General features: G+C 69.5%; 115 protein-coding genes, 1 tRNA gene and 2 pseudogenes (1 of these 118 cut by a window edge). 45 read left to right on the top strand and 73 right to left on the bottom strand.

Annotated features, from left to right (window positions below):
• The first annotated feature begins 91 nt into the window (after positions 1-91).
• Positions 92-823 (top strand): PadR family transcriptional regulator, encoded by a 732-nt coding sequence (locus ACFVS8_RS01635; protein WP_387056923.1) that lies wholly within the window; start codon positions 92-94, stop codon positions 821-823.
• Here the strand turns inward: ACFVS8_RS01635 and ACFVS8_RS01630 are convergent.
• Positions 802-2,703: a bifunctional 3'-5' exonuclease/DNA polymerase gene (locus ACFVS8_RS01630; RefSeq protein WP_387056921.1), complete on the bottom strand. Its 1,902-nt coding sequence runs from the start codon at positions 2,701-2,703 to the stop codon at positions 802-804. The genes ACFVS8_RS01635 and ACFVS8_RS01630 overlap by 22 nt on opposite strands.
• Before the next feature lie 153 nt (positions 2,704-2,856).
• On the opposite strand from ACFVS8_RS01630, the gene ACFVS8_RS01625 reads away from it, so the two are divergent.
• The 3 genes from ACFVS8_RS01625 (at position 2,857) to ACFVS8_RS01615 (ending at position 5,821) form a co-directional block, all read left to right on the top strand.
• Entirely contained in the window at positions 2,857-3,618 is a 762-nt protein-coding gene (locus tag ACFVS8_RS01625) for a hypothetical protein (protein WP_387056919.1), read from the top strand.
• 189 nt (positions 3,619-3,807) lie between these two features.
• Positions 3,808-4,278 carry an NfeD family protein gene (locus ACFVS8_RS01620; protein ID WP_387056917.1) on the top strand — a complete coding sequence of 157 codons (471 nt, stop codon included), beginning with the start codon at positions 3,808-3,810 and terminating at the stop codon, positions 4,276-4,278.
• Positions 4,279-4,366: 88 nt separating this feature from the next.
• A complete protein-coding gene (locus ACFVS8_RS01615) occupies positions 4,367-5,821 on the top strand; it encodes a flotillin family protein (RefSeq protein ID WP_387058142.1) in 1,455 nt (484 codons plus the stop codon).
• 104 nt (positions 5,822-5,925) lie between these two features.
• On the opposite strand, the gene ACFVS8_RS01610 is transcribed toward ACFVS8_RS01615, so the two are convergent.
• Positions 5,926-6,960 carry a ScyD/ScyE family protein gene (locus tag ACFVS8_RS01610; RefSeq protein WP_387056915.1) on the bottom strand — a complete coding sequence of 345 codons (1,035 nt, stop codon included), beginning with the start codon at positions 6,958-6,960 and terminating at the stop codon, positions 5,926-5,928.
• A 391-nt stretch (positions 6,961-7,351) separates the two neighbouring features.
• Here ACFVS8_RS01610 and ACFVS8_RS01605 point away from each other — a divergent pair, with 391 nt between their 5' ends.
• On the top strand, positions 7,352-8,521 hold the full coding sequence (locus ACFVS8_RS01605) for an enoyl-CoA hydratase/isomerase family protein (protein ID WP_387056913.1): 1,170 nt from the start codon (positions 7,352-7,354) through the stop codon (positions 8,519-8,521).
• Positions 8,522-8,591: 70 nt separating this feature from the next.
• Here the strand turns inward: ACFVS8_RS01605 and ACFVS8_RS01600 are convergent, their stop codons facing one another.
• From ACFVS8_RS01600 to ACFVS8_RS01555, 10 genes are all read right to left on the bottom strand, one after another.
• Positions 8,592-8,771 (bottom strand): hypothetical protein, encoded by a 180-nt coding sequence (locus ACFVS8_RS01600; RefSeq protein WP_387056911.1) that lies wholly within the window; start codon positions 8,769-8,771, stop codon positions 8,592-8,594.
• A 59-nt stretch (positions 8,772-8,830) separates the two neighbouring features.
• Positions 8,831-9,853 carry an FAD-dependent oxidoreductase gene (locus tag ACFVS8_RS01595; protein WP_387056909.1) on the bottom strand — a complete coding sequence of 341 codons (1,023 nt, stop codon included), beginning with the start codon at positions 9,851-9,853 and terminating at the stop codon, positions 8,831-8,833.
• Between the two features lie 74 nt (positions 9,854-9,927).
• Positions 9,928-11,151 (bottom strand): acetyl-CoA C-acetyltransferase, encoded by a 1,224-nt coding sequence (locus tag ACFVS8_RS01590; protein WP_387056907.1) that lies wholly within the window; start codon positions 11,149-11,151, stop codon positions 9,928-9,930.
• Positions 11,148-11,804 carry a CoA transferase subunit B gene (locus ACFVS8_RS01585; protein WP_387056905.1) on the bottom strand — a complete coding sequence of 219 codons (657 nt, stop codon included), beginning with the start codon at positions 11,802-11,804 and terminating at the stop codon, positions 11,148-11,150. Before ACFVS8_RS01585 ends, ACFVS8_RS01590 begins: the two co-directional genes overlap by 4 nt.
• Positions 11,804-12,634, bottom strand: coding sequence for a CoA transferase subunit A (locus ACFVS8_RS01580; RefSeq protein ID WP_387056903.1), 831 nt, complete (start codon positions 12,632-12,634; stop codon positions 11,804-11,806). The genes ACFVS8_RS01585 and ACFVS8_RS01580 overlap by 1 nt, the downstream gene beginning before the upstream one ends.
• 20 nt (positions 12,635-12,654) lie before the next feature.
• A complete protein-coding gene (locus ACFVS8_RS01575; protein ID WP_387056901.1) occupies positions 12,655-13,857 on the bottom strand; it encodes an alpha/beta fold hydrolase in 1,203 nt (400 codons plus the stop codon).
• Positions 13,854-15,041 (bottom strand): lyase family protein, encoded by a 1,188-nt coding sequence (locus tag ACFVS8_RS01570; protein WP_387056899.1) that lies wholly within the window; start codon positions 15,039-15,041, stop codon positions 13,854-13,856. Before ACFVS8_RS01570 ends, ACFVS8_RS01575 begins: the two co-directional genes overlap by 4 nt.
• An 11-nt stretch (positions 15,042-15,052) precedes the next feature.
• A complete protein-coding gene (gene pcaG / locus ACFVS8_RS01565) occupies positions 15,053-15,634 on the bottom strand; it encodes a protocatechuate 3,4-dioxygenase subunit alpha (protein ID WP_387056897.1) in 582 nt (193 codons plus the stop codon).
• Complete coding sequence (pcaH, locus tag ACFVS8_RS01560; protein WP_387058139.1) at positions 15,627-16,367, bottom strand: protocatechuate 3,4-dioxygenase subunit beta; 741 nt, start codon at positions 16,365-16,367, stop codon at positions 15,627-15,629. Before pcaH ends, pcaG begins: the two co-directional genes overlap by 8 nt.
• A 366-nt stretch (positions 16,368-16,733) precedes the next feature.
• Positions 16,734-17,489 carry an IclR family transcriptional regulator gene (locus ACFVS8_RS01555; RefSeq protein ID WP_387056895.1) on the bottom strand — a complete coding sequence of 252 codons (756 nt, stop codon included), beginning with the start codon at positions 17,487-17,489 and terminating at the stop codon, positions 16,734-16,736.
• Positions 17,490-17,678: 189 nt separating this feature from the next.
• Between ACFVS8_RS01555 and ACFVS8_RS01550 the strand changes: the two genes are divergently transcribed.
• Together ACFVS8_RS01550 and ACFVS8_RS01545 are read left to right on the top strand one after the other, a co-directional pair.
• On the top strand, positions 17,679-19,409 hold the full coding sequence (locus ACFVS8_RS01550) for a SulP family inorganic anion transporter (protein WP_387056893.1): 1,731 nt from the start codon (positions 17,679-17,681) through the stop codon (positions 19,407-19,409).
• Positions 19,410-19,500: 91 nt separating this feature from the next.
• Entirely contained in the window at positions 19,501-19,770 is a 270-nt protein-coding gene (locus ACFVS8_RS01545; RefSeq protein WP_387056891.1) for a hypothetical protein, read from the top strand.
• Between the two features lie 99 nt (positions 19,771-19,869).
• On the opposite strand, the gene ACFVS8_RS01540 is transcribed toward ACFVS8_RS01545, so the two are convergent.
• From ACFVS8_RS01540 to ACFVS8_RS01505, 8 genes are all read right to left on the bottom strand, one after another.
• Positions 19,870-21,360 (bottom strand): rhamnulokinase family protein, encoded by a 1,491-nt coding sequence (locus ACFVS8_RS01540; protein WP_387056889.1) that lies wholly within the window; start codon positions 21,358-21,360, stop codon positions 19,870-19,872.
• Entirely contained in the window at positions 21,357-23,393 is a 2,037-nt protein-coding gene (locus ACFVS8_RS01535) for a bifunctional aldolase/short-chain dehydrogenase (RefSeq protein WP_387056887.1), read from the bottom strand. The genes ACFVS8_RS01540 and ACFVS8_RS01535 overlap by 4 nt, the downstream gene beginning before the upstream one ends.
• 2 nt (positions 23,394-23,395) lie before the next feature.
• Positions 23,396-24,562, bottom strand: coding sequence for an L-rhamnose isomerase (gene rhaI / locus ACFVS8_RS01530; protein WP_387056885.1), 1,167 nt, complete (start codon positions 24,560-24,562; stop codon positions 23,396-23,398).
• A 53-nt stretch (positions 24,563-24,615) separates the two neighbouring features.
• Positions 24,616-25,005, bottom strand: coding sequence for an L-rhamnose mutarotase (locus tag ACFVS8_RS01525; protein ID WP_387056883.1), 390 nt, complete (start codon positions 25,003-25,005; stop codon positions 24,616-24,618).
• Positions 25,006-25,144: 139 nt separating this feature from the next.
• The gene (rhaS, locus tag ACFVS8_RS01520) at positions 25,145-26,182 is read right to left on the bottom strand and encodes a rhamnose ABC transporter substrate-binding protein (RefSeq protein WP_387056881.1); all 1,038 of its coding nucleotides are present in this window, start codon (positions 26,180-26,182) and stop codon (positions 25,145-25,147) included.
• A 62-nt stretch (positions 26,183-26,244) separates the two neighbouring features.
• The gene (locus ACFVS8_RS01515; RefSeq protein ID WP_387056879.1) at positions 26,245-27,303 is read right to left on the bottom strand and encodes an ABC transporter permease; all 1,059 of its coding nucleotides are present in this window, start codon (positions 27,301-27,303) and stop codon (positions 26,245-26,247) included.
• Entirely contained in the window at positions 27,300-28,322 is a 1,023-nt protein-coding gene (locus tag ACFVS8_RS01510) for an ABC transporter permease (RefSeq protein WP_387056877.1), read from the bottom strand. Before ACFVS8_RS01510 ends, ACFVS8_RS01515 begins: the two co-directional genes overlap by 4 nt.
• Positions 28,319-29,806: a sugar ABC transporter ATP-binding protein gene (locus tag ACFVS8_RS01505; protein ID WP_387058137.1), complete on the bottom strand. Its 1,488-nt coding sequence runs from the start codon at positions 29,804-29,806 to the stop codon at positions 28,319-28,321. The genes ACFVS8_RS01510 and ACFVS8_RS01505 overlap by 4 nt, the downstream gene beginning before the upstream one ends.
• 187 nt (positions 29,807-29,993) lie before the next feature.
• Here ACFVS8_RS01505 and ACFVS8_RS01500 point away from each other — a divergent pair, with 187 nt between their 5' ends.
• Together ACFVS8_RS01500 and ACFVS8_RS01495 are read left to right on the top strand one after the other, a co-directional pair.
• A complete protein-coding gene (locus ACFVS8_RS01500) occupies positions 29,994-31,037 on the top strand; it encodes a LacI family DNA-binding transcriptional regulator (protein ID WP_387056875.1) in 1,044 nt (347 codons plus the stop codon).
• Positions 31,038-31,103: 66 nt separating this feature from the next.
• Positions 31,104-32,120, top strand: a complete 1,017-nt coding sequence (locus ACFVS8_RS01495) for a LacI family DNA-binding transcriptional regulator (RefSeq protein WP_387056873.1) — start codon at positions 31,104-31,106, stop codon at positions 32,118-32,120.
• 104 nt (positions 32,121-32,224) lie between these two features.
• On the opposite strand, the gene ACFVS8_RS01490 is transcribed toward ACFVS8_RS01495, so the two are convergent.
• Positions 32,225-34,972, bottom strand: coding sequence for a glycoside hydrolase family 3 N-terminal domain-containing protein (locus ACFVS8_RS01490; protein WP_387056871.1), 2,748 nt, complete (start codon positions 34,970-34,972; stop codon positions 32,225-32,227).
• Between the two features lie 7 nt (positions 34,973-34,979).
• Entirely contained in the window at positions 34,980-37,412 is a 2,433-nt protein-coding gene (locus ACFVS8_RS01485) for a glycoside hydrolase family 3 C-terminal domain-containing protein (protein ID WP_387056869.1), read from the bottom strand.
• A gap of 88 nt (positions 37,413-37,500) precedes the next feature.
• Between ACFVS8_RS01485 and ACFVS8_RS01480 the strand changes: the two genes are divergently transcribed.
• Both ACFVS8_RS01480 and ACFVS8_RS01475 read left to right on the top strand, forming a co-directional pair.
• Positions 37,501-38,124 carry a TetR/AcrR family transcriptional regulator gene (locus ACFVS8_RS01480; protein ID WP_387056867.1) on the top strand — a complete coding sequence of 208 codons (624 nt, stop codon included), beginning with the start codon at positions 37,501-37,503 and terminating at the stop codon, positions 38,122-38,124.
• On the top strand, positions 38,121-38,984 hold the full coding sequence (locus ACFVS8_RS01475) for an aldo/keto reductase (RefSeq protein ID WP_387056865.1): 864 nt from the start codon (positions 38,121-38,123) through the stop codon (positions 38,982-38,984). The genes ACFVS8_RS01480 and ACFVS8_RS01475 overlap by 4 nt, the downstream gene beginning before the upstream one ends.
• A 3-nt stretch (positions 38,985-38,987) precedes the next feature.
• On the opposite strand, the gene ACFVS8_RS01470 is transcribed toward ACFVS8_RS01475, so the two are convergent.
• The 4 genes from ACFVS8_RS01470 to ACFVS8_RS01455 all read right to left on the bottom strand — a co-directional run bounded on the left by ACFVS8_RS01470 (position 38,988) and on the right by ACFVS8_RS01455 (position 43,079).
• Positions 38,988-39,833, bottom strand: coding sequence for an ABC transporter ATP-binding protein (locus tag ACFVS8_RS01470; protein WP_387056863.1), 846 nt, complete (start codon positions 39,831-39,833; stop codon positions 38,988-38,990).
• A complete protein-coding gene (locus ACFVS8_RS01465; RefSeq protein ID WP_387058134.1) occupies positions 39,830-40,831 on the bottom strand; it encodes a FecCD family ABC transporter permease in 1,002 nt (333 codons plus the stop codon). The genes ACFVS8_RS01470 and ACFVS8_RS01465 overlap by 4 nt, the downstream gene beginning before the upstream one ends.
• Before the next feature lie 122 nt (positions 40,832-40,953).
• Entirely contained in the window at positions 40,954-42,015 is a 1,062-nt protein-coding gene (locus tag ACFVS8_RS01460; RefSeq protein WP_387056861.1) for a FecCD family ABC transporter permease, read from the bottom strand.
• Positions 42,012-43,079 carry an ABC transporter substrate-binding protein gene (locus tag ACFVS8_RS01455; protein WP_387056859.1) on the bottom strand — a complete coding sequence of 356 codons (1,068 nt, stop codon included), beginning with the start codon at positions 43,077-43,079 and terminating at the stop codon, positions 42,012-42,014. The genes ACFVS8_RS01460 and ACFVS8_RS01455 overlap by 4 nt, the downstream gene beginning before the upstream one ends.
• 150 nt (positions 43,080-43,229) lie before the next feature.
• Between ACFVS8_RS01455 and ACFVS8_RS01450 the strand changes: the two genes are divergently transcribed.
• Positions 43,230-43,991, top strand: coding sequence for a helix-turn-helix domain-containing protein (locus ACFVS8_RS01450; RefSeq protein WP_387056857.1), 762 nt, complete (start codon positions 43,230-43,232; stop codon positions 43,989-43,991).
• 99 nt (positions 43,992-44,090) lie between these two features.
• On the opposite strand, the gene ACFVS8_RS01445 is transcribed toward ACFVS8_RS01450, so the two are convergent.
• Genes ACFVS8_RS01445 through ACFVS8_RS01435 form a run of 3 tightly spaced genes read right to left on the bottom strand, consistent with a single transcriptional unit; the run spans position 44,091 to position 46,730 of the window.
• Complete coding sequence (locus ACFVS8_RS01445) at positions 44,091-44,663, bottom strand: flavin reductase family protein (protein WP_387056855.1); 573 nt, start codon at positions 44,661-44,663, stop codon at positions 44,091-44,093.
• Position 44,664: 1 nt separating this feature from the next.
• On the bottom strand, positions 44,665-45,717 hold the full coding sequence (locus ACFVS8_RS01440) for a methionine synthase (RefSeq protein ID WP_387056853.1): 1,053 nt from the start codon (positions 45,715-45,717) through the stop codon (positions 44,665-44,667).
• Positions 45,718-45,737: 20 nt separating this feature from the next.
• Entirely contained in the window at positions 45,738-46,730 is a 993-nt protein-coding gene (locus ACFVS8_RS01435) for a putative oxygenase MesX (RefSeq protein WP_387056851.1), read from the bottom strand.
• Between the two features lie 126 nt (positions 46,731-46,856).
• On the opposite strand from ACFVS8_RS01435, the gene ACFVS8_RS01430 reads away from it, so the two are divergent.
• From ACFVS8_RS01430 to ACFVS8_RS01410, 5 genes are all read left to right on the top strand, one after another.
• Positions 46,857-47,798 carry a LysR family transcriptional regulator gene (locus ACFVS8_RS01430; RefSeq protein ID WP_387056849.1) on the top strand — a complete coding sequence of 314 codons (942 nt, stop codon included), beginning with the start codon at positions 46,857-46,859 and terminating at the stop codon, positions 47,796-47,798.
• 65 nt (positions 47,799-47,863) lie between these two features.
• Entirely contained in the window at positions 47,864-48,988 is a 1,125-nt protein-coding gene (locus tag ACFVS8_RS01425) for a YbdK family carboxylate-amine ligase (protein ID WP_387056847.1), read from the top strand.
• A 71-nt stretch (positions 48,989-49,059) separates the two neighbouring features.
• Positions 49,060-49,545 carry a pyridoxamine 5'-phosphate oxidase family protein gene (locus ACFVS8_RS01420; protein WP_387056845.1) on the top strand — a complete coding sequence of 162 codons (486 nt, stop codon included), beginning with the start codon at positions 49,060-49,062 and terminating at the stop codon, positions 49,543-49,545.
• Between the two features lie 99 nt (positions 49,546-49,644).
• The gene (locus ACFVS8_RS01415) at positions 49,645-49,926 is read left to right on the top strand and encodes a hypothetical protein (protein WP_387056844.1); all 282 of its coding nucleotides are present in this window, start codon (positions 49,645-49,647) and stop codon (positions 49,924-49,926) included.
• 119 nt (positions 49,927-50,045) lie between these two features.
• Positions 50,046-51,161, top strand: a complete 1,116-nt coding sequence (locus tag ACFVS8_RS01410) for a class I SAM-dependent methyltransferase (protein ID WP_387056842.1) — start codon at positions 50,046-50,048, stop codon at positions 51,159-51,161.
• 7 nt (positions 51,162-51,168) lie between these two features.
• Here ACFVS8_RS01410 and ACFVS8_RS01405 read toward each other — a convergent pair whose 3' ends face one another.
• The gene (locus ACFVS8_RS01405) at positions 51,169-51,909 is read right to left on the bottom strand and encodes an MFS transporter (protein WP_387056840.1); all 741 of its coding nucleotides are present in this window, start codon (positions 51,907-51,909) and stop codon (positions 51,169-51,171) included.
• A gap of 20 nt (positions 51,910-51,929) precedes the next feature.
• A complete protein-coding gene (locus ACFVS8_RS01400; RefSeq protein WP_387056838.1) occupies positions 51,930-52,418 on the bottom strand; it encodes an MFS transporter in 489 nt (162 codons plus the stop codon).
• A gap of 103 nt (positions 52,419-52,521) precedes the next feature.
• Here ACFVS8_RS01400 and ACFVS8_RS01395 point away from each other — a divergent pair, with 103 nt between their 5' ends.
• The 4 genes from ACFVS8_RS01395 (at position 52,522) to ACFVS8_RS01380 (ending at position 55,297) form a co-directional block, all read left to right on the top strand.
• Entirely contained in the window at positions 52,522-53,103 is a 582-nt protein-coding gene (locus ACFVS8_RS01395; protein ID WP_387056836.1) for a sugar O-acetyltransferase, read from the top strand.
• A 1-nt stretch (position 53,104) separates the two neighbouring features.
• A complete protein-coding gene (locus ACFVS8_RS01390) occupies positions 53,105-53,695 on the top strand; it encodes a TetR/AcrR family transcriptional regulator (protein ID WP_387056834.1) in 591 nt (196 codons plus the stop codon).
• Positions 53,696-53,784: 89 nt separating this feature from the next.
• Positions 53,785-54,390, top strand: coding sequence for a helix-turn-helix domain-containing protein (locus tag ACFVS8_RS01385; RefSeq protein ID WP_387056832.1), 606 nt, complete (start codon positions 53,785-53,787; stop codon positions 54,388-54,390).
• A complete protein-coding gene (locus ACFVS8_RS01380; protein WP_387056830.1) occupies positions 54,383-55,297 on the top strand; it encodes a DMT family transporter in 915 nt (304 codons plus the stop codon). The genes ACFVS8_RS01385 and ACFVS8_RS01380 overlap by 8 nt, the downstream gene beginning before the upstream one ends.
• 105 nt (positions 55,298-55,402) lie before the next feature.
• Here the strand turns inward: ACFVS8_RS01380 and sigJ are convergent, their stop codons facing one another.
• Positions 55,403-56,326, bottom strand: a complete 924-nt coding sequence (gene sigJ / locus ACFVS8_RS01375) for an RNA polymerase sigma factor SigJ (RefSeq protein ID WP_387056828.1) — start codon at positions 56,324-56,326, stop codon at positions 55,403-55,405.
• Positions 56,327-56,412: 86 nt separating this feature from the next.
• Here sigJ and ACFVS8_RS01370 point away from each other — a divergent pair, with 86 nt between their 5' ends.
• Positions 56,413-57,351 (top strand): NAD-dependent epimerase/dehydratase family protein, encoded by a 939-nt coding sequence (locus ACFVS8_RS01370; protein WP_387056826.1) that lies wholly within the window; start codon positions 56,413-56,415, stop codon positions 57,349-57,351.
• 59 nt (positions 57,352-57,410) lie between these two features.
• On the opposite strand, the gene ACFVS8_RS01365 is transcribed toward ACFVS8_RS01370, so the two are convergent.
• Together ACFVS8_RS01365 and ACFVS8_RS01360 are read right to left on the bottom strand one after the other, a co-directional pair.
• Entirely contained in the window at positions 57,411-58,004 is a 594-nt protein-coding gene (locus ACFVS8_RS01365) for a fasciclin domain-containing protein (RefSeq protein WP_387056824.1), read from the bottom strand.
• Positions 58,004-58,201 carry a hypothetical protein gene (locus ACFVS8_RS01360; RefSeq protein ID WP_387056822.1) on the bottom strand — a complete coding sequence of 66 codons (198 nt, stop codon included), beginning with the start codon at positions 58,199-58,201 and terminating at the stop codon, positions 58,004-58,006. Before ACFVS8_RS01360 ends, ACFVS8_RS01365 begins: the two co-directional genes overlap by 1 nt.
• Here ACFVS8_RS01360 and ACFVS8_RS01355 point away from each other — a divergent pair.
• Genes ACFVS8_RS01355 through ACFVS8_RS01335 form a run of 5 tightly spaced genes read left to right on the top strand, consistent with a single transcriptional unit; the run spans position 58,200 to position 62,818 of the window.
• Positions 58,200-59,033, top strand: coding sequence for a DUF4397 domain-containing protein (locus ACFVS8_RS01355; protein ID WP_387056820.1), 834 nt, complete (start codon positions 58,200-58,202; stop codon positions 59,031-59,033). The genes ACFVS8_RS01360 and ACFVS8_RS01355 overlap by 2 nt on opposite strands.
• A gap of 5 nt (positions 59,034-59,038) precedes the next feature.
• Positions 59,039-59,737, top strand: coding sequence for a class F sortase (locus ACFVS8_RS01350; RefSeq protein ID WP_387056818.1), 699 nt, complete (start codon positions 59,039-59,041; stop codon positions 59,735-59,737).
• Positions 59,738-59,749: 12 nt separating this feature from the next.
• Positions 59,750-60,433: an RNA polymerase sigma factor gene (locus ACFVS8_RS01345; protein ID WP_387056816.1), complete on the top strand. Its 684-nt coding sequence runs from the start codon at positions 59,750-59,752 to the stop codon at positions 60,431-60,433.
• On the top strand, positions 60,417-61,202 hold the full coding sequence (locus ACFVS8_RS01340; RefSeq protein ID WP_387056814.1) for an anti-sigma factor: 786 nt from the start codon (positions 60,417-60,419) through the stop codon (positions 61,200-61,202). Before ACFVS8_RS01345 ends, ACFVS8_RS01340 begins: the two co-directional genes overlap by 17 nt.
• Positions 61,199-62,818 carry an MFS transporter gene (locus ACFVS8_RS01335; RefSeq protein ID WP_387056813.1) on the top strand — a complete coding sequence of 540 codons (1,620 nt, stop codon included), beginning with the start codon at positions 61,199-61,201 and terminating at the stop codon, positions 62,816-62,818. The genes ACFVS8_RS01340 and ACFVS8_RS01335 overlap by 4 nt, the downstream gene beginning before the upstream one ends.
• A 112-nt stretch (positions 62,819-62,930) precedes the next feature.
• Here ACFVS8_RS01335 and ACFVS8_RS01330 read toward each other — a convergent pair whose 3' ends face one another.
• On the bottom strand, positions 62,931-63,206 hold the full coding sequence (locus tag ACFVS8_RS01330) for a hypothetical protein (protein WP_387056811.1): 276 nt from the start codon (positions 63,204-63,206) through the stop codon (positions 62,931-62,933).
• Positions 63,207-63,617: 411 nt separating this feature from the next.
• On the opposite strand from ACFVS8_RS01330, the gene ACFVS8_RS01325 reads away from it, so the two are divergent.
• Together ACFVS8_RS01325 and ACFVS8_RS01320 are read left to right on the top strand one after the other, a co-directional pair.
• Positions 63,618-64,181: a Dps family protein gene (locus ACFVS8_RS01325; RefSeq protein WP_387056809.1), complete on the top strand. Its 564-nt coding sequence runs from the start codon at positions 63,618-63,620 to the stop codon at positions 64,179-64,181.
• 151 nt (positions 64,182-64,332) lie between these two features.
• Positions 64,333-65,718, top strand: a complete 1,386-nt coding sequence (locus ACFVS8_RS01320) for a diguanylate cyclase (protein WP_387056807.1) — start codon at positions 64,333-64,335, stop codon at positions 65,716-65,718.
• A gap of 508 nt (positions 65,719-66,226) precedes the next feature.
• Here the strand turns inward: ACFVS8_RS01320 and ACFVS8_RS01315 are convergent.
• From ACFVS8_RS01315 to ACFVS8_RS01305, 3 genes are read right to left on the bottom strand one after another with little or no spacing between them, the layout of a single operon-like run.
• Positions 66,227-66,598 (bottom strand): hypothetical protein, encoded by a 372-nt coding sequence (locus ACFVS8_RS01315; protein WP_387056805.1) that lies wholly within the window; start codon positions 66,596-66,598, stop codon positions 66,227-66,229.
• Positions 66,599-66,641: 43 nt separating this feature from the next.
• Entirely contained in the window at positions 66,642-66,824 is a 183-nt protein-coding gene (locus tag ACFVS8_RS01310) for a hypothetical protein (RefSeq protein WP_387056803.1), read from the bottom strand.
• A gap of 29 nt (positions 66,825-66,853) precedes the next feature.
• Entirely contained in the window at positions 66,854-68,464 is a 1,611-nt protein-coding gene (locus ACFVS8_RS01305; protein ID WP_387056801.1) for an FAD-dependent oxidoreductase, read from the bottom strand.
• Positions 68,465-68,895: 431 nt separating this feature from the next.
• Here ACFVS8_RS01305 and abc-f point away from each other — a divergent pair, with 431 nt between their 5' ends.
• A complete protein-coding gene (gene abc-f / locus ACFVS8_RS01300; RefSeq protein WP_387056799.1) occupies positions 68,896-70,554 on the top strand; it encodes a ribosomal protection-like ABC-F family protein in 1,659 nt (552 codons plus the stop codon).
• A gap of 44 nt (positions 70,555-70,598) precedes the next feature.
• Here abc-f and ACFVS8_RS01295 read toward each other — a convergent pair whose 3' ends face one another.
• Positions 70,599-71,069: a GNAT family N-acetyltransferase gene (locus ACFVS8_RS01295; RefSeq protein WP_387056797.1), complete on the bottom strand. Its 471-nt coding sequence runs from the start codon at positions 71,067-71,069 to the stop codon at positions 70,599-70,601.
• 62 nt (positions 71,070-71,131) lie between these two features.
• A complete protein-coding gene (locus ACFVS8_RS01290; RefSeq protein ID WP_387056795.1) occupies positions 71,132-71,830 on the bottom strand; it encodes an alpha/beta hydrolase in 699 nt (232 codons plus the stop codon).
• A 50-nt stretch (positions 71,831-71,880) separates the two neighbouring features.
• Between ACFVS8_RS01290 and ACFVS8_RS01285 the strand changes: the two genes are divergently transcribed.
• Entirely contained in the window at positions 71,881-72,282 is a 402-nt protein-coding gene (locus ACFVS8_RS01285; protein ID WP_387056793.1) for a helix-turn-helix transcriptional regulator, read from the top strand.
• Between the two features lie 468 nt (positions 72,283-72,750).
• Here ACFVS8_RS01285 and ACFVS8_RS01280 read toward each other — a convergent pair whose 3' ends face one another.
• Positions 72,751-74,100, bottom strand: a complete 1,350-nt coding sequence (locus ACFVS8_RS01280; RefSeq protein WP_387056791.1) for a DUF1254 domain-containing protein — start codon at positions 74,098-74,100, stop codon at positions 72,751-72,753.
• Positions 74,101-74,430: 330 nt separating this feature from the next.
• Here ACFVS8_RS01280 and ACFVS8_RS01275 point away from each other — a divergent pair, with 330 nt between their 5' ends.
• The 5 genes from ACFVS8_RS01275 to ACFVS8_RS01255 all read left to right on the top strand — a co-directional run bounded on the left by ACFVS8_RS01275 (position 74,431) and on the right by ACFVS8_RS01255 (position 78,644).
• The gene (locus ACFVS8_RS01275; RefSeq protein ID WP_387056789.1) at positions 74,431-75,222 is read left to right on the top strand and encodes a CPBP family intramembrane glutamic endopeptidase; all 792 of its coding nucleotides are present in this window, start codon (positions 74,431-74,433) and stop codon (positions 75,220-75,222) included.
• Positions 75,223-75,353: 131 nt separating this feature from the next.
• Positions 75,354-75,773 (top strand): hypothetical protein, encoded by a 420-nt coding sequence (locus tag ACFVS8_RS01270; protein WP_387056787.1) that lies wholly within the window; start codon positions 75,354-75,356, stop codon positions 75,771-75,773.
• 171 nt (positions 75,774-75,944) lie between these two features.
• Entirely contained in the window at positions 75,945-76,883 is a 939-nt protein-coding gene (locus ACFVS8_RS01265; protein ID WP_387056785.1) for a CPBP family intramembrane glutamic endopeptidase, read from the top strand.
• A gap of 12 nt (positions 76,884-76,895) precedes the next feature.
• Positions 76,896-77,834: a CPBP family intramembrane glutamic endopeptidase gene (locus ACFVS8_RS01260; RefSeq protein WP_387056783.1), complete on the top strand. Its 939-nt coding sequence runs from the start codon at positions 76,896-76,898 to the stop codon at positions 77,832-77,834.
• 3 nt (positions 77,835-77,837) lie between these two features.
• Positions 77,838-78,644 (top strand): CPBP family intramembrane glutamic endopeptidase, encoded by an 807-nt coding sequence (locus ACFVS8_RS01255; RefSeq protein WP_387056781.1) that lies wholly within the window; start codon positions 77,838-77,840, stop codon positions 78,642-78,644.
• A 186-nt stretch (positions 78,645-78,830) separates the two neighbouring features.
• Here ACFVS8_RS01255 and ACFVS8_RS01250 read toward each other — a convergent pair.
• The 22 genes and pseudogenes from ACFVS8_RS01250 to ACFVS8_RS01145 form a co-directional block, all read right to left on the bottom strand.
• Positions 78,831-78,894 (bottom strand) — tRNA-Leu (locus tag ACFVS8_RS01250).
• Between the two features lie 240 nt (positions 78,895-79,134).
• The gene (locus tag ACFVS8_RS01245) at positions 79,135-79,401 is read right to left on the bottom strand and encodes a Rho termination factor N-terminal domain-containing protein (RefSeq protein ID WP_387058132.1); all 267 of its coding nucleotides are present in this window, start codon (positions 79,399-79,401) and stop codon (positions 79,135-79,137) included.
• A 70-nt stretch (positions 79,402-79,471) separates the two neighbouring features.
• The gene (locus ACFVS8_RS01240; protein ID WP_387056779.1) at positions 79,472-80,092 is read right to left on the bottom strand and encodes a flavodoxin family protein; all 621 of its coding nucleotides are present in this window, start codon (positions 80,090-80,092) and stop codon (positions 79,472-79,474) included.
• Between the two features lie 4 nt (positions 80,093-80,096).
• Entirely contained in the window at positions 80,097-80,672 is a 576-nt protein-coding gene (locus tag ACFVS8_RS01235; protein WP_387056778.1) for a DUF6328 family protein, read from the bottom strand.
• Positions 80,669-81,157, bottom strand: a complete 489-nt coding sequence (locus tag ACFVS8_RS01230; protein ID WP_387056777.1) for a pyridoxamine 5'-phosphate oxidase family protein — start codon at positions 81,155-81,157, stop codon at positions 80,669-80,671. The genes ACFVS8_RS01235 and ACFVS8_RS01230 overlap by 4 nt, the downstream gene beginning before the upstream one ends.
• Positions 81,158-81,256: 99 nt before the next feature.
• On the bottom strand, positions 81,257-81,415 hold the full coding sequence (locus ACFVS8_RS01225; protein ID WP_387056776.1) for a hypothetical protein: 159 nt from the start codon (positions 81,413-81,415) through the stop codon (positions 81,257-81,259).
• Between the two features lie 97 nt (positions 81,416-81,512).
• Positions 81,513-81,845, bottom strand: coding sequence for a PRC-barrel domain containing protein (locus tag ACFVS8_RS01220; protein WP_387056775.1), 333 nt, complete (start codon positions 81,843-81,845; stop codon positions 81,513-81,515).
• Positions 81,832-82,236, bottom strand: coding sequence for a hypothetical protein (locus ACFVS8_RS01215; protein WP_387056774.1), 405 nt, complete (start codon positions 82,234-82,236; stop codon positions 81,832-81,834). The genes ACFVS8_RS01220 and ACFVS8_RS01215 overlap by 14 nt, the downstream gene beginning before the upstream one ends.
• Positions 82,233-83,480: an NRAMP family divalent metal transporter gene (locus ACFVS8_RS01210; RefSeq protein ID WP_387056773.1), complete on the bottom strand. Its 1,248-nt coding sequence runs from the start codon at positions 83,478-83,480 to the stop codon at positions 82,233-82,235. Before ACFVS8_RS01210 ends, ACFVS8_RS01215 begins: the two co-directional genes overlap by 4 nt.
• On the bottom strand, positions 83,480-83,899 hold the full coding sequence (locus ACFVS8_RS01205) for a hypothetical protein (protein ID WP_387056772.1): 420 nt from the start codon (positions 83,897-83,899) through the stop codon (positions 83,480-83,482). Before ACFVS8_RS01205 ends, ACFVS8_RS01210 begins: the two co-directional genes overlap by 1 nt.
• Positions 83,900-83,976: 77 nt before the next feature.
• The gene (locus tag ACFVS8_RS01200) at positions 83,977-85,152 is read right to left on the bottom strand and encodes an alcohol dehydrogenase catalytic domain-containing protein (protein WP_387056771.1); all 1,176 of its coding nucleotides are present in this window, start codon (positions 85,150-85,152) and stop codon (positions 83,977-83,979) included.
• The gene (locus ACFVS8_RS01195) at positions 85,149-85,721 is read right to left on the bottom strand and encodes a DUF3618 domain-containing protein (RefSeq protein WP_387056770.1); all 573 of its coding nucleotides are present in this window, start codon (positions 85,719-85,721) and stop codon (positions 85,149-85,151) included. The genes ACFVS8_RS01200 and ACFVS8_RS01195 overlap by 4 nt, the downstream gene beginning before the upstream one ends.
• Positions 85,718-86,149 (bottom strand): phage holin family protein, encoded by a 432-nt coding sequence (locus tag ACFVS8_RS01190; RefSeq protein ID WP_387056769.1) that lies wholly within the window; start codon positions 86,147-86,149, stop codon positions 85,718-85,720. Before ACFVS8_RS01190 ends, ACFVS8_RS01195 begins: the two co-directional genes overlap by 4 nt.
• Complete coding sequence (locus ACFVS8_RS01185) at positions 86,146-86,874, bottom strand: hypothetical protein (protein WP_387056768.1); 729 nt, start codon at positions 86,872-86,874, stop codon at positions 86,146-86,148. Before ACFVS8_RS01185 ends, ACFVS8_RS01190 begins: the two co-directional genes overlap by 4 nt.
• Positions 86,875-87,164: 290 nt before the next feature.
• Positions 87,165-88,109, bottom strand: a pseudogene (locus ACFVS8_RS01180) (manganese catalase family protein); the annotation flags it as partial.
• Between the two features lie 549 nt (positions 88,110-88,658).
• Positions 88,659-88,997 (bottom strand): ATP-dependent DNA ligase, encoded by a 339-nt coding sequence (locus tag ACFVS8_RS01175; RefSeq protein ID WP_387056767.1) that lies wholly within the window; start codon positions 88,995-88,997, stop codon positions 88,659-88,661.
• Positions 88,998-89,199: 202 nt separating this feature from the next.
• Positions 89,200-89,535, bottom strand: a complete 336-nt coding sequence (locus ACFVS8_RS01170; protein WP_387056766.1) for a hypothetical protein — start codon at positions 89,533-89,535, stop codon at positions 89,200-89,202.
• 88 nt (positions 89,536-89,623) lie between these two features.
• The gene (locus ACFVS8_RS01165) at positions 89,624-89,899 is read right to left on the bottom strand and encodes a hypothetical protein (RefSeq protein WP_387056765.1); all 276 of its coding nucleotides are present in this window, start codon (positions 89,897-89,899) and stop codon (positions 89,624-89,626) included.
• 300 nt (positions 89,900-90,199) lie between these two features.
• Positions 90,200-91,651 (bottom strand): phytoene desaturase family protein, encoded by a 1,452-nt coding sequence (locus ACFVS8_RS01160; RefSeq protein ID WP_387056764.1) that lies wholly within the window; start codon positions 91,649-91,651, stop codon positions 90,200-90,202.
• Positions 91,648-92,106: an SRPBCC family protein gene (locus ACFVS8_RS01155; protein ID WP_387058129.1), complete on the bottom strand. Its 459-nt coding sequence runs from the start codon at positions 92,104-92,106 to the stop codon at positions 91,648-91,650. The genes ACFVS8_RS01160 and ACFVS8_RS01155 overlap by 4 nt, the downstream gene beginning before the upstream one ends.
• 615 nt (positions 92,107-92,721) lie before the next feature.
• Complete coding sequence (locus tag ACFVS8_RS01150) at positions 92,722-92,946, bottom strand: hypothetical protein (protein WP_387056763.1); 225 nt, start codon at positions 92,944-92,946, stop codon at positions 92,722-92,724.
• Positions 92,943-93,263, bottom strand: a complete 321-nt coding sequence (locus ACFVS8_RS01145; protein ID WP_387056762.1) for an ATP-dependent DNA ligase — start codon at positions 93,261-93,263, stop codon at positions 92,943-92,945. Before ACFVS8_RS01145 ends, ACFVS8_RS01150 begins: the two co-directional genes overlap by 4 nt.
• Positions 93,264-93,361: 98 nt before the next feature.
• On the opposite strand from ACFVS8_RS01145, the gene ACFVS8_RS01140 reads away from it, so the two are divergent.
• On the top strand, positions 93,362-93,709 hold the full coding sequence (locus ACFVS8_RS01140) for a hypothetical protein (RefSeq protein ID WP_387056761.1): 348 nt from the start codon (positions 93,362-93,364) through the stop codon (positions 93,707-93,709).
• A gap of 203 nt (positions 93,710-93,912) precedes the next feature.
• The gene (locus ACFVS8_RS01135) at positions 93,913-95,046 is read left to right on the top strand and encodes a cytochrome P450 (protein WP_387056760.1); all 1,134 of its coding nucleotides are present in this window, start codon (positions 93,913-93,915) and stop codon (positions 95,044-95,046) included.
• Positions 95,047-95,344: 298 nt separating this feature from the next.
• Here ACFVS8_RS01135 and ACFVS8_RS01130 read toward each other — a convergent pair whose 3' ends face one another.
• Entirely contained in the window at positions 95,345-96,256 is a 912-nt protein-coding gene (locus ACFVS8_RS01130; RefSeq protein ID WP_387056759.1) for an alpha/beta fold hydrolase, read from the bottom strand.
• Positions 96,257-96,466: 210 nt separating this feature from the next.
• Here ACFVS8_RS01130 and ACFVS8_RS01125 point away from each other — a divergent pair, with 210 nt between their 5' ends.
• Both ACFVS8_RS01125 and ACFVS8_RS01120 read left to right on the top strand, forming a co-directional pair.
• Positions 96,467-97,345, top strand: a complete 879-nt coding sequence (locus ACFVS8_RS01125) for an SDR family oxidoreductase (RefSeq protein WP_387056758.1) — start codon at positions 96,467-96,469, stop codon at positions 97,343-97,345.
• 160 nt (positions 97,346-97,505) lie between these two features.
• A complete protein-coding gene (locus ACFVS8_RS01120) occupies positions 97,506-97,808 on the top strand; it encodes a hypothetical protein (protein WP_387056757.1) in 303 nt (100 codons plus the stop codon).
• Between the two features lie 29 nt (positions 97,809-97,837).
• Here ACFVS8_RS01120 and ACFVS8_RS01115 read toward each other — a convergent pair whose 3' ends face one another.
• The 4 genes and pseudogenes from ACFVS8_RS01115 to ACFVS8_RS01100 form a co-directional block, all read right to left on the bottom strand.
• Positions 97,838-98,764 (bottom strand): helix-turn-helix transcriptional regulator, encoded by a 927-nt coding sequence (locus ACFVS8_RS01115; protein ID WP_387056756.1) that lies wholly within the window; start codon positions 98,762-98,764, stop codon positions 97,838-97,840.
• Between the two features lie 77 nt (positions 98,765-98,841).
• Entirely contained in the window at positions 98,842-99,102 is a 261-nt protein-coding gene (locus ACFVS8_RS01110) for a hypothetical protein (protein WP_387056755.1), read from the bottom strand.
• Between the two features lie 47 nt (positions 99,103-99,149).
• Positions 99,150-99,392 (bottom strand): hypothetical protein, encoded by a 243-nt coding sequence (locus ACFVS8_RS01105; RefSeq protein WP_387056754.1) that lies wholly within the window; start codon positions 99,390-99,392, stop codon positions 99,150-99,152.
• A gap of 160 nt (positions 99,393-99,552) precedes the next feature.
• Positions 99,553-99,852 (bottom strand): annotated as a pseudogene (locus ACFVS8_RS01100) (Rieske 2Fe-2S domain-containing protein); the annotation flags it as partial.
• A 163-nt stretch (positions 99,853-100,015) separates the two neighbouring features.
• Between ACFVS8_RS01100 and ACFVS8_RS01095 the strand changes: the two are divergent.
• The 4 genes from ACFVS8_RS01095 to ACFVS8_RS01080 all read left to right on the top strand — a co-directional run bounded on the left by ACFVS8_RS01095 (position 100,016) and on the right by ACFVS8_RS01080 (position 103,065).
• Positions 100,016-100,990 carry a TIGR03557 family F420-dependent LLM class oxidoreductase gene (locus ACFVS8_RS01095; RefSeq protein ID WP_387056753.1) on the top strand — a complete coding sequence of 325 codons (975 nt, stop codon included), beginning with the start codon at positions 100,016-100,018 and terminating at the stop codon, positions 100,988-100,990.
• A gap of 112 nt (positions 100,991-101,102) precedes the next feature.
• Positions 101,103-101,747 carry an NAD(P)-dependent oxidoreductase gene (locus ACFVS8_RS01090; RefSeq protein WP_387056752.1) on the top strand — a complete coding sequence of 215 codons (645 nt, stop codon included), beginning with the start codon at positions 101,103-101,105 and terminating at the stop codon, positions 101,745-101,747.
• Positions 101,747-102,190, top strand: a complete 444-nt coding sequence (locus ACFVS8_RS01085; protein ID WP_387056751.1) for a MarR family winged helix-turn-helix transcriptional regulator — start codon at positions 101,747-101,749, stop codon at positions 102,188-102,190. Before ACFVS8_RS01090 ends, ACFVS8_RS01085 begins: the two co-directional genes overlap by 1 nt.
• On the top strand, positions 102,187-103,065 hold the full coding sequence (locus tag ACFVS8_RS01080) for an SDR family oxidoreductase (protein WP_387056750.1): 879 nt from the start codon (positions 102,187-102,189) through the stop codon (positions 103,063-103,065). Before ACFVS8_RS01085 ends, ACFVS8_RS01080 begins: the two co-directional genes overlap by 4 nt.
• Before the next feature lie 81 nt (positions 103,066-103,146).
• On the opposite strand, the gene ACFVS8_RS01075 is transcribed toward ACFVS8_RS01080, so the two are convergent.
• The 5 genes from ACFVS8_RS01075 to ACFVS8_RS01055 are packed head-to-tail and all read right to left on the bottom strand — an operon-like array spanning position 103,147 to position 108,064.
• Positions 103,147-104,019: a MurR/RpiR family transcriptional regulator gene (locus tag ACFVS8_RS01075; RefSeq protein ID WP_387056749.1), complete on the bottom strand. Its 873-nt coding sequence runs from the start codon at positions 104,017-104,019 to the stop codon at positions 103,147-103,149.
• A 20-nt stretch (positions 104,020-104,039) separates the two neighbouring features.
• The gene (locus ACFVS8_RS01070) at positions 104,040-105,233 is read right to left on the bottom strand and encodes a M20/M25/M40 family metallo-hydrolase (RefSeq protein WP_387056748.1); all 1,194 of its coding nucleotides are present in this window, start codon (positions 105,231-105,233) and stop codon (positions 104,040-104,042) included.
• Positions 105,234-105,273: 40 nt separating this feature from the next.
• On the bottom strand, positions 105,274-106,080 hold the full coding sequence (locus tag ACFVS8_RS01065) for an amino acid ABC transporter ATP-binding protein (RefSeq protein ID WP_387056747.1): 807 nt from the start codon (positions 106,078-106,080) through the stop codon (positions 105,274-105,276).
• Positions 106,077-107,072 carry an amino acid ABC transporter permease gene (locus ACFVS8_RS01060; protein WP_387056746.1) on the bottom strand — a complete coding sequence of 332 codons (996 nt, stop codon included), beginning with the start codon at positions 107,070-107,072 and terminating at the stop codon, positions 106,077-106,079. Before ACFVS8_RS01060 ends, ACFVS8_RS01065 begins: the two co-directional genes overlap by 4 nt.
• A 32-nt stretch (positions 107,073-107,104) precedes the next feature.
• Positions 107,105-108,064: an ABC transporter substrate-binding protein gene (locus ACFVS8_RS01055; protein WP_387056745.1), complete on the bottom strand. Its 960-nt coding sequence runs from the start codon at positions 108,062-108,064 to the stop codon at positions 107,105-107,107.
• Positions 108,065-108,315: 251 nt separating this feature from the next.
• On the opposite strand from ACFVS8_RS01055, the gene ACFVS8_RS01050 reads away from it, so the two are divergent.
• Positions 108,316-109,433 carry the 5' portion of a cyanophycinase gene (locus ACFVS8_RS01050; protein WP_387056744.1) on the top strand. 202 nt of this gene lie beyond the right edge of the window, so 1,118 of the gene's 1,320 nt are visible here — the first part of the coding sequence; it begins with the start codon at positions 108,316-108,318; its stop codon lies beyond the right edge, outside the window.

Below are 109,433 nucleotides of genomic sequence, written 5' to 3'. Positions count from 1 at the left end.
CGTGGCGCTCGCCGTGAGCACGCACCGCAACTGTATGCTCGGTGAAACGTTCCGAGTCCCCGTCTTGCGATCGAACGCCGAAGGAGGCGCCATGGCCGTGCGCGACGCGCTGCTCGCCCTGCTCACCCTCGGCCCGGCCTACGGGTTCGCCCTGCACGGCGGTCTCGCCGAGCGCACCGGCGGTCGCCGGACCGTGAACGTGGGGCAGACGTACGCCACCCTCGACCGGCTCACCAGGCAGGGTCTCGTCGAGCCGGCCGGGACGACCGACGACGGACTCCCCCTGCATCGGCTCACCGACGCCGGGCGACTGGCCGTCGACGCCTGGCTCGACGGCGACGACGCCGCGGGCGCCGACCCGTGGGACGAGACGGTCGACCGGGTGCTCATCGCCGCATCGCTGCCGGAGTTCGACGCCGCATCCGTCATCGCGGCTGAGACGCGACGCTGGCGCGAACGGCGCGAGATCGCCGCCGGGCAGTCGGCGGGCGCGCCGACCGGCGAGGCACCGGCCTCCGCGCGGGCTCCGGGTCGGGCTCCGACCTCGACTCCGGCGCCGGGCGCCGGGCGCGCCACCGGGGTGGGCGACGGCGAGCACCCCGGAGCGACGGCCATGGCGGGACTGGCGCGGCTCGCGGCATCCGCCGACCTCGTGCGCGCCGAGGCCGCACTGACGTGGCTCGACACGGCGGAGCCGCTCGCGCGCGACGGCGCGCTCGTGTTCGAGCCGAGCACGACGCGACCCCGCCGGGGTCGTCGCCCCGGGCGGACTCCCGCGACGCTGCTCGTGGAGACGCCTGCTCAGGCGTCGGCCGACGCGTAGCTCTCGACCACCGCGAGGTCGAGCGGGAACTCCACCGGGAACCCGCCGAACAGCAGGTTGCCCGCCGCGACGGCCGACTCGCGCACCGCTGCGGCGACCGCCTCGGCGTGCTCGACGGGCGTGTGAACGATGATCTCGTCGTGCAGGAAGTAGACGAGATGCGGCGCGCGGTCGAAGACCGGGCCGGATGCCGCGGCACGCCGCATGCCCTCGGGCTCGGTGCGGCCGATCGCGTCGAGCCGCGTGCGCAGGTCGGCCATCCAGCACAGCGCCCACTCGGCCGCGCTGCCCTGCACGACGAAGTTGCGGGTGAACCGCCCCCAGTCGCGCGCGCTCGAACGAGCTCGCCGCTCGTCGGCGGCGGTCGCGTCGGGCTGGCTCGCGCTGGCCTGCGTCGCCCGCCACTCGGAGGGCGGCACCGGCGAGGATCGGCCGAGGAGGGTGGTCACCTGCAGCCCCCGTTCGCCGTCGCGAGCGGCCGCATCGACCAGTCGCATGGCGTGCGGGAAGGCCCGCGCGAGCCGCGGCACGAGGCGTCCGCTGTCGCCGGTGGTCGCGCCGTACATGGCCCCCAGGATCGCGACCTTCGCCTCGTCGCGCGTCGCGACGACGCCGGCGTCGACGAGTCCGCGGTAGAGGTCGCGACCGTGGCCCGCGCGCCGCATGGCCTCGTCGCGCGACATGCCCGTGAGCACGCGCGGTTCGAGCTGAGCGGCGTCGGCGACCACGAGGGTCCATCCGGGGTCGGCGACGACCGCGCTGCGCACGAGCTTGGGCAGCTGCAGCGCCCCGCCGCCCGAGGTCGCCCAGCGCCCCGTCGCCGTGCCGCCCGGCACGTACTCGGGCCGGAACCGGTCGTCGCGCACCCACTCGTCGAGCCACGCCCACCCGTTGGCGCTCAGCAGCCGTGCGAGCTTCTTGTAGGCGATCAACGGCTCGATGGCGGGGTGGTCGTGCTCGCGCAGCTCCCAGCGGGAGGTCGATGCGGTCGGCACCCCCGCGGCCCTGAGCGCGCGGAGGAGGTCGACCTGGGAGTCGAGGTTCAGCCCCGGGGCGCTGAGCTCCGTACGGACCTCGGCGGCGATCTCCTCCATGCGGGCGGGCTTGCGACCCGGCGCCGGGCGCCCGCCGAGGGTCTCCTCGAGCACGGACTCGTGCACACGCCGGCTCCAGGGCAGGCCCGCCGCGCGCATCTCGGCGCCGATGAGGGCACCGGCGGACTCCGCGGCGACGAGCAGGCGCATGGCACCGGGCGCGGTGCTCGCCTCGATGAGCGCGACCTGACGACGGTACTCGTCGGCGACGGATGCAGCAGAGGCGCGCCCGCCACCGGCATCCGCCCGGCCCGCGCCCGACCGGCCCGCCCCTGACCGGCCCGCCCCTGACCGGTCGGCCCCGCCCTGCGACGTGCCTGCGGCCGCACCGCCCTCGGCGTTCGCGGGCCCCGCCGGATCGGGCTGGACCGGTGCGTCGACGCCCTCGAAGCCGTCGAAGCCCTCGAGGTCGAACAGCGTCTCGTGCTTCGGGCCCCCGCCGACGGCCGGCGCGCCGGCCTCGACCGTGGTGGGCCCGGGCGGCAGCCAGGTAGGAGGGCGATGCCGGCCCTCTGCACGGGCGTCGGCCGTCGCCGTGGAGTGGTCGAGGATCGCGCCGCACAGCCGCAGGTCGTGGCAGCGCGCGAGCCGCACGCCGTTCGCGAGCAGCGCCGGGTACCAGCGACGGGTGTCCGACCAGACCCACCTCGGCGCATGCTCGCGTTCGAGCCGTGCGAACTCGGCCGCGGATGCCGCGTGGTCGACCTCGGCGAGCAGCTCGCCGGGACGCTCGGGGTCGGCGAACCCGACACGACCGTCGTCGCCGATGCCCACGGCGATCTGCATGCCGTCCATTGTCGCGCCCGGCACCGACACCCGGGTGCCCGGCCCGCCCGGGCGCAGCCGGTGCCGGTTCCGATGCCGATGCCGGCGCCAGTGCCGTGCCGGTGTCGGTGGGTGCGTGCAGCATCGGTGCATGCCCGAACCCGAGGAGTCGCCGTGGTCGCCGTGAGATTCCACTGCGGACACGGCGCCGACCCCGGCGACCCCGGGGTGCTCGCGCTCCGCCGCGCCTGCCCCCTCTGCATGCTCGTCGCCGAGACGCAGCGCTCGCGCGCCGAGCTGCTGCGCAAGGTGGCCCCGCCGATGCGCGGGAGGCTCGCCGTCGAGACCCGGATCGGTGCCGAGTACCTCTGGCAGTGCCCGCGCGGGCACGACCGCTACCCCGCGACCGTGAGCGACGTGCTCACGGGCACGGGCTGCGCGAAGTGCCGTGCGAACGCCGCGGCGCCCGCCGCGTTGCGCGAGGCCGGTCTGGCCTTCATGAAGCCGGGCCTCAAGACCCGCACCTCCATGACCGAGCAGCGGCTCCGCACGATGCTCGGCGAACGCATCCGGTTGCACCACCGGGTGAACGCCGTGCACATCGCCCGCACGTTCTTCGGGCGCAGCGAGGTCTGGCCCGACGTGCTCGTGCCGCAGCTGCGCATCGCGGTCGAGTACGACGACCCGGGCCGCTCCCGGCGCGCGCACCTCGGCATGAAGGAGGCGTCCGACCTCGAGAAAGACGAGGCGCTCGCCGAGGTGGGGTGGGAGGTGATCCGCATCCGCGCGGGCGGACTCGACTCGCTCGGGTCGAACAGCATCGTCTGCCGCACGTTGACCGAGCCCGTCGTCGACGCCGTCGTCGAGCGCATGCGGGCACTCCGCGGAGATGCGGCCGTCGACGCGATCTCGATCGCGGGGTCGGCCGCGTCCTAGGCGCGGCCAGTGGGCTGCAGGCCCCGCGGGCTTGCAGTGGGCTGCAGGCCCTGCGGGCTGGCAGTGGGCTGCGTGCCCTTGGGGCTGCGGGCCTGTGGAGAACGCCCGCTGCCTGAGCCCGAGAACCGATAGCGTTACGAGACCCGTGCACACTCCCGCGCGGTCTCGCGCGCGCAGAAGGGCCAGCGGATGCTCCTCCCGTTCCTGATCGTCGGCGGAGTGGGCCTCGTGCTGCTCCTCATCTCGTTGGTGCTCGGCGACATCCTCGATCACCTCGACGTCGGCGACGGCGCGATCTCCGGCACGGCGCTCTCGGTCGGCCTGGTGGTCTTCGGGGCGTCCGGCGCGCTCATCGCGACGACCGGCCTCGACCTGGTCTGGGCGTACGTGCTCGCGATCGTGCTCGGCATCGCGGGCTACGTGCTCTCGGCGGTCGTCGTGCGCAACCTCACGAACTCGTCCGACGGCGTGCCCGCCTCGGCCGTGGGGCTGTCGGGCATCACCCGCTCCGACGTCTCCCCCGCCGGCGGCGAGGTGAGCCTCGACGGTCCGGGCGAGATCGAGCGCCGCCTCGCCTACGCCGACGAGGCGATCCCCGAGGGGTCGCGCATCGTCGTCGTCGAGCACGTCGGCACCCGCGTCAAGGTCGCCGTCGGCTGAGGTCGACGTCGACCCCGCCGATCGCCTCGACCGCCCCACCGGCCCGACCCCACCTGTTCCCGCCCTGCTCCCGAAAGGCACCACCTTGCTGCTGGACCCGACCACGATCCAGGTGATCGCGATCATCGCGATCGTCATCGCCCTGCTCTCGCTGCTCGTCTTCATCGCGCGCCGCATCCGCCGCGTGCCGCCCAACGAGGCGCTCGTCATCGTCGGGCGCGGCGCCGGCCGTCGCGACGCCCAGGCCGGCGTCGGCCAGCGCGTCGTCATCGGCGGCCGCACCTTCGTCTGGCCGATCCTGCAGCAGGGCTTCTCGATATCGCTCGAGCAGCGCCAGATCGGCATCACCGTCGAGGGCGTCGACAAGAACCGCATCAAGATCGCGATCAAGGCGTCGATCAACTTCAAGGTCAGCGGCACCGAGGAGGGCGTGCGCCGCGCGGCCCAGCGCTTCCTCTCGCAGCAGGAACTGCTCACCGAGATCATCAAGGAGTCGCTCGAGGGTTCGCTGCGCTCGATCGTCGGCGACATGACCATCGAGCAGATCATCTCCGATCGCAAGAGCCTCTCCGACCGCGTCGTCGCCGAGACCAAGACCGACCTCGTCGAGCAGGGCCTCCAGGTCGACCTGCTGAACATCTCCGACATCTCGACGCCCGGCAGCGACTACCTCGCCAACCTCGGCCGCGCCGAGGCGGCCAGGGCACGTCAGGTCGCCGAGGTGAGCGAGGCCGAGGCTGCGCGTGCGAGCGAGTTCGCGCGCATCGAGGCCGCCGAGCAGATCGCCGAGCGGCAGAAGGCCCTGAGCCTCAAGCAGGCCGGCATCAAGGCCGAGACCGACCGCGCCAACGCCGAGGCGGAGGCCGCGGGCCAGCTCGCGACCGCCGAGCAGGACAAGCTCGTCGCCGTGCAGGAGCGCGACGCGCTGCAGGAGCAGGCGCTCGTCACGCAGGAGCGCCTCGACATCGAGATCCGCAAGCCCGCGGAGGCCGAGGCATACGCCGAGGTGCAGCGCGCGACCGCCAAGCGCGACGCCGCGAACGCCAGCACCGAGGCCGAGGCGTTCAGGCGCACCAAGATCGCCGAGGCGAACAAGGTCGCGGCCGTGCAAGACGCCGAAGCCGCCGCGACCGCGGTGCGGTTCGCGGGCGAGGCCGAGCGCGACCGCCAGGTCGCCCTCGCCGCCGGTGTGCGCGCCGAGGGCGAGGCCCGCGCCGCTGCGATCGAGGCCGAGGGTCTGGCCGAGGCATCCGCCACCGATGCGAAGGCACTCGCCCTCCAGAAGTACGGCGAGGCCGCCCTCGCGCAGGAGATCATCTCGCGACTGCCCGAGATCGTGCGCGCCGCCGCGGAGCCGATCTCGAACATCGACAAGCTCACGGTCGTCTCGACCGATGGCGCCAGCGCCGTCACGAAGACGGTCGGCCAGGTGCTCGGCGAGGGCACCGAGGTGGTCAAGTCGCTCACGGGGCTCGACGTCGGCTCGATCCTCGCCGGCCTCGCCGGCGGGCAGCTCGTGAAGTCGGGCGACGCCGTCAAGTAGCGTCCAGCCGCCCTTCTGGCGGCCCCGCCGACCGGAGCGCCGGATGCCTCTCTCGAGACATCCGGCGCTCTCGTCGTGACGCCCGCGAGTTGCGGGCCGGTGCATCACCAGCGGCCGTGCCCGCGGCATCCGCCCTTCGCGCCGCGGTCGTTCGCGAAGACGTGGTCGATCCGCCAGACCTCGCCGGCCAGTCCGATCACGAACGCCGCATCGCGCGCGAAGTAGACCGACGTCGGACGATCGAGGCCGTCGACCACGACCGACAAGCCGCCGCCACGCGTCACCTCGACGAGCGAGCCCGTGTCGGGAGATGCCGGCGAACCTGGCTCACCGCCCGTCCACGCGCCCTGGGAGAGCCCGTAGAGTCCGCATCGGCCGGCCTCCACATCGACGAGGAGCGGCGCACCGGCCGCGACCTCGTGCGCCATCGAACGCCAGGGGTTCATCACGACGATCCGTCCCTCTTCGGGCAGATGCGGCGTCGGACCCGCCTCTGCGACGTACAGACGCGCTCCGGCGAGGTCCAACCCCGTCGGCACGGTGTTCTCGAACTGCGCGAGCTGCGTGATTCGGCCCGAGAGCCCCGCGAGGAGCACCCGGTTGTGGTGCCCGTCGGTGACCACGAATCCGCCGCGCACCGGCTCGAACGCGAACTGCACCCCGCTCGGCACGAAGAACTCCGTCGTCGGCGGATGCGCGATCGACCATGCGCCGAGATCCGCCACGACGGTCGAGCTGTCGGCGTCGTCGATGCGGTAGATGCCGCTCACCGCTGCGCCGCCCGCACCGGGATCGACCAGCGTCACGAGCGCATACGCGGTGCGCCCGACGAACGCGACGTCGGTGACCCCACCGATCGGGTTGACCGCGGGCGGGAGGCCGGTCGCGAACGTCGAGGCCGCTCCGGTCCGCGTGTCGATGCGGGTGATCTCCCCCGTCGTCCCCTCGCCCACGTAGAGCGCGCCATCCGGCCCGATCGTGCCGCCGCTCGCACCCTCGAGGCCCGACGCGAGCAGCGTGACCTCGGGTGCGGCATCGCCGCCGCCGTGCGCACTCGCGACCGATGGCGCGAACAGCAGCGGCAGCAGCGCCGCCGCGAGCATCGCACCGGTCCAGGTCGACCGTCTCGTCTTCATCATGTCTCCCGTCGATCGGGCGCGCACGACCGCCCGTTGCCCGACCGGGCACGCGCATCCCACGATCACCGGCGGGACCCGGTTCGGGGTCCGCTCGCCCGGCGATCCATCCGGTCACAGGCTGCCGGGTCGGGCGTACGGCGTCATGACGCGAATTGACCATCTTCGGCGGAGGCGCGCGCCCCGCAGCCGAACGCGCGCCGACCAGTCGTGGGGCGGGCGGAACGCGGCATCCGCACCGGTCCGGACCGCGCGACCGGGCCGGACCGGACGTCGTGCGTGCGCGTCTCGGGCGCGCCCGACGCCGAGATCGTTCAACAATTCACCGGCCGGAATCGCCTGCAACGCCCGATCGCGTCATCACGACCCGCTCGCACCCGATACCGTTGTGCAGGTGCACTCGCCTGTCAACATCGCCATCGTCGGCCGAATCGGCCACCTGAGCCTCAACCGCCCGGACTCGATCAATGCGATCGACCTCGAGATGATGCAAGCGCTGACCGACGCCCTCGACGCATGGGCCGAAGAACCCGACGTCGACGCCGTGCTGCTCGACGGCGTGGGCGACTACGGGTTCTGCGCGGGCGGCGACTTCCGCGAGATCCTCGAGCGGGCGGCCGAGGGCATGACCATCGGCACGGTCTTCTTCCGCGACGAGTACCGCGTGATCGCCAAGCTCGCCGAGTACCCCAAGCCCGTCGTGTCGATCATGCACGGCATGACGATGGGCGGCGGCATCTCGCTCGCCGGGCACGCCTCGACCCGGGTCGTCACCGATCGGGTGAAGCTCGGCCAGCCCGAGACGGGCTACGGGTTCGCCCCCGACGGCGGCGCGACGTGGCGACTCGCCCGCACCCCCGGCGAGATCGGCACGCATATCGCGCTCAACTCCATCGACCTGACCGCGCCCGACGCGATCGCGCTCGGCTTCGCCGACGTGATGGTGCCCGCCGAACGCGTCGCCGAACTCGTCGCCGCGCTGGTCGACCCCGACGACGCCGCCGCCCCCGACGAGAAGGTGCGCCGCTTCTCGGTCGAGCCGGGCCCGTCGCCCGTTCTCGCGCGCCGCGACTGGATCGACGCGTGCTACTCGGCCGACACGGTCGAGGCGATCCTCGAGCGCCTGTGGGCGTTCTCGAACGGCGACGAGGTCGAGGGACTTCGAGCCGCCGATTCCGACGACCCCGATGCAGCTGCCGACGCCGCTGCCGCGGCCGACACGCTGCTGCGGCTCTCGCCGACGGCGCTCGTCGCGACGCTCCGGTCCGTGCGCGCCGCGCGCGACGGCGAAGACCTGCGAGACGCGCTCGAGCGCGAACTGCGCCTCGCGCGGTGGTTCACGACCCACCCCGACCTCTTCACGGGCGTGCAGGCGCTCGTCGCCCAGAACACCGAGACGCTCCACCAGGACTCCATGCCCGAATGGCGCCCCGCCGACCTCGGCGCGGTCGACATCACCGACATCGTCGCCGCCATGGAGACTCCGCTGCGGCACAGCGTGTTCCCGCGCGGGCTCGGGATCCCCGAGGCGGAGCCCGAGAGCGCCGCAACCGAGGACGCCTGAGATCGGCGCCGTCGGCGACCCGCGCTGAGACCGGCGCGTCAGCGACGGACCCCGTCAGCGACGCACCGCGTCAGCGATCGACGGCGTTCCGCCGCACGAGCGAGCGCAGCACGAAGAAGACGACGACCGCGACCACGGCGACGATCAGGGCCTTCACCAGGAACCACACCACGCTGAACACGACGTCGACCAGCACCCAGGCGATGACGACGGCGGCGATGACGCCGAGGACGGTCCAGAAGGTGCGCATGTTCCGAGGCTAGTCGACCCGCGACGACGGTCGTGCCCGATCGAAGCGGCCCGCTCGCGTTACTCGGGAACTCCGGCCGCCTCGAGCAACCGCACGATCGATTCCGCGGACCCCCACGAGAGCGAGACGCCGGCACCGCCGTGCCCGTAGCAGGCGAACGTCGGCACTCCCCGACGCTCGAGGCGCTCGACGCGCGGCACTCGCCGCGAGGGTCGCAGGCCGACGCCCTCCGACACGACGGATGCCCCGAGGAGCGCCGGCTCGATCGCCCGCGCCCGCCGCAGGATCGCCTCGGCCGTCGCGGGGTCGAGTTCGGTGCTCCAGTCGTCGATGCTCGTGCCGCCGCAGACCACGTCGTCGAACCGCGGGATCACGTACGTCATGCCGTCGGGGGCGTCTTCGTCGATGATCCAGTCGGTGAGCCCCGGGTTCGCGAGGCGCACGACCTGGCCGCGCCTGGGGCGCATCGGTTCGTCGTCGACGACGAGCTCGGTCGAGCGGATGCCGGCGGCCACCACGATCGCATCGAAGCCGGGGTCGACGGCGCTCGCGCCGAGGCCGCCGCCCGCGCCGGCCTCGCCGAAGCCCGAAGCGCCGCCGGCGCCGTCGAGTTCGTCGAGGTCGGTCACCCGATGCGTGCGCAGCTCGACGCCCATCGCGGTCACCCGGCGACGGAGCCAGGGCAGGTATCGCGACATGTCGACGACGGGCAGCACCGCTCGGAACGCACCGAGGGCCCCGGCCGGCAGGTCGGCTGCCGCGACATCCGCTCGCTCGGGCAGGTCGTTCGCCCACGACAGGTCGACGCCGTCGCGACGCACGACGTAGGTGCCGCGACGACGCGCCACGCCGGTGGCCGGGTCGCTCGCGAGCGCCTCGAGCCGCACCCGCGTGCGGTCGGACATGGCGACGACGGCGGGGTCGAGCGAGACGCCGTACGGGAACCACACGGCGCCGGCGAGGGGCGAGCAGTCGCGCGGGTCGGGCGCATCGGCGAAGACGACCACGTCGACGCCCGCGGCCCTGAGCTCGTGCGCGACGCTCAGCCCGATGACGCCCGCGCCCACGACCGCTGCTCTCATGGCTCCACTCTGCCACCCGACGCCCCGAGCCGACGCTCGGAGCCGACGCCGGGGACCGTACAATCGCCGGGTGGTCACACCCGCTCGAACACCGCCGCGAGCGCCTGGCCGCCGCCGATGCACATCGTCTCGAGGGCGAGCGAGCCGTCGAGCGCGGGCAGCTCGTGCGCGAGGGTGGCGAGCATGCGGATGCCGGTGGCGCCGATGGGGTGCCCGATCGAGATGCCGCTGCCGCGCGGGTTCAGCCTCGGGTCCTCGGCGTCGACGCCCCACTCGGCGAGGCACGCGAGCACCTGCACGGCGAACGCCTCGTTGAGCTCGATCACGTCGAGATCGGCGAAGCGGATGCCGGCGCGCGCGAGCGCGCGGTTCGCTGCTGGCACGGGCGCGACGCCGAAACGCAGGGGGTCGTTTCCGGCGACGGCCCACGAGACGAGCCGCAGCATCGGGGTGAGCCCGAGTTCGGAGGCGCGCGCACGGGTCGTGACGATGCACGCAGCCGCGGCGTCGTTCTGCCCGCTCGCGTTGCCGGCCGTGACGGTCGCATCGGGGTCGCCGCGGCCGAGCATGGGCCGCAGGGCTGCGAGCGCCTCGAGCGTGGTGTCGGCACGGGGGTGCTCGTCGCGGTCGACGATGGTCGGCGCGCCACGACCGCCGCGCGTCGGCACGGCGACGGACACCAGTTCGTCGTCGAACGCGCCGGACTCCTGCGCCGCGACCGCCCGCCGATGCGAGGCGAGTGCGAGCGCGTCCTGCGCCTCGCGGGTGATGCCGTACTCAGCGCGCAGCAGTTCGGCCGATCCGACGTTGCCCTCGGGGGTCGGGAATCGACGGCCGCCGACGGTCTCGCGTCCGCGCGAGAGCGCGTCGCGCAGCAGGAGCCCGGCGCCGCTCACCCCGCGGCGCCCCTCGACCGTGTAGAGCGGGGCGTTCGACATCGACTCGACGCCGAGCGCGACCACGGCGTCGGCGACCCCGGTCTGCACCTCCATGGCGGCGTTCAGCACGGCCTGCAGGCCCGAGCCGCAGCGGCGGTCCAGCTGGTAGCCGGTGGTGGTGACCGGGAATCCGGCGTCGAGCGCCGCGACGCGGCCCGCGGCCGGGGCCTCCATGGTCGGGTACCCCTGCGCAGCGATGACCGAGTCGACGGCAGCCGGATCGACTCCGGTGCGCTCGAGCAGCGCGGTGAGCACGGTCTCGGCGAGCGAGGTCGCCGAGACGTCTGCGAGTGCTCCGCCCATGCGTCCGACGGGGGTGCGCAGCGGGGAGCAGACGACGACCTCGCGCAGCTCGCTCATGCGCCTGCCACCGCAGGCGCGAGCGCGACGGCGAACGGCGCGCCCGTGGCATCCATCACCCGGTTGAGGTCGACCCCGGGCGCGAGCTCGACCAGCACGAGCCCGTCTTCGGTGATGTCGAACACCGCGAGGTCGGTGATGATGCGATCGACGCAGGCCCGACCCGTGAGCGGCAGCGTGCACTGCTCGACGAGCTTGGGCGAGCCGTCCTTCGCGACGTGCTCCATCACCACGATGACGCGTTCGGCGCCGTTCACGAGGTCCATGGCGCCGCCCATGCCCTTGACCATCCGGCCCGGCACGGCCCAGTTCGCGATGTCGCCGCCGGCCGAGACCTGCATGGCGCCGAGCACGGCGGTCGTGATGCGCCCGCCGCGGATCATGCCGAAGCTCGCGGCCGAGTCGAAGTACGCGGCACCGGGCAGCACCGTCACCGTCTCCTTGCCTGCGTTGATGAGCTTCGGGTCCTCCTCGCCCTCCCACGGGTACGGGCCGACGCCGAGCACCCCGTTCTCGGAGTGCAGCACGACCTCGACGCCGTCGGGCAGGTGGTTCGGGATGAGGGTCGGCAGGCCGATGCCGAGGTTCACGTAGGTGCCGTCCTTGAGTTCACGGGCCGCGCGGGCGGCCATCTCGTCGCGCGTGAGTGCCATCAGCGGGCCTCCTCATGGGTGTCGGTGGTCGAGACCCGATCGGTGATGGCGGATGCCGCGGGCCGCTGCCGCACGGTGACCTTCTCGATCGGCAGGTCGGCCGACTGCTCGCGCGAGAGCACGACGACGCGGTCGACGTGGATGCCGGGCAGGTGGATGTCGTCGGGCCCGAGCTCTCCGGGCTCCACGAGCTCGTCGACCTCGGCGATCGTGATGCGCCCCGCCATGCCCGCGAGCGGGTTGAAGTTGCGGGTCGCCTTCTCGAAGCGCAGGTTGCCGTGCCGGTCGCCCACCGCGGCGCGCACGAGCCCGTAGTCGGTGCGGATGGCGCGTTCGAGCACGTACTCGCGAGTGCGACCGAATTCGTCGAACGGGCGCAGCTCCTTCGGGTCGCTCGCGAGCGCGACGCTGCCGTCGGCGGCGTAGCGCAACGGCATGCCGCCGTCGGAGACCGCGGTGCCGGCGCCGGTCGCCGTGTAGAAGGCCGGGATCCCGACCCCGCCCGCGCGCAGTCGCTCGGCGAGCGTGCCCTGGGGCGTCAGCTCGACCTCGATCTCGCCCGCGAGGTACTGGCGGCCGAACTCCCGGTTCTCGCCGATGTAGCTCGCGATCACTCGGCGGATCCGCCCCTCGGCGAGCAGTTCGCCGAGGCCCCATCCGTCGACGCCGCAGTTGTTCGAGACGACCTCGAGGTCGCCGACGCCCAGGTCGAGCAGTGCGCGGATGAGCGTGATCGGCACGCCCGAGAGGCCGAATCCGCCGACCGCGAGCGATGCTCCCGGTGGGATGTCGGCGACGGCGGCGGCAGCCGAGGCGAAGGTCTTGTCCATGGTGCTCCGGTGTTCGTTCGTCAGCGGGTCGCGTCGTGGTCGGACGCGGGGTGGTCGAAGACGTCTCGCATGATCGCGAGGGCCTCGTTCGATGCGGGCAGCCCCGCGTAGAGCGCCGTGTGCAGCAGCACCTCGGCGATCTCGTCGCGCGTGAGCCCGTTGCGCAGCGCCGCACGGACGTGCATCGCGATCTCGGTGCCGTGGCCGCCGGTGGTCAGGCTCGCGAGCGTCGCGATCGACCGGTCCCGGAGGCCGAGGCCCGGCCTCGCCCAGATGTCGCCCCAGGCGGTGCGGGTCGCGAAGTCCTGGAACGCGGCCGTCTCGGGCGTGGTCGAGGCGATCGCACGGTCGACGTGGGCGTCGCCGAGCACCGTGCGTCGCACCCGCATGCCGCGTCCTCGGGCGACGGATGCCGCGGCGACCCGCTCGGCGGCGCCGACGTGCTCGGCGAGCAGTTCGGCGACCGCTGCGGGCTCCTCGAGCACGGCCAGGTGCGCGGCCCCGTCGAGCGCGATGTGCCGTGCGCCGGGGATGTCGTCGGCGAGGTCCTGCATCGAGGCGGGCGTGGTGACGGCGTCGTGCTCGCCGCTGATCGCGAGGGTCGGCGCCGTGATCGCGTCGAGGTCGGTCGTGCGGTCGAACGCGCCCAGCGCATCGGTGCACCGCGCGTACGACTCGTCGTCGACGTCGACCAGCGTGCCGAGGGCGCGGGCGCCCGGCCCGCCCGCGTCGCGGTCGAGGAACCCGGGGGCGAACCAGCGCGTGGCGCTGCCGGTCACGAGCGACGCGGTGCCGCTCGCCCGCACCGACGCTCCGCGCTCCGCCCAGCCCGCACGAGTGCCGATCCGTGCACCGGTGCAGCTCACGGCGAGGCTCCGCACGCGCTCTGGGTGGCGCAGGGCGAGTTCGAGCGAGATCGCGCCGCCGAGCGAGACCCCCGCGAGGTGGAACGCGCCTCCCCCGGCTTCGTCGACGACGGCGAGCACCGCCTCGGCGAGCTCCGCCATGTCGAACGCCTCTGGCGCAGCCGGGCTCGCCCCGTGCCCCGGCAGGTCGATCCGCAGGATGCGCAGGTCGGACGTGCGCGGGTCGTGGCGGAGCCTGGTCACGACGCCGTCCCAGAGTGCCGTGGTGGTGCCGAGCGACGGCAGCAGCACGAGCAGAGCGTTGCTGCCGGGACTCGTGCCCGGCGCGAATGCGCCGCGCAGACGTGGAACGCTCATGCGTGGTCCTCCAGAGGGTGGTCGGCGCTCGCCGCGAATCGGTCGAGTGCCCGGTCGACGATGCGGTCGGATGCCGCGTACAGCACGTCGCGGTCGGGGCGCTCGCCGGCCGCCCCGGACTGGGCGAGCAGGTCGGCGGCCCGAGCGTCGTCGAATGCGAGGCCCTCGAGGAGCCGACGTGCGGCTCCGGCCGCGGACCGGGTCAGCCGGAGCACCCGCCGCAGCGCGCTCCACTCGGCGTGCCAGCGCCCCGCCGACCGCTCGTCGCCGGCGACCGCCGCACTCGCGATCGTCTGGAGGAGCCCGGGCGCCTCGACCGCGGCCGCGGTGATCGCGACGGCGTCGACCGGGTTCTGCTTGTGGGGCATCGACGAGGACGCACCGCCGCCCGCAAGCACGACCTCGCCGAACTCCTCCCGGGAGAGCAGCGTCGCGTCGCCGGCGATCCGCCCGAGTGCGGCGACCGCCGCCGCGCCGGTGCCGGCGACGGCGAGCACGGCCGAGCGCTCGGTGTGCCACGAGCGCCGGGGATCGACGAGGCCGAGCCGTGCAGCAAGACCCGCGCGCACCTCGTCGGCGGCGCCGGCACGACCGGCGACGGCGTCCGCGGCCGCGCCGGTGCCGACCGCTCCGCCGAACTGCACCGGGAACGCGGTGGTGTCGATCGCGTCGATCGCCGACGCGAGGCCGTCGAGCCAGCCGGCGGCGAGCACGCCGAACGTGCCGGCCTCCGCCCGCCGGCCGACGGTGCGCGCGAGGCGCGGACTGCGCCGTTCCCGCGCGGCGAGGGCGACCAGCGCGCGCCCGGCAGCCACGAGGTCGGCCCGAGCGTCTCGGATCGTGTCGCGGGCGACGACCATGAGCGCCGTGTCGACCACGTCCTGGCTGGTCGCACCGAGGTGCAGGCGGGCGTCGGACAGCCCCGCGGCCGAGAGTTGGGCCCGGAGCTCGGGAACGAGCGCGACCACGGGAACGCCGTCGCGGGCGACGCCCGCACGGAGCACCTCGCGGTCGACGGATCCCGCGTCGAGCACGTCGGCCTGCGCATCGAGGAACTCGTCGAGCACGTCGCCCCAGGCCCGCAGCAGCGCGCGCTCGACGTCGACCATCGCGGTCAGCACCTCGTCGTCACCGGTGCCCGCGGCATCCGTCGCGCCCGGATCGATCAGTCCCCAGTCGGTCATCGGAACCCCCGTCACGCGTCTGCCGCGTAGTCGAGGAACACGGTCTCGCCCTCGCCCTGCAGCCGGATGTCGAACCGGTACGAGCGCGGCCCGTCGGGCTCGGCCACGAGCGTCGCACGGCGTTCGTCGGTCACCGAACGCAGCAGCGGGTCGGTCAGGTTCGCCTCGGGCTCGTCGCCGAAGTAGGCGCGCGTGACGAGGTGGTGCAGCACGCCCCTGGCGAAGATCGTCACGAGCAGGTACGGGGCCGAACCCGCCCGCATCGATCCGGGCTTGACCGTCGTGAACGAGAAGCGGCCGTCGCGGTCGACGGCGGCCCGTCCGAAGCCCGTGAACCCGCCCTGCCGCCTCGCGAGCGAGCCGCGTTCGACTGGCGCCCGGCCCGCGGCATCCGCACCCCAGATCTCCACGATCGCATCGGGGACCGCTGCACCGGCGCCGTCGAGGATCGTGCCGTGCACGCGGATCGCGTCGGGCAGCCATGGGGCTCGCACCTCGGGGCCGCCCTCGTAGGGCAGCGCGTAGCCGAAGAACGGGCCGACCGTCTGCGACGGCGTCGGTCCGGGCAGCGCGGGCACGATCGGGTCAGGCATGGTCGGCTCCCTCGGGTTCCATCCAGGTCGATCTCGGGCCGGTGAGCACGACGTCCCATCGGTAGCCGAGCGCCCACTCCGGCTCGCTCACGTCGTGGTCGTATCGCGCCACGAGCCGATCGCGCGCGGCCGGATCGACGATCGACTGGTAGATCGGATCGAGCGCGAACAGCGGGTCTCCGGGGAAGTACATCTGCGTGATCAGGCGCTGCGTGAACGCCGAGCCGAAGAACGAGAAGTGGATGTGCGCCGGCCGCCAGGCGTTGCGGTGGTTCTTCCACGGGTACGCCCCGGGCTTGATCGTCGTCAGCCGGTAGGAGCCGTCGTCGCCGGTGATGAGGCGCCCGACGCCCGTGAAGTTCGGGTCGAGCGGCGCCGGATGCTGATCGCGCTTGTGCACGTACCGCCCGGAGGCGTTGGCCTGCCAGATCTCGACGAGCTGGTTGCGCACCGGCCGCCCCTCGCCGTCGAGCACGCGGCCGGTGACGACGATGCGCTCGCCGAGAGGTTCGCCGACGTGCGCGATCGTGAGGTCGGCCTCCTCGGCCGCGACGTCGGTGTGACCGAACGCGGGCGAGACGAGCTCGATCTCCTCGGGGTCCGCGCGCACGAGCTCGTGCGTCGGATGCCGCAGCGCCGTCGATCGGTACGGGGCGAAGTCGCGCCGGGGGTGGGTGGGGGTGCGACCGGCTTCGACGGCTGCAGCCTGGGCCGCGGCGATCTCCGCGGAGATCTGCGCCTGATCCGCGAGCCCGTCGACGGGCGATCGGTGCGCGCCGGCGCCTGGAGTTGCTGCGCCGGGAGTTGCTGCGCCGGGAGTCGGTGCACCCGGCGCTGCGGCGCGCGCGGCGAGGTCGGGCGCGGTGCCGGGCGCGGCGGCATGGGCTCGACCCGAGCGGGCGGGTGCGGCGATTCGGTCGGTCACTGGGTCCCCTACGTCGGTGTCTGGAGGTGCCCTCCATGCTGCGCTCGCCGCGCGCGCCGTCGCATCCCGGATTCCATTGGATGGAATGGTCGGATGCCGCGCCTCACCGGTTCGGCGATCGGCCGCCTCGCCCGGCCGACCGGCGATGACGGCCGGGGTCGCTCGTCGCGCGCGTCAGGGACGCCAGCCGAGCGCCGCAGAGATGCCGCGCCCCGCGATACGCACGCCGAGCGCGAACTGCGGCTCCGTGCGCCGCTCGACGTGCGCGATGATCGACACCGCCGCGACCACGGTGCCGGTCGCGTCCCGCACGGGCGCCGCGACCGAGAACGCGCCCTTCGTGAGCGCCTCGACCGAGGTCGCGAGCCCGACCCGGCGCACCTCCGCCATGCGCGCGCGGAGCTCGTCCTCGTCGGTGATCGTGCCCGGCTGGTACGGTCGGAGACCTCCGGCAACGACGTCCTCGAACACGCCGGGCGGGGCGAACGCGAGCAGCGCCTGCCCGACCCCGGTCGCGTGCAACGGCAGCCGCGAGCCGACATCGGTGATCGACGGCACGGCGTCGGGCCCCGACATCCGCTCCAGGTAGACGACGCCGAGGCCCTCGCGGACCGCGAGGTGCACATGCTCGCCGGTCGCGTCGAAGAGGTCCTGGAGGTACAGCTTCGCGGCGGCGCGCAACCGGCGCGACGAGGGCTGGCGCACCGAGAGCCGCCACAGCTTGATGCCCACCCGGAAGCGGCCGTCGTCGCCGCGGACGAGCCCGCCCCATGCGACCCATTCGCCGACGAGGCGATGCGCCGTCGACATCGGCAGCCGGGCCCGATCGGCGATCTCGCCGAGCGTGAGCTCGTCGCCGCGCTCGAAGGCGTCGGCGATCGCGAAGAGCTTCTCGGCGACGCTGCGGTCGTCGCCGTCACGACGTGGCATGGGCCAAGCCTACGAGCGGAGCCCGGATGGGCGCGGTCACCTCCGAGCGGAGTCCGGACGGCTGACGTCGACGGGCGGTCGCCGGGTGCGAGGAAACCCGCCCGTCGCGCCCCGGTGTGCGGTACCGTGTGCTCGCGCCGGGCATCGGCCGGGCGTCGCCGGCACGACATCGCGATCGTCGGAGGCACCGTGAGCACAGACAAGCGCAACCCGATCGGAAGACTGCTCCCGATCGTCGACTGGCTGCCGCGCTACGAACGCCGCTGGCTGCGCGCCGACATCGTGGCCGGCATCGCCGTGGTGGCGATGATCGTGCCGAAGAACCTCGGCTATGCCGAGATCGCGGGCGTGCCGGTGCAGAACGGGCTGTACGCCGCTGCCGCGGGAGCGATCATCTACGCGCTGTTCTGCACCTCCCGCCAGATCTCGACCGGCCCGAGCTCGTCGCTCGCCGCCGTCGCCGGCGGCGCGGTGATCCTGACGGGGGTCACCGGCGACGACGCGGCGCAGCTCGTCGCCGCGATCACGCTGGTCACCGGCGTGCTGTTCCTCCTCATGGCCGTGCTCCGCATGGGGTGGATCGCCCAGTTCCTGTCGAAGGCGGTCGTCACCGGGTTCCTCGCCGGTGCTGCGATCGACGTCGTCATCGGCGAACTGCCGAAGCTGACCGGCACCTCCACCGACGGCGACAGCTCCTGGCGCGAGTTCGCATCGTGGCTCGGCGGGCTCGGTGGCACGCACCTGCCGACGCTGGCGGTGGGCGTGGCCGCGCTCGCCGTCATCCTGGCGCTCCGGTTCTGGGCGCCGAAGGTACCGGGCGCCCTCGTGCTGGTGGTGGGCGGCCTGCTCGCCTCCGCGCTGCTCGATCTCGGCGCGCGCGACGTGGCGCTCGTCGGACCGGTGCCGAGCGGACTCCCGGTGCCGCAGTTTCCGAGCCTCGAGGTGGCGCTGCAGCACGTGCCCGAGATCCTGGTGGCCTCGCTCGCACTGCTCCTCATCGGCTTCTCGCAGACCGCGGGCGACGCCCGTGCGTTCGCGACCAGGCACCGGTACCGCATCGATGCGAACCAGGAGGCGGTCGCCCAGGGCATGGCGAACGTCGGATCGGGACTGGTGCAGGGCATGCCGGTGTCGACCAGCCTCTCGGCGAGCTCGCTCAACGAGTCGGCCGGCGCTCGCACGCCCGTGGCGTCGCTGACGACTGGCGTGCTCGTGATCCTGACGCTGCTGCTGCTCGCGCCCCTCTTCGCCGACCTTCCCAAAGCCGTGCTCGGCGCGATCATCATCGACGCAGTGGTCTTCGGCATGATCGACCTGCCCGAGTTCAGGCGTCTGCGCCGCGTCTCGCGGTTCGACTTCTGGATCGCCGTCGCGGCCGTCGTCGGCGTGCTCTCGGCCGGCGTGCTGTTCGGCATCGTGATCGGCATCGTGCTCTCGATCGGCTGGCTCGTGTACGTGTCGACGCGGCCCGCGATGCCCGCGCTCGGTCGCGAGCCCGGCACCCAGGTCTTCCGCGACCTCGATCTGAACCCCGCCGACGAGACCTTCCCCGGCATCGCCGTCGTCCGCCTCGACGGCGGGCTCTTCTTCGCCACGGCCGAGGCGTTCGACGAGCGCATCCGCGAGCTGATCTCGGGCGATCCGCCCGTGACCGCACTGGTGCTCGACCTCGAGGGCGTCGGCTTCATCGATTCGCAGGGCGCAGCGAAGCTCACGGAGATCCGCGACCTGACGGAGGCCGAGGGCATCGCGCTCAGGCTGGCGAGGGTGAAGCCGAGCGTCGGCACCGTGCTCGGGGCCCAGGGCCTGCTCGAGCGGATCGGCGCCGACCACGTGCACGGCAACGTGCACCGGGCCGTCGAGGCGCAGCTCGCCGAGGGACGGGATGACGCGGGCGAAACCCACGGCGTCGGCGGCTGAGCGGTCGCCGAGGCACGCCGGCGTCGGCGGCTGAGCGGTCGCCGATGCACCGGGTCGCCGAACGCCCGGCGAGTCTGACAGGATCGATGCCATGTCTGACGCCGCCGCATCCCGTTCGAACCCGACCGCCTGGGCCGCCTTCTGGGTCGGTCTGGCCGGACTCCTCCTCATGCCGATCCCGCTGTTCATCGGCCTCATCGTGGGCGGCGGCCTCTCGGTCATCGCCGCGGTGCTCGCCGTGATCGGGCTGCTGAAGGGGCTCGCGCGGGGCGGCAAGGGCATCGCCCCCGTCGTGTTCGCCGCCATCTTCATCGCCCTCACGTGGGGCGGCATCTCGGTCGGCGGCGGCGTCGTCTGGTGACGCACGTACGGTGACCCGCGCCGGCACCCGCTGCATCCCGCCGACGACGTCACCGTGACGCCCGCTCCGGCACAGGAACTCCCTGCTGCCGGACCGCCGTCAGTCCGTGCTCGACGTGGGCTCGTACCGCACCGGCGGGAACGCCGCCGCGGCGATCGCGCGCAACTCCTCGAGGCTCGATCCGGTCGCGCCCTGCGCGCGGGCCTGCACGAGCAGGTTGCCGATCGCGGTCGCCTCGACGGGGCCCGCGAGCACGGGGATGCCGGCCCGGTCGGCCGTGCGTCGGCAGAGGAGCGTGTTCAGCGAACCGCCGCCCACGATGTGGATGACGTCGACCGCGCGGCCGGTGAGCTCGGCCGCGGTGCGCACGGTGCGGGCGAACGCCTCGGCGAGCGATTCGATGATCGAACGCGTGAACTCCGCCCACGATGCGGGCACCGGCTCGTCGTGCTCGACGCACCATGCCGCGATGCGGCCCGGCATGTCACCGGGCGGCGCGAAGCGCGCGTCATCCGGATCGAACACCGCCACGGGGGTCGTGATCGAGCCGGCCTCGGCGATGAGGGTCGGCAGGTCGATCTTCGAGCCCGACTCGAGTTCCCACTGGCGCACCGACTCCGAGAGCAGCCAGAGGCCCATGACGTTGTGCAGGAACCGCACGCGGCCGTCGACGCCGCCCTCGTTGGTGAAGTTGGCGGCGCGGGCCGCGTCGGTCGTGACCGGGTGCTCGAGTTCGAGGCCCACGAGCCCCCAGGTGCCGCACGAGATGTACGCGGCGCGGGAGGCATCCGTCATCGGAACGCCGACCACCGCCGACGCGGTGTCGTGCGAGCCGACCGCGACGACGTCGATCGGACGGGCCGCGCCGATCTCGCGCTGCACGTACGGCAGCGTCGTGCCGATGCGCGCGCCCGGGTCGACGAGGCCTGGCAGGATGCCGCGGGGCAGGCCGAGCGTCGCGATGAGCTCGTCGTCCCACTCCCCCGTCGTCACGTTCACGAGGCCCGTGGTCGAGGCATTCGTGCGCTCGGCGACGGCCGTGCCCGTGAGGTAGTAGCCGAACAGGTCGGGCACGAGCAGCAGGGTGTCGGCGAGGTCGAGCAGCGCCCCGCCCGTGCGTTCGGCGGCGAGCTGGTACAGCGTGTTGAACGGCAGGAACTGCAGGCCGTTGCGCCGGTACAGGTCTTCGAAGGGCACCCGCGCGTGCGTCGCCTCGACGCCGGCCGCGGTGCGCTCGTCGCGGTAGTGGAACGGGGTGCCGAGCATGCGTCCGCCCGCGAAGAGCCCGTAGTCGACCGCCCACGAGTCGACGCCGATGCTCGCGATCGACGGATGCTCGCGCACCGCGGCCGCGAGCCCCGTGAGGGCCCCGCGGTAGAGGCCCAGCAGGTCCCAGTGCAGGCCGTTCGGCGTCGGCACGGCGCGGTTCTCGAACCGGCCGACCGTCTGCATGGCGAGTTCGCCGTCGCCGACGCGGCCGACGATGACCCGGCCGCTCGTCGCGCCGAGGTCGACGGCGGCGACGCTCGCCGCGCCGCGCGCCGCGCCGCTTGCCGCGCCGGCGACCGCGCCCGAACGGGACCTGCTCATCGCAGGAACGCCGCCGCGACGCCCGAGTCGACCGGGATGTGCAGGCCGGTCGTGCGCGAGAGTTCGGGGCCGGTGAGCACGTACACCGCGTCGGCGACGTTCTCGGGCACGACCTCGCGCTTGAGGATGGTGCGGTTCGCGTAGAACTGGCCGAGGTCCTCCTCGTTCACGCCGTAGGTCGCGGCGCGGTTCGCCCCCCAGCCCGCGGCGAAGATGCCCGAACCGCGTACCACGCCGTCGGGGTTGATGCCGTTGACGCGCACGCCGTGCTCGCCGAGCTCGACCGCGAGCAGGCGCACCTGGTGGGCCTGGTCGGCCTTCGTCGCCGAGTACGCGATGTTGTTCGGGCCGGCGAAGACCGAGTTCTTCGACGAGATGTAGATCACGTCGCCGCCCATCTGCTGCTCGATGAGCGCCTTCGCGGCGGCCTTCGCGACGAGGAACGAGCCCTTCGCCATGACGTCGTGCTGGAGGTCCCAGTCCTGCTCGGTGGTCTCGAGCAGCGGCTTCGACAGCGACAGGCCGGCGTTGTTCACGACGAGGTCGATGCCGCCGAAGGCGAGCACCGTGGCGTCGATCGCGGCCTGCACGCCGGCCGCATCGGCCACGTTCGCTGCGACGCCGATCGCGACATCCGTCCCGCCCAGTTCGGCCGCGGCGGCCTGCGCCTTGGCGAGGTCGAGGTCGGCGACGACGACGCACGCGCCCTCGGCCGCGAGGCGGGTCGCGATGGCCTTGCCGATGCCCGACGCGGCGCCCGTGACGAACGCGATGCGGCCCTGGTGGGTCTTGGGCTTCGGCATGCGCTGGAGCTTGGCCTCCTCGAGCGCCCAGTACTCGATGCGGAACTTCTCGGCATCGCTGATGGGTGCGTACGTCGAGAGCGCCTCGGCGCCGCGCATCACGTTGATCGCGTTCACGTAGAACTCGCCCGCGACGCGGGCGGTCTGCTTGTTCGCGCCGTACGAGAACATGCCGACGCCCGGCACGAGCACGATGAGCGGGTCGGCGCCGCGGATGGCGGGGCTCTGGGATGTCGCGTGCGCGTCGTAGTACGCCTGGTAATCGGCGCGGTACGCCTCGTGCAGTTCGTGCAGGCGCGCGATCGAGTCCTCGATCGAGGCGTCTGCGGGCAGGTCGAGCAGCATCGGCTTGACCTTGGTGCGCAGGAAGTGGTCGGGGCAGCTCGTGCCGAGCGCCGCGAGCTCGGGCGCTCGCTCGGAGGCGAGGAAGTCGAGCACGACGTCGGTGTCGGTGAAGTGGCCCACCATGGGCTTGTCGTGGCTCGCGATGCCGCGGATCGTCGGTGCGAGCGCGGCGGCCTTCGCGAGGCGCTCGGCGGGCTCGAGCGCCTCGAACCCGGCGCGCACGCCGCCGAAGGGCTCGGCCGTGCCGTTCGCCTCGATGTAGGCGGCGGCGGTGTCGATGATCCAGAGCGAGTTCGCCTCGGTCTCGTCCGACGTGTCGCCCCACGCGGTGATGCCGTGGCCGCCGAGGATGCAGCCGATCGCGGCCGGGTTCGCAGCCTTGATCTCGGCGATGTCGAGTCCGAGCTGGAACCCCGGACGACGCCACGGCACCCACACGACCTTCTCGCCGAAGATCTTCGCGGTCAACTCCTCGCCGTCGGCGGCGGTCGCGATCGCGATGCCCGAGTCGGGGTGCAGGTGGTCGACGTGCGCGGCATCCACCAGCCCGTGCATGGCCGTGTCGATCGAGGGCGCCGCACCGCCCTTGCCGTGCAGGCAGAAGTCGAACGCGGCGACCATCTCGTCTTCGCGGTCGACGCCCGGGTACACGTTCACGAGCGAGCGCATGCGGTCGAGGCGCAGCACCGCGAGGCCCGGCTCGGTGAGCGTGCCGAGGTCGCCGCCCGAGCCCTTGACCCAGAGCAGCTCGACGGGCTCGCCCGTGACCGGGTCGGTGTCGGTGCCCTTGGCCGACGTGTTGCCGCCGGCGTAGTTCGTGTTCTTCGGGTCGGCGCCGAGGCGGTTGCTGCGCGCGATGAGGTCGGCGGCTGCGGGGTTCGTCATGATCACGCACCCCATCCGGCCTGGGTGCCGCCGACGCGCTCCTCGGCGATCTTCGCGAGGTACCCGGATGCCGCGAACGCGCGCATCGGGTCGGCGGGGAGCCCGCGCGACTCGCGCCACTCGGCGAGGGCCGGTCGCACGTCGGTGTAGAACGCGTCCATGAAGATGCGGTTCGCCTCGAGCACGTCGCCGCTGCGCTGCGCCGCGCCGAGTGCATCGCCGTCGACGAGCAGCGCGCGGGCGGTCATCTCCTGCACGTTCAGCACGGAGCGGATCTGGCCGGGGATCTTGTCCTCCACGTTGTGGCACTGGTCGAGCATGAACGCGACATCCGGGTTGTTGAGGCCGCCGCCGCGGAGCACCTCGTAGATGATGCGGAAGAGCTGGTACGGGTCGGCGGCGCCCACGATGAGGTCGTCGTCGGCGTAGAAGCGCGAGTTGAAGTCGAACGAGCCGAGCTTTCCGAGGCGCAGCAACTGCATGACGATGAACTCGATGTTGGTGCCCGGCGCGTGGTGACCCGTGTCGAGGCAGACCATGGCCTTCTCGCCGAGCGCCGCCACCTGGGCGTACGAGGTGCCCCAGTCCGGAACGTCGGTGTGGTAGAACGCCGGTTCGAAGAACTTGTACTCGAGCACGAGGCGCTGCTCGTCGCCGAGTCGTGCGTAGATCTCCTGGAGCGACTCGTGCAGGCGGTCCTGACGGCCGCGCAGGTCGGCCTGGCCCGGGTAGTTCGAGCCCTCGGCGAGCCAGATCTTGAGGTCGCGCGAACCGGTCGCGTGCATGATGTCGATGCACTCGAGGTGGTGGTCGATCGCCTTGCGTCGCACTGCGGCGTCCTCGTGCGTGAGGGCGCCGAACTTGTAGTCCTCGTCTTGGAACGTGTTCGAGTTGATCGTGCCGAGCGCGACGCCGTGGTCTTCGGCGTACGTTCGCAGCTCGTCGTAGCTGTCGACCTTGTCCCACGGGATGTGCAGCGCGACCGTCGGAGCGAGCGCGGTGTACTGCTGCACCTGCGCGGCATCCGCGATCTTCTCGAACGGGTCGCGGGGCGTGCCGGGCGTCGTGAAGACGCGGAACCGCGTGCCCGAGTTGCCGAACGCCCAGCTCGGCAGCTCGATGGCCTGCGCGGCGAGCTGCGCCTGGATGGAATCGGTGAGAATGCTCACGGCGTGCTGCTTTCTGTGAGGTGCGCGACGGATGCCGCGTGGTCGATGGTGGTTCAGTCGGTGGCGGATGCCGCGGGGTCGGCGTCGAGCGCCGCGAGCTGGTCTTCGAGGTGGAACACCTCGGTCAGGCGCGGAGCGGCCTGGTCGGGGCGCGTGCCGTCGAGCGACACGAAGAACTCCGCCATGTCGGCCTCCCACGCGGCGGTGCGCGGGTCGGACTCGAGGGTCCGTTGGGAGGCCTCGTCGTCGTCGGTCTCGTAGTAGCCGACGAGCAGGCCGTCGTCGCGGAGGAAGAGCGAGTAGTTGCGCCGCCCCGAGGCCTCGATCGCTCGGAGCATGTCGGGCCAGACGGCGGCGTGCCTGGCGCGGTACTCGTCGAGCCGGGTCGGGTCGACCTGCAGGTGGAAGCAGACGCGCCGGGGCACGGCGACAGGTGCGCTCATCGATGAGCCCCTTTCCGGTCACGCGGATGATGAAACGTTTCAAGCATAGCAGGCGTCGACACGTGCGCGAGCATCGACGAGACGGCGCGGGGCCCGGGCGACCTCAGGTCGCGATCGGGCCCCGCGCTGCGACATCGACTCAGAAGTCGAAGTCGCCGATGTTCTCGGCGTCGAACACGTAGGGGTCGCCGAGGAGCACGACGCCGTCGGCGCCGACCTCGTACGAGCCGAGCTTGCCCGCGTCGAACGAGTCGCCCTCTTCACCGGTGATCTCGCCCTCGATGAGCGCCTTCGACGCGAACGAGGCCAGGTAGCCGAGGTCGGCCGGGTTCCACAGCGCGAACGAGGTGACCGTGCCGTCCTCGACGTACTCGCGCATCTGGTTCGGCGTGCCGAGGCCGGTCAGTGCGACCTTGCCCTTGTACTCCGAGGTCGAGAGGTAGCGAGCGGCAGCCGCGATGCCGACCGTCGTGGGCGAGATGATGCCCTTCAGGTTCGGGTGCGTCTGCAGCAGCGCCGCGGTCTTGTCGAACGAGGTCTGGTCGTCGTCGTCGCCGTACACGGTGTCGACGAGCGTCACGTTCGGGTGGTTCGCCGCGAGCTCCTCCTTCATGAGGTCGATCCATGCGTTCTGGTTGGTCGCGTTGGCCGATGCCGACAGGATCGCGATCTCGCCCTCGTCGCCGATCTGCTCGGTGATGAGGTCGACCTGGATCTTCGCGATGCCCTCCGACGTGGCCTGGTTGATGAACAGGTCGCGGCAGTCGGGGTTCGTGTCGGAGTCGAACGTGACGACCTTGATGCCGGCGTCGCGAGCCTCGTTCAGCGCGTCGCAGATCGCCTCGGGGTCGTTGGCCGAGATGTCGATCGCGCCGACGCCCTGCTGCGTGAGGGTGTTGATGTAGCTCACCTGCGCGTCGGGCGTGGCCTCCGCGGGACCGACCTCGGCGAACGTGCCGCCGAACTCGTCGATCGCCTCCTGCGCCCCCGCCGACGAGGTGTCGAAGTACGGGTTGCCCAGGTTCTTCGGCAGGAAGGTGATCGAGAGGTTCGCGGCGTCGCCGGAACCGCCATCGCCGCCGTCGGTTCCGCTGTCGACGGCGCAGCCGGCGAGCAGGAGCACCGACGCCGCGGTGAGCGCGGTCACCGCTGCCAGTCGGGTCTTCTTCTGAAACATCGTTGTTTTCCCTTCATCGGTTGAGGTCGACGTGTGATCGCCTCGACGGTCGCGCGGCCCGGTCACCCTGCTGTGGAGGCCTCGACGCGCGGTGTTCCCCCTGGTGCCCTCCGGCGCGTTCGCAGCCAGGCCAGGAAGCTGGTGGTCACCACCGACAGCACGAGCAGTGCGCCGGTGATGATGTTGATGACGTCGCTCGTGACGTTCGCGAGCCGCAGGGCGCTCGACAGCACGCCGATGAGCAGCACGCCGGCGATGACGCCGTGGATCGCGCCGCGGCCGCCGAAGACCGACACGCCGCCGAGCACGACGGCCGCGATGACCTGCAGCTCGAGGCCGGTCGCGTTGTCGCCGCGGGCGCTGCCGAAGCGCAGCGTGTAGAAGATGCCCGCGAGCGCCGACACGAGGCCGCTCAGCACGAACAGGATCAGCTTGGTGCGCTCGACGTGCACGCCCGAGAAGTGGGCGGCCGCCTTCGTCAGGCCGATCGCGTAGATGCCGCGGCCGAACGGGGTGAAGTGCAGGAGCACGATGAACACGACGAGCAGCACGAGGAAGACGAACAGCACCACCGGGATGTTGCTGCCGCCCACCCTGGCCTTCGCGATGTCGGTCCAGAACTCCGGGAACTCGGTGATCGCGGTCGTGCCGAGCAGGCCGACCGCGAGGCCGCGGAACAGCGCGAGCGTGCCGATGGTGACGGCGAGCGAGGGCAGGCCGACGACCGTGACGAGGAATCCGTTCACCGCGCCGCAGGCCGCGCCGGCGACGAGCGCGACGACCGCGGCGAGTTCGAACGGGAGACCGGCCTGCGTGAGCACGCCCGTGAGCACGCTCGACAGGCCGACGATGCTCGCGACCGACAGGTCGATCTCGCCGGTGATCATGACGAGCGTCATCGGCAGTGCGATGAGCAGGATCGGCATGACGTCGAGCAGCAGGTAGGTCAGCGTGATCGGCTGGCCGAAGCCGCGCACGGTCAGCGCGGCGACGACGGCGACGATGATCAGCAGGCCGATGATGGCGGACTCGCGGGTCAGCACGACGCGCTGCCACAGCGGGCGGTCGTAGTCGCGGTAGGTGCGCGCGATGGCGTTGGCCGTGGTGGTCGTGGCGGTCATCGGTCGTCCTCCCGCGCCTCGAGGAGCTTGCGTTTCTGCCGCACCGCGAGCACGCGGTCGAGCACGATGGCTCCGATGATGAGCGCGCCGACGACGGCGCGCTGCCAGAAGTCGGGGATGCCGAGGATCGGCAGCGCCCGGTTGATGGTGAGCAGCAGCCACGCGCCGATCGCGGCGCCCCACACCGAGCCGACGCCACCGGTGATGGCGACGCCGCCGATGACGGCCGCACCCACGGCGTCGAGCTCCCAACCGGCACCCGCCTGCGAGTTGATGGTGCCGTACCGGGCCGCGTAGAGCACGCCCGCGAGTCCGGCCAACGCGCCCGAGAACACGAACGCGATGAGCAGGCGACGGGTGACGCGCAGGCCGTAGAGCTCGGCGGCAGCCGGGTCGGAGCCGATCGCGTAGAACTCGCGCCCGCCCCGGCTGTTCTTCATGAACCAGGCGGTGACGACGAGCACGACGACGGCGATGATCGTGAGGATCGGGATCCAGAGGATCTGGCCGGTGCCGAGCGCGAGGAAGTCCTTCGGCAGGTCGGACGCGTTGATGCGGTCGCTGCCCGTCCAGAGCACGTTGATGCCGCGGTAGGCGTACAGGGTGCCGAGCGTGATGACCATCGCGGGCACCTTCGCGTAGGCCACGAGCGCGCCGTTGATGAGGCCGAGCAGGCCGCCGAACACGATCGCGATCGCGAAGACCGCGACGATCGGGATGCCCTGCAGGTCGACGAACAGCCGACCGGTGAGGTACGCGGACAGGCCCAGGATCGAGCCGACCGACAGGTCGACGTTGCGGGTGATGATGACGATCGCCTGGCCGATCGCGACGAGCACGAGGATCGACGGCGTGAGCAGCAGGTCGCGCCATCCGTCGGAGCTGAAGAGGAAGTTCGGGTTGGCGACGGTCGCGGCGATCACGACGAGCACGAGCGCGAGCAGGATGCCGAATTCGCGCGCCGCGCCGATGGCGTTCAGCCGCTTCGTGACGGAGGACTTCTCGATGACGGCGGTCACTGGTGGGCTCCCTGGGCGTGGGTGGCGGCGAACATGACGTTCTCGCTCGTGGCGTCGGCGCGGTCGATCTCGGCCGTGATGCGGCCCTCGCGCATGACGAGCACGCGGTCGGCCATGCCGAGCACCTCGGGCAGTTCGGACGAGATCATGAGGATGCCCATGCCGCGGCCGGCGAGCTCCGAGAGCAGCCGGTGCACCTCGGCCTTGGTGCCGACGTCGATGCCTCGGGTCGGCTCGTCGATGATGAGCACCTTGGGCTCGGTCGCGAGCCACTTGCCGAGCACGACCTTCTGCTGGTTGCCGCCCGAGAGCGTGCCCGCGATGGTCGACATGGCGTTGGTCTTCACCTCGAGCCGGCTCGCCCACACCTTCGCGGCGCGGTTCTCCATGCCCGAGGTGATCAGGCCGGCGCGCGCGATCGTCTCGCGGATCGCGAGCGTGACGTTGTGCGCGACGGATGACTCGAGCACGAGGCCCTGCTTGCGCCGGTCTTCGGGCACCAGAGCCAGCCCGGCGCGCATCGCGGCATCCGGTCGTCCCTTCGGAACCGCCCGCCCTTCGAGGAGCACCGAGCCGGCGTCGTACCCGTCGACGCCGAAGACGGCACGGGCGACCTCGCTGCGACCCGCACCGACGAGTCCGGCGAGCCCGACGATCTCGCCCGCCCGTACCGCGAACGAGATGTCGTGGAAGAGCGGGCTCGTGAGCCCGTCGACCTCGAGCAGGGGCTCGCCGATCTCGGCGGGGAGCTTGGGGAAGAGTTCGGTGACGTCGCGGCCGACCATCCGGCGCACGAGCTCGTCGACCGTGGTCTCCGCCAGCGGCGTCGTCGCGACGTAGGCGCCGTCGCGCATGACCGTGACGGTGTCGCAGAGCGCGAAGATCTCGTCGAACCGGTGCGAGATGAAGAGCAGCGCGCGCCCCTCGTCGCGGAGGCTGCGCGCGACGGCGAAGAGCCGATCGACCTCGACGCCAGAGAGCGCCGCGGTCGGCTCGTCCATGATGAGCACGCGGGCGTCGAGCGAGACGGCCTTCGCGATCTCGATGACCTGCTGGTCGGCGATCGACAGGCCCTCAGCCGGGCGGTCGGGGTCGATCTTCACGCCGAGTCGCTGGAAGAGCGCCTCGGCCTCGGTGCGCATCGCCTTGCGGTCGATGCGGCCGAATCGACCGGTGGGCTGGCGGCCCATGAAGATGTTCTCGGTGACCGTGAGGTCGGGGAACAGCGTCGGCTCCTGGTAGATGACCGCGATGCCCGCGGCCTTCGACTGGGCGGTCGAGGTGAAGTCGACCTCCTCGCCGCGCAGGCGGAGGTCGCCGGCGTCACGACGGTACAGTCCGGCGATGATCTTCACGAGCGTGGACTTGCCCGCGCCGTTCTCGCCGACCAGCGCGTGGATCGAGCCGGATTCGAGCCGGAGGCTTCCGGAACGGAGCGCGACGACCGGCCCGAAGGACTTCACGACCTTCGAGAGCTCGAGCATCGGCGGCGCACCGGCCTGCGGCGATTGCGTCTGCGGCGGGTCCGACTGCACGAAGGGCCTCCTCGTCGAGGTGAAATCTGATAAACAAGCTTGAATCGATTCATGTACGATTCACTCGATACTGTATGGATCGTTTCAAGACGCGTCAAGTCGTCACGCGATTGAATGTCGGCGAAGGAGCTGGAGCATGGCAGCGGTGCGGATCCGCGATGTCGCCGAACGTGCGGGCGTCTCGGTCGGAACCGTCTCCAACGTGCTCAACCGGCCGAACGACGTCTCCGCCGATTCGGTCGAACGCGTGCAGCGGGCCATCGACGACCTCGGTTACGTGCGCAACGACGCGGCACGCAAACTCCGCGCCGGAGTGTCGACCAGCATCGGCTTCGTGGTGCTCGACGGCCAGAACCCGTTCTTCACCGACGTGGTGAGAGGCGCCGAAGACGAGGCGTCCAGCCACAACCTCGCCATCCTGTACGGCAACACCGACGAGGATGTCGCACGCGAGCGCATGTACCTCGACCTCTTCGAGGAGCAGCAGGTGCGCGGCGTGCTGATCTCCCCCTACGGCGACATCCACACCCGGCTCGAGCGCCTGCGCGACCGCGGCATCCCCGCAGTGCTGGTCGACCGGTTCAGCGGCGACGGGCGGTTCAGCTCGGTATCCGTCGACAGCGTCGCAGGCGGCCGGATGGCCGTCGAGCACCTGATCGCGACCGGGCGCCGGCGCATCGCCTTCATCGGCGGGCCGTTCGAGATGCAGCAGATCCGGGATCGGCTGGCCGGGGCACGCGTCGCCGCCGAGAACGCGCCGGGGTCGGTCGAGCTCGAGGTGCTCCCGACCGAGGCGCCGACGGTCGAGGCGGGCGTCGCGGCCGGTGCCCGGATCCTCGCCCGCTCCCGCGCCGATCGGCCCGACGCGCTCTTCGCGGCGAACGACCTCGTCGCGCTCGGCCTGCTCCAGGCGCTCGTCGTCGACGGGCGCATGCTCGTGCCCGACGAGATCGCGATCGTCGGCTTCGACGACATCCCGTTCGCCGCGGCCGCCGCGGTGCCCCTGTCGTCGATGCGCCAACCGAGCCGGATGATCGGGCGAACGGCCCTGCGGATCCTCCTCGAGGAGACCGCCGACCCGGCGATCATCCCGAGGCAGACCGTGTTCCTGCCCGAGCTCGTCGTGCGCCGCTCCTCGGCCGGGCAGGCCGCGCCGCAGCGCGGCGCACGGGGGCGGTGACGTGTTTGCTGACATCATGGCCGGAGCGCACATGAGGTGCGTCTCGACGAGCGGAAGGGGGAACCGATGGCGGTGAGCGTGAAAGACGTCGCACGCGCGGCATCCGTCTCGGTCGGCACCGTCTCCAACGTGCTGAACCGACCCGACAAGGTCTCCCCCGCGACCGTCGAACGCGTGCAGGCCGCCATCGACGCGCTCGGGTTCGTGCGCAACGACGCCGCCAGGCAGCTGCGCGCCGGCCGGAGCCGCAGCATCGGCCTCGTGGTGCTCGACGTGCGCAACCCGTTCTTCACCGAGGTCGCCCGCGGCGCCGAGAACCGGGCCGCCGAAGACGGCATGACGGTACTGCTCGGCAACAGCGACGAGAACACGGCGCGCGAGGGCGCCTACCTCGATCTCTTCGAGGAGCAGCGCGTGCACGGCGTGCTCATCTCGCCCATGAGCGACGACCTGCCGCGACTGGCCAGGCTCCGCGACCGCGGCACGCCCGTCGTGCTCGTCGACCGCGAGTCGACCGACCGGGCCTTCTCGTCGGTGGCCGTCGACGACGTCGTCGGGGGCGAGCTCGCCGTGCGCCACCTGCTCGAGACCGGACGGCGTCGCATCGCGTTCGTCGGCGGCCCGGCCTCGCTGCAGCAGGTGACCGACCGGCTCGAGGGCGCCCGTCGCGCCGTCGCCGAGGTGCTAGACGCCACCCTCGAGGTGATCCCGACCGAGTCGCTCACCGTGCTGCAGGGGCGCGCGGCCGGCGAACTCGTGCGCGACCGGGCCGCCGGCGAGCGGCCCGACGCGATCTTCGCGGCGAACGACCTGCTCGCCATGGGCGTGCTGCAGGCGCTCACCATGCAGGGCCGGCTCCGGGTGCCCGCCGACATCGCCCTGATCGGCTACGACGACATCGACTTCGCCTCCGCGGCGGTCGTGCCGCTCTCGTCGATCCGCCAGCCCGCCACGCTCATCGGCCACACCGCGGTCGACCTGCTGCTGAAGGAGGCGGATGCCGCGGCATCCGATTCGGCTCCCGAACGCGAGCACGTGGTCTTCCAGCCCGAGCTCGTCGCGCGCGCGTCGACGCTCGGCTGAGGCCGGCCGGCACGCAACCCGGCCTGCCCGAACGCGCGCAGGGCGGATCAGCGAGAAGCGGGGCGCCGCCTCGGCGACACCCCGCTCCCCTGCGACGCAGGGCCTCAGCCGACCTGGTCGGTCTGCACGATCGTGTAGAGCACCGCGTGCACGCGGTCGCGGAGCGCGTTGCCCATGCCGATCGGGTCGGTCTTCACCGCGTCAGCCGTCGACGACGCGATGGTGCCGGGGTTGAGCGCCGCGAGCATCAGGTCGTTGCCGTGGAGCGCCGCCTGCACCGGGTCCATCCACCCGCCGAGCACGGCATCGGTCGAGACGACGCCCTCGAAGCCCCACTCGCCCCGCAGGACCTCCTGGAGCAACTGCTCGTTGCCGCCGGCCCAGACGCCGCCGATGTTGATGAACGAGGACATCGCGCCCGAGGCATCCGACTCCTTGACCGTGATCTCGAACGGACGCAGGTAGAGCTCGCGCAGGGCCTGCTCGGAGGCGAACACGTTGATGCCCGACCGCGCGTTGACCTCCTGGTCGTTGAGCGCGAAGTGCTTCATGGTGGTCGGGATGCCGTGGTCCTCGGCCCCCGAGGCCATGGCGGCGCCCATCTTGCCGCTGATGAGCGGGTCCTCCGAGAAGTATTCGAAGTCGCGTCCGCCCATCGCGGTGCGGTGCAGGTTCATGCCGGGCGCGTACCAGACGTCGACGCCGACCGCGTGGGCCTCGGCGGCGACGGATTCGCCGACCGAGTAGGCGAGCTCGTCGTTCCACGTCGACGCGATGACGATCTCCGACGGGTAGCGGGCCGCCGTGATCGAGCTGAACAGCGAGTTCAGGCCGGCCGGGCTGTCGAGCAGCGTGATCGCCGGGATGCCGAGCCGCTCGACGGCGACGGTGCGGTACGCGCCGTACGAGAACAGGTCGGCCTGCTCGTCGACCGTGAGCTGGTCGAGGAACGCGTCCCACTGCGGGTCGTCGTAGTCGAGGCCCTTCAGGTCGTCGAGCTCGAGTCCGTTGTCGGCCCCGTACGTCGGGGCATCCCCCGACGTCACCGGTTCGAGCTTCGGATTCATGAGGTCGATCAGCTCGTCGGAGGCGACGGTGTCGTCGGCGGGCGCGGTCGGGTAGGTGGCATCCCAGTCGTCGCGGGAGAGGAACGTCAGGTCGCCCTCGACGTAGTCGAACCGGCCGGCCAGGCTCGCGCCCGTCACCTCGTCGGTGGCGTAGACCACGTCTTCGCCGACCTCGGTCGAGAACGTGTACAGGGGGCTGTGCACGTCGGTCGAGACCTCGAGGTCGTAGGTGCCCTGCTCGAGCACGTAGGCGCCGGTCGCGGTGTCCCACGACGCCATGTCGCGCGTCGCGAAGGCGATCGTCACCGTCTCGGACTCACCGGGCTCGAGCACGCCCGTCTTGGCGTAGCCGGCGAGTTCGATCGCGGACCTCTCGATGCCGCCAGGAGTGTACGGAGCGGAGAAGTAGGCCTCGACGACGTCCTTGCCGGCGACGTCGCCGGTGTTGGTCACCGTGACGTCGATCGAGATCTCGTCGTCGCCGACGACGGGCTGCGCCGGAGCCCAGTCGAAGGTCGTGTAGCTGAGGCCGTAGCCGAAGGGGTACTGCACGATCTGGTCGTACGCCTCGTCGCCCTCGTAGCGGGTCTCGTAGTAGCGGTAGCCGACGTAGATCCCCTCCTCGTAGTCGAGGAAGGCGCGGTTGGCGTTCGCGTAGCGGTGGTCGCCGAGGTTCACCGACCCGGGCGCGGACTCGACGTCGTACGCGAACGTGTCGGTGAGGCGACCCGACGGGTTCACGTCGCCCGAGAGCACCTTCGCGAGCGAGACGGTGCCACGGGGGCCGGGAGCGCCGATCCAGACGGCGCCCTTGATCTCGGGGTACTCGTCGAGGAATCCGAGCTCCATCTGATTGCCCGAGTTCACGATGACGACCACGTTCGGGATGCTGGCGGTCACCGTGTCGAGCAGCGCGGTCTGCGCGTCGGTCAGCCTGAGGCTCTCGGCGGTGAAGTCCGAGCCCTCGGATCCGATGTCGCCGACCACGACGATCGCGGTGTCGGAGAAGTCGGCCGCCTGCGCCATGACCTCGCCGGTCAGGTAGTCGGGTTCGGGCTCACCCGAGTCGCCGCCGCCGAGCAGCCCGCCGAGGATCTGCACGAACCCGTTCGACGCGCCGGTCACGTGTTCGGCGCCGGCGGCCTCCATCGTCGCGTAGAGGTCTTCGTTGTAGGCCACGCCCTGAGCCTCGAGCGCCTCGTAGAGCGTCGGGGCGCCCTCGGATGCGGCACCGCCCGAGCCTCCGCCGCCGAGCTGGAGGTTGAACGACGCGAACGAGAAGACGTTGACGGCGCCCCCGGTGAGCGGCAGCACGTCGTCGTCGTTCTCGAGCAGCACGATGCCCTCGTCGGAGACGGCCTCCGACACGGGCCCGGCCGCCTCGCGGGCGGCCTTCGCCGCTGCGGTGTCGTCGGTGAACTCGATCGAGGTCAGGCGCCCGATGCCGGCGGCGTACGGCGCGACGAGCACGACGACGCCCACGACGGCCACGGCGGCGATGCCCCAGCCGACGAGGCGGCGCGGGCGGTGCTTCACCCGGCGGTAGGCGCGCTCGCGGCGCTTGGCCTCACGGCGCTCGGCGCGGCTCATACCTGCGCGAGCGGCCTTGCGCTCCGCCTTCGCGGCCTTCTTCGCCGCTCGCGCCGCAGCGGGATCTGCGGCCTTCGCGGCCTTGCGGTCGTCGGGGCTCATCGCCGCCAGCTCGGCCCGGCGGGCCTGCTTCGCCGCCTTCTCCTCCGCCACCCGGGATCGGGCCTCGGCGCGGATCTCCTTGCGTGTCGCCATGTACTGCTCAGTCCTCACTCTCGAGGCGTGTCCGTTGCGCCTCGCTCTCGGGGCGCGTCCGTTGCGCCGTGCTCGCGGGGCGCGAACGATGCGCCCACCAGGCCGACGCGGTGCGGCGGGCGCCGCGCCAGAATCGACCGTTGACCATCAGGAGAAGTCCGTCGACCATCGCGGCGTCGACGGCGCCGCCCGACATCCGCTCGACCGAACGGAACGGCAGGTCGAGGGCGAACCGCACGTTGTTCGACGCGTGCGGCCTGCCGAGGGCCATGAGCGCGCGGCTCGTGCCCTCGATGAGCCCGTGGAGCAGGCTCGCGAAGCCGCCGCGGCCCTTCGTCTGGGCGATGATGTCGTCGCGCGTCAGCGGCCGGTCGGTCGGCCAGGCCGCCGGCGGCAGCGGCCGGCCGAGCAGGTCCTCGAACTCCGCGGCATCCACACGCTCGACGTGGCCGGTGACGTAGTTCGCCGACCCGACGAGGTCGACGGGCTCGCCGGCGATCGCGACGGTCGCACGCGATCGGATGTCGCGCGATGACGCACCGGCGAGCACGGCGTACTCCCCCGGGGCGACGCGCCAGTCGTGCGCGCCGGTGTCGAAGACCTGGAACGCGCGCTCGCCGAGGGCGATCTCGACCGTGGCGCTCTCACCCGGCGCGAGACCGACCCTGGCGAAGCCGGCGAGCTCGCGCGGCGCACGCACCTGACCCGCCGCGGCCCGCGGGGCCTCCGCATAGACCTGCACGATCTCGTCGCCCGCGACCGCACCCGTGTTGGTGACCGTCACGCGCGCCGAACGTGCGTCGGCGCTCAGGTCGGAGTACTCGAAGGTCGTGTAGCTGAGGCCGTGGCCGAACGGGTAGCGAACCGGCGCACCGACCTTGTCGTAGTAGCGGTAGCCGAGGTAGATGCTCTCGCGGTGCTCGCTGGTGGCCTCGGTGCGGGAGAAGGATGCCGCGGACGGCACGTCGTCGTAGCGCAGCGGGTAGGTCTCGGCGAGCTTGCCGGCGGGGTTCGCACGGCCGGTCAGCACGTCGGCGACGGCGGGGCCGAGGCCCTGACCGCCGAGGTATCCGAGCACGAGTGCGTCGACGTCGTCGGCGAACGGCAGTTCGACGGGCGACCCTCCGGCGAGCACGACGACGACCCGCTTGCCGAGTGCGATGATCTCGCCGGCGAGGTCGAGCTGGTTCTGCGCGAGCCTCATGTGCGTGCGGTCGACGGCCTCCGCCTCGGCCGACTCGTCCAGGCCGAGGAACAGCAGCACGGTGTCGGCCCGCTCGGCCAGGCGGAGGGCTCGCTTCCGCAGGCGACGGGATGCCCCGTCCCTGCGCCGGAAGCCGGGCTCGAAGCCGATGATGTCGAGGTCGGTGGCGCGCAGCGCGTCGAGCGGGGCGTGCACGCGGGTCGGGTTCACCAGCGAGCTGCCGGCGCCCTGGTAGCGAGGGGTCTCGGCGAAGTCGCCGATGACGGCGATCCTGCCCGCCGTCGGGCCGAGCGGCAGGATGCCGTAGCCGTTCGCCGCCAGCACGATCGAGCGGCGTGCCGCGTCGATCGCGAGGTCGTGATGCAGGTCGTGGTCGACGGCCGGGGCTCCGTCGCGAGGAGCGGCGCGGTCGATGAGGGTCAGGAGCTCGTCGACCCGCGCGTCGAGGATCGCCTCGTCGAGCGTGCCGGCCTCGACGGCGGCGACGATCTGGCGATCGGTGACGCCGTCGGTCGAGGGCATCTCGAGCGCGTTGCCGGCGACGATGCCTGCGACGCGGTCGTTGTTGCCGCCCCAGTCGGTCACGACGAGCCCGTCGAAGCCCCACCGATCGCGCAGGGTGTCGGACAGGAGCTCGAGGTTCTCGTTCGCGTAGGTGCCGTTGACCCGGTTGTACGAGCTCATGACGGTCCACGCGCCGCCCTGGGCGATCGCGATGCGGAAGCCCTCGAGGTAGAGCTCGTGCAGCGCCCGCTCGTCGACGATCTCGTCGATCGACATCCGGTGCGTCTCCTGGCTGTTGACCGCGAAGTGCTTCGCGCTCGCGGCGACGCCCTTCGACTGGATGCCGCGGATCATCGCCGCCGCGAGCAGGCCCGACAGCAGCGGGTCCTCTGAGAAGTACTCGAAGCTGCGGCCGGCGAGCGGGTTGCGCTTGATGTTCAGGCCGGGGCCGAGCAGCACGCTGACGTTCTCGGCCGCTGCCTCGGCACCGAGCGCCTCCCCGACCCGGCCGACGAGCGTGGCATCCCAGCTGTTCGCCAGCGTCGCTGCGGTAGGAAAGCAGGTGGCCGGGATGCTGGCGTTCAGTCCGAGATGATCGGCCGCACCACCCTGCTTGCGCAGGCCGTGGGGCCCGTCGGTGAGCATGATCGACGGAATGCCCAGCCGGTCGATCGGCTTGGTGTTCCAGAAGTTCGCACCCGACATGAGCGACGCCTTCTCTGCGAGCGTCATCGCATGCCGGGAACGATGGATATCGGTTCGTTCCACCCTTACACTGTAAACGAAGTTCCACCACGTGGTGGACATACGAGGAGCCACCGTGCCGAACAGCCGCACAGGAGCGGCCCGTGCCGACGGATACGCCACCGGCCGCGCCACCAAGAAGGCCATCGTCGCCAGCGCCGCACAGGCTTTCGCCCGCAAGGGCTTCTACGGCGCCTCGCTGCGCAGCATCGCGCAGGAGGCCGGCGTCGACCACTCGACGCTGCTGCACCATTTCGGCAACAAGACCAACCTGATGCTCGCCGTGATCGAGTGGCACGACCAGCAGCAGCTGCGCGCCGACTTCCCCCGCCGCCTGTCGGCCGAGGCCATCGTCGAGGGCTTCGTCAGCGCCGCGGTGAGCAACCGCGAGACCCCCGGCCTCGTGCAGCTGCTCTCGATGCTGACGGCGGAGGCGGGCAGCGACGACCACCCCGCACGGCCTGCCCTGCAACGCCGGCACCAGCGCCTCATCACCCTCTTCGCGTGGGTGATCCGTCGACAGCGCGCGAAACTCGGCCTGCCCGACGACGGCCTCAGCCCGGAGCAGCGCGCCGCCGTGCTGCTCGCGACCTGGGACGGCCTGCAGATGTTCGACGCCCTGCATCCGGGCATGCTCGACGTCCCCGACCTCGTCGGACGCTCGCTGCGCGAGGCGTTCGGCCTCGAGCCCGCGCGATGAGCACCCCGCCGACGATCGAGCTCCGCGACGGCTCCGCCCTTCCGCGCATCGGCCTCGGCGTCTTCCAGGTCAGCGACGTCGACGTGTGCGAATCGAGCGTGGCTCGGGCGATCGGCCTCGGCTACCGCCTCATCGACACCGCGGCCGTCTACCGCAACGAGCGGGCGGTCGGGCGCGGGGTGCGGGCGTCGGGCGTGCCGCGCGAGGAGATCACCGTCACCACGAAGCTGTGGCCCGCCGACTTCGGGCGGCGCCGATCAACGGCGGCGATCGAGCGGGCCATCGAGCGGCTCGGCACGGGACACGTCGACCTGCTCCTGCTCCATCGCCCGCACGGCGACGTGCTCGGCGCCTGGCGGGCGTTGGAGGATGCGGTCGATCACGGCACCGTCCGATCGATCGGCGTCAGCAACTTCGCGGTCGCCGACCTGCAGCGTCTCCTCGAGGTCGCTCGGATCCGACCGGTCGTCGACCAGGTCGAACTGCACCCCTACTGGCAGCAGCCCGACCTCCTCCCGTTCCTCGCCGGCGAAGGCATCGTGCCGCAGGCCTGGTACCCGCTCGGACACGGTTCGCGGGAACTCCTGGGCGAGCCCGCGCTGGCCGCCGTCGCCGCGCGGCACGGCCGGAGCGCGGTGCAGGTCGTCCTCCGCTGGCATGTGCAGTCGGGGTTCGTTCCGCTTCCGAAGTCGACGAACCCGGTGCACCTCGCGGCGAATCTCGACGTGTTCGACTTCGAGCTCGAGCCCGACGAGATGAGGTCGATCGACGCGCTCGGCCGCTCCCGTCCGCTCTCGCGGGTGCCGCGATGGGTCGAGGCGGTCACGACCCGCCTGGGCACGCCGCCCGCGCTGCCCTGACGCTCAGGCCGGGCTGCGCGCGATCCAGGTCTCCGCGACCCTGCGGCGCTGCCTCCCGATCGGCGCGACCGACGGCGAACCGGTCACCGGGTCGGGCACGACCATGCAGCGCAGGCCGAAGACCTCCTCGACGAGCTCGGCCGTCACGATCTCGGAGGGCGGGCCCTCGGCGACCACGGCGCCGTCCTTCATCGCGATCATGTGGGTCGCGTAGCGCGCCGCCTGATTGAGGTCGTGCAGCACCGCGACCACGGTGCGCCCGGCCTCGTGCAGGTCGGTGAAGAGCTCCATCAGCTCGATCTGGTGGGCGATGTCGAGAAAGGTCGTCGGCTCGTCGAGCAGCAGGATCGGCGTCTGCTGCGCCAGGATCATGGCGACCCACACGCGCTGACGCTGCCCGCCTGAGAGCTCATCGACGCGCCGCCCCGACAGCTCGGTCACGCCGGTCGCCGACAGCGCCTCCTGCACCGCGAGCTCGTCGGCCGGCGACCACTGGCGCAGCATTCCCTGATGCGGGTGCCGGCCGCGGGCGACGAGGTCGGCGACCGTGATGCCGTCGGGGGCGAGCGAGGTCTGCGGCAGCAGGCCGAGCACCCGGGCGGCCTCCTTCGCCTTGACCTGCGAGATGGCCCGGCCGTCGAGCACGACCTGCCCGGCCGCCGGCGCGAGCAGCCGCGAGAGCGCCCGCAGCAACGTCGACTTGCCGCACGCGTTCGGGCCGACGATCACGGTGAAGGAGCCGTCGGGCACGGCGACCGAGAGGTCGGTCGAGATCACCCGGCGGTCGTAGCCGAGGGTGACGGCCTCGGCGGCCAACCGGGTGGGTTCGGGGGCATCGGCGCGAGTCAAGAGCGTCTCCGTGCTTCGTGGATCAGGAGCCAGATGAGGTAGACGCCGCCGATGACGACGGTCACCACCCCGACGGGCAGGGGTGCGGGGAGCGCGTGCTGCGCCACGACATCGGATGCCGTGAGCAGCAGCGCGCCGAGGAAGGCGGCCGGCACGAGCGCGAGGCCGGCCGTGCGGGTGAGGCGCTGCGCGATCTGCGGCGCCGCGAGCGCCACGAAGGCGATCGGTCCGGCGGCGGCCGTCACGACGGCGGTGAGCACGACGGCGCAGACCACGAGCCACAGCCGGGCGGGCTCGGCCCGGGTGCCGAGGGCGCGCGCGGCGTCGTCGCCGAGCTCGAGCTGGTGCATCGACCGCACCAGCACGCCGAGGCCGAGGAAGGCCGCCACGATGAGCACGACGGCCGGCCCGAGCTGCGGCCACCCGACGGCGTTCAGCGAACCGGCGCCCCAGACCGCGGCCGCCATCGCGACCTCGAGCTTCGCCCGCAGCATCAGGTAGGTCGCGAGCGCCTCGAGCATCGCGGCGACGCCGATGCCCACCACGATCAGCCGGAACCCCTGCACGCCGCGCCGGTACGCGAGCAGGTACACGACCGCCGCGGCGCCGAGACCGCCGATCACGGCGCCCGCGGCGACGGGGGCCGAGCCGGCGGCTGCGCCGAGCACGATGATGACGACCAGGCCGCCCGCGTACGACCCTGCGGTCAGCCCGATGATGTCGGGGCTCGCGAGTGGATTGCGGGTGAGCGACTGGAAGACCCCGCCCGAGACCGCGAGGGCCGCACCGAACACGACGGCCCCGATCACCCTCGGCAGCCGCCACTCGAGCACGACCGTCTCGACGATGCCGCTCTGCTGCCCGAGGAACGCGGACACGACCTCGTTCACGCTGAGCGGGAGGTCGCCGAGGCACAGCGCCACCACCGCGACGGCGACCGTGACGAGGGCGAGCGCGACGCACACGAGCATCGTCCGCAGACGGAAGCGCACCGACATCCGACCCGCCCTGACCACCGCGACGCGCACGCCGAAGTCGACCGGGCCCGCACCGGCGGCGTTGTCCGCGGCGTCGTCCGGGACGCTCGGCGAGGCCTCGACGGGCCTCTCGCGCAGGGCGCTCACAGCGCGCTCGCCTTCGACCGGCGCACGAGCGCGATCAGCACGGGAGCGCCGACGAACGCGGTCACGATGCCCACCGGCACCTCGCTCGGCCAGAGGATGACGCGCCCGATGACGTCGGAGAGCAGGAGCACGGCGGGGGCGATCACCATCGAGTACGGCAGGATCAGGCGCTGGTCGGGACCGACGATCCATCGGGCGATGTGCGGCACCATGAGGCCGACGAAGGCGATCGGCCCGGCGATGGCCGTGGCGCCGCCGGCGAGCAGGGTGACGGCGATCACCGAGAAGGCCCGGGTGCGCATCACGTGCGCGCCGAGCGAGGTCGCCAGGTCGTCGCCGAGTCCCATGGTGTTGAGCGAGCGGGCGCTCACGAGCGCGAGCACCACGCCTGCGGCCACGAACGGCGCGGCGGGCAGGATGACGTCGTACCCGCGTTCGACGAACGAGCCCGCGTTCCAGCCGCGCAGCTTGTTGAAGGTGATCGGGTCGAGCAGCATCATCGCCGTCACGATGCCCGTGAGCACGGCCGAGAGCGCGACGCCGGCGAGGGTGAGCTGCGCGGGATCGGCGGCTCCCCGACCGGCCCCGCCGATGAGGGCGACCAGCACCGTGACGATGAACGCGCCGAACAGCGCGAACGGGAGGTACTGCGCGGGCGTCGCCGCACCGAGCACGACGCCCACCGCCACGAAGAGGGCGGCACCGGCATCGACGCCGAGGATGCCCGGGTCGCCAAGCGGGTTGCGGGTGAGGGCCTGGATGACGGCGCCGGCGACACCGAGCCCGACGCCGACCACCAGGCCCGCGACGGTGCGCGGGATGCGCAGCTCGAGCACGATCTGCGCGTTCGCCGTGCTCCCGTCGGAGCCGAGCGCGTGCCAGATGTCGACCGGCGAGAGTTGGTGCGACCCGACCATGACGCTCAGCGCGATCGTCACGAGGAGCGCCCCGCTCGCGGCGACCAGGCCGAGTGCCCGGCGCCGGGCGGACACGGAGGCGCGCCTGCGCAGCAGGGTCTGCTGCGCAGGCGACGACTCGGCGGTTTCGCTCAGGCTCACCCCTCGATGCTCTGCGGGGCGGCGCCGTTCACGGCGTCGACCAGCCGCGGCACGAGCTGGTCGAGCACGTACTTCTGGCTCAGCGGGGTGAGGAAGTAGATCGCGCCGGCAAGGTCGGGATCGGTGAAGATCGCGTGACCGCCGCTGACCGCCGAGAGGCTCTTCGTGGTGCCGAAGTCGAGCACCTCGTCGACGCCGTCGGCGGACTCGGTCGCGAAGACGATCACGTCGGCGTCGATCAGCCCCATGTTCTCGGGCGAGATCAGGGCCTGCTGCCCCTCCTCGGCCGCGTACTCCTCGAGGCCCGGCGTCATCACGAACCCGAGGTCGGTGAGGAAGTCGGTGTTGAGCCCGTCGGGGTAGACGTACATGTTGCCCTCGTAGGGCACGCCCTGCGAGAAGCTGGCCGTGAGCCCGGCGAACTCGGGGTGCGCTGCTGCGGCATCCGCGTACGCCTGCTCGACGCCCTCGATCAGCTCCTCGCCGGCGGCCGAGCGCCCGACGGCGGCGGCGACCTGACGGGTCTGGTCCTGCCAGCTCGAGAAGTAGAGTCCCGAACCCTCGACGCTCGTCACGGTCGGCGCGATCTCGGTGAGCTTGTCGTAGGTCTCCTGGGTGAGCCCGGCGTTGGTGCCGACGATGAGGTCGGGCTTCAGCGACGCGATCTTCTCGTACTCGAGCCCGTCGGTCTGCGACAGCACGGTCGGCTCGGCCTCGCCGAGCAGGTCCTGCGCCCACGGCCAGACCGCGTACGGCTGCTCGCCGTACCACTCGGTCGTGGCGACCGGGGTGACGCCCAGCTCGAGCAGGATGTCCTGCTCGGTGAGCCCGACGACGACGACCCGCTGGGGCTCGCTCGGCACGACCGTCTCGCCGAACTGGTGCTCGACCGTGACCGGGAACGCGTCGGTCGGCTCGGTGGTGTAGTTCGGGTTCTGCTCCGCCGCGGTCGACGCCGTGGTGCATCCGGTGAGCACGCCGCCCGCGAGTGCGACGGCGGCTGCGAGAGCGAGGATTCTGCCGGCTGCGGAGACTGCTCCGCGCGGGCCGTTGATGAGGTTCATGGGTCCTTCGTCGGGATCGGGTGGCATTCGAGACGGGTGTCAGGCTAGCCTTACCTAACATCGCGCGCCATCACCGCGAGCCGACATCAATCACTGGAGGCAGACATCCTGACGTCCGTCGGCGAACATCGGGCCGCGCTGCGCGAGGCCATGACCCCGTTCGATGCCGACGAGACGACATCTGCCGGCTTCTCCGCTTCGAGGTCATGGGTCGACGCGGGCACCCGGTTCGAGTCGCATCTGCACCAGGAGGACCAGCTCGCCTGGATGCGCAGCGGCTCCGTGCGGTTGACCACGCTCGGAACCGAATGGCACCTCCGACGCGAGCACCTCGCGTGGGTCCCCGCCGGGGTGCTCCACGAGATGACCTTCGCCGAGCCGGGCGAACTCCTGAACGTCTACACGCCGCCGTCGCTCCGGCCGGCGAGTCCCGGCTGGGACGGCCCGCGCACGCTCCGGGCCGACGAGCTCACGGGTGCGCTGCTCGCCCACATGGTCGACGCGACCGCGTATCGGCGCCTGGAGCGATGCCGCACGCTCCTCGTCGACCTCCTCACCGAGGCCCCCGTCGAACGCGACGTGCTCGCCATCCCCCGCGACCCCCGCGCCCGACGTATCGCTGCGGCCCTCCTGCACGACCCCGCCGACGCCCGCGAGCTGCGCGACTGGTCGCACGAACTCGACGTGAACGAGAAGACCATCGCCCGCGCCTTCGTCGCCGGCACCGGCTCGACCTTTCGACAGTGGCGGGTGCAGGCGCGCATGCACGCCGCCGCAGGGCTGATGACCGCGGGGCATCCGGTTCAGGATGTCGCGGCGCAGGTCGGATACCGATCGGTCAGCAGCTTCATCGCGGCGTTCAAGGAGCGCTACGACGTGACGCCCGCGCGGTACGCGGCGCGAGGCGAGTGAGCCGCCCGGTCGCCATCGGCGCCGACGGCCCGGGCGAGCATGGGCCTCGTCCAGGCTCGACTCCCCGCCCTGACCGGGCAGGACTCACACGGACGCTGGTCAGTCCTCGATCCGCGAGTGGGCACCGAGGCGGTGCCACGTGCGGTTGTGATGGACCAGTGCGTCGCCAGGCTCGCCCGCGTCGGCATCGCGTTCGATGTGGGACTGGAGGGCATGAGCGGCGATGACCGTGGAGGTGCCTGCCCCCATGCGGTCGATGACCGCGCAGCGCACCCAGGCGCGCACATCGTGGTAGACCGGTTCCCCGGTCACCAGGCGCGACCAGCGGTGCGCGTCGGCGAAGCGATCGACTCCTCGGGCCGCGCCGAGCTTCGCCAAGTCGAGGTCGTTCGCGTCGAGGAAGTGCACGACGACGGTCTCGGCACGCGAGAGCACCTCGGATGCCGACGACAGCGCCGAGATCGAGAAGATCAGCAGCGGCGGCTCGGCGCTCACCGACGACACCGAGGTCGCCGTCAGCGCGACAGGCCCCTCGCCGGCATCGGCCGTGATGACGGCGACCCCTCCCGGGTGCCCGCGGAAGACCGCCTTGAACTCGTCGGCCGAGAGCGACGTCGAGAAGTCGTGCTTCGGCGCCTCGGTCCAGGCGTCGGTCGGATACGCGTGGAACATGTCAGGACACCAGTGCAGAGGAGCGGGCGCCCGCGAGTTCGTCGTGGAGGATCCGCGCACCCGCGCCGAGCGCGCTCAACTTGCCGAGCGCGACCTCCCGCGGGAACGGCGCCATGCCGCAGTTCGTGCTGGGGATGAGCTTGTCGGCGTCGACGAACGCCAGCGCCTTCCGGAGGGTGTCGGCGACCTCCTCGGGCGTCTCGATCTCCTCGCTCGCGACGTCGATCGCACCCAGCATGACCTTCTTGCCGCGGATCAGCTCGATGAGCTCGATGGGCACGTGCGAGTGGTGCGACTCGAGCGAGACGGTGTCGATCGACGACTGCCGCAGCAGCGGGAACGACTCCTCGTACTGCCGCCACTGCGACCCGAGCGTCGCCTTCCAGTCGGTGTTCGCCTTGATGCCGTAGCCGTAGCAGATGTGCACGACGGTCTCGGCGCGCAACCCCTCCGCGGCCCGCTCGAGGGCCGCGACGCCCCAGTCCTTGACCTCGTCGAAGAAGACGTTGAACGCGGGCTCGTCGAACTGGATGACATCCACCCCGGCGGCCTCGAGCTCCCGTGCCTCCTGGTTGAGGATCGTCGCGAACTCCCACGCGAGCTTCTCGCGGCTGCCGTAGTGGGCGTCGGAGAGCGTGTCGATCATCGTCATCGGCCCGGGGAGCGCCCACTTGATCGGACGGTCGGTGAGCGTGCGGAGGAACCGCGCGCCGTCGACGAACACGGGCCGCTCGCGCCGGACGGGGCCGACGACGGTCGGCACGCTCGCGTCGTAGCGATCGCGGATGCGCACGGTCCGGCGGTGCTCGAAGTCGACCCCGCTCAGATGCTCGATGAACGTCGTGACGAAGTGCTGACGGGTCTGCTCGCCGTCGCTGATGATGTCGATGCCGCGACGGGTCTGCTCCTGGACGGCGATGCGCAGTGCATCCTGCTGTCCCTCGACGAGCGCGTCGCCCTCGAGCTTCCACGGCGACCAGAGGGTCTCGGGCTGCGCGAGCCACGAGGGTTTGGGCAGACTGCCGACGATCGAGGTGGGAAGGAACGTGTGCATGTTCGAGGACTCTCCGCTGGTCATCGGACGGGAAGGGGCTGGTTGCCGGCCCACTGCTCGAGCACGTCCCGATGCGGGGTGATGAAGTGCTCGTCGGTGTACGCACCCTGCGTGGCGGCCAGCTGGCTGCGCTCGACCCGGTCGTAGGCGATGTCGGTTCGCGAGTAGTCCGGCGCCTCCAGGCTCGGACGATAGACCGGTGCGGCCGCGGAGTTGGCGTTGTAGATCTCAGGTCGGTAGATCTTCTGGAACGTCTCCATCGTGCTGATCGTGCCGATCAGCTGCAGGTCGGAGTAGTCGTTCAGCAGATCGCCGCGGTGGTAGAACGCGAGCGGCGCCACGCCGCCGCGCGGCATGAAGTAGCGCACCTTCAGCCCCATCTTCGCGAAGTAGTCGTCGGTGAGGGAGGACTCCTCCTGCTGGTACTCGACCCCCAGCACCGGGTGCTCGTTCGCGGTGCGGTGGTATGTCCGGCTCGTCGACACGCTGATGCAGATCACGGGCGACAGCGTGAAGCGCTCCCGGTACGCGGCGGAGTCGAGGAAGTGCTGGAACAGCTTGCCGTGGAGATCGCCGAAGTCGTCGGGGATGGTGGGCTTCGCCGAGCCGGCGCTCAGTGCCGGGAGCCGCACGCTGAAGTCGTAGTCGCGGACGTACGACGAGAAGTTGTTCCCCACGATCCCGTGGCGGCGGATGCCCGTCCGCGTGTCGATGATCTGCACGTCGAGCACCTCGAGCAGCGGGAACTCCTGATCGGCGCCCTCCGCTGCGAATCGCAGTTCCACGGAGACGATGTCGAGCTGCACGGTGTAGCGGTCGCCGGTCGGGTTGTCCCAGTGGGCGAGGTCGTTGAACCGGCGGTCGATCATCGTCAGCGCGTTCCGGAGGTTCTGCTGACGGTGCTCGCCTCGCGCCAGGTTCGCGAAGTTCGTGGTCGCTCGGGAGTTCTCCGAGGGCGAGTACTCCTCGTCGAAGCGGGTGGTGGTGATGCTGAACGTGAAATGGTCAGTCATGAGGGGCCATTCCGGTGAGTGTCGAACGGCCGGGCTCGGCCTGCTGGGGTGCTGCTTCCCATCGTGCAAGCTTCGGCCGACTATCGGGTAACTCGACTCCGCTATGCGCCGGTATAGCCTCTTCCTATGTCTCGGCAAACGAACGGCGTGACGCTGCAGCAGCTCCACTACTTCATCGAAGTCGCAGCAGAGGGGTCGATCTCCGCCGCTGCCGACGTGCTCTACGTCGCGCAGCCCACGATGTCGGCCGCGATGAAGGACCTCGAGACCCGGGTGGGCCGCACGCTCCTCGTGCGTTCGGCGCGCGGAGTCAGCCTCACCGCCGATGGCGCGGAGTTCCTCGGGTACGCCCGACAGGTCGTCGAGCAGGTGGCGCTCCTCGAGCAGCGCTATCTCGGTCGGCCGCCCGCGCGACGGCTGCTCGGGGTGTCGGCTCAGCACTACTCGTTCGTCGTCGATGCGTTCGTGCGGATGGTCAAGGACTCCGGGGCGGCCGAGTACGAGTTCTCGCTGCGCGAGACCCGCACGTGGGACATCATCGAGGATGTCCGGACCCTCCGCAGCGAGCTCGGCATCCTGTACCGCAACGAATTCAACCGCAAGGTCATCGACAAGCTGCTGCGGGATTCCGGGCTCGCGTTCCACCCGCTGTTCCTCGCCGAGCCGCACATCTTCGTCTCACGGAGCAACCCGCTCGCCTCTCGGAACCGTGCGACCCTCGCCGACCTCGCCGAGCTGCCCCGGCTCACGTTCGACCAGGGGGCGAACAACTCCTTCTACTTCGCCGAGGAGATCCTCTCCACACTGTCGAGCAAGCAGGAGATCCGGGTCTCCGATCGTGCGACGATCTTCAACCTCATGATCGGTCTCGACGGCTACACGATCTCGACCGGAATCATCAGCGACCAGCTCGATCCCGAGATCGTCGCCATCCCGCTCGACGTCGACGAGCGCATCGAGATCGGCTGGATCGGCCATACTGCGATCGCGCTCACCGACCAGGCGCAACGGTACCTCGCGGAAGTGCGGGGGGTCGCAGCCGGTTTCGGCGTCGAGGTGCTCGGCTGAGGCTGCACGAAACCTAGTGCGGGTCAAGCCCTCGCCACCACGTCGTCCCCGATCGAACATGGAGCATGCGAACGCTCGACGCCCCGGATGCCGCAGGCGATCCACCCAGGCCGCCGGCTCCCTCACGGGTGCATCGGTTCGGGATCGAGGAGGAGTTCGTATTCCTCGATCCCGCGACCATGAAGCCGGAGCCGGTCGGGGCGGCGGCGCTCGCCGAGGCCCGCGCGGCCGGATTCCCCGGCGCGACCTCCGAGTTCCTCGCCTCCCAGATCGAGTTCGCCACGGGAATCGAGCACGACGGCGCGGAAGCGATACTCGACCTCCGAGACTTCCGTCGGGCGATCGCACGCATCGCGGCAGGGCTCGGCGTCATCGCCGCGGCGACGGGAGCGCCGTTCGAGGCGGATGCCGCGCCGGCCGTCAGCGCAGACGAGCGATACGGCCGCATCGGCGACGACATCGGCGCCATGGTCGACGATCACCAGGTCTGCGGCATGCACGTGCATCTCGGCGTCGACCGGCCGAGCGATCGGCTCATCGTGCTCAACGGTCTCCGTGCATGGATGCCGCTGCTGATCGCCCTGACCGGCAACTCGCCGTTCTGGCACGGGGTCGACACGGGCTTCGCGAGCTGGCGGACAATCGTCATGCGCAGGTGGCCGACCACCGGCATCCCGGCCCCATTCACCGACCTGCACGACTACGAGCGGCGCATCGCAGAGCTGGAGGGGTTCGGCATCACTCGCGACCGCGCACTGGTCGCCTGGATGCTGCGGATCTCGCACCACCTCCCGACCGTGGAACTGCGGTGCGCCGACACCCAGCTGACCGCGGACGACAGCGTCGCCGTCGCCCTGCTCGCCAGGCGGATCGCACGAGGCTCGCTGCGGCAGGGACTCCTCGCTGTCGGGCATCACGACGGCTTCAGCACCGAGCTGATCGATGCCGCCACGTGGGAGGCCGCACGACTCGGGAGGGATGCCCGGATTCCCGACCCGCTCCGCGGCGGGGTCGCACCGGTCGAGCGCGTGCTGGCGTCGGCCCTCGAGATGTCCGACGACGACGACGGCTGCGTCGAGGCCGTGTCCGCGCTCCTCCAACGCGGGACCGGTGCCGAGCGTCAGCGTTCGGCGTACGCCGCACACGGCGTCGAGGGGGTGCGGGCGTGCGTCGCGGCATCCGTTGACTGATCGCGCGGGAGCCCCGACCCGACCTGGGCTCGGTCACCGCACCAGACGCACCATGAACGAAGGAGATCCCCATGAGCGACGCACGACAGCCCGAGGAGCGCATCATCGAACTCGCGCGCGGTATCCCGTACGGATGGCTGACGACCGTCACCGCCGACGGCAAGCTCGTCGCCCGGCCGATGTCGCCACGTGAGGTGACCGATGCCGGCGAACTGTGGTTCTTCGCCGAACGGGACTCACGAGACTCCGCCGAGATCACCGCGAACGCGAACGTCGGCGTCACTCTCAACTCGGGTTCGACGTTCGTCTCGTTCGCCGGCATTGCAGAACTCGTCGACGACCCGGCCAAGAAGGAGGAACTGTGGGATGCCGCGGTCGAAGCCTGGCTGCCCGACGGCCCGCAGAGCCCGAACGCCGTGCTCATCAAGGTCACCGCCGAATCCGGCGAGTACTGGGACACCCCTGGTGGCCGCATCGCGACCCTCATCAGCTTCGTCAAGGCGAGGGTGAGCGGCGAGCGTTTCGACGGCGGCGAGAATGAGACCGTCACGCTCTGACGGATCGGTCGAGATGCGCGTCCGGCCGCTGTCGGTAGCACACCGGCCTGCAGCATGAGCACCCATCGCGACATCGTGATATCAACTGGAGGAGCGGATATGACCGAGCGCAACGATGACACCGAGGCGACGCAGGACGCGCCGCTCTTGGAGCAGAACGACCGCACCGTCGAGGACGTGCTCGACGGCATCGTCGTTCAGACCAGGGCCGACCTGACGCGCAGCCCGCAACTCGACCCGCGCGAACTGCTGCGGGACCGGCTGAGCGATACCGGCGCGGCCGTCGACGAAGACACCTTCGAGGTGCTCGTGCAGCGAGCGACATCGGTCGACGAGCCATCCGATCCGCAGCCCGGTGTCGGGCCCGGTTCCACGCAGTAGCCGGCCCGACCGACGGCAGACGCGATCCGAGCCATCGTGCCCGGGGAGGCATGGCGGACGCGGGACGCGAGTTCTAGCATGTCGCTCGGTGATGCCGTCAGGGCGACCGGGGGTGTGCGATGGACGACGCGATGGATCGCGACGGCGACGAGGCCGATGACCAGGCGGTCGAGGAGTTCGCGGGGTGGGTGTTCGACCGGTTCCTCGGCGGCATGGAGACGCTGTCCATCCACATCGGTTCCAACCTCGGACTCTACGCGGCGCTCCGGGATGCGCCGTCCACGGCGGCCGAGCTCGCTGCGCGGACCGGTATCGATCGGCGGTACGCGCGCGAATGGCTCGAGCAGCAGGCGACGGCGGGCATCCTCGATGTCGCGAGCGACGGCGACGGCGAGGGCGACGACGACGACCAGCCGCGGTTCCGTCTGCCCGCTGCGCAGGCCGAAGTGCTCACCGACCCCGCATCGCTCGGCTACTCCGCGCCGCTGGCCGACATGTTCGCCGCGGTCGCGCTGCGCATGCCCGACCTCACGGACGCGTACCGATCGGGTGGAGGCGTTCCGTGGGCGGCGTTCGGCGCAGCCGTGCGCGATGGTCAGGGCGACATCAATCGTCCGTGGTTCGAGCATGCGCTCGCGAACGCGCTCGCATCCGTCCCGCGGGTGCACGACGTGCTGTCGCGACCGGATGCCGGGATCGCCGACGTCGCGTGCGGGCACGGGTGGTCGACGATCGGACTCGCCCGGGCGTACCCCGACGCGATCGTCGACGGGTTCGACATCGATGCCCCCTCCATCGAGGCGGCGCTCGAGCATGCCGCGGGGCTCGAGAACGTGACCTTCTCCGAGCTCCGAGGAGAGCAGCTCGCCGACGAGGGCGAAGACCGGTACGACGCCGCGTTCGTCTTCGAAGCCCTGCACGACATGCCCGACCCCGTCGCCGTGCTCGCCTCGATCAGGCGTGCGGTCCGATCCGACGGCGTGGTCGTGGTGATGGACGAAGCCGTCGCCGAGACGTTCTCGCCGCCCGGCGACGACGTCGAGCGGGCGATGTACGGGTACAGCCTGCTGATCTGCCTCCCCGACTCGATGTCGGCACCGGACTCCGTCGCGACGGGCACCGTGATGCGTCAGGCGACGCTCGAACGCTACGCACGCGAAGCCGGCTTCTCGGCAGTCGGCATCCTGCCGATCGAGGGGTTCGCGGCCTTCCGGTTCTACATTCTCGAGCGGTGAGCGGCGATCAGCGGTTGGACGAGATCGGAACGGAGCCGGCCTCGGTCTCTGCCGCACGCCGCTGACGGCGGTTGAGCGCCTCAGACATGAGCAGCCCCAGCGCGACGAGCACCGCGAGGTAGAGCGGGAGGATCCACATGCCGATCACGGCGCCGATCACTCCGAACACCGGGGGCATGACGGTCGACCCGGTGTACGCCGCCGCCATCTGGATGCCGATGATCGCCTGCGAGTTGCGCTCGCCGAAGTTGGCCGGGGTGGAGTGCACGATCGCCGGGTAGATCGGGGCGCACCCGAGACCTGCCAGCACGAGGCCCGCCAGTGCGAACACGTCGGTGGGCAGCGGCATCGCGATCAGCACGACGCCCGCCGCCACGACGATGAATCCGCCTCGGATGAGCGCGCGGTCGCCGACGTGATCCGCGAAGAACCCGCTGAGGAACCGGCCGCCGGTGATGCCGAGGAGGAACAGGGCCGCGAACGTCGCGGCGGTCGCGGGATCGATGTCGCGCTGGGTGACGAGGTAGCTCGACGCCCAGAGGATCAGGGTGCTCTCGATGGCGCAGTACGCGAAGAACGCCCCGAGGATCAGCTTCACGCCGGGAATGCCGATGGCGGTGCGCAGGGGCACGTGCGCGTCTCGTTGCCGCCCGGGTGCGGTCGTCGCCGACGAGACGGCGACCTTCGCCTCCGGCGCTGGTCGACGCCGGTCGACCCGCTTCCACAGCGACAGGCTCAGGACGAGCACGACCGCGAGCCCGGCCTGGATCAGGCCGACCGTCTCGTACGCATTCGACCAGCCGAGGCCTGCGCTGATGGCGTACCCATGATGAACGGGCTGATCGAGGCGCCGACGCCCCAGAACGCGTGCAGCCAGTTCATGTGGCGCGCCGCGTAGTGCAGGGCGACGTAGTTGTTCAGGGCGGCGTCGACGGCTCCGGCGCCCAGGCCGAATGGGATGGCCCACAGGCACAGCATCCAGAATTCGCCCGAGAACGCGAAGCCGAGGAGCGCAGCGGCGGTCATGGCCACGCTGACCGCCGTCACGAGCCCGACGCCGAAGCGCTTCGTGATCCGCTCCGACAGCAGGCTGGAGACGATCGTGCCGCCGGCGATGATCATCGTCAGGATGCCGGCGGAGGCCACGGGCACGCCGAAGTCGCCGTGCATCACGGGCCATCCGGCGCCGACGAGCGCATCGGGCAGGCCGAGGCTGATGAACGCGACGTAGATGATCGCGAGCAGGAGTGCGTACATGTGTGCCTCTCGAGGACCGGCCGGCGCGGGCCGCGGGAAGTGGGCGGACGAACCGCCGTACGGATGTGTACGATCGTACACTCATCGATCGTAAGCTGGAGCCATGACGCACGATCACTTCGCCGACGACCCCCGAACGAATCGGGAGCGGATGCTCGCGGGCGACCTCTACATCGCCGACGACCCCGAGAGCGACCGCATCGCACATCGGGCGCTCGTGCTGAAGCACGAGTACGAGATGGCGACGATCCGCGACCCGCAGAATGCCCGCCCCTTCCTCGAGGAGCTCGTCGGAAGCCTCGGCGAGCACGCGTACATCAAGCCGCCGCTTTCGGTGGACTACGGCGAGAACCTCCACATCGGCGCCCGGACCTTCATCAACTCCAACTTGACCGCGCTCGACGTCGCACGCATCACGATCGGCGAGGACTGCCAGATCGGCCCGAACGTCCAGCTCCTCACGCCCACCCACCCGATCGAGCCGCAGCCGCGCCGAGACAAACTCGAGGCGGCCCTGCCGATCACGATCGGCGACAACGTGTGGCTCGGCGGCGGCGTCATCGTCTGCCCGGGCGTGAGCATCGGCGAGAACAGCGTGATCGGCGCGGGCTCGGTCGTCACCCGGGATATCCCGGCGAACGTCGTCGCGGTGGGCAACCCGGCTCGGGTGGTCCGGGAGATCTGAGATGGCTGGCGTCGACCAGGAGACACCCCGCCACCGCCGCACCGACCCCGACCGGCGCGACCGCATCATCGACGCTGCGCTCGAGTTGATCGCGACCGAGGGGGTCGCCGGAATCTCGCACCGCAAGATCGCGGCCGCGGCCGACGTGCCGCTCGGCTCCATGACCTATCACTTCGCCGGCATGGAGGAACTGCTCCGCGAGGCCTTCGCCCGGTTCGCCACCAGCGTCAGCGACCAGATCGATCGACGGATGGACGCCGCGCACGATCGCGACTCGGCCGTCGACGCACTCGTCGAGCACATCGAGGAGGACATCTTCGGCAGTCCTCGCGAACTCGTGCTCACCCACGAGCTCTACACCCTCGCCGCGCGCCGGCCCGAATACCGTGCGCTCACCGCGGCATGGATGACGAAGAGCCGAACCAGCCTCGAACGCTACTTCGACCCCACGACCACCCGCCTCCTCGACGCGCTCGTCGAGGGACTCACCATCCATCGCGCCCTCGACACCGCTCCCCCACCTCCCGGGCTCGCGCGCGAAGCCGTCGTGCGCATCCTCGGGTCGACGGGGGCGGAACGGCCGAGTTCCTGAGCCGCTGAAGCACAAGAACCGGGTTCATCGACGTCGTGCGAGCCGCGCGACATCCTCGACTGCCAATGGAGTGCATTATGCTGCACTGCATGGATGATGCCGCTGCCGCCCTGGCCAGTGCGATCGGGAGCCGGGTGAAACTCGAGCGAACGAATCGCGGATGGACCCTCGATCAGCTCGCTGCCGCAGCGGATCTCAGCCGACGGATGCTCGTGAACGTCGAGCAGGGCGCGGTCAACCCGAGTGTGGGCACTCTGCTCCGCCTCTCCGACGCCCTCGGCGTCGGGCTGCCCGCACTCGTCGAGCCGCCCGAACGCCGCGCGACCAAGGTCGTCCGCCACGGCGAGGGCGCAGTGCTCTGGACGAGCAGTTCCGGAGGGCGCGGAGTGCTGCTCGCGGGCACCGAGCCGCCCGAGGTGGTCGAACTCTGGGACTGGACCCTGGCCGCCGGCGACCGCCACGAGAGCGAACCGCACACTCCGGGCACGCGCGAACTCCTGCACGTGCAGCACGGGCGGCTCACCGTCGAGGTCGATGGTGAGCGCTTCGACCTCGACTCGGGCGACGCCCTGAGCTTCCACAGCGACGTCGCGCACGCGTACACGAACCAGACCCGCACGACCACCCGGTTCACGCTCTCGGTCTTCGAGCCGAACGTGGGCACCGCGCGCAGGACGGAGACGCCGGATGCGTGAACCGACGCGAGTCCCGCCGTGGTCCATGGCGGTGGCCGCCATGCTCGTCATCCAACTCGCGAACGCGCTCTCGGTTCCGGTGATCGAGCAGGTCGGCCCAGCCGGCACCGCGTGGCTCCGCATGTGCTTCGGCGCCGTGTTCCTCCTGCTGATCGTGCGCCCTTCGATCCGCTCCATCCGCCGCCGTGACCTGCCGGCACTCCTCGCGCTCGGCGTCGCGACGGGATTCATGACGACGTTCTTCCTCGCCGCGGTAGAGCGCATCCCCCTCGGCACCGCGGTGGCGATCGAGTTCCTCGGCCCGCTCACGGTGGCCGGCGTGATGAGCAGGCGACGGCGCGCGCTCGTCTGGCCGCTCCTCGCCCTCGTCGGCGTGGTGCTCCTCACCGAACCCTGGCACGGCGCCGTCGACCTCGTCGGCGTCGGCTTCGCCCTCGCGGCCGCCGCCTGCTGGGGCGCCTACAACCTGCTGACCCAGCACATCGGCGACCGCTACTCCGGCATCAGCGGCCTGGCGATCACGATCCCGATCGCCGCGCTCGCCACGCTGCCCGCGGGACTCCCGCAGGTCGTCCTCGGCGAGTTCTCCTGGTGGGTGCTCGCGGCCGCAGCCGGCATCGCGCTCCTCACGCCCGTCACTGCGTTCGCACTCGAGATGCTGGCGCTGCGCCGCATGACCCACACCGCGTTCGGCACCCTGCTGTCGATCGAGCCCGCGTTCGGCGTGCTCATCGGGCTCCTCGTGCTCGCGCAGACGCCGTCCCCCATGCAACTGGTCGGCATCGCGCTGGTGATCACGGCAGGAGCCGCGGCGCAGCGCACCGGCTCGCGCCACGAGAACCCACCGGCGGCCCACGCGGGAGCAGCTCCGACCGCGATCACGCCTGCGACCGAGCAGGCACCGTGACCGGCGAAGTGCAGCACGACCTGCGAGTAGCTCCCGGATCGCGGTCGCGGCGGCCCGATCGGTTCGAATGCAGGTTCGCAACCGACCCGATGCGCTGAGTTCGCGTCAGCTCACGCCCGCGACGCCGTCGCGCAGCAGGGCGAAGAGGTCGCCGACCGGCCCGAGGTGCACCAGCTTCTCGGGGTTCAACTGGTTCGCGACCGAACGCACCGCGCCATCCTCGACGTGCAGGGCGAGCACCGAGAGCAGCGCCCCGTCGCGACCACGGAAGAGCAGCGTCTGCTCGCCGTTCGCGATCGTCGGCTCGACCTCGACTCCGAGCGCCTCGCCGCGCCGCATGAGGCCGACGAGGAACCTGGCCACCGCGAGGTCGCCCGACATCGGCTGCTGGATGGCGGGTGCCTTGCCGCCGCCGTCGGCCGTCATCACCACGTCGGCGGCGAGCAGCCGCATGACGCCGTCGACGTCGCCCTCGCGGAGCGCCTTTAGGAACGCGCCGGCGAGCCGAGCCGCCTCTGAGGCATCCACCTGGAACCGCGCGCCGCCCGCCGTCAGACGCTGCTTCGCGCGATGCATGATCTGGCGGCACGCCGCCTGGTCGCGATCCACGATCTCGGAGATCTCGCGGTAGTCGTACCCGAGGGCCTCGTGCAGGACGAACACCGCGCGCTCGACCGGGCCGAGCCGCTCGAGCAGCGCGAGCACGGCGAACGACATCGTCTCGTCGTGTTCGATGCGATGGGCCGGGTCGGCGTCGTCGACGAGCAACGGCTCGGGCAGCCAGGGTCCGACGTACATCTCGCGGGTGCGACGAGCCGAGCGGAGCACGTCGATCGAGAGCCGCGTCGCGACGGTCGACGCGAAGGCGTCGGCACGATCGATCGGGTCGCCGTTCTGCACCCGCTCGTGCATCCGCAGGAGTCCCGTCTGCACGACGTCCTCCGCCTCGCTCACGCTGCCGAGCATGCGGTACGCGATGGAGAACATGAGGGGTCGGAGCCGGGGGGCCTCGACGACGAGATCGACCATCCGCACAGCTTTCCATACGAGTTCGCGTCGGCTGTCACACCTCGGCGCGCTGTTTCGTCGGAGGGGGTGAAGAGAGAGGACGCATCATGAGGATCTTCATCGCAGGTGGATCAGGAGCCGTCGGCTCGAGGCTCGTGCCGCTGCTGGTCGCGGCCGGGCACGAGGTCACGGGCACATCGCGGAGCGAGGCGGGCGCCGCACGGATCGCCGCGGGTGGCGGCCGCGGGGTGATCATGGAGGGCACCGACCCGGCATCCATCCGTCGAGCGGTGCTCGAGGCGAGGCCCGACGTGCTCGTGCACCAGCTCACCGCACTGTCGGGCAGCTTCGACTTCAAGCGGTTCGACGAGACCTTCGCCGTGACCAACCGGATGCGCACGCTCGGCACCGACGTATTGATCGCGGCCGCCCAGGAGGCCGGGACTGGCCGCATCGTGGTGCAGAGCTACACCGGGTGGACCAACGAGCACGCCGGGGCGGCCGTGAAGACCGAGGCCGATCCCCTCGACCCGAACCCGGTGCCGGCGGCGCGCACCACGCTGGCCGCGATCGCCCACGCCGAGCGTGCGGCCGTGGCCGCCGGTGGGCTCGCGCTGCGGTTCGGGAGCTTCTACGGACCCGGGCAGTCGCTCGGCGAGGGCGGGGAGATGCTCGAGTCCGTACGGAAAGGCCGGGTGCCGATCGTCGGCTCGGGCGCCGGAGTCTGGTCGTTCTGCCACATCGACGACGCCGTCGCGGCGACGGTGGCGGCCATCACGCGGGGTGACGCGGGCGTCTACAACATCGTCGACGACGAGCCGGCCCCGGTCGTCGAGTGGCTGCCCGTGCTCGCGAACTCCGTGGGGGCGAAGCGCCCGATGCGCGTGCCCGCCTGGATCGCGCGCTTGCTCATCGGGGACTTCGGCGTCGCATGGATGACGACCGCCCGTGGCTCTTCGAACGCGAAGGCGAAGGCCGGGCTCGGGTGGAGGCCCGAGTACGCGAGCTGGCGGGAGGGCTTCCGCACCGGCCTCACCACGCACTGAGCCGCACGGGGCGGCGGATGAGCACCGTCAGACCGACGTCGATGGCGCCGTCATGACGATCAGAGCACGCCGGGCACCAGCACCCGGTCGATCGTGTGGATCACCCCGTTCGTCGCCTTGATGTTGATGCCCGAGAGCACGAGCCGCGGGTCGGCGAAAGCCGGGTTCTCGTCGCGCAGCGTGATCAGCCTGGGCTTCACGATGCCGCCGTTCGCCATGGTGAGCGACTTCGAGAGCACGACCTGGATCGGGCCGAGCTTCTTGCCGGGCACCACGTGGTACAGCAGGACGTTCGTGATCTGCTCAGCGGTGAGCGCAGTGGTGATCGTCGCCAGCGCAGCAGCTTCACTCGCTGGTGCGGTCCCGGTCAGGTCCTGCACGAGTCGGAGGAATGCCCGGTCGTTCGGAGCGAACACCGTGTACTTGGTCGAGGTGTCGGCGAGGGTTGCATCCAGCCCGGTGGCCACGAGGGCTTGGATCAGGATGTCGTAGTCCCGGGGGTTGTCGTCGGGAGCCCCACCTCCCGATGCGGCGACGGCCACGTCGACGATGGTGCCGGACGGAGCCGAACCTCCAGTCGCGTTCGCCGGTGCTGCTGAGACCGCGACGATGGCGGCTGCGGCGATGAGCGCAGCCATGACCTTCTTGATCATCACTTCACATCCTTCGTTGTGGTGGCGCGGAACTGACCGATCGCAGTCCCGCCATCCGGGTGTTCCGCGGCAGTGACCAGAACGGATGCAGCGACGCGAATTCGCACGGGCGTGCATCCGATCCCGGACCCGCGCCGGAAGTCCTCGGTGAAAGCACCTCCGTCACCGAGCACCACCTCACGAACTGGAGTGATCATGCAGCGAATCCTCATCGTCGGCGTCCTCGCCGGCGCGACCGTCGGTCTCCTCGGCTCGGCCCCGGCGCAGGCATCCGAAAGCCCAGCCATGTTGTCGGTGCTGCACGGCGTGCCCGACCTCACCGTCGACGTCTACGTGAACGACGAGCTCACGCTCGACGACTTCACCCCGGGCACGCTCGCCGGCCCGCTCGAACTGCCGGCGGGAACCTATTCGGTCGCGATCACCGCGTCCGATGCGACGGATGCCTCGGCGCCCGCGATCGGCCCCGTCGACCTCTCGCTCGAGGCCGGCATGAACTACACCGCCGTGGCGCACCTCACCGAAGCGGGCGATCCGACCGCGACACTGTTCACCAACGACACCGCGCCGACCGCCGCAGGTCAGGGTCGCCTGACCGTTCGACACGTCGCCGCGGCACCTGCCGTGGACGTGCTCGCCGGCGGATCGGCCGTCATCTCCGACCTGACGAACCCGAACGAGTCGAAGCTCGATCTCCCCGCCGGCACGATCTCGGCCTCGGTCGCCGCGGCCGGGACCACGGACCCGGTGATCGGACCGGCCGATGTCGAGGTCGCCGAAGGCGCGAACACCATCGTCTACGCCTGGGGCAGCCTCGACGACGGCAACCTCTCCCTCGCGATCCAGACCGTGACCGGAATGGACTCCGCACCCGGCGATATCCCCGCCGGCTCGGCGGGCCTCGTCGCCACGAACGCCGGAAGTCCCGCGATCGCGCTCTGGGTCTCCGCCGGGGTCACGCTGCTGCTGGTCGTCGGAGCAGCCGCCTTCCTCGCACGTCGCCGTGCGGCGAGCATCCGACAGGAGTGACCCGGATGAAGGCCGCGAAGGCCGCGATCGGGCGGGCGCACCTCCCGATCGCGGTCTTCGCGCTGTTGATACTGACACTGGCACTGGCAGGCTGCAGTTCCCTGCGAGGACCTGCCGCTCCCGTCGCAACACCCGATCACTCAGCCGAGTCGATGGCGACGGTCGAACCCCCCGCCGATCGGACCGACAGGCGGTCGGCGCCGCCGAGGATCCCGACCGTCTCGGCCGCCCTCGAGGATCGTCCGCCACTGCGGGGCCAGGCACCGATACGACTCGCAGTGCCTGATCTCGGCATCGATGTGCCGGTCGAGCCGGTGGGCCTCGACGACGACGGCAGGATGGGGCTCCCGGCGAACCCGTCCATCGCCGCCTGGTACTCCTACGGTGTCGCCCCAGGCGACCCCGCCGGTTCGGCCGTCATCGCGGCACACGTCGACTCGATCGAGTACGACATCGGCCCGTTCGCCCGCCTCGCCGACGCACCACGAGGCACCCTGGTCGAGGTGACGTCGGCCGACGGTTCCGTCCGCGGATTCTCGCTCGACTCGACGCAGGTCGTCCTCAAGGGCACGGTCGATTGGCAGAGGGTGTTCCGGCGCGGCGGGTCGCCGGTCCTCACGCTGGTGACCTGCGGCGGCGAGTTCGACTGGGATGCGCGTCGGTATCTCAGTTCGGTGATCGTGACAGCGCTGGCGACCGGATGACCGGACGTCACTATGCTGAACATCACGGTGAGGCCCGGTGAGGTCGCGAGAGCGAACCCGCCGTCGGTGCGCCGCGGGGACGAGCGAAGGGGCGGTGTCCGATCGATGAGTGCGCCGTCCACCGCCCAGGGCACCGCCGACGATGAGGGCGACGAGTCGGCCGCTGCGATCGCAACAGCGTTCGCACGCGGTGACGAGTCCGCTCTCCGGGAGGCGTACGCGCGATGGTCTCCGCTCGTGTTCACGCTCGCGATCCGCTCCCTCGGCAATCGCGCCGACGCCGAAGACGTCGCGCAGCAGGTCTTCATCTCCGCGTGGCGCAGTCGCGAGCGATTCGACCCCGGCCGTGCGACCCTTCAGGCGTGGATCGTCGGCATCGCGAAACACCGAATCGCCGATGCACACGAAGCTCGCGCCCGCGCTGGCCGTCTCGAAGCCGAACTCGCAGGTGTGGCGGAAGTCGAGGGCGGCGTCTTCGACGAAGATCTCGCCGAGCGCGCGATGGTGTCCGAAGCGCTCGAGCGCCTCGCCCCGATCCCGCGCCGCGTGATGCATCTCGCCTTCTACGAACGGATGACTCACTCCCAGATCGCCGATCGACTCGAGCTCCCCGTGGGTACGGTGAAGAGCCATATCCGGCGAAGTCTCAACCGGATCCGACAGCGATGGGAGGTGGAGGATGCACCCGAATCCTGAGGACCTCGCCGCCATCGCCGCTGACGGTGCAGCCCCCGACAACGCGACGGCGGAACACTTGGCGTCGTGCGATCCGTGCCGGTCGGAGTACGAGTCGTACCTGACGGCAGCGGCGGCCGGGCGCTCGTCGGTGACGACCGAGCTCGATCTCGAATCGCCGCCATCGTCGGTGTGGGCGGGCATCCATGCCGAACTCGGTCTTGATGAGAGTCTGCGCCCCGATCCGGTGAACGCCCTCGAGGCCGCTCCGTCGCGCCCGGAACATGCGCAGCCCCTGCGGCCCGCGACAGCAGGCGTCGTTGCTGAGCGCTCTCGCACCGGAGTGCGCCGTTGGTGGCCGGCGATCGCCGCCGCCGCTGCCGTCATCGGCCTGGTCGCCGGAATCGCGATCGGCGCGAACGTGATGGGTTCCACGACCCCTGGGTCGGAGCGGGTGGTCGCCGAGGCCCGACTCGAACCGTTCCCCGGCTGGAACGCCGACGGACGCGCATTTCTCGAGCAAGACGACGACGGCCGTTACTCGATGCTGGTCGAGCTCGACGGAGCTGTCGACGTCGACGGTCTCACCGAGGTGTGGCTTCTCCGCGAAGAACCCATCGGGCTCGTGAGCCTGGGACTGCTCGACGGCACGAGCGCACGGTTCGCCCTGCCCGACGATCTCGACGTCTCCGAGTTCTCGGTGGTCGACCTCTCGGCTGAGCAGCCGGACGGCGACCCCGCCCACTCGGGCGACTCGATCGTTCGCGGCCAACTGCGGCGGCTGCAATGAAGAACTCCGCGCGACGTCGCTGGTTCGGGCTGGTCTTCATCAGCATCGCCGTGGCGTTGATCATCGTCGACTCGACGATCGTGAACGTCGCGATCCCGGCGATCGTCGACGACCTCGGCATCACCTCGACGCAGGTGCAGTGGGTGCAGGAGTCGTACACGCTCGTCTTCGCCGCGCTGCTGCTCGTCTTCGGCACGCTCGCCGACCGGTTCGGGCGCCGCCGCATGCTGATCATCGGCGTCGTGATCTTCGCCCTGTCGTCGATCGGCGCCGCGCTCGCGACTTCGGGCGAACTGCTGATCCTCGCGAGGCTCGTGCAGGGCGTCGGCGGGGCGATGATCCTCCCGACGACGCTCTCGCTCATCAACGCGACCTTCCGCGGACGCGAGCGAGGGATCGCGTTCGCAGTCTGGGGCTCGACGATCGGAGGCATGGCCGCCCTCGGGCCGTTGCTCGGCGGATGGCTCACGACGGACTTCTCCTGGCGCTGGGCGTTCGGCATCAACATCCCGTTCGCGATCCTGATCGTCGTCGGCGTGCTGCTCACGGTCGACGAGTCGCGCGCGCCCGGCGAACCCAAGCGCATCGACGTGGTCGGGGCGCTGCTGTCGGTGATCACGAGCGGCTTCCTGGTGTTCGCCCTCATCGAGGGCCGCACCTACGGCTGGTGGCTCGCCGAAGACGGCGTCGCGTTCGGCGACTGGGAGTGGCCGTGGACCGTCTCGCCGATCCCGTTCGCCTTCGTCATCGCCGCGCTCGGTCTCATCGCGTTCGTCCTGTGGGGTCGACGGCGCATGCGGCTCGGCAGGTCGACGATGCTGCCGTTCGCGCTCTTCGCGATCCCGTCGTTCCGCAACGGCAACATCGCCGCGCTCATCGTCTCGCTCGGCGAGTTCGGCATCATCCTGTCGCTGCCGCTCTGGCTGCAGTTCGTGCTCGGCTTCGACGCCCTGCAGACGGGATTCGTGCTGCTCGCGCTAGCGGTCGGCTCGTTCGGCGCGAGCGGATTCGCGGGCGCGATGTCGGGGCGCCTGCCCGCGGTGTTCATCGTGCGGCTCGGCATCGTGCTCGAGATCGCCGGCGTCGTCTGGGTGGGCCTGGTCATCGGTCCGGATGCCACGTGGCAGTGGTTGATCCCTGCCCTCTTCGTCTACGGCTTCGGTGTCGGCCTCGCGACCGCGCAGCTCACCGGCGTCGTGCTGCAGGACGTGCCGGTCGCCGACAGCGGCGCGGGATCCGGCACCCAGTCGACCTCGCGACAGCTCGGTTCCGCGCTCGGCATCGCGATCCTCGGAACCGTGCTCTTCACGAGCACGGCGAACGTGCTCGACGCGAAGCTCGACGAGCGCGGCCTCCCCGCCGACCAGCGCGACCAGACCGTCTCGGCAGTCGTCGACAGCGCCGGCGGCGCGATCGCCGGGCTTGAGGCGAACCCGAAGACGGCCGAGATCGGCGCGGACGCCGCCGCAGCGTTCAGCACCGGCACCCGGTACGCGGCCTTCACCGCCGCCGGGTTCCTCGCGATCGGGTTGCTCGCGACACTCTCCCTCGGTTCAGGACGCCGCGACGACCCCGTCGACGAGCAGTCGGATGCGACCACGACCGCAGTGGAATGATTCTCGGGGCGCCGGTGGTCTCGCGCCCGATCTACCCGGCCGAGAGGTTCCGAGGCTCAGGTGTCTCGACCTTCCGCAGTCCGTCCTGTGCGAGCGCGCTTGCGGTGCTGTCTCATTGGCGGCGCCAGTCGATCGAATGCGACCAGCCGGCGATGTATGCGCGTTCGTGCTCGGTGAGGTGAACGCCGGATCGCGGGGGGACGATGGGGTCGAGTTCGCAGAGATCGAAGATGCGGCGGACGACGACCACGCGCAATCGGGCCTGCGGATTCTCGAGGATCTCGCTTCGGAGGGTAGGTTCCAGCATCGGCCACCACAGGCCGATCGGTGGCATCCCGCTGAGTTGGGATGTTCGTTGATGGTGCGGGTCTTCGATGAGTGAGCTCATTGCGCGTGTCGTTCGTCGGTGTCTCCAGGACGGGAGTCGCGGAGAACGACCTGTTCGTCTTGGTCGGCGTCCTCTTCTGCTTGCTGATGTCGTTCGGCAGCGGCGAGCGCCTCGTCTGCGATGTCTTGCTCGTCCCGTTGCGCAGGGTCAGGGCCGTTGTTCATTTCACTGCCTCGATTCAGATCTGAGTGGCACGTTCACGCTACGGTCGAGCGCGCGGCCGTGGCAGGGCTTGACTTCCCCACCTCGATGATCAGGTCACGATTCTGGGCTGGCGGCTGGCGGCTGGCGGCTGGCGGCTGGCGGCTGACGCTGCACGCGAATCGAATGCCGGCTCGACCGACGGCTAGCACACGGCCGTGCCACGGGCAATCCGGTGACCGTCGTCGAGCTGCTGCGTAGCCTCGGGACATGCCAGCGAAGCAGAGCAGCTCGAACAGCCCATCCGTCACTCGCAACAAGCGCCGTCCCGCCCGCGGAGCGGGCCTGACCGACGAGCAGAACGCCGAGAGCGGGTTCACCGCATCGAAGGCGCTCAGCGAGAACCTGCAGAAGGTGCTCGTCGACCTCATCGAGCTCGCCTCGCAGGGAAAGCAGGCGCACTGGAACGTCGTCGGGACCAACTTCCGCGACACGCACCGCCAACTCGACGAGATCATCGACTCCGCCCGGGAATTCAGCGACACCGTCGCCGAGCGCATGCGCGCCCTCCATGCTCTCCCCGACGGGCGAAGCGACACCGTGGCCGAGACGACCACGCTTCCAGAGTTCCCGCCGGGCGAGCTCGAGACGACCGCGGTCATCGACCTGGTCACCGAACGGCTCGAGGCGACCGTCTCGACATGTCGTGATGTGCACGATGCTGTCGACGAAGAAGACCCCACCAGCGCCGACATCCTGCACGCGATCCTCGAGAAGCTGGAACAGTACGCGTGGATGGTCAGCGCCGAGAACCGCGTCGCCCGAAAAGCCTGAGCGCGGCCTCTGGTGCGCCGCTGACCCGGCGTCACGCGGCTCCGCCGGTGCAGCGGGCATCGTCGCGGAGCCGCGGATTGACACGAACGTGCTCTGATGGCGATCATTCCTGCATGTGCTTCCCCCTTGCCGTGTCCCCTGCACTTCGCGCATGCTGCCCCGACTGACGACCTGCGGCCTCATCATGGTCGACCCGCACGCCATCATCGTGGACGTGAATCCGACGATCGTGGACTGGACGGGCAGCGATCGCGCCGACCTGATCGGTCGCCCGCCCGAGACCATCCTGACGCTGCGGCTGCCGGTCGACGGCGCTGAGGGACCCCGACCGACCGACGCGACCCTGCACGGCGACTCGGGTATCGTCCGGCCTGTGGTGGTCGGTGCACTCGACGATCAGATCGTCGGCGCCTCGATGCGGATCGCCGTCTACGACGTCTCCGCGCGGTCGGTGTTCGCGCTCGGCCTGCAGGGGGCCGAGGCGAAGACCGAACGAGGTCGCCGGCGCCTGCAGATCCTGCTCAACTCGGCCGTCGGGTTCGGAGCGATCCGCGCCGAGGTCGAGGCCGCGGAGCTGCTCGTCGACGTCGCCCAACGGGCGTTCGCCGCGACGTTCGTCTCCATCCATCTGCGCGGGGCCGACGGCGTCGAGCAGGTCGCCGGCGAGAATCCGCTCGAGGCGCACTGGCCGGTCGGCTTCCGCGCACCCGGCTCGTTCACACTGGTCAACGGCGCGGTCCTCGTCGTCCGCTCACCCGAAGACGCTGACCGGTACGTGCCCGACCCGCCGATGAGCGAGGTGTACCGCGCCGCCGGCATCGAGGCGGCGATCGCCTCGCCCATCCGGTATAAGGGCGAATCGATCGGTTCGATGGTCTGTTATTTCGATCACCCTCGGGAGTTCGACGAGGAGGCTGTGCCGCTTGCGGAAGCGCTCACGAACCAGGCGGCCCAGGCGATCGCACGGGTCCGGCTCGAGGAGTCGCTGCGCCGCGCGGCCATGCACGACGAGGTGACCGGTCTTCCGAGTCGCCGTCTGTTCGAAGAGGACGTGACGCAGGCCGTGCTCGGCGAGTTCGACGTGCTCGCAGTGCTGTTCATCGATCTCGACGGGTTCAAACCCGTCAACGACCGGCTGGGACATCCCGCGGGCGACGCACTGCTCCGGGAGGTCGGGCGTCGGCTTCGCGGCGAGATCCGCGAGCGCGACGTCCTGGGGAGGTTCGGCGGCGACGAGTTCATCGCCGTGGCCGCCGTCGAGGCCCCCGGCGACGCAGAGGTGCTCGCCGAACGGATCCGTGCGACGGTCGCGAAGCCGTACGCATCGCTGCCCGCCGACCTCGCGATCACGGCGAGCATCGGCGTCGTGACCGTCTCGCGATCTGACGGCCCTGTCGTCGTCGACCGGCTGGTGCGAACCGCTGACCATGCGATGTGCCAGGCGAAACTCGCGGGCGGCGACCGGATCATGTCGATGGACCTGCGCGGGGCTGCCCACCGCACCTCGGAACCCGTGGTTGCGAGCACGCAACCCTGACGATTCGCCCCCGACGGCCCGGCGGAGGATGGGCATTCGTCGCCGTGTCCCTCGTCGACGGTGACACCCGACCGCACGTCGTATCGGAGATCTGTGCGATCGGCGGCGCCGCCCCCGGACGCCGTGCGGGGCGGAGCGGGCAGCCTCAGACCGAACCGCTACGGTCGTCCGTTCCGTCTGAGTCGTCCGTGCTGCCAGGGTCGTTTTGATGCTCGGTCGAGTCGGGCTTCTCGGGTGCACCGCCGGATGCGGTGTCGGCTTCCTCGTTCTCGCCCGGTGTGCCATGCGTGTTCTGCTCGCCTGTATCGCTCATACTCCAAGCCCACCTCGACTCGCCCGCCGCATCAACCGCTTGACACCCGAACCGACCTGTGCCGATGTGCCCGACAGCCTGCAGTCGCGCCGATGCCGGTTTCAGAGCGGGCGGCGTAGGCGCGCGTTCAGTGGTTCCGCAACGCGGAGCTCAGTTCCGCCGACGGGCCCAGCTCGACGCCGACGTGGCCGTGACTCAGTCCTCGACCTGCTGCACGTCCACGCCAACGCCGACCGGCTGTTCGGGCGTCGTCGCGATCGGAGACGAATCGAGATTCTCCGGTACGAGCTGAACGCCGCCGGTCGAATTCGCCGATTTCATCAACTCCTCCACCCAGGCATGGTTCAGCTCCGGAGCGTCCTCTTCGTCGAACACGAACCGGAGCGGCATAGAGTTGCTCAACCAGATCGTCGTACGGCCACGGGGCTCGTCGTCGGTGTGCCTCCACGACAACGTGAACGCCTCGCCTCGTCGCAGCTTCGTGATGATGACGAGCTGCAGATGCGTGAGCGCACGGTCGTCGATCCCGATCGGCGTCTGCGAATCCCCGTAGTACAGCGTCCCCATACGTTCAGCGTACGCACTGCCGGCCGCCCCCGACCATCGACTCTCATTCGCTTTCGTTATCCCGCACCGGAGTCTCGTCGTCGGGAATCTTGTCGTTGGGCAGGCCCTCATCCACGGTCTGGACCTCGGCCGGCACGTCCCGCGCAGCTTTCTCAAGGCCTCCGAACCCGGCGTCAGGGTCGTCGGGTTCGGTGGAGAACGGCTCGGGGTTCGAAAGATCGGTCATCCTCACTCCAATCGCTGATGCAGTACCGATCAGCGTCGAGTACCACTGTCCCTCGTACCCATCGCCGGGAGCGAGGGGCTTGACACCGACGTCGCGGTCGAGTCGACAGCATCGTCGCCGGTGCCCGGCGCTCCTGCCGGCTCGCGCCGCCCGAGGTCGCGTGTCGCCGGCCCCTCGAGCCGGCGACCGTCAGCCGTGAAACGCGAGGCGTGGGCCGGGCAGTCCCACGTGTGCTCGGCATCGTTCCACGCCAGCACCGCGCCGAGGTGCGGACAGACGCCCGAGACCCGACACGTCACGCCGTCGACGGTTGAAACGGCCGTCGGCACCGGCGCGCGGCCCGTGCGTCCGACGACACCGGAACCCTCCGCCGGCGGTGCTTCGGGGAGCCGGTGGGCGATCGCGCGCACCCATCCGGCGGCGTAGTGCTTGGCGACCGCCGCGTTCATGCCGAGGCCGACACCGAGCGCGACCGGCGTCGTCGCGCGGTGGCGCAGGGTGCGGGCCCAGTCGGGCAGCTCGCCGAGGAGGTCGGCCGCGAGCGTGAGCCCGCACTGCACCGCGTTCGTCATGCCCCACTTGTCGTAGCCCGTGGCGATGAACACGCGTCCGCGTCCGCGCGGAAGCCAGCCCACGAACGGCACGCCGTGCGGCGTCTCGTAGTCCTGCGCACTCCACCGGTGCGTCAGCGCGGCATCCGGCCACACCGAATGGGTCCAGTCGTCGAGGGCCGCGACGCGCGACGCGGGTGAGGGATGCCGCCCCGCCTCGTGCCCGTACCCGCCGACGAGCAGCAGCTCGCCCGACTCCGCCCACAGGTCGGGATCGGGCGCCGTGCGGATCGACCGGCTCGGTTCGTCGACGCTCAGGTACATGGCCTGCGGCAGCGGGGCATCCGTCCGGTATGCGGCAGCGTAGGAGCGGTGGGCGCGCAGTTTCGCGAATGAGAGGCCTCGGTCGAGGATGGGGGTGCCGGTCGCGAGCACGAGCCGATCGCACGCGAACCCGCCGGCCGTCGTGCGCACCTGCACCGGGCGACCCACGTGGGCGCCCGTCATCCGCACGCCGGTGCGCACGACGCCGCCGAGCGCGCGCAACTCCTCGACCAGCGAGACGAGCACGTCCATCGGGTCGAACTGCGCCTGGTCGCGAAGGCGCGCCGATGCGTACACCTCGAACGGCAAACCCGCAGGCACGTCGGTCATCACGTGCAGCCCGGCCTCGCGGGCGACCTCGGCTTCACGCTCGACCTGCTCGCGACCCGCGGGCGTCGCCGCGAAGCTCACGGCGTCGCGCCGTTGCACCGGAATGCCGCGCTTCGCAAGGTACGCGAGCAGCCACGCCTGCCCCGCGAGGTTGGCGTCGACGTACGCCTGAAGCACCCTGGCCGAGGTGCGCCGGCGCACGCGCTGCAGGTGCGCACCCTGCAGCACGCTGAGCTTGGCAGTCGTGTTGCCCGTGGCGACCGCGCCCACCTCGCGCGCCTCGAGCACGCAGACGCGCCGACCCGCCCGCGCGAGCAGCACGGCCGTGACGAGTCCGGTGAGACCGGCGCCGACCACGATCTCGTCGAACGAACGCGGCGACGACGGCCCGTCGGTCTCCACGGCAAGCGGACGCGAAAGCCAGAGTGAGGTCATGCCCGGCACGCTACGACTGCCGGCGATCACCGACAACGGGTGGCGAGGATGCCGCAACTCGCGTATGGCACCTGCGCGCCGGGTCGTCGATGGGCGCCGCCGAGACACTTCCAGTGGCTGCCCGCGGCCGCATCCACGTGCGGCCGGAGAGTCGGTCGCGGTCGACGGGGAGGAAGGCACCGATTCGCGGAATGCCGTTGACCGGCTGGGTCCCGACTGCTAAGTTCGCGCGAGTGGGTACGCTGATTTTCTCCTAGGTGGTTCCGTGTCGAGCTTCGCTCCACGGATGTCAGAGCGCATGTGCTGTGCGCATTCCACCACCTGATCACGACCCGCGCTCGCATCGCGTGAGCAGCTCGCCGTGTCCGCCACCGGCCCTTCGAGGCGTGTGGACTCACGATTGCAGCGTCGGTCGGGAAATCGAGACCTGCATGTTCCCATTTCAGTTGTCCCTGCACTCCGTGACGAAGCGGTTCGCCGACAGGGTCGTGCTCGATCGCGTCGACGTGTCCATCCGGGTCGGCGAGCGCATCGGCATCATCGGCGACAACGGTGCGGGCAAGTCCACCTTGCTCCGGCTGATCGCCGGTGAGCTGCAACCGGAAGCCGGCGAGCTCACCGTCGTCGCGCCCGGAGGCGTGAGTGTGCTTCCTCAGTCGCTCGAGCTGCCCGATCAGGCGACCGTGCGCGACGCGATCGACACCTTCTGGCGAGAGCTGCGAGCGATCGAGCAGGCCATCGACGCCGCGGCGGCGGCGCTCGACGCGACCACGGATGCCGCACTCGAACTCGCGCTCGCTCGCTACGCCGCACTCGTCGATCAATACGAGGCGCGTGACGGCTACGCGGCATCCAACCGCTTGGATGTCGCGCTGCGCGCGCTCGGCGTGGCCCACGTCGATCGCGAACGTCCATGGGTGTCGCTGTCGGGAGGCGAGCGGTCGCGACTCGCCGTCGCAGCGACGATCGCGGGCAACGCCGAACTGCTGCTGCTCGACGAGCCCACGAACGACCTCGACGACGATGCGTGGGACTGGTTGCTCGCCACCCTGCGCGCGCATCGGGGCACCGTGATCGCGGTCACGCACGACCGGGCGTTCCTCGAGGAGTTCACCGACGTGATCTTCACGGTCCGCGATGGCACGGTCACCCGCTCCGGTGACGGGTATCGCGGCTTGCTCGTCGCACGGGCGACGGCGCGCGAGCGTCACCGTCTCGCGCACGAGGCATGGAAGGAGGAGGTCTCACGGCACGGCGCGCTGGTCGCAGCGAACGCCGGACGCCTCGACGCGATCCCGCGCAAGCTCGACAAGGCCGGCATGGGTGCGGGAGCGTTCCGGGCCCGCGGGCGTGATCACGGCGCGATGAGCCGCATCCGCAATGCCAAGGAACGGCTCGCCCGCCTTGTCGAGCAGCCGGTCGCTCCCCCGCCCGAGCCACTCGTGTTCGCGCCGCGATTCTCGACGATCGCAGCAGATGCCGCAGTCGACGTCCCTCGCGACGCGTCGACGTCGAAGGTTGCGACCAGCCCGATCCTCGAGCTCGAGGAGGTGCGCGTGGCTGCAGCCTTCGTCGATGCACTGCGATTGGGGTCGGGTGATCGCCTGATCGTCACCGGACCGAACGGCGTCGGCAAGACCAGCCTGCTCCGGGTGATCGCCGGCGAGCTGGCCCCGACGCAGGGAGAGGTACGTATGAGCGGCCGGGTCGGGTACTTCCGCCAGCACTCGACGATCACGACGAGCACGCGAACTGTGCGCGAAGCATTCTCCCGCGGCATCCGTGAAGACCTCGAGACCGCAGAGGACCGGCTCCTGCGCCTCGGGCTCTTCCGTCCGGCCGAGTTGGCGGTACCCGTCGCCGACCTGTCCTACGGCCAGCGGCGGAGACTCGAGCTCGCGCTGCTCGTCAGCGAGTCGCACGATCTGCTGCTGCTCGACGAGCCGACGAACCACCTCGCCCCGGAACTCGTCGACGAGCTGGAGTCTGCTCTCGACTCCTACGATGGCGCGATCGTGCTGGTCACACACGACCGGATGCTGCGTCGCAGGTTCATGGGATCGCGGCTCGAGCTCGAGGCCGCCGCATAGGTCTCGGGAAGGGTCGACGACGTGGTGTGAACGAGCCCTGATCGTCAGTCGAGCTCGTCGGCGACCGTGCCTGTCGCCGAGTACTGGCTGATCCAGAGTCCGGCGATGGGCTCGATGTCGGCGTCGTGTGTGAAGCCGAGGGCTTCATAGAGGGCGCGAGCGGGCGTATTCTCACGTGCCGTCGAGACGACCGTCCGCCTGGCGAGTGACAGGACTTCGGTCACCAGAGAAGCCCCGAGCCCTCTTCGGTGGAAGCTCGGGTCGACCATGAGGCGGTCGATGTCGATCGACCCCTCCTCCACCGCGTACCCGATCGCTGCGGCGATCCGATCACCGTCGAGTGTCACGATCCAGTGCAGCTGAGCGGCCACGAGATCTTGCACTGACTCGTGCAGCGGCGGGATCCGATCGTCGCCGATGAGCGCTGCCTCGACGCTGTACGCGCGCCCCTGAAGTTCGAGCAGTCGCGGAGCCAGGCTGGCGACTTCTTCGGGCCGAAGTCTGCACGTGATCACGACTTCCGATTCTGCCAGGACGCTCGAGCAGTCGCGGAGCCCTGGCGGCTGCGAGTAGCGGCTCAGTCGCGGGCGGCCTGATCTGTGAGGGCGGCGCTGGTGATGGCCCCGGCGACGTCGTCGGGGTGGGTCAGCATGGGCAGGTGTCCGCTCTGAACGCGGATGAGGGTGTGTGGCCGCATGCGCGCCGCGAAGCGTTCTTGCTGACCGATGGGGAACTCCGCGTCGTCGGTCGTCAGGAGGTAACTGCGGGTCGGAAGCGCACGGAGCGGTTCGGTGTCTCGCACGCGGGAGGTGAAGTACTGGCGAGGTTCGGGCGTGAAGTCTGCCACGAGGCGATCGGCGGCCGTTGGATCGATCCCGGATGCCAGCGCGTTCCGGATCGCGGACTCGGGCGGCCGGGTGCCGGCGACCCGGAGCACGACTGGGAGCATCACGTTCTGCGGGAAGGGCATCGCCGAGGTGAACGATCCGCCCGAAGGCGGGATCACGGCAGTGACCCCGACGATGCCGGCAATCTGGCCCGGCGCCGCGAGGGCGGCGATCTCCGACGCGACAACCCCACCGGCGGAGTGCGCGACCAGCAGGATGCGGCCCGAGTGTGCGGCGACAAGAGCGGCCCTGGCGTACTCGGTGACCGTCGCGTCGCTGTCGGCCGGTTTCGGGGCGATCCGTGTTGGCATCTTCAGTCGGGCTCGGACGTCATCCCACAGCCAGTCGGGTAGTCCCGCCCCAGAAACGATCATCGCAATCGTGGTCATGCACATGATGCTATGAAGAGAACCCGACTAGCAGACGACGGGTTCTCATCATGGCCTTCTCGAAATCGACCGACCCGCATCTCACCCTGCGACGCATCGAGCGACAGCATGCGTTGATCGAGGAACTGCGCCGACGACGAGGAGCACCGCGATCATCACGCGACCTCGCGGCGACACTGCGTGTAACCCCGCGCACAGTCGAACGTGACATCGCCCGCATGCGCGAGAGCGGCATCCCGATCCGCGTACAGCGCGGACCGGGAGGCGGTTACCTCTTCGACACCCGGTCCTCGCCCGACCCGATCGCGCTCGAACCCGGCGAGATCGCCGCCCTGCTCGTCGCTCTCGTCGCCCTCGGACCCACCGCAACCGAGTCCGCCCGCACGAGCATGCACAAACTCACCCTCGCTCTGACCGATCCGAACCCCGGTGCGACCGCGGACAATCCATAGGCCGCCCTCGACCGAACGGTCGGCTTCGTTGGCACGGTTGGAGCGGCCATCTGATCGCGGAAGTCAGATTGGTCCAGATCCTGACGAAGGGTTGCTCACTGCCGACGCGCATGGCGGTCGCCCAAGTCGGTCGGTGCGCAAGTCGTGGATCACCTTGACGACATCATGCGCTTGCGCTCTATTCGAGGCAAGAAATCCTGATCAGATGATATTCGGTAGGGCGGACGGGACTTGAACCCGTGACCGATGGACTCGCCCAGACCTTCGTGGCCCGACCCCGAGTCTCGGCGATTGCTCGACCGATCTCGACATGACCGGGGATTTCTCGCCGATCCTGAATCTATGACCTCCAGACTACCCGGGATGCCTCGGGCCCTCTCGATTGGGCTCGGATCGGATAAACGTTGGATAAGCGTTGACGCATCAAGTCCCAGTGCCAGTACTCAGCACCTTCTGTCGGCGGAGTGGCTAAGCGAGGGTCACTGGTGGGGGCGCCCAGGTGCCGTCGAGGATCGCCTCGTCGGGCCAGTACGCGCGGAGGTAGACCGAGAACTCGTCGGCGGGTGCCGGGATCCAGTTGGCGTGCAGCGCGGGATCGTCCGGCGCGTCGCCGCCGACCGTGAGGGTCAGAGACCCGTCGGCGCCGCGGGTGAGGTCCTTGTTCTTCGTGCCCAGCGAGAACCGGTCGAGGTCGTTGGCGTGGAAGAAGTGGTGCTTGTTGTAGACCGTCAGCGACCAGAAGCCCTGCACGGGCGGCAGCTGCCCCTCCTCGAAGCGCACCGTGTAGGTGCGCGTTCCGTCGAGTCGGCCGCCGTCGGCATCGAGGTCCTGATAGAAGTACGTCGTCTCGTTGGGGGTGTTGACGAAGATGTTCGACTTTCCGACGGCGGTGCGCATCAGGTAGTCGGTGCCGAACCGCGCACCCGAGCGCTGGGTGGTCCAGTGGTGGCCGACCGGGATGCCGTAGTTGCGGAACTCGAACAGCTCCTTGACGATCGGGTCGGCATCGAGCGCCGCCTGCCGTGCGGCGGCCGCGATCTCGGGATCGTGCTCGGCGGCGTCGAGCACGACCCTGAACCAGTCGTACATCGCCTCCTCGCCCGGCAGCGGCGGCACCTCGTCGAGGATCTCGCCGAACGACGCGAAGAACGTCTCGGGCGTGACCCACTGTGTCTCCTCCTGCCCGGAGGTCGCGTCGTCGTTGCCGAACGTCGGCACCGCGGTCCAGTCGATCGTCTTCATCGTGCCGTCGAAGTCGGCGAGCGGGTAGACGCTGATCTGGTTCACGAGCGGCTGGATCGCGGCGAGGTCCTCGGGCGTGTCGTCGAGGAAGACGCGAGGGATGACGATGCCGCACCGCGTGTCGTAGCGGAACACGCCGGCGATGCCCTCGGGCACCTCGCCCTCCCATCTCTCGGGCGCGAGCAGGTAGTGGCCCGGCTTCGTGCCGTACATCTTGCCGAGCTCGACGAAGGAGTCCGTGCGCTGGTTCACGACCTGGTACACCCAGAACCGGTCGCCGAAGTCGGGCACCTGCACGACCGCCGGCCCGAGGTCGGCATCGAGCGTTCCGAAGCCGTAGGCGACGTCTTGATTGGGACACGCGACGACCCGCTCCTCGGGGCGGATGTAGTCGTGCAGCATCCCGATGTGGTTCGGCGGACCGGCGGGTACGATGCCCACGAGCAGACCCGGTTCGGGGAGCTGCTCCATGAACACCCGCCGATTGTGGATGTTGACGAGCGGCCACCCCCACAGGTACGCCGCCTTCGCGACCTCCGCAGCGTACGCTTCGGTGACCTTCTGCCCAGACCCCATGCCTGCTCCCCAGTGTTCGATTCCCGTCGACCCCCGACACCGGGAGTCTAGGGGGCGCACCCGCCCCGAGGGTGACACCATTTCCCCATTCATCGTGGCGTGGCCGCAGGAGAAGGTGTAGCCGATCGTTGATCAGCCAAGTAAGCGCATCGTGTTTTGACACGGGCGAACCGGTATCGGGTCGTCTTCACATTGAAACAGCCCGATTGTCGCCACCTCGTGTCGGTTATCGGTTCAACGATGAGCGAGTGCTGTATAGATTGACGCGGATCTCATCCCCGGAAGCTCGGGTGAGGGACACGTCCAGCATCGATTTGGCGAGGGAGACTGATGAGTGAAGTGGATGGCATGACAACCAAGGACGCTCGCTTCGGCACGCTCATCGAACGGAATGACGGCGCGGATTTTCCGTTCTACAACCTGATCCCCGCCAAGGTGGCGACCTGGAAGTGGATCGTGATTATCCTGGCTTGCGCACTGGGCTTCCTGTCGCTCAGCCTCATCGGTTTCGAGAACCAATGGCTCGAGCTCATCCCGCGGCTGCTGTTCGTCGGGATCCCACTCGCGGCCTTCATCCTGCTCGTGAAACCGAACTGGAAGGCAATCTTCCGGCCGATCAAAGGCCGCGACATCGGCGCCATGGTGATCTTCTGGCTCCTCACCCTCGTCGTCAGTGCGCTCGCGGCGTTCATCGCCTCAGGTGGTCAACTCGGCGGACTCACGCAGAACAGTGCGACCTCAACCGTCCTGGACGGTGGCGCTGGAGGCGTGATCGCGTTCTATGTCGGAACCTTCGTCCAGCTCTTCGGTGAAGAGCTGTTCACGATCCTGCCGTTCCTGGCGGTGCTGTACTGGCTGCACTCGAAAGCTGGACTCTCGCGCAAAGCCTCTGTCGTGCTGGCCTGGGTCATCACGGCGATCTGGTTCGGCGCCGCGCACCTGCCCACCTACGGATGGAACGTCATCCAAGCGATCTTCGTCATCGGTGCCGCCCGCATCGTGCTCACACTCGCGTTCATCCGCACGAAGAACATCCTGGTCTCCTTCGGGGCGCATCTGATCAACGACTGGGTGACCTTCACGTTCGCGCTGGTCACCGCAGCAGCAACGACGGCAGGCTGAGTCTCGGCCTGACTCGGTCGGGTCACTGATGAAGTGGGCCCGACTCCTCACCGCAGGCAATCTCGTCGCAGTCTCCCCAACCGCGCTCCAAGGGCGGGAACCGCTTTGATGCCGCGCCTTGGCACCTCATCATGTTCGGCATCATCACCGGCGCCATCCGCGGCGCTCAAACGCTCGTCCGGGGCTCCGCGGTGGCCGACCCGTGGGGCATTCGAAACTACGGCACCATCAACGGCGTCTTCGCAGCACCCATCACGGCGATCACCGCACTCGGCCCAGCCCTTAGACCCGTGCTCGCGGTCACCTTCAGTGGGTACTCGACAATGGTCCTGGTCATAGCAGGCCTCGCGCTCATGGCGCTGGGCGCCGAGGCAGACCGGCAGATGCCCGGTGCGGGATCCCCTTGTCGTACTCGTCAACACGACCTTCCGGACGCCTGGGTGACGACTCGTCTTGGACTATGCGGGCGCGGCTTCAGCAGCACCTCTGGTCTTCGGCGGGTTCGTCCCGATAGCGTGGAAGCGTTGTCCGACTTCCCGGGGGGGGTGTGATGTCGGTGGTCGCTCGGAGTACCCGCTGCGCGGATCGCAATGCCGACCGTGCCATGCGAGATGACAGCTTGCATGAACGCGCCTCGCCCGCACGCATGACACACGCCTGAGACCGAACCGCCAACCGGTCTCGGGCACCACCGTCCCGGGACCCTCGCCAGAGGAGCGCCCATGTCGATTCGCACCACGCCCTTCGTTCAGGATGCCGCGACCGGAAAACGCGTCACACCCTGGTGGTTGGCGTACATCATCGTCTTCCTGGTGCTGATCATCGGCGTGCAGGCCGGGGTCCTCGCCGTGTTCGCGACAACCTGGCCGGTCGAGCACGGGTCCCCTGCCGCGCAACTGCAGGAGTCGATCTCCTTCGCAGCCGCCGGTCTCGTGCTCGTGCTCTGGGTCGTGCTCTTCGAACGCCGACGGGTTCGCACACTCGGGTTCCGTTCCCCGGGTCGCGGTGTGCTGACGATGGTCGGCGGATTCGTCGCCGGGGTCGTGCTGCTGTCGATCCCGGCGCTCTTCCTGCTGGCCATCGGCGCCTACGAATCCGTCGATGGGCCCGAGAGCGGGGCATCCGGGTGGGGCGCAGTGCCGCTGCTGGTGCTGCTGGCCCTGGCATTCGTCGTGCAGGGCGGCACCGAGGAACTCCTCACCCGCGGCTTCCTCCTGCAGACCAGCGGCCTGAAGCTCCCGGGGTGGCTCGCAGTGCTCCTGCCCGCCCTGCTGTTCACCCTCATCCACGGCGTGCTCATCCATCCGCTGCCGTTCACGATGATCTTCCTCTACGCCCTGTTCGCCTCGTTCCTCGTGCTCCGACAGGGCGCCCTGTGGATCGCGATCGGCATCCACGCCGGATGGAACTTCGCGATGGGCAACCTCTACGGCATCCCCGTGAGCGGACTCCCGCCGTTATCGACCTCGGCGGTCTACCTGCAGCCGGTCGAGGGAACCCCAGATTGGCTGACCGGCGGCGAGTTCGGCACGGAGGCGAGCCTGCCGGCCGTCATCGTCCTGCTCGTCGTGACGGCCATCGCCTTCGTGGTGTTCCGTCGATGGGATGCTCGCCGCAGCGAAGCCGCCGCCCTGACCGCACCCGTCGTCGACGCCGTCTGAGAGGACCGTCCCATGTCGATCCGAAGCACCCCGTACGTCCAGGATGCCGCCACCGGCAAGCGCGTGACCCGGTGGTGGCTCGCCTACCCGCTCGTGTTCATCGGGCTCGTGTTCATCGTGCAGTTCGGCCTCATGGGCGCGTTCGAACTCATCCTGCACCCAGCCGCCGGGTCCCCCGAAGCGCAGTGGCTCGAGATCCCCGCGAACCTGATCCCGACCATCCTGATCATCGCCTGGGTCGTGCTCTACGAGCGCCGGCACGTGAAGACCCTCGGCTTCCGCCGCCCCGGACGCGGCGTGCTGCTGCTCCTGCTCGGCATCCCGGTCGGGGCGCTGATGATCTCCATCCCGATCCTGTTCCTCTGGGCCACCGGCAGCTACCGACTCATCGACCCGCCCACCGGTGCGATCAGCGGGTCGACCGCGGTGTTGCTCGTGCTCGCGCTCGCGCTGACGCACGTCGTGCAGGGCGGCAACGAGGAGATCCTGATCCGTGGCTTCCTGATGCAGAACTCGGGTCTGCAGATGCCGGGGTGGCTCGCCGTCATTCTCCCGGCACTCCTGTTCACGCTCATGCACGGCGTGCTCACCAAGCCGATCGGCTTCACCACGATCATGGGCTACGCGATCTTCGCCGCGTTCATCGTGCTCTGGCAGAACTCGCTCTGGCTCATCATCGGCATCCACGGCGGCTGGAACTGGGCCGAGGGCAACGTCTGGGGCGTGCAGGTCGACGGCATCAACGTGCAGTCCACCGCCCTGATCTTCCTCGAACCCACCGAGGCAGCACCGATCTGGCTCACCGGAGGCGGGTTCGGCCCCGAGGGGGGCGTGGCCGGCGCGCTCGCGCTCATCATCTTCGCCCTCATCGCGTACCTGCTCTACCGGGGCAGCTCACGCCGCGCACAATCCCAGGCAGGCCTGACCGCACCCCGCGTCGAACAGGCCTGACCCATGGACATCGCCCTGATCCTCATCGGCCTCGGCTTCGGCGTCTTCGCGATCGTCTGGTACCGCCGAAACGACCGCCCCGTGTGGCGCAGCCTCGGCATCACCGCGAACCGTTGGAGCGCACTCGACATCCTCGTCGGCCTGCTGATCCCATTCGTCGCGATCAGTCTCGTCTTTCTCGCCGAGCTCGCCCTCGGCGCGATCGAGGTCACCGACGGGGCTGAGGACTGGTCCGGACTGGGCGGCGCGATCGGCGAGATCATCGGGTACGCGCTCTTCGAGGAAGTCCTCTTCCGGGTGCTCCTGCTCAGCGGCCTCGTGATCCTCTTCCGCCGAGTCGCTGCCGGCCGCTGGATCGCGGTCGCCATCGTCGCGACGGCATTTGGAGCCATGCACCTGACGAACCCGAACGCGACCCTCATCGGCGCGTTCGGCACCGCACTCGGCGGCGTCATCTACGGCATCGCGTTCCTCGCCACCAGGGCACTCTGGCTCCCCCTGTTCCTGCACGTCTCGTGGAACCTCAGCCAAGCGATCTGGGGCTTCCCGGTCAGCGGCACCACCCAGTGGCCGGGCTGGTTCACCTCGACGTCGACCGGCAACGAACTCCTCAACGGCGGCGCCTACGGTCCAGAAGCAGGCCTGCCAGGCATGCTCGCGCGCGTCCTCATCGCCACACTCGTACTCCTCTACGTCAAACTCCTCTGGCCCACCGGCAGCATCGCACGCCTCGAGTTCGCCCCAGACCCGATCAAGCGCGACGTCCACGCTGTCGGCGCACATGCAGGCGCTAGGCCCGCTTCAGAATAGATTCCGCCACGGGAATCGGCGCGGCGTCACCGACCATGGTCGGTGACGCATGGAGCCCCGGCTCCCCAACCCCACCGAGATTCGTCGAGGTGGATCGAGCACGATTTACAGCGAACACATTCCGGCCTCCATGCCCCGGAGCGCATGCAATCGAGCACATAAAACACCTGATCAGCATGGTTTTTGTGGGGCGGGAGGGGCTTGAACCCTCGACCGATGGACTCGCCCGAGGCCACTCCCCCGAACTCCCAATCTCGGTGACCGCTCGACCGATCTCGACATGACCGGGGATTTCTCGCCGATCTTGAAACTGCGGCTTCTAGGCTACTCGGGATATCTCGGAGCATCTCGACCAGGCTCGGATCGAATAAACGTGGGATAAACGTTGACGGTTCAAGTCCCGGTGACAGAACGCAGCACCTGAACCCTAGTCACCATTCAGTTCCTCCGCCGGCACAGGCCGCGTGCGCCTCAAGACATTTGCGGCCCGTCAGTGGTTCCGCAGCGCGGAGATCAGTTCCGCTTTGCGCTTGCCGCTGTACCCGGTGAGTCCGATCTCCTTCGCGCGCTTGCGAAGTTGCTCGACGGTCCAGTCCTCGTAATCGCCTGATTTGCCGCCTTTTCGAGCCACTGACTTGCGCCCACGTGCAGCTGCCGCGTTGGAGACGCGTGCGGCCTTTTCCTTCGAGGCTCCGCCCTTGCGCAGCTCCTCGTACATCTCGGGGTCTTTCAGTGAGGCGTTCCTGTTTCCGGGCATCTGCTCATCCTTTCTTTCACGACCGCCCATTGGGCCGGCTTCAGCGGGCTTGAAGAACATGCGGGTGGGGTCATTGTTCGGGCGGGGAGTACGGCGAGTCGGCGAGCAGGCGTGCCAGGTGCACTGCGTTGGCAGCGGCCGTGGCCGTAGCCGATGCGGTCGATGCGGGTGTCTCCGGCAGGTCGAGGTAGTCGGTGGATCCCATCGCTTCGCCGTTCCAGTAGGTGCAGCCCTGTGCGGGAAGGGTGAAGCCGATGTCGTTCAACGCCTGCTGCACATCGGCGACGATCGAGTGCGCGCCATCCTCGTTCCCGACGACGGCGACGAGCGCGACCTTGCCAAACATCGACGGCCGGCCGGCGTCGTCGACCTCCGACAGCTCGGCGTCGAGGCGTTCGAGCACACGTTGCGCGACCGAAGACGGGTGGCCCAGCCAGGTTGGTGTCGCGAGGATCACGATGTCAGAGTCAGTGATATGTCGGCGAAGTATAGGCCACTCGTCGCCGTGGCCCTCGTCGATGGTGACGCCCGGTCGTATGTCATAGTCCGCAACGCGGAAGGCCTGTCCGACGACTTCATGGCGGGCGAGCTCGAGCAGCACCTCACCGGCGAGCTTCTCGCTGCTGGACTCGGTGCCGGAGGTCTTCAGCGTGCACACCAGCGCAACAGCTCGGAGCGGCTGGATTTCCATGTCTCTACGTTCCTTCCGTCTTCGAGGCGACGACAGTGGCGTGCCTCGGGATGCTTGTGTTGGGTTCGCGGATGCGGCCAAGGCGCGGCACGATCGTCCAGAACACGAGCAGCACCGCGAGCGCGATGCCGAGTGCGATGAGTCCCGCCGTGCGGCTGACTGCCACGTCGAACACCAGGCTCACGACACCGGCGGCAAGCAGGGATACGACGATGAGCAATGCGACGAGCATGCGATTGGCCGAGCGTACGAGCTCTGGTTTCCGCTGTCGCCCGAATGCCTGCCGATGCATGATGATCGGCGCGAGGCCGAGGATCGTCGCGCACCCCGCCAACACGATGAGGACGAGGTAGAGGCCGATCTCGTACCGTTCCAGGTCCTGAAACGTCGGCTGGAAGGCGACCGCGAGCAGGAATCCGGTGATGATCTGTGTCCCTGTTTGCACCGCACGCAACTCCTGCAGGATGTCGGCCCAGTTGCGGTCGGCCTTCTCGCCCGCGGTTTCGTCCCGGCCATCGCCAGGTGACGCATCGGCTGAGTCACCTGCACGCGAGGCGCGATCGTCGAGAACTCGGCTCAAAGCTTGACCGTCTCGTTCTCGCCACCGTCGTAGCGTTCGCCGGTCACCTTCGCCTTCACGAAGCTGATCAGCGTCGCGATGCGGCCGCCCGGGGTGTCCCAGTACTCCCCCGATTCCGCCGTGACCTTGATGAGAACGGCGTTGGAGCTATGCGGTCCGTCGGGCAGCCAGGCTTCGACCGCGGCATCCCAGAGCTCCTCCTTCTTCGCCGGGTCGTCGACGAGTTCGGCCGTGCCGGCGAAGGACACGAATGTCGAGCCGGAGTTAAGCGTCACGCCGACATTCGGGTTGTCCATGATCTCGCTGGCGTCACGGGAGTCGCGTTCGGCGAAGTACCAGATCTCGCCCTCATCGGTCACATCCCGCGGTGACATCGGGCGAGCGACCAGACGCCCCTCGCCGTTCACCGTGGTCAGCCATCCGTACGGGATGCCACGGGCGAGTTCGATGATGCGTTCCTGCTCGGTCTTCTCGGTATCGGGCATCTGCCCCTCCTTCGATCGATGGTGCCGTTCGGGATCCGTGCGGTCCTCGGCGGCCCGGCGACGGCGTGCGCACCGGGCGGACGGCTCGGTTCCGGACCCCTACTGGCGGTCCTTGCTGTCGGTGTCGTCCTGGCGCTCGGTCGAGTCGGGATTCTGCTCGGTCGAGTCGGGCTTCTCGGGAGCGCCCCCGGATGCGGTGTCGGCTTCCTCGTTCTCCCCCGGAGTGCCGTGCGTGTTCTGCTTGTCTGCGTCGCTCATCCTGCAAGCCCACCTCGACTCACCCGCCGCATCAACCCGCTTGACACCCGGACCGACGTGTGCGGATACCCGACGCCGCGGTTGCGCCGGTGCGCGCTCAGAGCGCAGGGTCGTATGCGTCGTGGTCCGCCCGGAGCACGACGGTGCCGTCGCTTCGAAGCATCGCGACGGATGACCACGGAACGAGGAACGAGCCGCGATGCCGCCAGCGAAGGTAGCGGGCGATCAATGCGGGCGAATCCTGGCTGTGACGCTCGAACCCCCAGTACGACGACTTCGTTCGCGGTGAGACGATCAGGCCGCTGAGCCGCGCATCAGCGAGCGTCTCGTGCACGGTGCCGTCGAGCACGAAGCGCACGTCGATCACCCACCCGACTCGTTCGGCCGAAGCGTCGAGGACCTTCGCCTGCAGCAGGTCACCCAGGATCATGCGAGCCTCCCGGGATGCGGCGGATGATCCGATCGCGCACCCAGCGTTCGGTCCAGGTGGCCTCCAACTCGTCCTGGAAGACGCCCAGATGGACCGTGGTGTCGATCCAGTGCACCAATCGCCAGGGAATGCGGGCCATACGCGACGCCGGCGGGCGACCACCGAAGATCCTGGTCGCCAGCACCGGTCCCGTGAGGATGGCCGTGATCACCGGTGCCGGCGCGTCAGAATCGAGTGGACGATCGACCGGGACATCCGTGATCTCGAGGTCGTCGACGGTGGTGACGGGAACCGAATCGCGATCGAGGACCTGCCGATCGAGCAGGTGGAGTGCCGCGTCGAGGATCTGCCCGGCCTCGGCCGGCGCGGGCGGTAACCGCCGGGCGTTCATGCGCCGGCTCCGGTGATGATGAGCAGCGGGATCGCCACGACCGACGCGAGGACGATGATGCCCAGGTAGATCAGGGCGATCACGTTCATGGCGCAGCCGTTGACATTCTCGCCGAGGTACTGGCGGTCGTTGGCCACGAGCAGGATCGGCAGGTACGTCAACGGCAGCGCGACCGCCGAGAACACGACCGACATCTCGGTGACCTGGATCGGATCCACCCCGGTGGCGAGGATTCCCACCGCGATGAGGATGGTCACGATCATCGACAGGTGGAACCGCGACGCGTTCACCGGTCGCCGGAACTTGCCCCACGACCAGCCGAAGAACTGCGCGAGCGTGTAGCCCGACGAGAGCGTCGTCTCGAGGGCGGCGCCGAATGTCGCGGCGAGGATGCCGACCAGCACGAACGCGAGCGCGATCTGCCCTCCTGCCTCGGCGATCGGCAGCACGACCTGCGACAGGCTCGTCACCTCGATCGCTCTCGGGAGCAGGACGATCGCGGCGCACGCGGCGATCGCGACCGACAGCAGCCCGCCGAGGGGGAATCCGACGAACACGTTGGCCTTCGCCTGCCCGAGATCGCGAATCGTCCACCCGTCTTCGATGGCACCTGAAGAGAAGAAGAACACCTCGTACGGCGTCATGGCCGCGCCGAACAGCGCCACGGCATAGAACCAGTAGGTGAACGGGGTCTCCCCCTGCGGGACGGCGGGCACGAGCGTTCCGCCGAGCGCAGCCCAGTCTGGCTTCAGCAGGAACACCGCGACGAGGAACACCACCAAGGAGAGCCCGAGGAGGCCCGTGACGTTCTCCAACAACGAGAACTTCGCCCGCCACACCGCGATCCACACCCCGAACGCGGCGAGCGGGATCCACAGTGCCGGCTCGACCGACGTGATCAGTTGGAACGCGAGCGCGATACCGCCGATCTCGGCCGTGACCGTGAGCAGGTTGATCAGGAACGACCCCGCCAGGTTCGCCAACGCGGCACGCGGTCCCAACCGGTCGCGGATGATCTCGAACGTCGCCCGACCGCTGACCGCCGCGACCCGGCCTGCCATCAGCGCGTAGACGCAGATGCCGACGACGCCGACCACGACGACCCAGACCAGCCCGAGTCCGAATCGGGATCCCACGACGGCGTTCGTGACGAGGTCCCCGATGTCGACGAACCCGCCGATCGCGGTCAGGATTCCGAGCGCAACCGCGAAGAGCTTCGCGACACCAGACTTCTGCTTCGTCATCATTGGCCGCCCGCTGTCGCGAGTTCGTCCAGCGTGTTGCCGGCGGTCGCGAGCTCGTCGGCGGCAGTCTCGGCGAACTCGAGCCCGTCCAGCGACTGCTGGGCGGCAGCGACCGCGTCTTGACCCGCACGGAGAGCGGTCAGCGTCTCCGCGCGTAGGTCACGCTCCGACGCCGTCCCGGCGCTGGCCTCGACGGCCGTGGCCGCGGCATCCTCGAGCTCGCGTTCCGCATCGGCCAAGGCCGTCGGCACGACTCCGAACCCGGCCCGCCCGTCTGCCTCGGTCTCGAGCGCGAGTTCAGCGGTCCGAACCGCCGACCGGCCCTGGGCCGCTGCGTCGGCGAGGATCCCTCGCGCTGGCGTGCACCCAGCCAACGCCAGCGCGAGGACCACAGCCGTCATCGCCGCGTACTTCCTCATAGTCGAACCGTACGACCGCGCACGCACGACCGGGCCCCGCTTGACGGCACCATGATCGAGCGCTATCGACGTCGTGGTCAGGGTTCGAGCACAACCTTGATGCAGCCGTCCTCCTTCTTCATGAAGGTCTCGTACATCTCCGGGGCTCGGTCGAGTGGCACCCGATGGGTCACGAGGTCGTCGACGCCGAGCGGATCCGTCGGATCTTCGACGAGTGGCAGCAGCTCGTCCCGCCACGCGTGCACGTTGCACTGGCCCATGCGCAACGCGATCTGCTTGTCGAACATGGTGATGAACGGCATCGGGTCGGCCGCGCCTGCGTAGACGCCGCTCAGCGAGACGGTGCCGCCCCGTCTCACGAGGTCGAGCGCGAGGTGGATCGCCGCGAGACGGTCGACCCCGGCGGTCTTCATCATTGGCTTCGCGATGGCGTCGGGCAGGATTCCGACGGCTTTCTGCACGAACTCCACGCCAGGATTGCCGTGCGCTTCCATGCCGACGGCGTCGACGACGCTGTCGGGTCCGCGTCCGTCGGTCTCGTCGCGCAGCCGTTCGAGGATGCCGTCGGCGAGGTCGAACGTTTCGGCCCCGTGCCGTTCGGCCATCGTCCGGCGCTCGGGAACCGGGTCGACTGCGAGCACCCGATGACCGAGGTGACGCCCGATGCGGGCGGCGAACTGCCCGACCGGTCCGAGGCCGAGCACGGCGAGGGTTCCGCCGGTGGGCACGTTTGCGTATTGCACGCCCTGCCAGGCGGTGGGAAGGATGTCGCTGAGGAACAGGTACCGGTCGTCGGGCAGGTCGTGGCCGACCTTGTACGCGTTCGCGTCGGCTCTGCGGACCCGAAGGAACTCGGCCTGACCACCGGGCACTGACCCGTACAGCTCGGTGTACCCGTAGAGATCGGCACCCGTTCCGGTGGACCGGTTCTGCGTGGTCTCGCACTGAGTCGTGAGGCCGAGCCGGCACATGTGGCAGTCGCCGCACGCGATCACGAACGGCACCACGACCCGGTCGCCCACGGCGAGGGTCGTGACCGCCGAACCGATCTCGACGACGATGCCCATCGGTTCGTGCCCGAGCACGTCGCCCTTCGACAGGAACGGGCCGAGCACGTTGTAGAGGTGCAGGTCCGACCCGCAGATCGCCGTCGACGTCACCCGGATGATCACGTCTCGTGGATCCTCGATTCGCGGATCGGGCACCTCCTCCACGCTGACGCTGCCGGCGGACTGCCAAGTGAGTGCCCTCATCGGGGTTCGCCCGCGTTCCCCATCTCGGCGGCCTCGGCCCGGACGTCTTCGACTGCGTCCGCGCCTTCCTCCTTGACCGTCTCGACGGCCTCGGCTGCGCGGCCCTGAACGGCGGCCGCGGCATCCTGCGCCGGTTCCTTCAACGCCTCGGCGGACTCCTTGACCGCCTCTTTCACCTCGTCGACGATGGGCTCGGCGATGTCCTTCGCCTTGTCGGCGAGCTGCGACTCCACCTTCGAGGCCGGGATCAGCGAAGCGGCGAGCAGGCCCGCCCCGAATGCGATCAAGCCGACTGCGATCGGGTTGCCCTGCGCGGTCGCAGCGACCTTGTGCGAAGCATTCGCCATGGTCGATCCGGCGTCGGAAACCGCGTCGTGGACTCCATGACCTGCGTCGGAGGCGGCGCCCATGACCTTGTCCTTCACCGTGGTGAACGCGTGTCGGATCTTGCGCCCCTGTCGCTCGGCGATCTTGTTGGGGTTCACCTTGTCTGCGAGGGCGTCGACGTCCTGGCCGAGTTCGGCTCTCGTGCGTTCGATGTCCTCACGAATGGTGTCTGGATTGCTCATCGGTTCTCCTCATTTCGCTTCAATGCATCGGGAATCTCCTTGACCGTCTCGACGGTCTCAGGGATGCCCTTGATGGACTCGATCTCGCGCTTGCCGATCAGGGCGAGCACGCCCGCGACGACGCCCCACAAGGCGGCGACGACCACGGCCGACCACGCGTTTCCCATCACGTAGCCGAGCGCCCACCACAGGGCCACCGAGAGGAACGTCAGGGCGAGGAATCCGGCGACTCCTGCGCCGCCGAACATGCCGGCGCCCTTTCCGGCCTTACTGGCAGACTCTTTCAGCTCCGCCTTGGCGAGCTCGACCTCCTGTCGCATGAGCGTCGAGATGTCGCGGGAGACCTCGCTCAGCAGTTGCCCGACGGAGCTCGCCTCCGCCTGTCGCTCCGACGGCGTGAGTGGGTCGTGGTATCGCGGATCAGTCATCTTGGATCACCGAGCTCGGTCGGAAAATCGGAACTGTCCCGGAACGTTCCGGTGGTCGCCGTCACACCAGCCGAGGCACCGACGGGTGCGGGCGTCGGTGCGACGGTCTCGCGCAGCGGCGGCACGGGCGGCGCGTCGATCGCGGGGGTCGACGGGTCGCTTTCGGATGCCGCGTGCGAGGGACGGCTCTGATCACCAGCTTGCGGCGATGCGAGCGATCGCACGACACGCCCGACGATGAGACCGGCCCCGACGGCGATCGCGATGAAGATCCCGGGCCGCCGTCGCGCGAAACGCTTGACGTCTTCCACGACCTCGCCCGGATCCTTGGTGCCGAGCCAGTTCGCGACCGAATCGATGCGGTCGCCGGCAGCACGCACGAGCTGCGGCGCGTAGCCGTCGTCGTCCGAGCTGTCGGCCATCCTCGAAAGAGACGACCCGGTGGCATGAAGCGCGTCGGCAGCGCGAGCCTGCTGAGTCGCGGCTTGGCCGCGCAGTTCGTCGCCGACTTGGCCGAGCAGCTTCCTCGCCTGATGGCCGGCTTCCGATGCGACTTCACGTGCCTCGCCTTTCGCGGTGTCGGCGACGTGCTTGGTCGCTTCACCGGCGTCGGCGGCGAGGGTCGACACCTTTCCTGCTGCGTCGTCCTCGCTTTCGAGCCCGGGCGACAGGGGCTGTGTCGTCGTGGGGTATCGCGCAGCATCCGAGGCATTCAGATTGCTCATGATGCTCTCCTCTCCTTCGTGGGCGGCCAACGCTAGGCCGGTGCATCTCGGCGAAACAGGGACTTCCCATCACGGGAAGGGCGGCGTATAACCCGCGAGCCGAAACGGACTCGCCGCGGCTATTTCTTCTTTCCGGCCTTGGTCTTATGCGCTCCGCCCTTGGCGGGGCCGGCGCTCTTCGTGCTCCCAGCGCTCTTTGCGTTCCCGGTACCCTTCGCGCTTCCCGCGCTTTTCGCGCTTGTCGCGCTCTCGGAATTCGTCGCACTTTCGGATGCCGAAGACGGCGCCACGGGCGCGTACAGCGGGTCCGCTGCCTCAGCCATCTCCATCTCGGCGGTCGCCTGCACGAGCGCGAGGAGATCGGGATCGAGGCCGGGCGAGAACTCCTCGAACCGCTCGGGAGCGATCGTCGACGGCACACCCGCAGGGGCCTGTTCGCGGGCGTCGAGCTCGGTGCCGTCGTTCGAGGGTGACGCGCCCTGGAAGATGCGGCCGGCCTCGGACTGCCCCGCGAGGTCGAAGGTGAACTGCTTGCTCTGCAGGTCGAGATCGAGCAGCCGATTGACCTCGGGGAACTGCTCGGCGTTGGTCTTGGGGATCGGGATCAGGGTCTTCCACTTCACGCCCAGCGATTCGAGCGCCTTCGCGTATGCGTTCTCGTGGGCTTGGTCGCGCACGATCAGGTAGGCGATGGTCGACCGCGCCGTCGCGTTGGCGGTCATCTCGTAGATGCGGCACTTCTGTAGCCGTCCGGTCGATTCGAGCATGAGGTTGTAGAGCAGGTCGAGCGGGAGGTTGCCCGAGTTGTAGACGTAGCTGCCGCTCCACGGATTACCCGCGGAGTCGACCGGCAGCGCGCCCTGTGCACCGACGAGGTAGTGGTGGATGTTGCCCTCGTCGAGCGCGATCTTCAACGGCGTCGAACCGCCTGCACCGGGTTCGTCGACCGGGTCGCTCGTCTTGCCCTGATACCGCGGTGAGCCGTCGAGCAGTCGCGAGATGGTGGTTCCGATGAGCTCGACATGACTGATCTCCTCGGTGCCGATGCCTTGCAGCAGGTCACGGTAGGGCTTGCCCGTACCGCCTCGGAAGTTCATGGCCTGGAACAGGTATTGGATCATGGTTCGCATCTCGCCGAACTGCCCGCCGAGGCCCTCCTGCAATGCGTTCGCGGCGGCCGGATCCGGCTCGTCGGGCACGATCTCATTGATCAGTCGTTGCACGTGAAAGAACATCTGGTACCCCCTGGGCCCCTCTGCGTCGTTGCGAGCGGCAAGGCTACGTCCGCGCTCGTCGCCGCCAGCAGGGGCTTGACAGAGCGATGACGCCCATCCGCGCTCGCACCGGCGCACGGGGAGATGTGGCGAGCGGGCGTGCCCGCTGGTGCAGGCTGATCGCCGTCTGGGAAGTCAAGCCTCTATGCCGTGTTCCATGCCGCCTCTACGGTGGGCGGGCGGCGGCCACGAGCCGCCGGATTGAGATGAGGGCACCACCATGGCCAGGACTCCGACGACGCACAAGCTCCCGCCACCATCCGACCGCTCCCCGACCGTGGCGGGGGCGGGAACGTGATCTGCCGAAACTGCGGGGCCCCCGGTGTTCGGGTGGTGACCGCTTCCTCAGCGAAACCGGGGTTGCTCCACCCGCCGGCGATGGCCATGTGCGTGCTCTGCGGAGAGACCTGGGTGATCGTCCGGTCCAAGTCCGCCAAGAGATGAGGCGCCTGAGTCGGGTCCGATCGTCCAAGCTGCGGCAACCGGCGTTCCAAATGCTGGCGTGGGGTGTCAGCTCATCACTGGCTCGCGCCCGCGCTCGACCTCGGCCGGTACATGTTCGTGCTCGACCGGCTCTGGAATGATGCGCAGCACGCCCGACATGGCGGCGAGGTCGGCGAGCGCCTCGAGCCAGTCACGGTTCAGCGATGGCCGCCGATTTCCTGCGTACACCCATTGCACTCGCGACTGAGGTGTCATCCAGAGCGTGATGACATGCCCCTGGTGATACAGGCTGATCGCGAACTTCTCAGCACGTCTGAGCTTGTCGATGATTACGATCTGCAGGTGCATGAGCGTGCGGTCGTCGATCACGACTTCGAGTTTCGAGTCGTAGATGAGAAGTCCCATGATGGATCGCCTCCGCGCAGACGTTGTGTCTGTGCTTGCGACGGTCGCCGGGGCCGCTACCGATATGTCGAGAAGACTTCTCGACGGAGCCGAACTCGATATCGACACTACGCTCCATACCCCCGATGCGGGGGAGGTCCGGGACGCATGGTCCGGTTCGCAGCGATGCACCAGGCTGGGCGAAAGCGTGCGCTGCGTGACGCTATTGACCTGCCGTCCCTGCTGGACTGTCTTCGGGGATGAGCGGCACGTCCTCAGCCATGATGATGAGCCCTCCGCCTTTGCCGGCCGAGTCGGCGAGCTTCTCGGCCCATGCGAAGTTGAGCTTCGGCTCGCGTCCGCCGGAGTACTCGAAGTAGAGATGGACGCCATTGTCGATCCAGACCGCACGCCTGCCCTCACCCGAGGATGCGGGCGGCTTCCAGCTCATGAAGAAGCTCTCGCTGCGGCGGAGTTTCACGCCGATGATGAGCTGCAGGTGGGCGAGGAGCCGATCGTCCATGTCGAACGAGTGCGTTCCGTAGTGCAGTTTTCCCATACTGGTGGACCTCCTCGGCAACGCTAACGCGTGCGGAGCAAAGTGCTCGCGGGATTGAATCGGGTCGGCTCGTGCGGTATTGCCATGCTCATTCCATGTCGAACGGGTCGAACGTCGACTGCGTCAGCCAGGATTCCTCGTGCCCGTCGAGGGCAGCGTCGTCGGGCACATCGACGACCTCGAGCGTGAGGCTCATGCCGGGTGACACGAATACGCTCACCGTTTGCTCAGGAGAGCGTGTCGCTTCGACGAATCCGCCGCCCGCGCGCACTAGCTCGGTGACCATCGCCATCAGCTCTTCGGGGTCCTGCTCGGCAGGAAGCAGATACTCTCGCCCGTCCAGTCGCATCCTCGCCTGCAGCATCAGCTCGCCGTCCCGTGCCGATGGAGCACTGAGCCGGTCGTGGCGGCCGTCGTGCTCCAGCCCGGCAGCCGCCGGAGACCAGAGCGATCATCAAGGCTGCTGCGTCTGAAGGCATCAGGTGCTCGGCCCCTCCATACCGTTCGCTCTTCGTGCGCCTGCATGTTTCCCTCCTGCACATTCGGCCCGAGATCGGAGTCGACTCTACGGAGCGGTCTCAAGGACCACAGCGGCCTTGACATTGGCGGCAAGGCCGATGATGGAGCCATCCACACACCCGTCACAGGACCACACGACCTGGTGTCAGTCGGCCGACAGGTTCGGGAGCTCGCGGGTGCCGAAGGAGTGTCGCAATGCGCTGCGCGCCGCGTACCAGCCGTTGAGGCCGGTGACGCCGGGGCCCGGCGGCGTCGATGCCGATGCGAGGTAAATGCCGGGCGTCGGTGTGCGCCACGGATCGGGCGAGAGCACCGGGCGCCGCAGGAGCTGCCTGATGGTCGGGGCTCCGGAGGAGATATCGCCGAGCACGTAGTTCGGGTTGTACTGCTCCATCTGGCGAGCGGTGCGGCTTGCGGCGGCGATGACGAGGTCGCGGAATCCTGGCGCGAATCGCTCGATCTGTCGCGTGATCGCCTCGCGCTGGTCGAGTGCCGATCCCTTCGGCACGTGCGTGTAGGTCCAGAGCACCTGCTTGCCCGCGGGCGCTCTGCTCTCGTCGATGATCGAGGGCTGGGCCACGAGCACGTAAGGCGCACTCGCATGCCGTCCGTCCGCGACGTCCCGCTCGGCCTGTGCCATCTCGGCGCGCGTTCCGCCGACGTGCACAGTGCCGGCCCGGCGCAGGTCGGGATTCGCCCATGGCACCGGTCCGGAGAGGGCGAAGTCGACCTTCGCGACCCCGTTGCCGTACCGGAACGCCTGCAAGGCCCGCGCATAGCGCCGCGTCATCCGCTCCCCCGCGATCGCGACGAGCGCCTTCGGCGTGACGTCGAACAGCATGGCGCGGGCGCGCGGCAACTCACGCACGTCGGTGATCTCGACCCCCGTCGTGATGATGCCGCCGTGCGCGAGCAGATCCGCGCCGAGCGCGTCGACGATCGCTTGACTGCCTCCCACCGGAATCGGCCAGCCACGCGCGTGGGCATACGACGCGAGGGACAGTCCGGCGCCGGCCGGCGCAAGGCCTGGCATCGGCAGGATGGTGTGGGCGGCCACACCGGTGAGCATCGCGGGCGCGGCGTCTTCGGCGAAGCGCAGGCCCCAGAGCGGCGAACCCTGCTCGATGGCGCGCAGGCCGAAGCGCACGGCGGTCAGTGGGTCGGCGGGGACGCGGATCAGGCTGCCGCCCGTGAATGCGGCGACCTCATCAGCGTGCGCAACGAGTGGCGCCATCAGTCGGTGGTATGCGTCCCCATCGCGCCCGAGGCCGTCGGCCGTGCGGGCGAGGTCGCGGTAGGCGATTCCCGCGCGGCCTCCGTCGAGCGGATGCCCGTAGGCGACCTCCGGATGCCGCAGCTCGACGCGTCGCGCCAGCTGGAACTCGCGGAAGAAGCGCGAAGCCAGTGCCATCGGATGCACGGCGGAGCACACGTCGTGGCGGAATCCCGGTAGCGTCAGTTCCTGCGTGCGCGCCCCGCCGCCGATCATCTCTTCGCGTTCGAAGATTTGCACGCGCAGGCCGGCCCTCGCGAGCGTGACGGCGGCCGCCAGTCCGTTGGGGCCGGCACCGACCACGACCGCGTCGACATCCGTCACCCGGTGCGCCCCTGGCCGTTCTGTTCGCGACCCTCGGCCACATAGGCGAGACGGTGCAGGGTCTCGCGGTTGCGCACGTACAGAACCGGGTCGATGATCGCGCGCGGCATCCAGGATCCCGGCCCCTCGACCGCCTCCTCCTGGATGCGAACGAGACACCCCTCGCCATGGCGACGCACGTCGATCGTGACTCTCGCCTCGCCGATCGGCCACCCCTTCGCGCGAACGATCGCGCGGTGCGGCGGAGCCCACTCGAGGCTCACGGTCTCGTCATCGATGAGCGCAGGCCAGATGCCCACCGAATGCGCCAGACGACTCCCCTCCTTCGGCCAGGCCGCCTCCACGTCGCGCATGCGTGACGCGCCGACGACCCACGTCGGGTACAGCCAGCCGTCGGCGAGCACATCGAACACTGCCGACGGTGAGCAGTCCATGGCTCGGACGTTCCGCGACATGTCGTTCCCTTCCAAGCCGGACGCCGGCGCGCTTCGACCCGTCTTCGACGCTAACGAGCAGTACCCGGCATCTCGCGGGGTTGACAGTGCGTGGCACAGGTGGGTTCCCACGAGCTAGCGCTGTTCGCAGTCGTCGGCGTGCAAGCCTCAGGGGTGGGCGCGCGGCTCGCGTTGATGTCAATCCCCTCGGCTGGAGGCCCGGCGGTACGTATGGTCGCCATGTCCGGCTCCGATGCGAGCCGTCGAGTGAGGAGCATCCAATGACCATTTCTTCCAGTCCTCACGCAGCGAAATCGACGACCGGTGCCGGAGGGGACGACGCTCGACATCGGTCACACCATGCTTTGCCCTCGATCGGAACGTGGTGGTCGCGGCTCGAGAGCCCGCTGCAGCGCGAGGTGCTCGAGAACATGCGGGCTCCACTTCGGCCGGCCTTGGTTCGTCGCATTCTCGACCTCTGCGATCGGGAACGCGAGCCGCTCCCACCGGGTCGGGTGCGCCTGGATGCGAATGAGCGTGCCTTCCTTGCCGGTTGGGTGAACGCGAAGCGCCAGGACGAAGGCTCCGGAGATCGTTCGCGCTCCTTCACGTAGGCGACGACGCAGGCGAGGAACCTCACTCGTCAGGATCGAGACCGGGGTCTTGGACGGCCACGAGCGAGAGCGGTACGCCGGGTGTGACGAGCAAGTCTGCGGGCACGTTTTGGCCCTCTCCGATATTGACCCGGAGCCAGGTGGGGCCCGACGCGATCGAGCCTAAGATTTCGTTGCGCACATCGTCGTAGTCACGTCCTGAGATCGAGTAGTGCTGGCCGCCGTAGTACACGTCGATGCGTTTCATTGCTCGCTCCCGTTCTTGGCAGGTTCGGGAGGTTCGGGCACGAGGTGCAGGCCCGCACCCGAATTGGCGGCCTGACTCAGCGCCTCGATCCATGCCCTGTTGATCGCCGGAGGCCTCGAGCCGTAGTACTTGTAGATGATCGTCGCAGCCGGGTGCAACCAGATGGTCGTGCGTCCGTCACCGATCGACGCATCGTCACGCCACGAGAAATGGAACGACTCGCCCCGACGCAGCTTCGCCCCGATCACGTACTGCAGGTGCGCGAGGACTCGGTCCTCGAAATCCACACGAAGCGTCTCATACATGAACTTGCCCACGTCGGACCTCCCTCCGTTATCGAACGGGCCCAGTCTCACACCGATTCCATGCCGCGCAAGCCCCTTGAACCGCAGGACCACAAGCGCATACTCGGGGCATGAGGCGACTCCACTACGCGAACGGGCACCTGATCACCCCCGATGCGGTGAGCAAGGCGGTGCTCCGCTACGCGCGGGCCCTCGCCGATGTGCACACCTCCGACATCGTGACCATCCCGATTCTCGGCGAGGGTGGATCGATCATCTCGGCGCATCTGCTCATCGGGCCGGCGAGTCAGCTCTACTCCACCCCGGTTTCCGATTCGATCGACGAGTTCACGGACCCGGGACTCGTCGATGACCTCGAGCGCCGCACCCGAGAGATCCAGCCCTCGACCGTCGCGTGGCCCGATGAGATGCTCGACGTCGCTGCCGACGACGAGTTGGAAGGTCCGTTCGAGCGATGACGGATGCCGCGGCGGCCCGCAATAACGAACCTGCGCGACGATGACCAGCCTCCTGCGTGATGACTCGCTCTCGCTGTTGACCCGCGGATACAACTTCGGTGCACGCATCTGGCGGAGGGCTTCTCCAAGGGCGCGCGCTTCGGCTATGCGACTGGGAGACGAGGCGTTGCTCGTGCGCGGCACGACCGGTGTCGAACTGTTCTATGACGAGAGCCGAATCGCCCGTCACGGAGCCATGCCAGCCGTCGTGCAGGCGACCCTCTTCGGGCGGATCAGTACACAGTCTGGATGGTGACGCGCACCTGCGACGCAAGTCCACGTTTCTATCGGTCGCGTACGAGGACGAGCAGGTCGCGCGGCTCGCGCCGTTGTTGGAGCGCGAGTGGCGGCTCGAGATCGACGAGTGGCTGAGCGGCGGTCGACGTAGTGCTTACGACGCCGCGGTGGGTGCGTTCGGACGGGCTGTCATGCGGTGGGCGGGACTGCCGGGCACGGCCGCCGCGAAGACTCGCTGGTCTGCCAGGCTCGCTCAGATCGTCGACGGATTCGGGGTGCCGTACTCTCCGGAGTTCTTGCAGGCGACGATAAACCGGCGCTGGTCTGATCGCCACTCGACGCGGCTCATCGAGGCCGTCCGTCGCGGCGACCTCGAGCCTGCGGAGAGGACCGCACTCCACGAATGGGCATGGCATCGCGAGGGCGGCGAACTCTTGCCATCCAAGTTGGCCGGCGTTGAGCTGCAGAACAGCATCCGCCCGATGATCGCCGTCGCACGTTTCGTCGCCTTCGCCGCGAAGGAACTCCACGACCGGCCATCTTGGCGAGAGCGGATCGCGGCGGAGACGGAGATGACAGGATCCCTGGTCGGCGGCCCGGTCGCAACGATGTTCGCCCAGGAGATCCGGCGAACCGCATTGTTCGTCCCCATGCTCCCTGCATTCGCACTCGCCGATATCAAGTTCGACGGCGAACACATCGCTGCCGGTGGACGGATCGTCCTCGACGTCCTCGGCACCAACACCGACGACCAACACTGGACCCGACCCCACGAGTTCGAACCCGAGCGGTTCCTGACCGCGGCCGACTACGAGGCAATGACGGCTTTCATCCCCCAAGGTGGCGGCGCGGTTGTTACCGGGCACCGCTGCCCTGGCGAGAAACTCGCGATCGCAGGACTGACGGCCGCTATCTCCGCGCTCAGCCATCTCGGCCTCGAGATCGCCGACTCAGGCCTGAAGGTCGATCGTCGCCGACTCCCGACCAAGCCCGCGTCAGGTGGAAAGGTTCGTATTGCCGGCGCCGCCGCGGCCGGTGCACGATGTCCATTCCATCGCTGAGGACTTCAACAGTCAGAGCACGGCGAGGAGAGACTCGAGCGCGGCCCGCAGCGTCGCATGGACCACTTCCGTCGGCTTTCCCTCGAAGTGGACCTCTCACATGGTGATGCCGTCGCTTCTACTTCGGGCGGCGACGAACACCGTTCCCGCACCGACGTCCGTGGCCGCGCGCTCACGCCTCAGCGAGTTCAGCGATTCCACGGGATCGGTCTCTCCACGTATGGGGTCTGTCATGGTCGGTCGTCCGCGTTCGAATCGCCACGCCGCCGGAGATGCCACGTGGCCATCATCCACGCTGTCACGTCGACACCTGCTCGACGGACATGCCGCGGAGGAACGGGACCAACGCTTCAACGAGATCTTCGGGCGCCTCCTCCGCGACATGATGGCCGGAATCGATGCCGAAACCGTCGACATCGACTGCCCAGGGCCGCCAGATCCGCAACGGATCGCCGTACAAGCGCTCCAGATCGTCTTGCAGCGACCACAGCACTCGAAGCGGTGCGCCTATCTTCCGGCCGGCTGCACGATCGGCCTCTTCATCCGACCGATCGACGGTGAGACCGGCACGGTAGTCCTCGAGCATCGCGCACACGACGGACGGGTCGTGGATCGCTTGCTTCCATTCGGCATGATTCTCCTCCCCCATGCGGGCTGGGTCTCCGTCGTACCAGGCGTCCGGATCAGCGTTGATGACGCGTTCCGGGATGTCTGGCTGGGCGTAGAAAAACCAGTGCCACCATGCGGACGCGAAGCGTGCATCGGCGCGGCGCAGGTGTTCGCTGATCGGCAGACAGTCGATGAGAACACCTCGGTCGATCCGATTCGCATGGTCGAGCATGAGGCGCAGGCCGACGTAACTGCCGCGGTCGTGGCCGACCACGGCGAACCTGCCGTAGCCGAGCGCGGACATGACCGTTGCGAGCTCGCCGGCAACTGCGCGCTTCGAGTGCGGGCGGTGATTCGCGGTCGGTGCAGGGCCACGAGAACGTCCGTATCCGCGCAGGTCGGGCACAACCACCGAGAACCCCGCCTCGACCAGGCGAGGCGCAACGAGTTGCCACGTCGACCCCGTTCGCGGATGCCCGTGCAGCAGCAACACGCTCGGCCCCGAGCCTCCGTGGCGGACGTGAACGCAGCCGTCGCCCGTCGCGAGGTCCTCGATCATGAAGCCGTCGAACATACGATCCGCCAACTCAACCTTCGACACGGCACTTCGTAGGTCATCCCATACGTCTACCCGGCACCCGCCAGCGTGCCATAGCCCTTGACAGGATGTTGCTGAGCCCGGATCCCGCTGAGCTCCGATCGCACGATGTACGTGTCAAGCCCCTCGATGGCTTCTTGAGCGGCCAATACCGTGGTCTCATCGATCATCCGAGGTCACGACGCGACCGAAGCTGTTGAGGAGGCGCACACCATGAGCGGCATCGAAGATCCAACCGAGCTGTACCCGGACGGTCCGTTCCCCGAACAACACCAGACCCAACCAGGTTTGACCGACGCGACGACTCCGACCCCCGACCACGGCGAATCCACATACGTAGGCCATGGACTCCTGGTGGGTAGGAAGGCACTGATCACGGGTGGCGATTCTGGCATCGGCCGTGCGGTCGCGATCGCGTTCGCACGCGAGGGCGCCGACGTGGCGATCGCCTTCCTGCCCGAGGAGCAGGAGGACGCCGCAGAGACCGCGCGGCTCATCGAGGCAGAGGACCGAACCGCGGTGCTCCTGCCCGGTGACCTCCGCGACGAGGCATGGAACGCGGTCGTCATCGAGCGCACTGTCGACGCGCTCGGCGGCCTCGACCTGCTCGTGCTCAATGCCGCCTACCAGGCAGAGCGCCAGAACCTTGCCGATGTGAGCACCGACGAGTTCGACCGGGTGATGAAGACCAATCTGTACTCGCAGTTCTGGCTCACTCGAACGGCCGAAGCTGTGCTCCCCACCGGCGCCTCGATCATCGTGACGACGTCGATCCAAGCGTTCCAGCCGTCGCCAGACCTCTTCGACTACGCGATGACCAAGGCAGCTCAGGTCGCCTTCGTGAAGGCGCTCGCCCAGAAGTTCGGCGACCGTGGCATCCGGGTCAATGGGGTCGCTCCCGGCCCCATCTGGACCCCGCTGATCCCAGCCACCGGCTGGGACGACAAGGTGCAGCACTTCGGTCAGGACACTCCGCTTGGTCGAGCGGGACAGCCCGCTGAACTGGCCGGCGCCTTCGTCTACCTCGCTTCCGCCGCAGCGACGTACGTGACCGGCGCAATCCTGCCCGTGACCGGCGGCAAACCCCTCTAGCGATCACGCTCGCCCGTTGTCCCGGTGAGACCATCGACACCCGTGCGTCGTCGGCTGGCCGTTCAGCGCGGCCGTTGTCCAGCACGCGAAGCGCCCGCAGCCCAGTTCTTGCGCGCGCTTCGAATGGCGGCGACACTCCAAGAGGAAGGAGTGAGCAGCGGTGCGCGTTTTGCTTTTCGGCGGAAATCAACTCGTGACCGGCGAGGCGATCGCCGATGCAATCGTCGACTACAGCATCGCGCTTGGGCGTCTCCAGCGCAGTGACGACCTCGAGATCCCGGTCTACTTGGAAGGAACGATCGTTCGGGCACGTGTCCACCTGTCGCCAGCGATACCCTTCGCTTGGGTCGAGCACGGACCTCCAATGGGAGTGCTCGATCGTAACGATCATGAAGTAGCAATGCAGATCCGAGCGCGCACCATCGACGCTGAGAGCATCTGGTTTCCCCAGGAGGCGCCCTGAGTGGAGAAGAACCACGAGCCGACAAGTATCTATCTCCGGAGCGTTTCGCTCGGGTTCTCGCCGAACTCGCGACGATAGGCGGCAGCGAAGCGACCGAGATTGACAAAGCCCCACCGCCGCGCGATCTCCGAGACACTCCCCTCGTTTGGATCCCCTCGGGCCAGCTCTTGGTGCGCCGCGCGCAGCCGAGCCGCACGGAGATACTGCCCCGGCGTGGCTTCGAGATGCTGTCGGAACCCTGCTTGGAGCGTCCGGACGCTCACGTGTGCGGCTTCGGCGATCGCTGCGATCGTCATAGGGTCGCCTGCATGGGCCTCGACATACTCCGTGGCCCGCCGAACTGCGCGCGGCATCATTTCCAGGCCGCCCGCTCGCGCTCGTTCGTCGGTCATCGGGAACGCGGCCAGCATCGCCGCGACGGCGAGTTCGACATAGAGCGGTTGCATGAGCGGCGAACTACTGGTGAACACTCCCGAGGCGAGCGAGTCCGCTGTCGCTTCCCACAGACGGGCGCCTGCAGTGGTCGTCGGGTTCGCATGTGCCGGGTCAGGCGCTTGAAGCTCGCGCCCTGACCCTTCGAGAAGGCGCTCCGCGTGCGCCAAGAACGCGATCCGTTCAATGATGATGAGTTCCACATCCGATCCACGAAACTCAGCGAACGACATGCCGGGAATGCGGAGGTAGGGACGCGTGGTGTCCAGGTGAACGCCTCCATAGCTGACCGCCACCGTTCCCCGCCGTCGGCGACCTACGGCCACGTGATCCGGGTACGTCCCCGGAGTACGAACCGTGCCAGTTACCGACAGCCTGGTTCGCGCCAGCACACCTCGATCAACCCGCTGGTATCGGAATCGAAATACACCACGCCCCGAATCGCTGGCGACGTCGATTCCGGGAAAGCTGCGACGGAACACGTCGGCAGCCTCACCACGATCGCCGGTATCGATGAAGTCCATGCAGAACCTCGATTCCAGCTCTTAGTCCCGACCCGAGAAGGCGATTTTCCCACGCGGCGCGTCGAGCCCTCTAGCCGCTACTCGCTCGCGTTCTCCCGAACCGGCGTCTCGCTATCTGGCACCTTGTCGTTGGGAAGGCCCTCATCGACCGTCTGCACTTCGGCGGGCACCTCGCGAGCGGGCTTCACATCACCGCGGAGCGAGCGGGCCCGATCTTCACGGACCTGCTGCGTCATCCGCACCTTCGGCCGGTCTGCTTCACCGCGGTTTTCGGCGTGGTCCGTTTCGCCGTTCGTCGGCGCGGTGCTGCCACGAGGGTTTCTTGGGATGTCTTCCACGTCTGCCGTCTCCTCAGGCGTTCACGCTCAAGTCCGGGACGCTCCGGTCACTCCTCGACGCCAGGGTCACCCGCATCGAGCCCCCCGTCCGTCGATTTGCTCATCGGTTCGGCGTTCCCGGGCGCACCTGGACCGTCCTCATCAGCGGCACTTCCATGCGCCTTGGCGCGCTCGCTCTCGTCGTCGCGGCCGGTCGATGCTTGCCGCAGGTCGAAGTCATCCTCTCCGAACTCGGCGTCAGGGGCGTCGGGATCGGTGAAGAAGGGTTCTGGATTCGAAGGGTCGGTCATGCTCACTCCATTCGTTCATGCTGGCGTCCACAGCCTCCAACCCACTGTCCCGTGAGCACCCGACAGACGCGAGGGGCTTGACACTCGAGGCCGCACCGCACCGCACCGCGCCGCGCGTCGAGGCAGACCGCCGCCAGCGATTCTCGGCGAAACCCCGCGCTCACCCTGCAGTGCCGAAAATAGAACCTTGCACGCGACCGTACCGGTGCTCGCCCGCGCTCCTTGGCTCGCGCCGCCCGAGATCTCGCGTCGCCGGCCCCTCGAGCCGGCGACCGTCAGCCGTGAAACGCGAGGCATGGGCCGGGCAGTCCCACGTGCGCTCGGCATCGTTCCACGCGAGCACCGCGCCGAGGTGCGGACAGATGCCCGAGACCCGACACGTCACGCCGTCGACGGTTGAAACGGCCGTCGGCACCAGCGCGCGGGCCGTGCGTCCGACGATGCCGGCACCTTCCGCAACGGGTGGCGAGGATCCCGCGGCTCGCGTATGAGAGCCCGCGAGCCGGGTCCTTGCGAGCAGCCGGGCTCGTCGCGGCGGGCTGGGCCGTCGCGGGCGAGTAGATGCGTGTCGACCGCGCGTCAACCCCGGTGCGGTACCGGTGATGCGCACCTAGCCTGCCCGCATGGTGCAGTTCGGATACAAGCTCGCCGCGGAGGGCTTCGGCCCCGCGGAACTCGTTCGTCAGGCGCAGCGCGCCGAGGCCGCCGGCTTCGATTTCGTAGAGATCAGTGACCACTACCATCCGTGGCTCGACGTGCAGGGGCATTCGCCCTTCGCGTGGTCGGTGTTGGGCGCGATCGCGCAGGGCACCGAGCGCATCGGGCTTGCAACGGGGGTGACCTGCCCCTTCCTTCGCTACCACCCGGCGATCATCGCGCAAGCCGCCGCCACGCTCGCACTCCTCAGCGATGGCCGGTTCACGCTCGGCGTCGGTGCGGGCGAGCGGCTCAACGAGCATGTCGTCGGGCGAGGCTTCCCGGCGGTCGCGCAGCGGCACGACATGCTGCGCGAGTCGCTCGAGATCATCCGCCTGCTCTGGGAGGGCGGGTACCAGTCGTACGAGGGCCAGTACCTCGACGTCGAAGACGCCCGGGTGTTCGACCTGCCCGACGTGCTGCCCGACATCGCGGTCGCGGCGAGCGGATCGAGTTCTGCGGCTATCGCGGCCGAGCTCGGCGACGGCCTCTTCGCGACGGACCCAGACGCCGACCTCGTGGTCGAGTACGAGCGGCTCGGCGGCACGGGTCCGAAATACGGCGAGGCCGCGATCGCGTGGGGCAAGAGCGACGACGCTGCCCTCGAGGCCGCGTGGACGACCGCCCGATGGAGCCTCACGGGCTGGAAAGTCATGAGCGAGCTGCCCAACCCCGTGAACTTCGAGGCCGCCAGCGCCTACATCCGTCGTGACGACGTCGCCGATCAGCTCAGCATCGGCCCCGATCTCAAGGCGCACATCGAAGCAGTCCGACCATACGTCGACGCCGGCTTCGACCGCATCGCCATCATGAACCTCGGACCCGATCCCGACGCCTTCTTCGACGCGTACGCGGCGGAGTTGGGGCCGCAGCTCCGCGACCTCAGGCGCTCCGCTCGGTAGACGAAGGGTGGACCTGAGCACGCCGGGAACCAACTCCCACTGTTGTGCAGCTGCAGGACAGTGTCGAGGCACTTTGCCTCGTGCGTAAAGTTCAGTTGCTAAAGTACTCGTCGTGACCACCATCGCCTTGTTCGGCGGCACCGGCAAGACCGGCCGACGGGTGCTCGAGCGCGCACTCTCGGCCGGCTACCCCGTCCGCGCGCTGGCACGCGATCCACAGAAGCTCGACGACGAAACCGAGCTTCACCGCGCTCTGACCGTCATCCGCGGCGACGTGCTCGATCCGGCATCCGTCGACGAGGTGGTGGCGGGTGCCGACGTGGTCCTCAGCCTGTTCGGCCACGTCAAGGGTTCCCCGCCCACGCTGCAAGCCGACGGTACGCGCAACATCGTCGCGGCGATGACCCGCCATGGGGTCCACCGCATTGTCACACTCTCAGGCGGGGGCCTTCGAGCCGACGGCCGCGACCGGCCGAAAGCGGCCGACCGAGTCATCCGCCTGCTCCTCAAGGCGCTCGCCGGACATGTGCTGGCCGATGCCGAGGCGCATCTGGAGGTGCTGCGCGCCAGCGACCTCGATTGGACCGTGGTCCGCGGGCCCCGTCTCGTCGATTCGCCCGGCACGGGCAGGTATCGCGTCGGATGGGTGGGCGTCGACGCCAGCACCCGCATCAGCCGCGACGACCTCGCAGACTTCATCCTGACCCAGGTCGACGACCGCACGTTCCTCGGCGAGCTGCCCTTCGTGAGCGACTGATGCCTCCCCTCGCCGACGATCGCACAGCACTGGTCGCCTCGGTGCTCGAGTCCGTGACGCTGCTCGCCCGCGCGATCACGGCGGAGCAGAAGGCACCCTTCGGTGAGCGCGGCCTGTCGGGCACGCAGATGCAGGCACTGTTCACGCTCGCGCACAGTCGCCGCGCCGTGACACCCGGCCGGCTCGCAGCGACCCTCGGCGTCACCCCCGGCGCGGTCACCCAACTCGTCGACGGGTTGCGCGGCGAGAGCCTCGTGCAAACCTCGGTCAACCCCGCCGATGCGCGCTCGCGGGTCATCAGCCTGACGACGGATGCCGCGCGCGAGGTCGAGCGATTCGAACGCGCCGTCATCGCACGCCTCGCTCCCCGGTTCGACCGGCTCGACGAGGCCGACCTCGACCGCTTGTCCGCGCTGCTCCACTCGATCACGGAGGAACCATGACCCAGTCCGCAGTCTTCGTCACGGGCGCGACCGGCATCGTCGGCTCCGCAGTCGTCGACCATCTGCTCCAGCGCGGCGAACCGGTCGTCACGGCAGTCAGGGGCGTGGTGAAGGACGGCGGGACGGATGCCGCGGGCGGGCGAGCCGGCGTCACGCCCCGCCCGTTCGACTTCGCGATGTCTCCCGACGAGATGGAGGCCGCCCTCGACGGCTGCGACCGCCTGTTCCTCATGCGGCCGCCCGCGATCGAGGACGTTCGCACGTACCTGTTCCCCCTCATCGACGCAGCCCAGCGCCGTGGCATCCGACAGATCGTGTTCCTCTCGTTGCAGGGCGTGCAGGCCAACCGCAAGACGCCGCACCACGCGGTCGAGGCGTACCTGAAGCAGGTCGACGCGCCGTACACATCTCTTCGGCCGAACTTCTTCATGCAGAACCTGACCGCGATGTACGGCGAGGAGATCCGCGACCACGACGAGATCTTCGTGCCCGCAGGGCGATCGCACACGGCGTTCATCGACGCCGACGACATCGGTCGGGTCGCTGCGGCAGTGTTCACGAGCGAGGGCCACCTGCGCAAGGCGTACACGCTCTCAGGCGAGCAGTCGCTCACCTACCGGCGCATCGCGGACGTGCTGAGCGACGTGCTCGGACGCACCATCCGCTACGTGAAGCCCTCCGAGCGCGAGTACCTCGACCGGCTCCGCAAGCAGGGGCACCCCGACGACTACATCGCCGTGCAGAAGATGATCTACCGCATCGTGCGCTTCAACATCTCGGCGTTCCCGAACCGGGTGGTTCGCAAGCTCACCGGTCGTCCCGCGACGACGTTCCGCGAGTTCGCCGAGCGCGAGCGTGCCGCCTGGGAGCGCTGACAGGTCGGCCAGCGGAAGACCCGCCCCACTGAGGGGCGTGTACCGGTTGCAGCATTCGCGCGCGCCGAGCAAGCACCGACCTCAGTAGATGCCGAGCTCGGTCCCCGCACGCTCGATCTCCCGCATCCGAGCGGATGCCGCGTCGCCGAGCTGCTCGAGCGCCGCGCCAATGACCGCCTCGACGAGTCCGAGCACGGGGGTCATCGCGTCAAACGCCGAGGGCGAGCCCGTCTCGCTGGGGAGCACCACGTCGGCGTCGCCCGCGATCGGCGAGAGCCAGGCGTCGGTGAATAGCAGCACCGACGCGCGACGTGCGTTCGCCGCGAGCGCAAGTCGGTGCGAGGGCTCCTCGTACCTGCGGTAGTCGAAGAGCACGAGCGTGTCTCCGCGGCGAAGCCCCGCGACGGCCTCCGCCCGGCCTGCATCGTCGGACGGCAGCAGGTGCACCCCGGGACGGAGAAGCTGCAGGTGCTGAGCGAGGAACTTCGCGAGCAGCCCGCTGAATCGACCACCGGTCACGAACAACCGGCTGCGCGGCTCGCAGAGCAGCGTGACCGCTCGGTCGAACTCCCCCGGCGCAACGCCCGCGAACGTGCGCTGGAGCGTCTCGACCGTGATGGCCGCCGCCCGTGACAGCCCGGAGGGTCCGGATTCTCCGGGCCCGCCGACCCCGCGGTCGTACAGGGAGATCGGCGATGCGGAACGCTCGTCGAGGTCGTCACGGAGGGCCTGCTGGAACTCCGGGAAGCCTCGGTATCCGAGCCGGTTGGCGAAGCGCAGCACGGTCGGACCGCTGACGCCGGCACGTGCCGCGAGCTTGGCCACCGTTTCGAAGCCCGCGGACGGGTACGACGAGAGCAGGACGCGTGCGACCTTGCGCTCGGCGGGGCTGCATTCGGCCATGCCGCGTCGGATCGACTCGGCCACGGACACGTACGGCTCAGAGGTCTCCATCGTCGCCTCCCTTCCGCCTCTCACCGTAGCGAGTCCTGCTCGCACACGGCGATGACGAGTCCGGCGAGCATCGCGACGCGGTCGGGCACGCTGGCCAGGTCGATCCACTCGTCGGGCGAGTGATCCGCTCCGCCGATCGGGCCGAGCCCGTCGAGCGTCGGAACGCCCAGGGCCGCGACGAAGTTCGCATCCGATGCTCCCCCGGTCGCCGAGAACCCGGCCCTCAGGCCGAGGCCCTCGGCGACCCGCGCGGCCATGCCGGCGAGCGCCTCGGTCGAGCTGCGTTCGAGAGGCGGGCAGACGTCGAGCCTCGTCACGGCGATCGCGGCACCTTCGACGACCGGATGCTCGGCACGCGCGTCGAGGGCGTCGAGGGCGCCGAGCAACGCCTCCGTTCGGGTGCTGCGCACTTCGAGGTGGAGGGTGGCTTGGCCGGGGACGATGTTCGCACGGTCTCCGGCTTCGATGCGTCCGACGTTGACGATCAGCCCTTCTTCGGGTCGGGCGAGGGCGTGGGCGTCGAGCACGAAACGGGCTGCTTCGATGGCGGCGTCGATGCCGCGTTCCGGTTCGACGCCGGAGTGCGCGGCGCGGCCCGTGATTTGCACGAGCACGTCGGCGACGCCCATGCGGGCAGCGACCAGGTCGCCGTTCTCGCGCGCGCATTCCATGCAGAGTGCCGCGTCGGCGCCGGCGACGATGGAGGCGAGGAGGTCGCGGCTCGCCGGGGACCCGATTTCTTCATCAGGGGTGAGCACGATCACGAGTTCCTTGTACCCGTCGAATCGCGTCTCGGTGAGCACGCGGGCTGCGGTCAGCGCTGCTGCGATGCCTGCTGCGTCGTCGCAGACGCCCGGTCCGAACGCACGCCTGCCGTACTCGGAATAGGGGCGGGCTGCGGCCGTGCCTTCGGGGAACACGGTGTCGAGGTGTGCGAACAGCACGATCCGAGCCGTGCCGCTGCCGCGCTTGGTCGCGGCGACGACGGAACCGAACCGATCGCCGTCGATCTCGGCGGTCTCGAGGATCTCGACATCGAAGCCATCGGCCGTCAATGCCTTCGCGGCCCATTCCCCCACCCGGTTCACACCGGCCGCATCGTACGACCCCGAGTCGATGTTGACGATCCGGGCGAGGTCGCCCCGGAATCGAGGCTGCTCGGCCCGAGCCGCCGCGAGCAGCAGCTGCGGAGTCGGCGGCTGGGTTGTGCTCACAAGCCGGCCCACGTCGGAAGTGGTCGTAGTATCCGCCATCTCAGAGCACCTTCGACAGGAACGCTCGCGTGCGCTCTTCGCGGGGATCGCCGAGCACCTGTGCGGGGTCGCCGGATTCGACCACGACACCGCCGTCCATGAACATGGCGACATCGCCGACCTCGCGCGCGAAGCCGATCTCATGGGTCACGACGATCATCGTCATGCCGCTCTCGGCGAGCCCGCGCATCACGTCGAGCACGTCGCCGACGAGTTCGGGATCGAGCGCCGAGGTTGGTTCGTCGAAGAGCATGACCTCGGGTTCCATGGCGAGCGCTCTGGCGATGGCGACGCGCTGTTGCTGTCCACCGGAAAGCTGGGCTGGGTAGGTGGCGGCTTTGTCGGCGAGACCGACTTGAGCGAGCAGGTTCACGGCGCGCGCCCTGGCGTCCTTCTTGGCTCGGCCTGCGACTTGGGTGGGCGCTTCGATGACGTTCTCGAGCGCGGTCATGTGCGGGAACAGGTTGAAGCGTTGGAAGACCATGCCGACCTTGCGGCGCTGGGCTGCGACTTCCTTCTCCCGGAGTTCGTAGAGCTTGCCGTTCTTCTCGCGATATCCGACGGTCTCGCCAGCGACGCTGATCATGCCGGCGTCGATCTGTTCAAGGTGGTTGATGCAACGGAGGAAGGTCGATTTTCCAGACCCCGACGGGCCGAGCAGGCACACGACCTGGCCGCGCTCGACCGACATCGTGATGCCCTTCAGCACCTCGAGGCTGCCGAAGCGCTTGTGGACCTCGATGGCTTCGACCATGGGCCGTTCTGCGATGGATGCCGCGGGGGCGGTCTGCGGGATGGTGGCGGTCATCGAGCCGCTCCCTTCTTGGCCGCGCGCGACGTTCGCGTCGGCAGTGTGATGCTCTGCGTGATGGTGGCCGCTCGCGACCCGATCGACGGGCGGGCGCCAGCGAAGCCGCGCCCGTAGCGACGCTCCAGCCACATCTGCGGGATGGACAGGATGGACGTGAGCAGCAGGTACCAGATGGCAGCGACGATGAGCAGCGGGATGATCTTGTAGTTCTGGGTGTAGGCCTCGCGGATGTTCGACATGAGGTCGTCGCCGGCGACGATCGCGACGAGCGAGGTGCTCTTCAGCATGGTGATGGTCTCGTTGCCCATCGGCGGGATGATGACCCGCATCGCCTGGGGCAGCACGATGCGGCGCAGCGTCTTCGCAGGCGACATGCCGAGCGAGTGCGCGGCCTCCGTCTGGCCGGGATCCACGGACTGGATGCCGGCGCGCACGATCTCGGCGGCATAGGCCATCTCGTTGAGCCCGAGCGCGAGCAGCGCGGCGACCGTCGCCGGAATCAGGTCGCTCGTCGAGAACGACCAGAACTCGACCGATGTGAACGGGATGCCGATGACGAGCTTGGGGATGAACGCGCCGATGAAGCCCCAGAAGATGAGCTGCAGCAGCAGCGGCGTGCCGCGGAACACCCAGATGAACAGCATCGCCGCGATCGAGAGCACCGGGTTCGGCGAGAGGCGCATCACGGCGACGAGGATGCCGCCCGCGACGCCCATGGTCATCGACGCGAGCGTGAGCCAGAGCGTGATGACCACGCCGTTGAGGGTGAGCGGCTTGAACAAGTACTCGCCCACGGTCGACAGGTCGAGGTTCGGGTTCTGAAGGATCGAGACGCCGGCGCCGATCGTGAAGATCACGATGAGGACGGCCGCGATCCATCGCCCTGGGTGGCGGACGGGTACAGCTTCGATGGGCCGGGGGCGCGCGGCGCCCGGAGCCGCGGGTGCGGCTCCGGACGTCGCGGCCGATGACGGCTGCGTTGCGGTCATGCGTGGTGCTGCTCTCGGTTCGTGGGGGCGGACTACTCCGCAGCCCCGTTGATGGTGGCCTCGTCGATGCCGATGCCCTCGACGCCGTACTGGGCAAGGATCTTCGCGTAGGTGCCGTCGTCGATGAGCGACTGCAGGGCGGCCTGGATCGCCGTCGCGAGCGCCTCGTTCTGCTTCAGCACGCCGATGCCGTTCAAGGTCGAGTCGTAGCCGGTCGGGGCAGCCGGGTCCTCGACGACCTCGAACGTCGCGCCGTCGTTCGTGGTCTTCGCGACGTAGCCGGCGCTCGGCTTGGTGAGGAGCGACGCGTCGGCCTTGCCGCTCGTGATGGCGAGCTGCGCGTCAGCGTCGGAAGGGAACTCGGCGAGCACGATCGGCTTGGAGCCCGCAGCCTCGCACTCCCCCTGCCAGGAGTCGTTGACGAGGTCGACCTGGTTCGTGGCCGCCTGGACGGCGACGTCACGACCGCACAGGTCGAGGTAGGACTCGATGTCCTCGGGGTTGCCGGCCGGAACGAGGATGCCGGTGCCGGAGGCCGAGTAGTCGACGAAGGTCAGCACGTCCATGCGCTCGACGCTGGAGGTCATCGCCGTGATGGTGACGTCGAACTTGCCGGCCTGGAGGGCGGGGATGATGCCGTCGAAGGCCTGCTTCTCGAATGCGAAGTCGATGCCGAGCTTGGCGCCGATGGCGTGGCCGAGGTCGATGTCGACGCCGGTGAGCTCGTCGGAGCCCTCGTCGACGAACATCTCGAAGGGCGCGTACGGCACGTCGGTCGCGACCTTCGCCTCGCCGGCGTCGGCGATGTCGGCGGGCAGGAGGTCGGCGGCGGCCTGGTCGACGGCGATGTCGACACCGGCGACCGTGACTGCATCGGACGTGGCGGGCTCGCCGTCGGCGGCGGCGTTGCTGCTGCAGGCCGCGAGCAGCAGCATCCCGGAGACGCAGGCGGCGCCGAGGGCTGCCCGCGAGAACGACTTGGTGGGGGTCATGTGTACGTCCTTCTTGATCACTGCGGTGGGACTGGGTTGGACCGAGTATGTAACAAGTGTTCCAACTTTGCCACAACTTTCTCAAACCGTAATGTTCGGGTCGCGCTCTCCGCGCGCCCTCCGCCCGCCGAGAACGCGACAATTCGGCCTTTCGCGGACTTCGTATCATGCATTAGCATCTCGTCCTGATCGCCAGATCATGTAACAGACATTCCATGCCCGTGCACGTCCATGCTCCACAAGGAGACTTCATGAAGCACTTTTCGAACCACCGCCTGCGTAGCGGAACAGCAGTCGCCACGGCAGTCGGCATCGCCGCCGCTCTGCTCGTGACGGCGGCACCCGCGGTGGCCTCGCCGAAGCCCTCGCCGGTCCGACCGCACGCGGTCCTGATCGGCGGGGCGCTCTCGGAGAACCCTGAGATCCTACGATCGATCGTCGACCTCGCCGATCCCGACGGTTCCGGACCGGCGAAAGCCCGGATCGCCATCGTCTCGGCCGCGGCCTCCCCGGCGAAGAACTCGACGGATGCGGCAGACGACTCGCTCAACAATGCTGCCGCGAACGGCCTGTACTACTCGGCGCTGTTCCAACGCTTCGGAGCCGAGACCTACGCCGTGCCGATCGATGCGGCGGTGAACTACGACGGAGACCCGTACACGCCGGCGCGCGCGAACGATCCCGCAGTGGTTGCCGAGCTCAGCGCCGCCACCGGCGTGTTCTTCGGCGGCGGCGACCAGATGCGCTACGTTCGCACTCTGCTCGACTGTGCGCCCGCGACGGACGAGGCGTTCTCGTCCTGCACCGACACCCCCGTCATGTCAGCGCTCCGCGCCGCCGCAGACCGGGGCGTCGTGGCCGGCGTGAGCGCAGGCCTCACCATTCAGCAGGGTCCCGACATGGTGACCGGCGGTGAGCCCTACGAGGCATGGCGAGACGGCGGCCAGCCCGGATACCTCGACGACCCCAACGCACTCGCATACCTTCCCTACGGCGGCCTCGGCTTCGTGCAGGGCGCGCTCCTCGACAGCCACTTCACCACGTGGGGTCGACAGGCCCGGGCGATCAAGCTCGGTCTCGAGACCGATCATCCCCTGGTTCTCGGCGTCGATGAGACCACCGCGGTCGTCGTCGACCGCAGAACCGGCCAGGGACGCGTGATCGGCGAGCACGGCGCTTCGCTGCTCGACCTGCGTCTCGCGCGTGAGACTGCATCCGGCGTCAAGGGAGTTCGGTGGAGTTACCTCACCTCGGGTGATCGCCTGAACCTCCGCCTCGGCCTGCCCCTTCCGGCGGCAGGTTCGAACGCGATCAAGACGACGGGTGCGGCGGTCGCGCCTCGGGCCGACGTGTGGGACTCGCTGGCGGG

This window comes from Agromyces sp. NPDC058110, assembly GCF_042884735.1.
Classification (GTDB): Bacteria; Actinomycetota; Actinomycetes; order Actinomycetales; family Microbacteriaceae; genus Agromyces.
The sequence above is the reverse complement of the archived record's forward strand: the minus strand, read 5'-3'. Positions and strand labels throughout refer to the sequence as shown.

Excerpts from the sequence above, each read along its gene's own strand:
- ACFVS8_RS01445 (WP_387056855.1), bottom strand. The coding sequence starts at position 44,663 with ATGTTCCACGCGTATCCGACCGACGCCTGGACCGAGGCGCCGAAGCAC.
- ACFVS8_RS01380 (WP_387056830.1), top strand. The coding sequence starts at position 54,383 with ATGCGTGAACCGACGCGAGTCCCGCCGTGGTCCATGGCGGTGGCCGCC.
- ACFVS8_RS01135 (WP_387056760.1), top strand. The coding sequence starts at position 93,913 with ATGACGAGAGCCGAATCGCCCGTCACGGAGCCATGCCAGCCGTCGTGC.
- ACFVS8_RS01230 (WP_387056777.1), bottom strand. The coding sequence starts at position 81,157 with ATGCCCGATACCGAGAAGACCGAGCAGGAACGCATCATCGAACTCGCC.
- ACFVS8_RS01155 (WP_387058129.1), bottom strand. The coding sequence starts at position 92,106 with ATGTCGCGGAACGTCCGAGCCATGGACTGCTCACCGTCGGCAGTGTTC.
- ACFVS8_RS01370 (WP_387056826.1), top strand. The coding sequence starts at position 56,413 with ATGAGGATCTTCATCGCAGGTGGATCAGGAGCCGTCGGCTCGAGGCTC.
- ACFVS8_RS01355 (WP_387056820.1), top strand. The coding sequence starts at position 58,200 with ATGCAGCGAATCCTCATCGTCGGCGTCCTCGCCGGCGCGACCGTCGGT.
- ACFVS8_RS01570 (WP_387056899.1), bottom strand. The coding sequence starts at position 15,041 with ATGACCGACTGGGGACTGATCGATCCGGGCGCGACGGATGCCGCGGGC.
- ACFVS8_RS01240 (WP_387056779.1), bottom strand. The coding sequence starts at position 80,092 with ATGGAAATCCAGCCGCTCCGAGCTGTTGCGCTGGTGTGCACGCTGAAG.
- ACFVS8_RS01275 (WP_387056789.1), top strand. The coding sequence starts at position 74,431 with ATGAGTGAAGTGGATGGCATGACAACCAAGGACGCTCGCTTCGGCACG.
- ACFVS8_RS01620 (WP_387056917.1), top strand. The coding sequence starts at position 3,808 with ATGCTCCTCCCGTTCCTGATCGTCGGCGGAGTGGGCCTCGTGCTGCTC.
- ACFVS8_RS01350 (WP_387056818.1), top strand. The coding sequence starts at position 59,039 with ATGAAGGCCGCGAAGGCCGCGATCGGGCGGGCGCACCTCCCGATCGCG.
- ACFVS8_RS01115 (WP_387056756.1), bottom strand. The coding sequence starts at position 98,764 with ATGGACTTCATCGATACCGGCGATCGTGGTGAGGCTGCCGACGTGTTC.
- ACFVS8_RS01260 (WP_387056783.1), top strand. The coding sequence starts at position 76,896 with ATGTCGATCCGAAGCACCCCGTACGTCCAGGATGCCGCCACCGGCAAG.
- ACFVS8_RS01065 (WP_387056747.1), bottom strand. The coding sequence starts at position 106,080 with ATGACCGCCACCATCCCGCAGACCGCCCCCGCGGCATCCATCGCAGAA.
- ACFVS8_RS01490 (WP_387056871.1), bottom strand. The coding sequence starts at position 34,972 with ATGGCGACACGCAAGGAGATCCGCGCCGAGGCCCGATCCCGGGTGGCG.
- ACFVS8_RS01455 (WP_387056859.1), bottom strand. The coding sequence starts at position 43,079 with ATGAACCTCATCAACGGCCCGCGCGGAGCAGTCTCCGCAGCCGGCAGA.
- ACFVS8_RS01290 (WP_387056795.1), bottom strand. The coding sequence starts at position 71,830 with ATGACCACGATTGCGATGATCGTTTCTGGGGCGGGACTACCCGACTGG.
- ACFVS8_RS01265 (WP_387056785.1), top strand. The coding sequence starts at position 75,945 with ATGTCGATTCGCACCACGCCCTTCGTTCAGGATGCCGCGACCGGAAAA.
- ACFVS8_RS01255 (WP_387056781.1), top strand. The coding sequence starts at position 77,838 with ATGGACATCGCCCTGATCCTCATCGGCCTCGGCTTCGGCGTCTTCGCG.
- ACFVS8_RS01400 (WP_387056838.1), bottom strand. The coding sequence starts at position 52,418 with ATGTACGCACTCCTGCTCGCGATCATCTACGTCGCGTTCATCAGCCTC.
- ACFVS8_RS01500 (WP_387056875.1), top strand. The coding sequence starts at position 29,994 with ATGGCAGCGGTGCGGATCCGCGATGTCGCCGAACGTGCGGGCGTCTCG.
- ACFVS8_RS01435 (WP_387056851.1), bottom strand. The coding sequence starts at position 46,730 with ATGACTGACCATTTCACGTTCAGCATCACCACCACCCGCTTCGACGAG.
- ACFVS8_RS01325 (WP_387056809.1), top strand. The coding sequence starts at position 63,618 with ATGCCAGCGAAGCAGAGCAGCTCGAACAGCCCATCCGTCACTCGCAAC.
- ACFVS8_RS01390 (WP_387056834.1), top strand. The coding sequence starts at position 53,105 with ATGGCTGGCGTCGACCAGGAGACACCCCGCCACCGCCGCACCGACCCC.
- ACFVS8_RS01105 (WP_387056754.1), bottom strand. The coding sequence starts at position 99,392 with ATGACCGACCCTTCGAATCCAGAACCCTTCTTCACCGATCCCGACGCC.
- ACFVS8_RS01175 (WP_387056767.1), bottom strand. The coding sequence starts at position 88,997 with ATGGGACTTCTCATCTACGACTCGAAACTCGAAGTCGTGATCGACGAC.
- ACFVS8_RS01630 (WP_387056921.1), bottom strand. The coding sequence starts at position 2,703 with ATGCAGATCGCCGTGGGCATCGGCGACGACGGTCGTGTCGGGTTCGCC.
- ACFVS8_RS01330 (WP_387056811.1), bottom strand. The coding sequence starts at position 63,206 with ATGAGCTCACTCATCGAAGACCCGCACCATCAACGAACATCCCAACTC.
- ACFVS8_RS01515 (WP_387056879.1), bottom strand. The coding sequence starts at position 27,303 with ATGACCGCCACGACCACCACGGCCAACGCCATCGCGCGCACCTACCGC.
- ACFVS8_RS01395 (WP_387056836.1), top strand. The coding sequence starts at position 52,522 with ATGACGCACGATCACTTCGCCGACGACCCCCGAACGAATCGGGAGCGG.
- ACFVS8_RS01165 (WP_387056765.1), bottom strand. The coding sequence starts at position 89,899 with ATGCTGCAGGCGAGGATGCGACTGGACGGGCGAGAGTATCTGCTTCCT.
- ACFVS8_RS01595 (WP_387056909.1), bottom strand. The coding sequence starts at position 9,853 with ATGAGAGCAGCGGTCGTGGGCGCGGGCGTCATCGGGCTGAGCGTCGCG.
- abc-f (WP_387056799.1), top strand. The coding sequence starts at position 68,896 with ATGTTCCCATTTCAGTTGTCCCTGCACTCCGTGACGAAGCGGTTCGCC.
- ACFVS8_RS01610 (WP_387056915.1), bottom strand. The coding sequence starts at position 6,960 with ATGATGAAGACGAGACGGTCGACCTGGACCGGTGCGATGCTCGCGGCG.
- ACFVS8_RS01055 (WP_387056745.1), bottom strand. The coding sequence starts at position 108,064 with ATGACCCCCACCAAGTCGTTCTCGCGGGCAGCCCTCGGCGCCGCCTGC.
- ACFVS8_RS01060 (WP_387056746.1), bottom strand. The coding sequence starts at position 107,072 with ATGACCGCAACGCAGCCGTCATCGGCCGCGACGTCCGGAGCCGCACCC.
- ACFVS8_RS01475 (WP_387056865.1), top strand. The coding sequence starts at position 38,121 with ATGAGCACCCCGCCGACGATCGAGCTCCGCGACGGCTCCGCCCTTCCG.
- ACFVS8_RS01495 (WP_387056873.1), top strand. The coding sequence starts at position 31,104 with ATGGCGGTGAGCGTGAAAGACGTCGCACGCGCGGCATCCGTCTCGGTC.
- ACFVS8_RS01200 (WP_387056771.1), bottom strand. The coding sequence starts at position 85,152 with ATGAGGGCACTCACTTGGCAGTCCGCCGGCAGCGTCAGCGTGGAGGAG.
- ACFVS8_RS01190 (WP_387056769.1), bottom strand. The coding sequence starts at position 86,149 with ATGACTGATCCGCGATACCACGACCCACTCACGCCGTCGGAGCGACAG.
- ACFVS8_RS01220 (WP_387056775.1), bottom strand. The coding sequence starts at position 81,845 with ATGATCCTGGGTGACCTGCTGCAGGCGAAGGTCCTCGACGCTTCGGCC.
- ACFVS8_RS01525 (WP_387056883.1), bottom strand. The coding sequence starts at position 25,005 with ATGAGCGCACCTGTCGCCGTGCCCCGGCGCGTCTGCTTCCACCTGCAG.
- ACFVS8_RS01440 (WP_387056853.1), bottom strand. The coding sequence starts at position 45,717 with ATGCACACGTTCCTTCCCACCTCGATCGTCGGCAGTCTGCCCAAACCC.
- ACFVS8_RS01540 (WP_387056889.1), bottom strand. The coding sequence starts at position 21,360 with ATGAGCAGGTCCCGTTCGGGCGCGGTCGCCGGCGCGGCAAGCGGCGCG.
- ACFVS8_RS01285 (WP_387056793.1), top strand. The coding sequence starts at position 71,881 with ATGGCCTTCTCGAAATCGACCGACCCGCATCTCACCCTGCGACGCATC.
- ACFVS8_RS01575 (WP_387056901.1), bottom strand. The coding sequence starts at position 13,857 with ATGAGCGTTCCACGTCTGCGCGGCGCATTCGCGCCGGGCACGAGTCCC.
- ACFVS8_RS01210 (WP_387056773.1), bottom strand. The coding sequence starts at position 83,480 with ATGACGAAGCAGAAGTCTGGTGTCGCGAAGCTCTTCGCGGTTGCGCTC.
- ACFVS8_RS01125 (WP_387056758.1), top strand. The coding sequence starts at position 96,467 with ATGAGCGGCATCGAAGATCCAACCGAGCTGTACCCGGACGGTCCGTTC.
- ACFVS8_RS01580 (WP_387056903.1), bottom strand. The coding sequence starts at position 12,634 with ATGGACAAGACCTTCGCCTCGGCTGCCGCCGCCGTCGCCGACATCCCA.
- ACFVS8_RS01505 (WP_387058137.1), bottom strand. The coding sequence starts at position 29,806 with ATGCTCGAGCTCTCGAAGGTCGTGAAGTCCTTCGGGCCGGTCGTCGCG.
- ACFVS8_RS01365 (WP_387056824.1), bottom strand. The coding sequence starts at position 58,004 with ATGATCAAGAAGGTCATGGCTGCGCTCATCGCCGCAGCCGCCATCGTC.
- ACFVS8_RS01215 (WP_387056774.1), bottom strand. The coding sequence starts at position 82,236 with ATGAACGCCCGGCGGTTACCGCCCGCGCCGGCCGAGGCCGGGCAGATC.
- ACFVS8_RS01535 (WP_387056887.1), bottom strand. The coding sequence starts at position 23,393 with ATGACGAACCCCGCAGCCGCCGACCTCATCGCGCGCAGCAACCGCCTC.
- ACFVS8_RS01320 (WP_387056807.1), top strand. The coding sequence starts at position 64,333 with ATGCTGCCCCGACTGACGACCTGCGGCCTCATCATGGTCGACCCGCAC.
- ACFVS8_RS01340 (WP_387056814.1), top strand. The coding sequence starts at position 60,417 with ATGCACCCGAATCCTGAGGACCTCGCCGCCATCGCCGCTGACGGTGCA.
- ACFVS8_RS01385 (WP_387056832.1), top strand. The coding sequence starts at position 53,785 with ATGGATGATGCCGCTGCCGCCCTGGCCAGTGCGATCGGGAGCCGGGTG.
- sigJ (WP_387056828.1), bottom strand. The coding sequence starts at position 56,326 with ATGGTCGATCTCGTCGTCGAGGCCCCCCGGCTCCGACCCCTCATGTTC.
- ACFVS8_RS01635 (WP_387056923.1), top strand. The coding sequence starts at position 92 with ATGGCCGTGCGCGACGCGCTGCTCGCCCTGCTCACCCTCGGCCCGGCC.
- ACFVS8_RS01450 (WP_387056857.1), top strand. The coding sequence starts at position 43,230 with ATGACCCCGTTCGATGCCGACGAGACGACATCTGCCGGCTTCTCCGCT.
- ACFVS8_RS01430 (WP_387056849.1), top strand. The coding sequence starts at position 46,857 with ATGTCTCGGCAAACGAACGGCGTGACGCTGCAGCAGCTCCACTACTTC.
- ACFVS8_RS01465 (WP_387058134.1), bottom strand. The coding sequence starts at position 40,831 with ATGTCGGTGCGCTTCCGTCTGCGGACGATGCTCGTGTGCGTCGCGCTC.
- ACFVS8_RS01585 (WP_387056905.1), bottom strand. The coding sequence starts at position 11,804 with ATGGCACTCACGCGCGACGAGATGGCCGCCCGCGCGGCCCGTGAACTC.
- ACFVS8_RS01410 (WP_387056842.1), top strand. The coding sequence starts at position 50,046 with ATGGACGACGCGATGGATCGCGACGGCGACGAGGCCGATGACCAGGCG.
- ACFVS8_RS01310 (WP_387056803.1), bottom strand. The coding sequence starts at position 66,824 with ATGACCGATCTTTCGAACCCCGAGCCGTTCTCCACCGAACCCGACGAC.
- ACFVS8_RS01600 (WP_387056911.1), bottom strand. The coding sequence starts at position 8,771 with ATGCGCACCTTCTGGACCGTCCTCGGCGTCATCGCCGCCGTCGTCATC.
- ACFVS8_RS01545 (WP_387056891.1), top strand. The coding sequence starts at position 19,501 with ATGTCTGACGCCGCCGCATCCCGTTCGAACCCGACCGCCTGGGCCGCC.
- ACFVS8_RS01360 (WP_387056822.1), bottom strand. The coding sequence starts at position 58,201 with ATGATCACTCCAGTTCGTGAGGTGGTGCTCGGTGACGGAGGTGCTTTC.
- ACFVS8_RS01335 (WP_387056813.1), top strand. The coding sequence starts at position 61,199 with ATGAAGAACTCCGCGCGACGTCGCTGGTTCGGGCTGGTCTTCATCAGC.
- ACFVS8_RS01270 (WP_387056787.1), top strand. The coding sequence starts at position 75,354 with ATGTTCGGCATCATCACCGGCGCCATCCGCGGCGCTCAAACGCTCGTC.
- ACFVS8_RS01225 (WP_387056776.1), bottom strand. The coding sequence starts at position 81,415 with ATGAGCGACGCAGACAAGCAGAACACGCACGGCACTCCGGGGGAGAAC.
- ACFVS8_RS01085 (WP_387056751.1), top strand. The coding sequence starts at position 101,747 with ATGCCTCCCCTCGCCGACGATCGCACAGCACTGGTCGCCTCGGTGCTC.
- ACFVS8_RS01245 (WP_387058132.1), bottom strand. The coding sequence starts at position 79,401 with ATGCCCGGAAACAGGAACGCCTCACTGAAAGACCCCGAGATGTACGAG.
- ACFVS8_RS01170 (WP_387056766.1), bottom strand. The coding sequence starts at position 89,535 with ATGGGAAAACTGCACTACGGAACGCACTCGTTCGACATGGACGATCGG.
- ACFVS8_RS01315 (WP_387056805.1), bottom strand. The coding sequence starts at position 66,598 with ATGGGGACGCTGTACTACGGGGATTCGCAGACGCCGATCGGGATCGAC.
- ACFVS8_RS01080 (WP_387056750.1), top strand. The coding sequence starts at position 102,187 with ATGACCCAGTCCGCAGTCTTCGTCACGGGCGCGACCGGCATCGTCGGC.
- rhaS (WP_387056881.1), bottom strand. The coding sequence starts at position 26,182 with ATGTTTCAGAAGAAGACCCGACTGGCAGCGGTGACCGCGCTCACCGCG.
- ACFVS8_RS01095 (WP_387056753.1), top strand. The coding sequence starts at position 100,016 with ATGGTGCAGTTCGGATACAAGCTCGCCGCGGAGGGCTTCGGCCCCGCG.
- ACFVS8_RS01590 (WP_387056907.1), bottom strand. The coding sequence starts at position 11,151 with ATGAGCGAGCTGCGCGAGGTCGTCGTCTGCTCCCCGCTGCGCACCCCC.
- ACFVS8_RS01150 (WP_387056763.1), bottom strand. The coding sequence starts at position 92,946 with ATGAAACGCATCGACGTGTACTACGGCGGCCAGCACTACTCGATCTCA.
- pcaG (WP_387056897.1), bottom strand. The coding sequence starts at position 15,634 with ATGCCTGACCCGATCGTGCCCGCGCTGCCCGGACCGACGCCGTCGCAG.
- ACFVS8_RS01140 (WP_387056761.1), top strand. The coding sequence starts at position 93,362 with ATGAGGCGACTCCACTACGCGAACGGGCACCTGATCACCCCCGATGCG.
- ACFVS8_RS01280 (WP_387056791.1), bottom strand. The coding sequence starts at position 74,100 with ATGGGGTCTGGGCAGAAGGTCACCGAAGCGTACGCTGCGGAGGTCGCG.
- ACFVS8_RS01485 (WP_387056869.1), bottom strand. The coding sequence starts at position 37,412 with ATGACGCTCGCAGAGAAGGCGTCGCTCATGTCGGGTGCGAACTTCTGG.
- ACFVS8_RS01075 (WP_387056749.1), bottom strand. The coding sequence starts at position 104,019 with ATGGAGACCTCTGAGCCGTACGTGTCCGTGGCCGAGTCGATCCGACGC.
- ACFVS8_RS01425 (WP_387056847.1), top strand. The coding sequence starts at position 47,864 with ATGCGAACGCTCGACGCCCCGGATGCCGCAGGCGATCCACCCAGGCCG.
- ACFVS8_RS01185 (WP_387056768.1), bottom strand. The coding sequence starts at position 86,874 with ATGAGCAATCTGAATGCCTCGGATGCTGCGCGATACCCCACGACGACA.
- ACFVS8_RS01195 (WP_387056770.1), bottom strand. The coding sequence starts at position 85,721 with ATGAGCAATCCAGACACCATTCGTGAGGACATCGAACGCACGAGAGCC.
- ACFVS8_RS01345 (WP_387056816.1), top strand. The coding sequence starts at position 59,750 with ATGCTGAACATCACGGTGAGGCCCGGTGAGGTCGCGAGAGCGAACCCG.
- ACFVS8_RS01420 (WP_387056845.1), top strand. The coding sequence starts at position 49,060 with ATGAGCGACGCACGACAGCCCGAGGAGCGCATCATCGAACTCGCGCGC.
- ACFVS8_RS01415 (WP_387056844.1), top strand. The coding sequence starts at position 49,645 with ATGACCGAGCGCAACGATGACACCGAGGCGACGCAGGACGCGCCGCTC.
- ACFVS8_RS01555 (WP_387056895.1), bottom strand. The coding sequence starts at position 17,489 with ATGCCACGTCGTGACGGCGACGACCGCAGCGTCGCCGAGAAGCTCTTC.
- ACFVS8_RS01305 (WP_387056801.1), bottom strand. The coding sequence starts at position 68,464 with ATGACCTCACTCTGGCTTTCGCGTCCGCTTGCCGTGGAGACCGACGGG.
- ACFVS8_RS01205 (WP_387056772.1), bottom strand. The coding sequence starts at position 83,899 with ATGAGGAAGTACGCGGCGATGACGGCTGTGGTCCTCGCGCTGGCGTTG.